The organism is Deltaproteobacteria bacterium, from assembly GCA_020848745.1.
Classification (GTDB): Bacteria; Desulfobacterota; Binatia; order UTPRO1; family UTPRO1; genus UTPRO1.
Genome location: JADLHM010000025.1, coordinates 56,315 through 165,702 on the forward strand (window position 1 = coordinate 56,315; position 109,388 = coordinate 165,702).

At 71.2% G+C, this 109,388-nt stretch carries 93 protein-coding genes (1 of these 93 cut by a window edge); 32 read left to right on the forward strand and 61 right to left on the reverse strand.

Annotation, left to right across the window (positions count from 1 at the left end):
• The 6 genes from IT293_03685 to IT293_03710 form a co-directional block, all read right to left on the reverse strand.
• On the reverse strand, positions 1 to 646 hold the beginning of the coding sequence (locus IT293_03685; protein ID MCC6763742.1) for a hypothetical protein. It extends 884 nt beyond the left edge of the window; only the first 646 of its 1,530 coding nucleotides appear in the window; it begins with the start codon at positions 644 to 646; the stop codon falls past the left edge of the window.
• Positions 647 to 763: 117 nt separating this feature from the next.
• Positions 764 to 1,975, reverse strand: coding sequence for a GAF domain-containing sensor histidine kinase (locus IT293_03690; GenBank protein ID MCC6763743.1), 1,212 nt, complete (start codon positions 1,973 to 1,975; stop codon positions 764 to 766).
• Entirely contained in the window at positions 1,959 to 2,813 is an 855-nt protein-coding gene (locus IT293_03695; GenBank protein MCC6763744.1) for an HDOD domain-containing protein, read from the reverse strand. The genes IT293_03690 and IT293_03695 overlap by 17 nt, the downstream gene beginning before the upstream one ends.
• A complete protein-coding gene (locus IT293_03700) occupies positions 2,810 to 3,166 on the reverse strand; it encodes a hypothetical protein (protein MCC6763745.1) in 357 nt (118 codons plus the stop codon). The genes IT293_03695 and IT293_03700 overlap by 4 nt, the downstream gene beginning before the upstream one ends.
• Positions 3,167 to 3,318: 152 nt before the next feature.
• The gene (locus IT293_03705) at positions 3,319 to 4,458 is read right to left on the reverse strand and encodes a hypothetical protein (protein MCC6763746.1); all 1,140 of its coding nucleotides are present in this window, start codon (positions 4,456 to 4,458) and stop codon (positions 3,319 to 3,321) included.
• A gap of 80 nt (positions 4,459 to 4,538) precedes the next feature.
• Positions 4,539 to 5,615 carry a PQQ-dependent sugar dehydrogenase gene (locus IT293_03710; GenBank protein ID MCC6763747.1) on the reverse strand — a complete coding sequence of 359 codons (1,077 nt, stop codon included), beginning with the start codon at positions 5,613 to 5,615 and terminating at the stop codon, positions 4,539 to 4,541.
• Between the two features lie 691 nt (positions 5,616 to 6,306).
• On the opposite strand from IT293_03710, the gene IT293_03715 reads away from it, so the two are divergent.
• The 6 genes from IT293_03715 (at position 6,307) to IT293_03740 (ending at position 12,461) form a co-directional block, all read left to right on the forward strand.
• Positions 6,307 to 7,155 carry an NAD(P)-dependent oxidoreductase gene (locus IT293_03715; GenBank protein ID MCC6763748.1) on the forward strand — a complete coding sequence of 283 codons (849 nt, stop codon included), beginning with the start codon at positions 6,307 to 6,309 and terminating at the stop codon, positions 7,153 to 7,155.
• Between the two features lie 44 nt (positions 7,156 to 7,199).
• Positions 7,200 to 7,904, forward strand: a complete 705-nt coding sequence (locus IT293_03720; GenBank protein ID MCC6763749.1) for a hypothetical protein — start codon at positions 7,200 to 7,202, stop codon at positions 7,902 to 7,904.
• A gap of 154 nt (positions 7,905 to 8,058) precedes the next feature.
• A complete protein-coding gene (locus IT293_03725) occupies positions 8,059 to 9,372 on the forward strand; it encodes a hypothetical protein (GenBank protein MCC6763750.1) in 1,314 nt (437 codons plus the stop codon).
• A 134-nt stretch (positions 9,373 to 9,506) separates the two neighbouring features.
• Complete coding sequence (locus IT293_03730; GenBank protein MCC6763751.1) at positions 9,507 to 10,199, forward strand: ankyrin repeat domain-containing protein; 693 nt, start codon at positions 9,507 to 9,509, stop codon at positions 10,197 to 10,199.
• Positions 10,178 to 11,731, forward strand: a complete 1,554-nt coding sequence (lnt, locus tag IT293_03735) for an apolipoprotein N-acyltransferase (GenBank protein ID MCC6763752.1) — start codon at positions 10,178 to 10,180, stop codon at positions 11,729 to 11,731. The genes IT293_03730 and lnt overlap by 22 nt, the downstream gene beginning before the upstream one ends.
• A gap of 157 nt (positions 11,732 to 11,888) precedes the next feature.
• Entirely contained in the window at positions 11,889 to 12,461 is a 573-nt protein-coding gene (locus tag IT293_03740) for a YqgE/AlgH family protein (protein ID MCC6763753.1), read from the forward strand.
• A gap of 497 nt (positions 12,462 to 12,958) precedes the next feature.
• Here IT293_03740 and IT293_03745 read toward each other — a convergent pair whose 3' ends face one another.
• The 18 genes from IT293_03745 to IT293_03830 all read right to left on the reverse strand — a co-directional run bounded on the left by IT293_03745 (position 12,959) and on the right by IT293_03830 (position 30,635).
• A complete protein-coding gene (locus IT293_03745; GenBank protein MCC6763754.1) occupies positions 12,959 to 13,705 on the reverse strand; it encodes a succinate dehydrogenase/fumarate reductase iron-sulfur subunit in 747 nt (248 codons plus the stop codon).
• Positions 13,706 to 13,716: 11 nt separating this feature from the next.
• Positions 13,717 to 15,630 (reverse strand): fumarate reductase/succinate dehydrogenase flavoprotein subunit, encoded by a 1,914-nt coding sequence (locus IT293_03750; GenBank protein ID MCC6763755.1) that lies wholly within the window; start codon positions 15,628 to 15,630, stop codon positions 13,717 to 13,719.
• A complete protein-coding gene (locus IT293_03755; protein MCC6763756.1) occupies positions 15,627 to 16,295 on the reverse strand; it encodes a succinate dehydrogenase cytochrome b subunit in 669 nt (222 codons plus the stop codon). The genes IT293_03750 and IT293_03755 overlap by 4 nt, the downstream gene beginning before the upstream one ends.
• Position 16,296: 1 nt before the next feature.
• On the reverse strand, positions 16,297 to 16,614 hold the full coding sequence (locus IT293_03760) for a cytochrome C oxidase subunit IV family protein (protein MCC6763757.1): 318 nt from the start codon (positions 16,612 to 16,614) through the stop codon (positions 16,297 to 16,299).
• A gap of 1 nt (position 16,615) precedes the next feature.
• Positions 16,616 to 17,290 (reverse strand): cytochrome c oxidase subunit 3 family protein, encoded by a 675-nt coding sequence (locus tag IT293_03765; GenBank protein MCC6763758.1) that lies wholly within the window; start codon positions 17,288 to 17,290, stop codon positions 16,616 to 16,618.
• Positions 17,287 to 18,888: a cytochrome c oxidase subunit I gene (gene ctaD, locus IT293_03770; protein ID MCC6763759.1), complete on the reverse strand. Its 1,602-nt coding sequence runs from the start codon at positions 18,886 to 18,888 to the stop codon at positions 17,287 to 17,289. The genes IT293_03765 and ctaD overlap by 4 nt, the downstream gene beginning before the upstream one ends.
• Positions 18,885 to 19,895, reverse strand: coding sequence for a cytochrome c oxidase subunit II (coxB, locus tag IT293_03775; protein MCC6763760.1), 1,011 nt, complete (start codon positions 19,893 to 19,895; stop codon positions 18,885 to 18,887). Before coxB ends, ctaD begins: the two co-directional genes overlap by 4 nt.
• A gap of 3 nt (positions 19,896 to 19,898) precedes the next feature.
• Positions 19,899 to 20,738 carry an SCO family protein gene (locus IT293_03780; GenBank protein ID MCC6763761.1) on the reverse strand — a complete coding sequence of 280 codons (840 nt, stop codon included), beginning with the start codon at positions 20,736 to 20,738 and terminating at the stop codon, positions 19,899 to 19,901.
• Positions 20,735 to 21,154 (reverse strand): hypothetical protein, encoded by a 420-nt coding sequence (locus IT293_03785; protein MCC6763762.1) that lies wholly within the window; start codon positions 21,152 to 21,154, stop codon positions 20,735 to 20,737. The genes IT293_03780 and IT293_03785 overlap by 4 nt, the downstream gene beginning before the upstream one ends.
• A gap of 1 nt (position 21,155) precedes the next feature.
• Positions 21,156 to 22,340 (reverse strand): hypothetical protein, encoded by a 1,185-nt coding sequence (locus IT293_03790; GenBank protein MCC6763763.1) that lies wholly within the window; start codon positions 22,338 to 22,340, stop codon positions 21,156 to 21,158.
• On the reverse strand, positions 22,333 to 23,007 hold the full coding sequence (locus tag IT293_03795) for a cytochrome c (protein ID MCC6763764.1): 675 nt from the start codon (positions 23,005 to 23,007) through the stop codon (positions 22,333 to 22,335). The genes IT293_03790 and IT293_03795 overlap by 8 nt, the downstream gene beginning before the upstream one ends.
• Positions 23,007 to 23,519 carry a DUF3341 domain-containing protein gene (locus tag IT293_03800; protein MCC6763765.1) on the reverse strand — a complete coding sequence of 171 codons (513 nt, stop codon included), beginning with the start codon at positions 23,517 to 23,519 and terminating at the stop codon, positions 23,007 to 23,009. Before IT293_03800 ends, IT293_03795 begins: the two co-directional genes overlap by 1 nt.
• A 26-nt stretch (positions 23,520 to 23,545) precedes the next feature.
• Complete coding sequence (gene nrfD / locus IT293_03805) at positions 23,546 to 24,946, reverse strand: polysulfide reductase NrfD (GenBank protein MCC6763766.1); 1,401 nt, start codon at positions 24,944 to 24,946, stop codon at positions 23,546 to 23,548.
• The gene (locus IT293_03810; GenBank protein ID MCC6763767.1) at positions 24,943 to 27,933 is read right to left on the reverse strand and encodes a TAT-variant-translocated molybdopterin oxidoreductase; all 2,991 of its coding nucleotides are present in this window, start codon (positions 27,931 to 27,933) and stop codon (positions 24,943 to 24,945) included. Before IT293_03810 ends, nrfD begins: the two co-directional genes overlap by 4 nt.
• Positions 27,930 to 28,583, reverse strand: a complete 654-nt coding sequence (locus tag IT293_03815) for a cytochrome c3 family protein (protein MCC6763768.1) — start codon at positions 28,581 to 28,583, stop codon at positions 27,930 to 27,932. The genes IT293_03810 and IT293_03815 overlap by 4 nt, the downstream gene beginning before the upstream one ends.
• 185 nt (positions 28,584 to 28,768) lie before the next feature.
• Positions 28,769 to 29,347, reverse strand: a complete 579-nt coding sequence (pdxH, locus tag IT293_03820; protein MCC6763769.1) for a pyridoxamine 5'-phosphate oxidase — start codon at positions 29,345 to 29,347, stop codon at positions 28,769 to 28,771.
• A gap of 60 nt (positions 29,348 to 29,407) precedes the next feature.
• Positions 29,408 to 30,193, reverse strand: a complete 786-nt coding sequence (locus tag IT293_03825; protein ID MCC6763770.1) for an EcsC family protein — start codon at positions 30,191 to 30,193, stop codon at positions 29,408 to 29,410.
• A 55-nt stretch (positions 30,194 to 30,248) separates the two neighbouring features.
• On the reverse strand, positions 30,249 to 30,635 hold the full coding sequence (locus IT293_03830) for a hypothetical protein (protein MCC6763771.1): 387 nt from the start codon (positions 30,633 to 30,635) through the stop codon (positions 30,249 to 30,251).
• A 110-nt stretch (positions 30,636 to 30,745) separates the two neighbouring features.
• On the opposite strand from IT293_03830, the gene IT293_03835 reads away from it, so the two are divergent.
• The gene (locus tag IT293_03835; GenBank protein MCC6763772.1) at positions 30,746 to 32,035 is read left to right on the forward strand and encodes an acetyl-CoA hydrolase/transferase family protein; all 1,290 of its coding nucleotides are present in this window, start codon (positions 30,746 to 30,748) and stop codon (positions 32,033 to 32,035) included.
• Positions 32,036 to 32,217: 182 nt separating this feature from the next.
• Here IT293_03835 and IT293_03840 read toward each other — a convergent pair whose 3' ends face one another.
• From IT293_03840 to IT293_03860, 5 genes are all read right to left on the reverse strand, one after another.
• Positions 32,218 to 34,275, reverse strand: a complete 2,058-nt coding sequence (locus IT293_03840) for a hypothetical protein (protein ID MCC6763773.1) — start codon at positions 34,273 to 34,275, stop codon at positions 32,218 to 32,220.
• A gap of 170 nt (positions 34,276 to 34,445) precedes the next feature.
• Entirely contained in the window at positions 34,446 to 35,852 is a 1,407-nt protein-coding gene (locus IT293_03845; GenBank protein ID MCC6763774.1) for an NAD(P)(+) transhydrogenase (Re/Si-specific) subunit beta, read from the reverse strand.
• On the reverse strand, positions 35,852 to 36,232 hold the full coding sequence (locus tag IT293_03850; GenBank protein ID MCC6763775.1) for an NAD(P) transhydrogenase subunit alpha: 381 nt from the start codon (positions 36,230 to 36,232) through the stop codon (positions 35,852 to 35,854). Before IT293_03850 ends, IT293_03845 begins: the two co-directional genes overlap by 1 nt.
• A gap of 8 nt (positions 36,233 to 36,240) precedes the next feature.
• A complete protein-coding gene (locus IT293_03855; protein ID MCC6763776.1) occupies positions 36,241 to 37,389 on the reverse strand; it encodes a Re/Si-specific NAD(P)(+) transhydrogenase subunit alpha in 1,149 nt (382 codons plus the stop codon).
• 241 nt (positions 37,390 to 37,630) lie between these two features.
• A complete protein-coding gene (locus tag IT293_03860) occupies positions 37,631 to 38,488 on the reverse strand; it encodes a right-handed parallel beta-helix repeat-containing protein (protein ID MCC6763777.1) in 858 nt (285 codons plus the stop codon).
• Positions 38,489 to 38,784: 296 nt separating this feature from the next.
• On the opposite strand from IT293_03860, the gene IT293_03865 reads away from it, so the two are divergent.
• The gene (locus IT293_03865; protein MCC6763778.1) at positions 38,785 to 39,165 is read left to right on the forward strand and encodes a hypothetical protein; all 381 of its coding nucleotides are present in this window, start codon (positions 38,785 to 38,787) and stop codon (positions 39,163 to 39,165) included.
• A gap of 14 nt (positions 39,166 to 39,179) precedes the next feature.
• Positions 39,180 to 39,629, forward strand: a complete 450-nt coding sequence (locus IT293_03870; GenBank protein MCC6763779.1) for an SRPBCC domain-containing protein — start codon at positions 39,180 to 39,182, stop codon at positions 39,627 to 39,629.
• Here the strand turns inward: IT293_03870 and IT293_03875 are convergent.
• Complete coding sequence (locus IT293_03875; GenBank protein ID MCC6763780.1) at positions 39,586 to 40,245, reverse strand: class I SAM-dependent methyltransferase; 660 nt, start codon at positions 40,243 to 40,245, stop codon at positions 39,586 to 39,588. The genes IT293_03870 and IT293_03875 overlap by 44 nt on opposite strands.
• Before the next feature lie 111 nt (positions 40,246 to 40,356).
• On the opposite strand from IT293_03875, the gene IT293_03880 reads away from it, so the two are divergent.
• The 3 genes from IT293_03880 to IT293_03890 all read left to right on the forward strand — a co-directional run bounded on the left by IT293_03880 (position 40,357) and on the right by IT293_03890 (position 44,118).
• Complete coding sequence (locus IT293_03880) at positions 40,357 to 41,628, forward strand: aminoacetone oxidase family FAD-binding enzyme (protein ID MCC6763781.1); 1,272 nt, start codon at positions 40,357 to 40,359, stop codon at positions 41,626 to 41,628.
• A 3-nt stretch (positions 41,629 to 41,631) separates the two neighbouring features.
• Positions 41,632 to 42,795, forward strand: coding sequence for a beta-lactamase family protein (locus tag IT293_03885; GenBank protein MCC6763782.1), 1,164 nt, complete (start codon positions 41,632 to 41,634; stop codon positions 42,793 to 42,795).
• Positions 42,796 to 43,029: 234 nt separating this feature from the next.
• Complete coding sequence (locus tag IT293_03890) at positions 43,030 to 44,118, forward strand: L,D-transpeptidase family protein (protein MCC6763783.1); 1,089 nt, start codon at positions 43,030 to 43,032, stop codon at positions 44,116 to 44,118.
• Between the two features lie 24 nt (positions 44,119 to 44,142).
• On the opposite strand, the gene IT293_03895 is transcribed toward IT293_03890, so the two are convergent.
• Genes IT293_03895 through IT293_03910 form a run of 4 tightly spaced genes read right to left on the reverse strand, consistent with a single transcriptional unit; the run spans position 44,143 to position 47,400 of the window.
• Positions 44,143 to 45,369, reverse strand: coding sequence for a DNA polymerase IV (locus IT293_03895; protein ID MCC6763784.1), 1,227 nt, complete (start codon positions 45,367 to 45,369; stop codon positions 44,143 to 44,145).
• A gap of 13 nt (positions 45,370 to 45,382) precedes the next feature.
• Positions 45,383 to 45,631 (reverse strand): hypothetical protein, encoded by a 249-nt coding sequence (locus tag IT293_03900; protein ID MCC6763785.1) that lies wholly within the window; start codon positions 45,629 to 45,631, stop codon positions 45,383 to 45,385.
• Positions 45,632 to 45,667: 36 nt separating this feature from the next.
• Complete coding sequence (locus IT293_03905) at positions 45,668 to 47,008, reverse strand: sodium:alanine symporter family protein (GenBank protein ID MCC6763786.1); 1,341 nt, start codon at positions 47,006 to 47,008, stop codon at positions 45,668 to 45,670.
• 11 nt (positions 47,009 to 47,019) lie between these two features.
• Entirely contained in the window at positions 47,020 to 47,400 is a 381-nt protein-coding gene (locus IT293_03910) for a phage holin family protein (protein ID MCC6763787.1), read from the reverse strand.
• 27 nt (positions 47,401 to 47,427) lie between these two features.
• On the opposite strand from IT293_03910, the gene dauA reads away from it, so the two are divergent.
• Entirely contained in the window at positions 47,428 to 49,248 is a 1,821-nt protein-coding gene (dauA, locus tag IT293_03915) for a C4-dicarboxylic acid transporter DauA (GenBank protein MCC6763788.1), read from the forward strand.
• A gap of 13 nt (positions 49,249 to 49,261) precedes the next feature.
• Here the strand turns inward: dauA and IT293_03920 are convergent, their stop codons facing one another.
• Both IT293_03920 and IT293_03925 read right to left on the reverse strand, forming a co-directional pair.
• A complete protein-coding gene (locus IT293_03920) occupies positions 49,262 to 50,053 on the reverse strand; it encodes an SDR family oxidoreductase (GenBank protein MCC6763789.1) in 792 nt (263 codons plus the stop codon).
• A 27-nt stretch (positions 50,054 to 50,080) separates the two neighbouring features.
• Entirely contained in the window at positions 50,081 to 50,980 is a 900-nt protein-coding gene (locus tag IT293_03925) for an alpha/beta hydrolase (protein ID MCC6763790.1), read from the reverse strand.
• Between the two features lie 116 nt (positions 50,981 to 51,096).
• Here IT293_03925 and IT293_03930 point away from each other — a divergent pair, with 116 nt between their 5' ends.
• A complete protein-coding gene (locus IT293_03930; protein MCC6763791.1) occupies positions 51,097 to 51,444 on the forward strand; it encodes a 4a-hydroxytetrahydrobiopterin dehydratase in 348 nt (115 codons plus the stop codon).
• 53 nt (positions 51,445 to 51,497) lie between these two features.
• Here IT293_03930 and IT293_03935 read toward each other — a convergent pair whose 3' ends face one another.
• The 5 genes from IT293_03935 to IT293_03955 form a co-directional block, all read right to left on the reverse strand.
• Positions 51,498 to 52,433, reverse strand: a complete 936-nt coding sequence (locus IT293_03935; protein MCC6763792.1) for an alpha/beta hydrolase — start codon at positions 52,431 to 52,433, stop codon at positions 51,498 to 51,500.
• A 65-nt stretch (positions 52,434 to 52,498) separates the two neighbouring features.
• Entirely contained in the window at positions 52,499 to 53,950 is a 1,452-nt protein-coding gene (gene sthA / locus IT293_03940) for a Si-specific NAD(P)(+) transhydrogenase (GenBank protein MCC6763793.1), read from the reverse strand.
• Positions 53,947 to 54,840 carry an HDOD domain-containing protein gene (locus tag IT293_03945; protein ID MCC6763794.1) on the reverse strand — a complete coding sequence of 298 codons (894 nt, stop codon included), beginning with the start codon at positions 54,838 to 54,840 and terminating at the stop codon, positions 53,947 to 53,949. Before IT293_03945 ends, sthA begins: the two co-directional genes overlap by 4 nt.
• A 122-nt stretch (positions 54,841 to 54,962) precedes the next feature.
• On the reverse strand, positions 54,963 to 56,024 hold the full coding sequence (locus IT293_03950; protein ID MCC6763795.1) for an alpha/beta hydrolase: 1,062 nt from the start codon (positions 56,022 to 56,024) through the stop codon (positions 54,963 to 54,965).
• 148 nt (positions 56,025 to 56,172) lie between these two features.
• Positions 56,173 to 58,005 carry an AMP-binding protein gene (locus IT293_03955; GenBank protein ID MCC6763796.1) on the reverse strand — a complete coding sequence of 611 codons (1,833 nt, stop codon included), beginning with the start codon at positions 58,003 to 58,005 and terminating at the stop codon, positions 56,173 to 56,175.
• A 413-nt stretch (positions 58,006 to 58,418) separates the two neighbouring features.
• On the opposite strand from IT293_03955, the gene IT293_03960 reads away from it, so the two are divergent.
• The gene (locus IT293_03960) at positions 58,419 to 59,672 is read left to right on the forward strand and encodes a transporter substrate-binding domain-containing protein (GenBank protein MCC6763797.1); all 1,254 of its coding nucleotides are present in this window, start codon (positions 58,419 to 58,421) and stop codon (positions 59,670 to 59,672) included.
• Between the two features lie 30 nt (positions 59,673 to 59,702).
• On the forward strand, positions 59,703 to 61,262 hold the full coding sequence (locus IT293_03965) for a hypothetical protein (GenBank protein MCC6763798.1): 1,560 nt from the start codon (positions 59,703 to 59,705) through the stop codon (positions 61,260 to 61,262).
• A gap of 16 nt (positions 61,263 to 61,278) precedes the next feature.
• Here IT293_03965 and IT293_03970 read toward each other — a convergent pair whose 3' ends face one another.
• Together IT293_03970 and IT293_03975 are read right to left on the reverse strand one after the other, a co-directional pair.
• Positions 61,279 to 61,986, reverse strand: coding sequence for a hypothetical protein (locus IT293_03970; protein ID MCC6763799.1), 708 nt, complete (start codon positions 61,984 to 61,986; stop codon positions 61,279 to 61,281).
• Positions 61,987 to 61,997: 11 nt separating this feature from the next.
• A complete protein-coding gene (locus IT293_03975) occupies positions 61,998 to 62,804 on the reverse strand; it encodes a hypothetical protein (protein ID MCC6763800.1) in 807 nt (268 codons plus the stop codon).
• 132 nt (positions 62,805 to 62,936) lie between these two features.
• Between IT293_03975 and IT293_03980 the strand changes: the two genes are divergently transcribed.
• The 3 genes from IT293_03980 (at position 62,937) to IT293_03990 (ending at position 66,926) form a co-directional block, all read left to right on the forward strand.
• On the forward strand, positions 62,937 to 64,988 hold the full coding sequence (locus IT293_03980; protein MCC6763801.1) for a beta-propeller domain-containing protein: 2,052 nt from the start codon (positions 62,937 to 62,939) through the stop codon (positions 64,986 to 64,988).
• 503 nt (positions 64,989 to 65,491) lie between these two features.
• The gene (locus IT293_03985; GenBank protein MCC6763802.1) at positions 65,492 to 66,139 is read left to right on the forward strand and encodes a carbonic anhydrase; all 648 of its coding nucleotides are present in this window, start codon (positions 65,492 to 65,494) and stop codon (positions 66,137 to 66,139) included.
• 7 nt (positions 66,140 to 66,146) lie between these two features.
• Positions 66,147 to 66,926, forward strand: coding sequence for a hypothetical protein (locus IT293_03990; GenBank protein ID MCC6763803.1), 780 nt, complete (start codon positions 66,147 to 66,149; stop codon positions 66,924 to 66,926).
• Here the strand turns inward: IT293_03990 and IT293_03995 are convergent.
• From IT293_03995 to IT293_04075, 17 genes are all read right to left on the reverse strand, one after another.
• Positions 66,899 to 68,821 carry a creatininase family protein gene (locus tag IT293_03995; GenBank protein ID MCC6763804.1) on the reverse strand — a complete coding sequence of 641 codons (1,923 nt, stop codon included), beginning with the start codon at positions 68,819 to 68,821 and terminating at the stop codon, positions 66,899 to 66,901. The two genes, IT293_03990 and IT293_03995, sit on opposite strands and share 28 nt — an antisense overlap.
• On the reverse strand, positions 68,821 to 69,999 hold the full coding sequence (locus IT293_04000; GenBank protein MCC6763805.1) for a GTP cyclohydrolase II: 1,179 nt from the start codon (positions 69,997 to 69,999) through the stop codon (positions 68,821 to 68,823). The genes IT293_03995 and IT293_04000 overlap by 1 nt, the downstream gene beginning before the upstream one ends.
• On the reverse strand, positions 69,996 to 70,865 hold the full coding sequence (locus IT293_04005; GenBank protein MCC6763806.1) for a cytochrome c: 870 nt from the start codon (positions 70,863 to 70,865) through the stop codon (positions 69,996 to 69,998). The genes IT293_04000 and IT293_04005 overlap by 4 nt, the downstream gene beginning before the upstream one ends.
• 33 nt (positions 70,866 to 70,898) lie before the next feature.
• Entirely contained in the window at positions 70,899 to 71,855 is a 957-nt protein-coding gene (locus IT293_04010) for a flippase-like domain-containing protein (protein ID MCC6763807.1), read from the reverse strand.
• A 55-nt stretch (positions 71,856 to 71,910) separates the two neighbouring features.
• Positions 71,911 to 72,687, reverse strand: coding sequence for an SDR family NAD(P)-dependent oxidoreductase (locus IT293_04015; GenBank protein MCC6763808.1), 777 nt, complete (start codon positions 72,685 to 72,687; stop codon positions 71,911 to 71,913).
• A gap of 7 nt (positions 72,688 to 72,694) precedes the next feature.
• On the reverse strand, positions 72,695 to 73,708 hold the full coding sequence (locus IT293_04020) for an LLM class flavin-dependent oxidoreductase (GenBank protein ID MCC6763809.1): 1,014 nt from the start codon (positions 73,706 to 73,708) through the stop codon (positions 72,695 to 72,697).
• Positions 73,709 to 74,176: 468 nt separating this feature from the next.
• Complete coding sequence (nirK, locus tag IT293_04025) at positions 74,177 to 75,184, reverse strand: nitrite reductase, copper-containing (protein MCC6763810.1); 1,008 nt, start codon at positions 75,182 to 75,184, stop codon at positions 74,177 to 74,179.
• Between the two features lie 210 nt (positions 75,185 to 75,394).
• Entirely contained in the window at positions 75,395 to 75,892 is a 498-nt protein-coding gene (locus IT293_04030; protein ID MCC6763811.1) for a YjbQ family protein, read from the reverse strand.
• Positions 75,893 to 75,931: 39 nt separating this feature from the next.
• Positions 75,932 to 77,320 (reverse strand): FAD-dependent oxidoreductase, encoded by a 1,389-nt coding sequence (locus tag IT293_04035; GenBank protein ID MCC6763812.1) that lies wholly within the window; start codon positions 77,318 to 77,320, stop codon positions 75,932 to 75,934.
• On the reverse strand, positions 77,317 to 78,210 hold the full coding sequence (gene hpnD, locus IT293_04040) for a presqualene diphosphate synthase HpnD (GenBank protein MCC6763813.1): 894 nt from the start codon (positions 78,208 to 78,210) through the stop codon (positions 77,317 to 77,319). The genes IT293_04035 and hpnD overlap by 4 nt, the downstream gene beginning before the upstream one ends.
• A complete protein-coding gene (gene hpnC, locus IT293_04045; protein MCC6763814.1) occupies positions 78,207 to 79,091 on the reverse strand; it encodes a squalene synthase HpnC in 885 nt (294 codons plus the stop codon). Before hpnC ends, hpnD begins: the two co-directional genes overlap by 4 nt.
• 10 nt (positions 79,092 to 79,101) lie before the next feature.
• Positions 79,102 to 80,295, reverse strand: a complete 1,194-nt coding sequence (locus tag IT293_04050) for a 1-deoxy-D-xylulose-5-phosphate reductoisomerase (protein ID MCC6763815.1) — start codon at positions 80,293 to 80,295, stop codon at positions 79,102 to 79,104.
• Complete coding sequence (gene shc, locus IT293_04055) at positions 80,292 to 82,352, reverse strand: squalene--hopene cyclase (GenBank protein MCC6763816.1); 2,061 nt, start codon at positions 82,350 to 82,352, stop codon at positions 80,292 to 80,294. The genes IT293_04050 and shc overlap by 4 nt, the downstream gene beginning before the upstream one ends.
• A gap of 252 nt (positions 82,353 to 82,604) precedes the next feature.
• Positions 82,605 to 84,764, reverse strand: a complete 2,160-nt coding sequence (locus IT293_04060) for a tetratricopeptide repeat protein (protein ID MCC6763817.1) — start codon at positions 84,762 to 84,764, stop codon at positions 82,605 to 82,607.
• Positions 84,761 to 86,803 carry a tetratricopeptide repeat protein gene (locus IT293_04065; GenBank protein MCC6763818.1) on the reverse strand — a complete coding sequence of 681 codons (2,043 nt, stop codon included), beginning with the start codon at positions 86,801 to 86,803 and terminating at the stop codon, positions 84,761 to 84,763. Before IT293_04065 ends, IT293_04060 begins: the two co-directional genes overlap by 4 nt.
• A 6-nt stretch (positions 86,804 to 86,809) precedes the next feature.
• The gene (pyrE, locus tag IT293_04070) at positions 86,810 to 87,415 is read right to left on the reverse strand and encodes an orotate phosphoribosyltransferase (protein MCC6763819.1); all 606 of its coding nucleotides are present in this window, start codon (positions 87,413 to 87,415) and stop codon (positions 86,810 to 86,812) included.
• Positions 87,416 to 87,476: 61 nt separating this feature from the next.
• Positions 87,477 to 89,864, reverse strand: a complete 2,388-nt coding sequence (locus tag IT293_04075) for a hypothetical protein (GenBank protein ID MCC6763820.1) — start codon at positions 89,862 to 89,864, stop codon at positions 87,477 to 87,479.
• 151 nt (positions 89,865 to 90,015) lie between these two features.
• On the opposite strand from IT293_04075, the gene IT293_04080 reads away from it, so the two are divergent.
• From IT293_04080 to IT293_04100, 5 genes are all read left to right on the forward strand, one after another.
• A complete protein-coding gene (locus tag IT293_04080) occupies positions 90,016 to 91,152 on the forward strand; it encodes an MlaE family lipid ABC transporter permease subunit (protein ID MCC6763821.1) in 1,137 nt (378 codons plus the stop codon).
• Complete coding sequence (locus tag IT293_04085) at positions 91,136 to 91,891, forward strand: ATP-binding cassette domain-containing protein (GenBank protein MCC6763822.1); 756 nt, start codon at positions 91,136 to 91,138, stop codon at positions 91,889 to 91,891. The genes IT293_04080 and IT293_04085 overlap by 17 nt, the downstream gene beginning before the upstream one ends.
• The gene (locus IT293_04090) at positions 91,891 to 92,796 is read left to right on the forward strand and encodes an MCE family protein (protein MCC6763823.1); all 906 of its coding nucleotides are present in this window, start codon (positions 91,891 to 91,893) and stop codon (positions 92,794 to 92,796) included. Before IT293_04085 ends, IT293_04090 begins: the two co-directional genes overlap by 1 nt.
• Positions 92,793 to 93,419, forward strand: coding sequence for a membrane integrity-associated transporter subunit PqiC (locus tag IT293_04095; protein ID MCC6763824.1), 627 nt, complete (start codon positions 92,793 to 92,795; stop codon positions 93,417 to 93,419). Before IT293_04090 ends, IT293_04095 begins: the two co-directional genes overlap by 4 nt.
• A 90-nt stretch (positions 93,420 to 93,509) precedes the next feature.
• The gene (locus IT293_04100; GenBank protein MCC6763825.1) at positions 93,510 to 94,706 is read left to right on the forward strand and encodes a glycosyltransferase family 4 protein; all 1,197 of its coding nucleotides are present in this window, start codon (positions 93,510 to 93,512) and stop codon (positions 94,704 to 94,706) included.
• On the opposite strand, the gene IT293_04105 is transcribed toward IT293_04100, so the two are convergent.
• Complete coding sequence (locus IT293_04105; protein ID MCC6763826.1) at positions 94,707 to 95,087, reverse strand: DUF393 domain-containing protein; 381 nt, start codon at positions 95,085 to 95,087, stop codon at positions 94,707 to 94,709.
• 114 nt (positions 95,088 to 95,201) lie between these two features.
• On the opposite strand from IT293_04105, the gene IT293_04110 reads away from it, so the two are divergent.
• The 8 genes from IT293_04110 to IT293_04145 all read left to right on the forward strand — a co-directional run.
• Entirely contained in the window at positions 95,202 to 96,410 is a 1,209-nt protein-coding gene (locus IT293_04110) for an MFS transporter (GenBank protein MCC6763827.1), read from the forward strand.
• A 182-nt stretch (positions 96,411 to 96,592) separates the two neighbouring features.
• Positions 96,593 to 99,229 (forward strand): hypothetical protein, encoded by a 2,637-nt coding sequence (locus IT293_04115; protein MCC6763828.1) that lies wholly within the window; start codon positions 96,593 to 96,595, stop codon positions 99,227 to 99,229.
• A 242-nt stretch (positions 99,230 to 99,471) separates the two neighbouring features.
• Positions 99,472 to 101,982, forward strand: a complete 2,511-nt coding sequence (locus IT293_04120) for a hypothetical protein (protein ID MCC6763829.1) — start codon at positions 99,472 to 99,474, stop codon at positions 101,980 to 101,982.
• A 145-nt stretch (positions 101,983 to 102,127) separates the two neighbouring features.
• The gene (locus tag IT293_04125; protein ID MCC6763830.1) at positions 102,128 to 103,078 is read left to right on the forward strand and encodes a hypothetical protein; all 951 of its coding nucleotides are present in this window, start codon (positions 102,128 to 102,130) and stop codon (positions 103,076 to 103,078) included.
• Positions 103,075 to 103,962 (forward strand): thioredoxin domain-containing protein, encoded by an 888-nt coding sequence (locus IT293_04130; GenBank protein MCC6763831.1) that lies wholly within the window; start codon positions 103,075 to 103,077, stop codon positions 103,960 to 103,962. The genes IT293_04125 and IT293_04130 overlap by 4 nt, the downstream gene beginning before the upstream one ends.
• A 253-nt stretch (positions 103,963 to 104,215) precedes the next feature.
• Positions 104,216 to 106,711, forward strand: a complete 2,496-nt coding sequence (locus tag IT293_04135) for a hypothetical protein (GenBank protein ID MCC6763832.1) — start codon at positions 104,216 to 104,218, stop codon at positions 106,709 to 106,711.
• A gap of 57 nt (positions 106,712 to 106,768) precedes the next feature.
• Positions 106,769 to 108,499, forward strand: a complete 1,731-nt coding sequence (locus tag IT293_04140; protein ID MCC6763833.1) for a hypothetical protein — start codon at positions 106,769 to 106,771, stop codon at positions 108,497 to 108,499.
• 125 nt (positions 108,500 to 108,624) lie between these two features.
• A partial coding sequence (locus tag IT293_04145) for a hypothetical protein (protein ID MCC6763834.1) occupies positions 108,625 to 109,388 on the forward strand: 764 nt, incomplete at its 3' end.

Below are 109,388 nucleotides of genomic sequence, written 5' to 3' on the forward strand. Positions count from 1 at the left end.
AGAGGCTCTTGCCGCGCCGTCCGTCCGAGGGATAGTCGTTGTACGCCTGATACGTCGTGACGCTCTGCTGATAGACGATGTCGGCGGGCCGCTCGTCGTCGCGCACGACGAACGGGACGAAATTCGCGAAGCGCGCCTCGGTCCGCACGACGGCGAGGTAGACGCCGCTCACCCACTCCGACGGCACCGCGAGCTCGGCGCTCGGCGCCCAGTCGCACGCGATGAGCCCCGTCTCGGCGTCGACCGGACACTCGGCCTGCCGACTTCCCGTGAGCGGCCCGAGGCTCGCGGCGAGCGCGCCGCCGAGCCCCCCGTACCAGCCGATGCGGTAGACGTCGATCGTGTACGCCTGTGGCGGATCCACGCTGACGGAGAAGGTGATCGCCTCGCCGTGGTTCACGCTCGTGGCGGAGGCGTAGGCCTTCACCTGCTCCGCCGCGTCGTCGCCGCGCGCGTAGCCGTGGAGCCAGAACTGCCAGGTGTCGGTGCCGGGCCGCCGGTTCTCGTGGGCGACGACCGACTCCGTCCGTGCCAGCGACCGGGCGTCGCCTTGACCGCCCGAGCCGCACCCGGCCACGACGAGCAGCCCGACGGCCGTCGCCACCAACCACGGATCACGCTTCACCGCCGCTCGCGTGCGCCGCACGGGCTCCTCCCCTTCTCGACTACGTCCGTGGTCCCCCCGATGTTTCGCCACACGGTCCCCGGGCACCCCGAACAAGCCGCGCCGGAACGACACCGCCCTGCGCCCCGCCCCATCACGCTACGCCGCGACTCGCGGCAGGCTGACCGTGAACTCCGACCCGCGTCCGACCTCGCTCGCGGCGCTGACGGTGCCGCCATGCGCCTCGACGATCGCCTTCGAAAGGTAGAGCCCGAGCCCGGTCCCCGGGATCGCGCGATCGCGGTGGAAGCGGGCGTACTTGGTGAAGAGCCGCTCCAGGTCCGCCGCGGCCAGGCCGTAGCCGGTATCCCGCACCCGCAGGCACACCGCCGCCGGCGTGCTCTCGACCTTCACTTCGATCCGGCCCCCGGTCGGCGTGTACTTGAGGGCGTTGCCGACGAGATTCGTGACGACGCGTCCGAGCTGGCGGCGATCGCCGTGCACCACGCCCGAGCCGCCCTCGTGGACCAGCGTGATGTTCTTCTCGGACGCCGTCGGACGATGGCGGCCCACGATCTCGCCGGCGAGGGCGCCGAAATCGAGGCGATCACGCGCGATGCCGGCGACGCCGCGGTCGATCGCGGCCATGTGCAGGTGGTTGGTCGCGAGATCGGCGACGGCCTTCAACGACTCGGTCACCGAGCTCGCGAGGCCGAGCATCTCCGGCGAGGAACCCTCGTCCTTCAGCCGGTCGGCCAGCATCTCCATGTAGCCGAGCGCGACGTGGACGGGGTTGTTGATGTCGTGGCGCAGGGTCGCGAGGAACTCCTCGCGCGCCTCGTTGCGGGCCGCATCGAGCGCGAGCGCCGCCGACGTCGCGACCAGCGCGAGCACGCGCCGGTGGTCCTCGAGCGCGGCCCCGTCGCCGCGCGTGTGCACCAGCAGCACGCCGATCGGGTTGCCGCGCACCGGCAGCGGCGCAGCGATCACGGCCGCGCCGGGAGCCGGCTCGGGCACCCATGGCAGCGGCGGGACGTCGCGGATCACGACCGGATCGGGTCCCGCGAGCGCCGCCGCGAACGGCTCGCGGTCGACGCGCATCTCGGCGGTCGGCTCGACGTCGTAGCTGGCCGGCACGACCGTTTGCAGGGTGCAGATGCGGCGCGGGCCGTCGACCGCGACGAACGCGACCGCGTCGGCGTAGCGCTCTTCCCACACGAGCTCGACGAGCGCGCGGCACGCGGACGCGAAATCGGGAACGCGCGCGAGCCGCTCGTTCACGGCGCCGAGGAAGGCCATCTCCTCGATGCGCTGGAGCAGCGCGCTCTCGGTGCTCAGAGCCGCGGCGCCGCGGTCACTCGAAGGTGGCATAGTTGAGCGCGTGGTCGAGGTCGGCATCGAACTGCTCGAGGATGGCGTCGAGGGTCTCGGGTTCGAGGGCGAGGCGCCCCCACGCGGTCGGATCGATCGGCGCGAGCCGACGGTCGCCGCCCGATCCGTAGCCGAGCGCGCGCACCAGCGCGTTCGCGGCGTGCACGATCGCGGTTTCGTCGCGCGCCGTGCGCGCGCGCGACGGTGCGTGGTGCCAGGTGATCGGCTCGGCGAGGCACGCCGGGAAGCGCCACTTGTCGACGAGCCAGCCCGCGACCTCGCCGTGGTCCGTACCGAGCTCCTCGCGCTCCACCTCGATGAACGAGCGGCCCGTCCGCCCGGCCGTGTCGACGATGTGGACGAAGGCGTCGGGCAGCTGCTTGTAGAGCACGACCTTCCCGAGGTCGTGCAGCAGCCCCGCGGCGGTCGCTTCCTCGGGGTTCGCGCGTCCGGTCACCTTGGCGATCGCACCGGCGGCGACGGCGCAGCCGAGCGAGTGCTCCCAGAAGCCCGGCAATCCGGAGAGCGCGCGCATGTCGAGCACGCTCGTCGAGAGGATGACGCTGCGGGTGACGGCGGTGCCGAGCATCACGAGCGCCTGTCCCACCTGACTGACGCTGCCCTGCGCGTTGTAGAAGGCCGAGTTCGCGAGCCGCAGCACCTGCGACGTCAGCGACTGGTCGATCTCGATGAGCTCCGCGACGCTCGCCAGGTTGATCTCCGGGTCTTCGAGCGCGATCACGACGCGCTCGAGCAGCTTCGGCAAGGTCGGGAGCGAGCGCAGGCGGCTCACCTCCCAGCGGAACTTCTCCTTGGAGGTCGGCGCGGCGGCGGTCACGACTCGCGTCCCTCCGTGGCGGCCGCGGCGCCGACGAACGCCGCCGCACGGCGCTCCAGGTGGCGCGCGATCGCGGTCCGGATCTCGAGGAGCGCCGGGGTCGGCGGCGCCGTGGAGAAGCGCGCCGCGAGTGCCTCCCGCTCCTCGTCGAGCGTCCGCACCTGCTCCCAGGGAGCCCGCTCGCCGGCGTCGTCCACCATCACGCTCTGGACCGCCATCTGCCGCAGCACCCGCACCACACCGAGCGAGAGGAGCGTGCCGACGCCCGCGACGAGCCGCCCGTTCGCGTCGCTGATCGGCCGTGCGAGCCGCATCTGCGGCGTCGCGTACTGGAGATGGATACGAACCCCCATGTGTCGCTCGCTGCTACGTCGCTTGGCATGACGTAGCGCACACCTCCCCGGGCAGATTGCCCCCGGGGGTTCGTTCGGCCGTCTCGGGGCGAAACTTGAGCGTGCCCGCGCGGCGCCGGCCGCGCCGCACGACCCGCCCCCTGCGCCGGCTCTTAGTGTCCGGGGGCGGCCGTCCCGCCGGGCTTGAAGCGGAAGACGTGGTACGGCGCGTGCGCGTGCTGGTGGCCGGGCGCGACGAACAGGACGTGCTGCAGCGCGCTGCACGTCACGTAGAGCCAGCCGCCGGGGCCGAAGCTCAGACCGTCGGGCCAGCGGAGCTTCGGATCCTTGACCAACGTCGTGAGCCTGCGGTCGGGACCCAGCGTCAGCACCGCGGAATGCTCCGGATCGGTAACGTAGACGTTGCCGGCGTCGTCGCTGCTGAGCCCGTCGCTGATGGTCTTCGGACCGTAGTCCTCGACCTCGGCGGCGAGCGCGGCGGCCGCGAGCGCCGGATCGTCGAGCGCGGCGGTCGCGATGCGGAACAGGCGATCGCCGTTCACGGGCGCATAGTAGAGCCACCGCCCTGCGCGATCGAGCGCGATCGAGTCGACGCCGATCCTGAGCGTGTAGACGCCGAGGACGACCATGTCGCGTCCCGCGGCGTTCATCACGTAGTCCTTCGGCAGCACCGACGGATGACGGTCGAGAAGCCGCCGGCTCGTCCGCCGCTCGACGTCGTACACGACGAGCGCCGGCGTCTGCGCGATCGGGCTCGACTCCGCGATGTAGATGCGCTTCCCGTCCGGCGAGACCGCGAAATCGTTCAGCATCGAGAGGAAGCCGGCGACGTTCTTCGGGAAGTCGTACTGGTGCACGACGCGGCGGGTGTCGACGTCGAACGCCAGAATGCGCGGCTGGCTTCGTGCGTACTCGGCGTGATCGAGCACCCAGAGCCGCCCCTGCCGGTCGATACGCACCGAGAGCGGCGTCACGAAGTGGAGCGGGGTCTCTGGCTTCTGAAACGCCTCGTCCGGAAACGGCACGGGCTTCCCGCCCACGAGCTCCGCTACCTTGATGAGCGGCTTCCCGTCGGGGTGCAGCGTGACGAACACGCGTCCGCTCGCCGACACCGCGATGTTGCCCGGCGGGTAGTCGAGCGCCGCCACCTGCTCGACTGCGCTCGCCGGGATGGCCGGCGCGGTGGTGCGGTCCTCCAGACGCACGCCGCCGCCGAAGAGGAGGCGGACGCCGAGCAAGAAAACCGCGAGCGCTACGACGAGCCCGACGAGGAGACGAACGAGGACGCGCATGCGCGCCGTGTAGCGAACGACCTCCGTGCCCGCAACGTCGGCCCGCGGCGTGCCGGAGCGGCGCCGGCCGCGGACGGAGGCTACCGCGGGTCGATGCGGTACACCGTGCCCGCGAGATCGACGACGTAGAGCTCGCCGGCCAGATCCTCGCCGAACGATGCCAGCGCCTCCATGGTCGCGCTCGACGTGAGCGCGTCCGTGAGCTCGACCTGGCTCACCGCCGCGCTGCCGTTCCACACGAACGACCGGATCCGTCCGGTGCAGAGGTCGCCGTGGAGATAGCGGCCGGCGAGCGCCGGGATCGCGCCGCCCCGATAGACGTGGCCGCCGATCACCGAGCAGTCCTCGGTGCCGGTGCCGTTGGCGTGCGGATACGCGATCGCCGGGAAGGTGACGCCGGTCGTGTCGCAGTCGTTGCGCGGCTCGAAACATGCGAAGCCTTCGGTAACGTCCCAGCCGTAGTTGCGGCCGCCCTGGCCGCGCGGTTCGACGTCCACCTCCTCGAAGTCGCCTTGCCCGACGTCGCCGATGTAGAGATCCCCGGTCAGGCGGTCGAAGCTGAAGCGGAACGGGTTGCGGAGGCCGTAGTCCCAGACGTCCGGATCGCCGCCCGCGAGATTGCCGGGCGGCGGCGCGTCCGAATCGACGTCGACGCGGAGCATCTTCCCGAGCTTGCTCTCGAGGTTCTGCGCCTGCTCCTCCGGATCGCCGGCCCCGCCGCCGTCGCCGAGCCCGGCGTAGAGGAAGCCGTCGGCGCCGAACGCGATCGTGCCGCCGTTGTGATTCGACGCGGACCGATGCGCGATCGTGCGGAGCACGCGGAGCGCGCTCGGCTCGGCGATCGTCGGATCGGCGGCGCGGCGCGCATATTCGGCGACGACGACGTCGCCGCGCGCGTCCGTGTAGTAGACGTAGAAGCGGCCGTTCCCGGCGTAGCCCGGATGGAACGCGAGGCCGAGGAGCCCCTGCTCACCGCCCTTGCCGGTGAGCGCCGTGACGTCGAGGAACGGGCGATCGAGCAGCGACCCGTTCTCGACGATACGCACGCGTCCCGGCTTCTCGACGACGTAGAGCCTCCCCGGATCGCCGGGAGCGCCGAGCGCGAGCAGCGGACCGTCGAGACCGGTCGCGACCGGCGTGAGCCGCAGCGCCGGCACGATCGGGCAGGCGGTGAACGCAGCCAGCCCGGCCGCGAGCCGGAGCACGTTCACGCCGTCGCTCACGCTCAGGGCGCCGGTGCCGTCGAGGTCGCAAAGCGCGGCCTCGCAGCGGCCGTCGAGCCCCGCGGCCGCCTGCAAGGCGCGCACCCCGTCGGTGACGGTGACGGCGCCGCTCCGATCGGCATCGCCGCAGACCTGCGCGGCCGCGGAGCCCGCGCGCGCGGCGACCGCCACCCCGAGCGCCACGGCACACGCGATCCGCGCGACCCGGCCGATACGAACCGCTCCTGCGAACATGAACGTCCTCCTCCTCGCGAACGACGGCGCGCTCGGCGTGCCTACGCGCGCCGCCGCGGATCGGATGCGCGCGGGCGCCATCATGCCGGGCGCCTTCGGCGGGGCAAGCCACCCGGCTCGGTCCGGATGCCCGATCCGACGCCGCCACCGCATCCCCCGATCATTCCGCCACCGTCACACTGTCACCGTCACACTTGACCATCGTGGCGCCGCCCGACTACGGTTCGAGCGTTCCACCATGCGACGACTCCCGGTCATCGGCAGCATCGAGCTCGCCTTCGTGAAGCCCCGGACGGACCACGCGCAGCCGGGCACGACCGGCAAGGCGCGCAACCCGAAGTAGCCGGCGGACGTCGACGTGCCGCGCATCGGCTGGATCGGTACCGGAATCATGGGCGCCTCGATGTGCGGGCACCTCGTGGACGCCGGCCACCCCACGACGATCTTCACCCGCACCCGGGCCAGCGCCGAGCCCCTCCTCGCGCGCGGCGCCGCCTGGGCCGACGCGCCGGCGGCGGTCGCCGCCGCCTCCGACGTGGTCTTCACGATGGTCGGGTATCCGGCGGACGTGCGTGAGGTCGTGCTCGGGCCTGCCGGCGTGCTCGCGGGCGCGGGACCCGGCACCATCCTCGTCGACATGTCGACGAGCGAGCCGGCGCTCGCACGCGAGATCGACACCGCGGCGCGGGCACGGGGCGTCGCGGCGCTCGATGCGCCGGTCTCGGGCGGCGACGTCGGCGCGCGCGAGGCCCGCCTCTCGATCATGGTCGGCGGTGACGCCGCGGCGTTCGAACGCGTGCGGCCGCTCTTCGAGCGCCTGGGCCGGACGATCGTGCTCCAGGGCCCCGCGGGCTCGGGTCAGCACACGAAGATGGTGAACCAGATCCTCATCGCGAGCGGCATGATCGGCGTTTGCGAGGCGCTGCTCTACGCCCGGCGGTGCGGTCTCGACGTCGCGACCGTCCTCGCGTCGGTCTCTGGCGGCGGCGCGGCCTCGTGGTCGCTCGCCAACTACGTCCCGCGCATCGAGCGCGGCGACCTCGAGCCCGGGTTCATGATCGAGCACTTCGTGAAGGACATGGGGATCGCGCTCGCGGAGGCGCGGCGCATGGGGCTCACGCTGCCGGGCCTCGAGCTCGCCGCGCGCCTCTACTCGAGCCTCGTCGCGGCGGGACACGGACGCAAGGGCATCCAGGCGCTCCTCCTGGCGCTCGACCGCTCGGATCCCGTCGCCCCCTGACGGGTCTTGAAGCCGCGAAGAGCTTCGCGCTAGGAGCCTGTCCGGTGCGTGGAACCTCGCGTCCGGGAGTGCTCGTCGGCGTCGCGTTGGTCCTGATCCTCGGGACCGCATGGCTCCTCCGCCGCGTGAACGCCGAGCGGGCGCGCGACCGCGGCACGACGGTCGCCACGGCGCCGACCGCGGGCGCGCCCGCCGCGCCGAACGCGCGCCGGACGCCCCTCTGGCAGCCGGATCCGAACGATCCCGAGCCCGCCGAGGATCTCGCCTACAAGGCCGATCCGCTGTCGCCGATGGTCGATCCCGCCGACGAATGGGCCCGTATCGACTTCGACGAGATGCGGCGCGCGCTCCCCGACAACCTCTACTGGAAGATGGCCTTCCCGACGAAGGACCAGGCGTTGATCGACGAGCGCGCCCGCATCCGCGAGCAATGGAACGTCGAGTACGGGAAGGTGATCTCGAACACCGCGACCGATCAGGAGATCGACGCCTTCTACGGTGAGCAGCAGAAGATCTCCGAGGACTACCTCGAATGGCTCGTCTACCTCGCCGACCATTACGGGAACCTCGTACCGCGCTCCGCGACCGGCGGCCTGAAGCTCGCCGGCGAGATGCACCTCGCGCGCCTCGAGGAGATCCCGCGCAAGATGGCCGAGGCGAAGGAGCGCAGCGCCGCGCACGCGAAGGCGCGCCAGGCGTGGCTCGAGGAGCAGCGCCGGTTCGCGTCACCCGCGCCGCCGGCACAGTGACCGCAACGCGCGGTGACGCGTAGCGGCGACATCGCTTGCCCGTTCACGACAATTTTCTTGCGCTGCGCACCGGCAACGTGCTAGCCCGCGATCCCGATGTCCCTTCGGACGAGGCATGGTGCCTCGTCCCACATCCCAAAGGAGGCTGCGACGAATGAAAGCTCGTACCTTGCTCCTGGTCCTTGCGGCTGCGGCGGCGCTGGCGCTGCCGAGCACGTCGCGCGCGATCGGCATCGAAGATGTCGTCGACGGCGGCAACACCTACCCCTGGGTCCTCGTCGAGCTGCCCGGCACCGTGTGCAGCAACGGTTCGCAGTATCGCTTCTGGTATTACGATTCGCCGACCTCCAACAACATGGCCATCTCCTACGAGGGTGGCGGCGCGTGCTGGGACTACCCGAGCTGCAGCGGGCAGACCGGCATCCTCGGCGCCGCCAACCCGAACGGCATCCCGACCGACTACATCACCCAGATGAAGGCGAAGTACGTCTCGCCGATCATCAACGGCGCCGACCCCGGCATTCCGATCTTCCGCTCGAAGACGAACCTCGTCACGAACGGCTGGGACATGGTCTACATGCCGTACTGCACGGGCGACGTGCACGTGGGGAACCGCGTCGTCACCTACACGGACCCGACCGGCCAGAACCCGCCGCTCACGTTCCGCCACAACGGCTACAACAATTCGGTGGCCGCGCTGAACTTTCTGCACACGCGCTTCCCGTCGATCGGGAAGCTCGTCGTGACGGGCTTCAGCGCCGGCGGCGTCGCGACCAACACCATCTTCTACCAGGCGCGCCGCACGCTGCTCCCGACCGTCAAGGCGTACCTGCTGAACGACTCCGGTCCGGTCTTCCCGGCGCCGAACGCGAGCTACAACTCGTACCAGCTCCACCAGACCATTACCGTGTCGTGGAACATGGCCTCGCTCTTCAGCCAGCTGCCCGCCCCGTTCAATCCGTCGAACTACGGCACCATCAACCAGATGGTCGCGCAGCAGTTCCCGAACGACCGCATGGCGTACACGGGCTACTCGAGCGACTACAACTTCTCGCGCTTCTCCTACGAGCGCTTCTTCCCGGGCATCGACCAGGCCGGCATCCTCGCGAAGTGGCGGGCCGACCAGACGAACCTGATCAATCAGATCAAGAACTACTCGAACTGGAGCTACCACGTGCCGTGGCACCGGCCGATCAACGACAGCCACTGCGTATCGATCATCACCTTCATCGGCAGCCACGCCTGTCCGAGCGTGCGCAAGAAGAAGTGGTACGAGTTCTTCGAGTGGCCGCAGACGCAATCGTGGAAGTGCCCGAGCGGCTTCCGGCCCTTCGAGACCTTCCTCTCGAACTGGATCGGCAGCAACCTCCAGCAGCGGATCGTCGAGCCGGAGAACTACTACAACAACGAGGATCCCGGGATGCAGATCATCGGCCCGGCGATCAACGACGCACTCGCGGGCGTCTGATCGGCGGACGCGACATCACGAGGCGGGGGTCCCGGCGGGGCCCCCGCCTTTTTGCTCGCCGCGGTGCGCCCGCCGCGCTCGCCGCGTACACGCTCTTCGCCGCCGCCTGCAGCCCGAGCGCGCCGCCCGCGCCCGTGGCGACGACGACCCCGGCCGCGCCCGCGACGGGCGCTCCGTCCCCGGGCGGCGACGTGGGACGGGCGGCCTCCGCGCAGAACCGCGTCCTCGGGCTCGGGGAAGCCCGCAACCCGGAGCCGTTCAGCCTCGACCAGCGGCTGCTCGACGCCGCCCGCCGGAACGACCGGACCACGATCGCGCGCGCCCTCGAGCTCGGCGCGCATCCGGCCGCGAAAGACGAGATCGGGCGGAACGCGCTCTTCCTCGCCGTCATGGACGGGAAGAGCCTCGAGCTCACGCGCTGGCTCCACGAGGAGCAGAAGCTCGGCGTCGACGATCCCGACGTCACCGGACGGACGCCGCTCAGCTTCGCCGCCGACACCGGCCAGCTCGACGTCGCGCGCTACCTCGTCGAGCAGGGCGCCGCCGTCGACAGCCGCGATTTCAACCAACGGACGCCGCTCATGCACGCCGCCGGCGCCGACCACCCCGACGTGATCGCGTATCTCGTGGATCGCCACGCCGACGTGAACGCCCGCGACCAGTTCGGCGACACGCCGCTGATCATCGCCTGCGGGAAGGGCAACACGGGGAGCGCGGCGATGCTGCTCCGGCGCGGGGCCGACGCGACGATCCAAGACCAGGAAGGACGGACCGCCAAGGAGCGAAGCGCGCCGGAAACGGAGCCGTGCCTGCGGCTGCCGAAGTAGGCCACGGCTTCGGCGCGCGCGCCGACACGGATCCTCTCCGCGGCGCAGACGCGCTCGCCACCGCCGCGGGCGGCGCGCTCTACTTCCTCGGCTACCTCGGGTGGGGAGCCTGGCCCTGCCTCTTTCTCTTCCTCGTGCCGTTGTGGTGGGCGCTCGCGCGCGCGGCGCGGCGGCGCCAGGCGGCCGGCCTCGGCTTCCTCTTCGGCGCTTGCGCGTTCGCGGGAGGCCATCTCTGGTTGCTCGCGCTGATCGGTCCCTTTCTCGACGGCCGCTGGACGACCGGCGCCGCGCTCTGGCTCGCCTACGGCGCGTGGTTCGCGCTCGCCTTCGCGCTCTACGGGCTCGCCTTCCACGCGCTCCGGCGCCGCGGATACGGGGTGGGCGTCGCCGGCGTCGCGCCGTACGTCCTCCTCGAATGGGCGCAACCGCAGATCTTTCCGCTCTATGCCGGGAACGGCCTCGTCGCCGTCCCGCTCCTCGCGCAAGCCGCCGATCTCGGCGGACCGCTTCTGCTGACGGGCCTTCTCGCGGGCGCCAACCTCGTCGTCTTCGAGAGCATCGCGTGGCTGGACGGACGCCGCGCCCGGCCGGCGGCGACCTGGATCGCGGGCGCCGTCGTCGGGCTCGCCGTCGTCGCCTACGGACTGGCGCGGATGGCCGAAGCCGACGCCGCGAGCGCGCACGCACCCGCGGTCCGCGTCGGCATCGTCCAGGCGAATCTCGACGTCCGAGCCAAGGACACTCTCGGCGTCATCACCCACCGCAAGCACCTCGCCCAGACGCGCGAGCTCCTGAACGAGGGCGATGTCGATCTCGTCGTCTGGCCCGAGAGCGCCTACGTCCGCGGCATCCGACGCCCCCTTCCGGTCTCGAGCCGGCCGATCGTGCAGGATCTGCCGATCCCGCTCCTCTTCGGCGCCAGTTCGGCGACCGAGGTCGACGGCCGGAAGGTCAAGTCGAACTCGGCGCTGCTCGCCGGCGAGGACGGCTTCATCCGCGACGCGTACGACAAGAACCTGCTCATCCCGCTCGCGGAATCGATGCCGTTCGCGACCACGCTGCCGGCGCTCGCGGCGCTCTTTCCCCACGCCGAGCAGTTCGCCGCCGCCGAAACCGTCCCGGCCTTGCGTCTCGGCCCCTGGCGGATCGCGACGCCGATCTGTTACGAGGCGATCCGTCCGGAGCTCGTCCGCCGCATGGTCCGGGAATCCTCGCCGCACATCCTCGTGACCCTCGCGAACGACGCCTGGTTCGGCGACTCCCAGGAGCCCTGGATCCACCTCGGGCTCGCGCGGCTCCGCGCGATCGAGCATCGCCGCTGGCTCGTGCGCGCGACCAACAGCGGCGTGAGCGCGATCGTCGATCCCGCCGGGCGCCTCGTCGCTCGCACCGGACTTCTCACCCGCGCGAACCTGCGCGGCATCGTGCACCCCCTCGCGGGGGCGACGCTCTACGCGCGGCTCGGCGACTGGCCCGGATGGATCGCGCTCGCCGTCGCGGCGGCCGCGACGCTCGCCGGCCGGCGCCGATGAGCGACATGTCGATGCACGAGCCGAAAGCGCGCGCGCACGCCGCCGCCGTCGCCCTGCGCGATGCGCTGCGCACCGCACGGACGAAAGAGTCGCCGCCCACCGCCGGCCGTTGACGGAGGGAGTGGCCCGGCAGCGTCGGACGTGTCAGAAGGGAGCCATGTCCGAGCTTTCCTCGCAGCTTCTGGTGGCGATGCCGCAGCTGGACGACCCCAACTTCAAGCGTTCGGTCGTGCTGTTGGTGCACCACGGCGAGGGAGGCAGCTTCGGCATCGTCCTCAATCGGTCGCTCGACCTCACGATGAGCGAGCTCATGCAGAACAGCGGGATCCAGTGGCCGGCGGGCGTCGGAAGCGTCGGATGGGGCGGGCCGGTACAACCCGAGCGCGGCTGGGTCGTGTTCTGCGACGACGCCCCCCCCGCCGCGGCGCCGGACGGCGGCGGCGAGGACGACGACGTGGCAACCCTGGGACACGGCGTCCGCGTCACGGGCTCGCTCGACAAGCTCCGCTCGGTCGCGAGCCATCCGCCGTCCGCGGTCCGCCTCTTCCTCGGGTACGCCGGCTGGGGCGCCGAGCAGCTCGAGAGCGAGCTCGCCGAGGGCGCCTGGCTGCTCGCTCCGCTCCGGCGCGAGGTCGTCTTCGACACGGCGGAGGACCACATGTGGGAGGCGGTGGTCCGCGGTCTCGGCATCGATCCGACGGCGCTCGTCCCCGCCCGCGGTATCCACTAGCCGCCGCGGCGGCCCGTCGACGATCGCGCACGACCCGGCGGTTCCACGGGGGTGGCGGGTCGGTTCATCGTTCGAGCCGGTGGGGCCCAGCGCCTAGTGCCCGCCGCTGCCACCATGCCTTGGGCACACGCGAGCTGTCCTCACTCCTCACCGACCCGCCACCCCCGCGGCGGCACCGCCGATGCCGTGCGTGGCGACAACGGGCGCCGCGAATCGTCTTCGGCCGAAGAGAAGAACCTTCGGGAACGTGCCGAGTGGTCGAAGACAGAGCAGCGATAGGGCGGCGACGACGCGGCGGGCACGAGCGCGGTCTCAGCGGACGGTCGCTCCGCGCGGGTGGCGGGTCGGTGAGGAGTGAGGACAGCTCGCGTCGTGCGCAGGGCGGACGAGGCAGCGGCGCGTAGTACGCGCGGGGCCCCACCGGCCCGAACGATGAACCGACCCGCCACCCGCGCGGAACCGCAGCGGCGACGAGGACCGATCGAGCTCGAACGAGGTCAGCCGCGCCGGAGCAGCGCCCGCACGTACTCGCGACTGAGCCGCTGGATGTTCGTGACCGAAATCTCCTTCGGGCAGACCGCCTCGCACTCCCCCTCGTTGGAGCACGCCCCGAACCCTTCCTCCTCCATCTGCGCCACCATCGCGAGCACGCGCCGCTCGCGCTCCGGGCGGCCCTGCGGCAGCGTCGCCAGGTGGCCGACCTTCGCGCCGACGAAGAGCACGGCCGAGGCGTTCTTGCAGGCGGCGACGCACGCGCCGCAGCCGATGCACGCCGCCGCATCCATCGCCCGCTCCGCATCGTCCTTCGGCACCGGGATCGCATTGGCCTCGGGCGCGCTGCCCGTATCGACCGACACGTAGCCGCCCGCCGCGATGACACGATCAAAGGCGCTCCGGTCGACGACCAGGTCCTTCACGACCGGAAAGGCGCGCGCCCGCCACGGCTCGAGGGTGATCACGTCGCCGTCGCGGTAGTGGCGCATGAAAAGCTGGCACGTGGTCGTCGCGGCCTTCGGTCCGTGAGCGACCCCGTCGACGACCAGGCCGCACGAGCCGCAGATACCCTCGCGGCAATCGGAGTCGAATGCGATCGGCTCTTCGCCGCTCGCGGTGAGGTCCTCGTTCACGACGTCGAGGAGCTCGAGGAGCGACATGTGGGGCGACACGTCGCGCGCCGTGTAGTCGACGAGCCGTCCGGGCGTCTGCGGGCCCGGCTGCCGCCAGACCCGCAACGTCAGCGTCATCGTCGCTTCGCTCACTTGTAGCTCCGCTGCGTCAACGTGACGCTCTCGAAGTGGAGCGGCTCCGTGTGGAGCGTCGGCGTCCGATCCCCGCCGTGCCACTCCCATGCGGCGACGTGCGCGAAGTGCTCGTCATCGCGCTGCGCCTCGCCGTCGGGCGTCGCGTGCTCCTCGCGGAAGTGGCTGCCGCACGACTCGTCACGGGCGAGCGCGTCGATCGCCACGAGCTCTCCAAACTCGAGGTAGTCGGCGACCCGGAGCGCCTGCTCGAGCGACTTGTTGAAGTTCGTGGGCTCGCCGGGAACGCGCACGTTCTGCCAGAAGGCCTCGCGCTGCGCGCGCACCGCGGCGCGCGCCTCCTCGATGCCCTGCGCGGTGCGCGAGATGCTGCACTTCTCCCACATGACCTGGCCGAGCCGACGATGGTGGGTGGTGACCGACGTGTCCCCGCGCACGCGGAGCACGTGGTCGATGCGCGTCTGCACCGCGTTCGCCGCCTCCTTGAAGGCGTCGTGGTCCGTCGACACCCTCCCGAGCGTCGTCCCCGCGATGTAGTTCGCGAGCGTGTACGGGATGATGAAGTAACCGTCGGCGAGACCCTGCATGAGCGCGCTTGCGCCGAGCCGGTTCGCGCCGTGGTCGGAGAAGTTCGCCTCACCGAGCACGAAGAGGCCCGGGAGGTTGCTCATCAGATCGTAGTCCACCCACAGGCCGCCCATCGTGTAGTGCACCGCCGGGTAGATGCGCATCGGAGCCGCGTACGGGTCGTCGCCGACGATGCGCTCGTACATCTGGAAGAGGTTGCCGTAGCGCTCACGGATGACGTTGGCGCCGAGCCTCTGGATCGCGTCGGCGAAGTCCAGATAGACCGCGTAGCCCGTCGGGCCGACACCCTGCCCCGCCTCGCACACCGCCTTGCAGTTGCGGGCGGCGACGTCGCGCGGCACGAGGTTGCCGAAGCTCGGATAGCGCTCCTCCAGGAAGTAGCAACGCTCGCCCTCGGGGATCTCCCGCGGCGCGCGATGGTCGCCGGCGCGCTTCGGGATCCACACCCGCCCGTCGTTCCGCAGGCTCTCGCTCATGAGCGTGAGCTTCGATTGGTACTCGCCCGAAGCCGGGATGCAGGTCGGGTGGATCTGGACGAAACAGGGGTTGGCGAAGTAGGCGCCGCGTTTGGCGCAGCGCCACGCCGCGGTGACGTTGCAGTTCCCGGCGTTGGTCGAGAGGAAGTAGAGGTTGCCGTACCCGCCCGTCGCGAGCAGCACTGCGTCGGCGGCCCAACGTTCGATCTCGCCCGTGACGAGATCACGGGTGACGATGCCGCGCGCCCTGCCGTCGACGACGACCAGGTCGAGCATCTCGCGACGCGGGAAGATCTTGACGGTCCCCTCGTCGACCTGGCGCATGAGCGCCCCGTAGGCGCCGATCAAGAGCTGCTGCCCGGTCTGTCCGCGCGCGTAGAATGTTCGCGACAACTGCGCGCCGCCGAACGAGCGGTTGTCGAGGAACCCCCCGTACTCTCGGGCGAACGGCACGCCCTGCGCCACGCAGTGGTCGATGATCTTGACGCTCACCTCCGCGAGGCGGTGGACGTTCGCCTCGCGGGCACGAAAATCGCCGCCCTTGATGGTGTCGTAGAAGAGCCGGAACACCGAGTCGCCGTCGTTCTTGTAGTTCTTCGCGGCGTTGATCCCGCCCTGCGCCGCGATCGAGTGCGCGCGCCGGGGGCTGTCGAGAATGGTGAACGCGAGGACGTTGTAGCCGAGCTCCCCGAGCGAGGCCGCGGCCGAGGCTCCGGCGAGTCCGGTGCCGACCACGATGACCGTGTGCTTGCGCCGGTTCACCGGATTCACGAGCTTCAAGTGGTCCTTGTAATGGGTCCACTTCGTGTCGAGCGACCCCGGAGGAACCTTGCCGTCGAGGATCACGCCGGCACCCATCCGAGCCAGATCGCGATCGGGACGACGACGAAGCCGACGGTGACGACGACCGCCAGCACGTTGCCGGTGCGACGCAGCCAGTCCCGGTCGCCGACGCCGAGCGACTCGAGGCCGCTCGCGAAGGCGTGCCAGAGGTGGCATCCGATGATCAACATCGCGCCCACGTACCACGCGACCTCGAGCGGCTCGTGGAACTCCTCGATCACCAGGCGATGGAGGTCGCGCACCGCGGGGTCGGTCGGCGACGGATAGATCGGTCCCCACTTGAAGGTCCAGAGGTGGAGCGGCACGAACGCGATCAGGAAGATCCCGCTCAGGATCATCGTCGAGGACGCAACGCTCTTGTGGCTCTTGCCTCCTGCCCGCCCCTTCACGACGTAGCGGTCGGGGCGCGCCTTGCGGTTCCGCACCGTGACCGCGATGCCCGAGACCAGGTGCGCCGCGAAGAGCGCGAGGAGGCCGAGCTCGGCGACGTAGATCAGCGGGTTGCTGACGAGGTGATGGCTGTACCCGTTGAAGACGTCGCGCCCCGCGAACAGGACCAGGTTGCCGGCGACGTGGACGAGCAGGAATGCGAGCAGCAGCAGTCCGCTCGCCCCCATGAGCATCTTGCGGCCGATGGAGGACGAGAGAAAGCGGACGAGCGCCGACACCTCAGCCCCCGGGAGTCCCCAGCCAACCCCGGCTCACGATGTCGGACATCGTGAGCGCCAGCATGATCGCCACGAAGACGAACCCGCTCGCCACCACCAGCCACGTGAGCTTCGAGCTGTACTTCACGTGCATGAAGAACAAGACGACCAGGGTCGCCTTGGTGACGGCGATCCCGAGGGCCACGATCGTGTTCATCGTCCCGAGGTCGATGAAGGCCACCCACACGGTGAGGGCCGTCAACACCATGAGCGCCGCGAAGATCGCCAGGTAGATCGTGATCGGGACGACGTGATCGCTGCTGCGGGCGCCGGCGCTCATCTCAGTGCCTCCCGATCAGATACAGCAGAGGAAACAGGAAGATCCAGACGATGTCGACGAAGTGCCAGTACAGACCCGTGAGCTCGACCGGGCTGTAGTAGGCGCTGCCGTACGCACCCCGCGCCGCCCGCCACACGAGCACTCCGAGGACGGCGATGCCGATGACCATGTGCAGCGCGTGGAGGCCGGTCATCACGAAGTAGAGGGAAAAGAAGATCTGAGCGTGCCGCGCGTCGCCGTCGAACAGGAAGTTCGGCCCCGGAATCAGGTGTTCGTGGAACTTGTGCCCATACTCGATCGTCTTGACGCCGAGGAACACGCACCCGAGAAAGATCGTCGCCAGCAGGAAGATCACCTGCGCCCAGCGCTTCCCGAGCTGCGCGCCGTGGACGGCGAGCGCCATCGTGAGGCTGGAGGCGATCAGGACCGCCGTGTTGAACGAGCCGAGGACCACGTCGAGGTGGTGACTCGATTGCGCGAAGGCGGCCGGGTACATGAACCGATAGACGGTGTACGCGACGAAGAGCCCGCCGAAGAACAGGATCTCCTGCGCGATGAACACCCACATCCCGAGCTGTGCCGCGCCGTGCTGGTGCTCGGCGCTGTCGAACTGGTGGGCGTACGCGCGCTCGGCCGAGTGGCCGCGCGCTGCCGCGTGGGCGTGACCGGCGCTCATATGAATTCGGCCTCGTGCATGTCTGAGTAGGCGTACGCCCCCTCGGTGACGACCGGCGTCGTCGCGAAGTTCTCGGTCGGCGGCGGTGACGGCGTCTGCCACTCGAGCCCGGTCGCGCGCCACGGGTTGTCGGGCGCGACCTTGCCGTAGCGGAGCGACCACAGAAGGTACGTGAGCGGCAGCAGGTAGCCGACGCCGAGGATCGTCGCGCCGGCCGTCGACATCACGTTCAGCACCTGAAACTCGGGCGGGTACATGTGATAGCGCCGCGGCATCCCGAGGTAGCCCGCCAGGAACTGCGGGAAGAACGTCAGGTTGAAGCCGACGAAGATGGTCGCGGCGCCGATGCGGGCAGGCCATTCCGGATACATACGGCCCGAGATCTTCGGCCACCAATAGTGGATGCCGCCGAGGTAGCCCATGATCGCGCCGCCGACCATGATGTAGTGGAAGTGCGCGACGACGAAGTACGTGTCGTGCACGTGCACGTCGAAGCCGAGCGTCGCCAGGAAGAGCCCCGTGAGGCCGCCGATCGTGAAGAGGCCGATGAAGCCGAGCGCGTAGATCATCGGCGCGGCGAACTCGATCGATCCGCGGTACAGGGTGGCCGTCCAGTTGAATACCTTCACGGCCGACGGGATCGCGACGAGGAAGCTCAGCACGGAGAAGATGAGCGACGCGTAGACCGACTGGCCCGAGAGGAACAGATGGTGGCCCCACACGAGGAACCCGAGCACCGCGATCGCCATGCTGGAGACCGCGACGAACCCGTAGCCGAAGATCACCTTGCGCGAGAAACAGGTGATGAGCTCGCTGACGATGCCCATGCTCGGCAGGATCATGATGTAGACGGCCGGGTGCGAGTAGAACCAGAAGAGGTGCTGGAAGAGGACCGGGTCGCCGCCGAGGGTCGGATCGAAGATGCCGAAGTGGAAGGCCCGCTCGACCGCCACGAGGAGGATCGTGATGGCGATCACCGGCGTGCCGAGAATGAAGATGATGCTGGTCGCGTAGTGCGCCCACACGAAGAGCGGCAGCCGGAACCACGTGAGCCCGGGCGCCCGCATGCGGTGGATCGTGACGATGAAGTTCAGGCCCGTGAGGATCGACGAGAAGCCGTTGATGAAGATGCCGAGCGCCGCGGGGATCACGTTCGTGTGGGCGGCCGCGGTGCTGTAGGGCGTGTAGAAGGTCCACCCCGTGTCGACGCCGCCCGTGAAGATCGCGTAGAGCGCAAAGAGCGCCCCCACCACGAAGAGGTACCAACTGGCGAGATTCAGGCGCGGGAACGCCAGGTCGCGCGCGCCGATCATCATCGGAATCAGAAAGTTCCCGAGCACCGCCGGGATCGACGGGATCAGGAAGAAGAACACCATCACGATGCCGTGCATCGTGAAGAGCTTGTTGTAGGTGTCGGCGCTGACGAGGTCGCCCGCGGGCGTCAGGAGCTCGAGGCGGATCATGAGGGCGAAGAGACCGCCCAGCAGGAACATGGCCGTGATCGAGACCAGGTACAGGATCGCGATGCGCTTGTGATCCTTAGTGAGGAGCCAGGACCAGATACCGTAGTCGGCGTTGATGTAGTTCGTCGACGTCATGAGCCCGTCTTTCCCGTCCCGGCAGCAGCACCGGCCGTACCGGCGCTCGGTCCGAGCGACTTGATGTAGGCGATCAGCTGCATCACTTGCTCTTCCGTCAGCTGGCCCTTGAAGGTCGGCATGACCGGGGCGAAGCCTTTCACGAGCTTCGCGGCCGGGGTGAGAATCGACTCGCGGAGGTAGTCGTCGTCGACGGTGACGGTGGTGCCGTCCTGCAGCTCGACGGAGTGACCGACGATGCCCGCGAGCTGCGGACCGAGGACGGAGCCGGGCTGATGACACGTGAGGCAGCCCTTCTGCTCGAAGAGGTCCTTGCCGGCGGCGGCGAGGTTCGGACCGGCGCCGTCCGCCGCCGCTCCGGCCGCGACCGGCACGGCAGCGCCGCTGGTCAGCCACGCCTGATAATCGGCGGGATCCATCACGATCACCTTGCCGATCATGCCGGAGTGCATGGTGCCGCAGTACTCGGCGCAGAAGAGGTGGTAGCTGCCGATCCTGGTCGCCTCGAACCACGCCGTGGTGTAGCGGCCCGGCACGGCGTCCTGCTTGATGCGGAACGCGGGCACGTAGAAGCTGTGGATCACGTCCTCCGACGTGAGCGTCAGCTTCACGGGGCGGCCGAGCGGGACGTGCAGCTCGTTGATCTCGCGGCGGCCCTCGAGGTGCTGGATCTTCCACATCCACTGCTTGCCGACGACGTTCACCTGGAGCGCGTCGTCGGGAGGACGCTTCAAGGTGACGAAGAGGTGCGCGCCCCACCCGAACATGACCATCGCGACCCCGAGCGGAATCACCGACCACGCGATCTCGAGCGCGGTCGAGCCGTGGATGTACGGCGTCACGTCGTTCTCGGAGCGGCGCCGATACATCACCGAGAACGCGATCACCGCGACCGCGATCAGCACCGCGAAGAACACGGAGATCGCGACCAGGAACGCGTACAGCATGTCCGTCTGCAGCGCGACGGTCGATGCTTGCGGCGGCAGGAGGCCGAGTCGTTCGAGCATGCCTCAGGCACTCCCCTTGCGACGGCGACCGGCGGCCGCCTCGCGGCGGAACATCACGGTCATGAAGGCGCCGAGGGCGAGGACGGTGGCGACGCCACCCGCGCGCACCATGTTGAGGGCGATGGCGCCGTACTTCCCGGTGGCCGGATCGTAGCGGTAGCAGAACAAGAGGAGCGCATCGACGGCCGAGCCGATCTTGTGGTCCGCGGCCTCGACGAGCCCGAGGCGGAGGTCGCGGCCGGAATACTCGACGCCGTAGTAGTAGCGGGCGAGCTTGCCTTCGGGGGTCGCGACCATGATCGCCGCCGCGTGCGCGAACTGCTTCTCCTCGGGCACCCAGCGGTAGCGGAACCCGACGGCCTTCGCGACGCGCTCGATCGACGCCTGGTCGCCGGTGAGGAAATGCCAGCCGTCGGCGGTCCCGGGACGCCCGTAGTCGGCGACGTACGCCGCCTTCTTCTTCGCCGCGGTCGCGGGCGTGTCGCGCGGGTCGAAGCTCACCGCGACGACGTCGAACTCGCTGCCGGGCTCGAAGCTCATCGTCTTGAGCGTCTTCCCGAGTCCGTTCAGGACGAGCGTGCACAGCATCGGACACTCGAAGTACGTCATCACGAGGACGACGGGCTTCGTGCCGAAGTAGTCGCCGAGCGTGACCGCGCGGCCGTGGTCGTCGGTGAACGACGCGTCGAGCGGCAGCGGCTCGCCGAGGCGCTGGTCGATGCCGACCTCGCTGAGCGCCGGCGGACGCACGTCGGCGGCGCCCGGCTCCGTCGCGGCCGACACCGGCGCGACGCCGAGCACCAGGGTGAGCGCCGCGAGACGCTTCTGCCACCGGCGCGTCACGGTCGATCCTCCGGCGCGGCCGGGCGTGCCGGCAACCCGCGCTCCGCGAGCAGCGCGATCGCGCGCTCGACGGGGATGCGGACGATGCCCGCCTGCTTGTCAATCCAGCCGTAGGCATGGATGGCCGCGTCTTCGCGGGCGCGGAGATCGACGAGATCCTGGCGGGGGTCGGTCTGCAGACGCGGCGCGGGCGGCTCCTTCAGGCCGTAGCTCGCGGCGAGCGGGCTCGGCGGCTCCGTCTGCGCGGCCCGGAAACGCGCGAGGACGTTGAAGAGCATGAGCATCGCGACGAAGGCCGCGACGCTGATCGCGACGAGCCCGACCATGGAGAGCCCGACCGCCGCCGGCGCGATGTCCGACTCCTCGTGACCGACCGACCCGTCGGGCGCATGCGACTGGTGCTGGTGGGCGCTCATCCTATGCTTCCCTCGGGATCGCGGGATCGTTGAGCGGCAGGACCGGACGCGTCTTCAGCTGCGACACGAAGAGCCACATCCACGTGCCGCCGATCGCCGCCGCCGCCGCCACATCGAGCCAATGGATCGAGAAGCCCTCGGGCGCGACCGCGGGACGGAGCATCCAGAAGAGGTCGACGAAGCGGCCGGCGATGAGCACCAACGCGACGACCGACACCGCCCGCGCGTGGCGCTTCAGATCGCGCGAGAGCAGCACCAGGAACGGCATCGCGAAGTGCACGACGATCAGCACGACGGCCACCCACTCCCAGCCGCCCCGGGCGCGCGCGAGGTACCAGGGAATCTCCTCGGGCAGATTCGCGGACCAGATGATGAGATACTGCGAGAGCGCGAAGTAGCCCCAGAGCATCACGAAGGCGAGCATGAGCTTGCCGAGGTCGTGGAACTGCGTCGGCGTGATGATGCGCGAGAACGGCGGGCGCTCCGCGAGGAGCGCCGCCATCGGGATGACGAAGGCGAAGGTCGCGAGCCCCTGCCCGCCCATGAACATGACGCCGTACAGGGTCGAGAACCAATGCGGCTCGAGCGACATGCCCCAGTCCATCGACGCGAAGGTGATCGTGAGGGCGTAGAGCAGCAGCCCGCCGCGGCTCAGCATCTCGAGCCGCCGGGTGAGACGCGGATCGGCGCCGGCGTCCTGTTGGAGCGACCAGCGATTCAGGAAGTACGCCGTACCGATCCAGGTCGTGAAATAGAAGACCGCGCGCCCGAGGAAGAACGGCACGTTCAGATACAGGCTCTTGTGCTGCAGGATCGGGTCGTGCGCGACGTGATCGGGATTCGCCCACTCGTAGAGATGGGGCAGGCCGAGCGCGATCGGCAGGAAGAGCAGCGCCAGAAACGGCAGGGTCCGCGTCGCCGCCTCGAGGATACGGCGGATCACCGCGCCCCATGCGCCCCCGGTGATGTACTGGAGCATCAGGATCGCCATGGAGCCCAGGCCGAGCCCGAGGAAGAACAGGTACGAGACGAGGTAGGCGTGGAAGAACGCCGCGCGCGCCGCGAAGAGCCCGACGACGCAGCCGACGACGCCGAGGCCGCCGACGACGAGCGCCGCGCGCTGCACGCGGTGCAGCACGTGGTCGGGCGCGAGATCGAACGACGAGCGGCGCGCGGGCTCACTCATGACCGCCCCCCGGAGCCGCGTGATCGCCGTGCGCCGCCGGCGCCTCCCGCGCCGGGAGCCCGGTCTTCGGATCGAGCGTCTTCCCTTCGAGGAACGCCGCGCGGCCCTCCGCCGGCACCTCAGCGACGGTGGCGTGCTGGCTCAGTTGCAACGCCCGGACGTACGCCGCGATCGCCCACCGGTCGGCGGCCGGCACCTGCGCCGCGTAGCTCGGCATGACGCCGAAGCCGTTGGTGGCGACGTCGAAGAAATAGCCCGGCGGCATGCCCCGCAGCCGCTCGTCGTGGAACGAGGTCGGCTGCTTGTAGCCGCGCATCACGATCATGCCCTGGCCCGTCCCCACACGGTCGTGACACGGCGAGCAGTAGACGTCGAAGGCCTGCCGGCCGCGCTCGAGCATCTCCCGGGTCACGGGCGCGGGAAACACCTCGGCGAGCTTGCCGTCGGCTTTGCCGCTCACGAGCAGCGCGTCGTCGTCGCGCCGTCCGCGCGCCACCGTGCCGGGCACGCGCGGCCGCGACGCCCGTCCGTCATCGAAGAAATGACTCTCCTCGAGGGGCTGATACTTCGGCTGGTCGTGCATGTCCTGCCGGCAGCCCGGGAGGACCAGGAGCGCGAGCCCGGCCGCCAGCCCCGCGAGCGCGCGCGTATGGTTCCGACGCGCCATCAGTCCTCCTCGACTTCCGCCACGCTGAGCGGCTCGAGGGTCTCGAGGAATCGACGCGTCTCCTCGCGGTCGAACCGCGGGTCGGTCGCCTCGATGCAGAGAAAGAACTTCTCGCGCGTCGCGAGCGCGAACTGCGGCACGTTGAAGACCGGGTGGTACGGCATCGGCAGCCCGTTCAGCGCGAGCAGGGCGAGCACGCAGGTCCCCGCGGCCGCGAGCACCGTGGTCTCGAACGTCACCGGCAGGAACGACGGCCAACTGAACAACGGACGGCCGCCCACGTTGATCGGGTAGTCGACGACGGAGGTCCACGTGGCGAGCGCGAAGCCGCCGATGCAGCCGGCGAGACCGCCCAGGAACACGAGGATCGGGAGGAGCCGGTCGTGGATGTGGAGCGCCTCCGAGACCTCCTCGATCGGGAACGGCGAGTACGCGTCCATCGCCCGGTAGCCCGCGGCGCGCGCCTTGTGGATGGCGACCACGAGGGCGGTCGGATTGTCGAACTCGGCCATCATTCCGTAGAGCGGGGCGCGCTTCATCAGTGATGCGCCTCCGCGCTCTCGTCGACCTTCGCCTCGGGGACCATCGTCCGCATCTCGAAGATCGAGATCATCGGCAGGAAGCGGATGAAGAGGAAGAGCAGGCTCGAGAAGAGGCCGATGGTGCCGAGGAAGGTCGCCCAATCCCAGACGGTTCCGGTGTACATGCCCCACGACGACGGCAGGAAGTCGCGGTGCAGGCTCACGACGATGATGATGTAGCGCTCGAGCCACATGCCGATCGACACGATGATCGACACGACGAAGAGCCACCCGAGGTTCAAGCGCAGCTTCTTGAACCACATGAGCTGCGGCGCGATCACGTTGCAGAAGATCAGGCTCCAGTAGAGTTTGTTGTAGGGCCCGAAGAAGCGGTTCGTGATCATGAACTCTTCGTACGTGCTGGCGCTGTACCAGGCGCAGAAGGTCTCCGTCATGTAGCCGTAGGCCACGACGAGACCGGTCGCGAGCATCACCCGCGCCATGTTGTCGAGGTGGCGCATCGTGATGAAGTCCTCGAGGTCGTAGTACCAGCGCAGCGGGATCGCGAGCGTCAGCACCATCGCGAACCCGGCGTAGATGGCGCCGGCGACGAAATACGGCGGGAAGATCGTCGCGTGCCAGCCGGGCATCAAGGACACCGCGAAGTCGAAGCTGACGATCGTGTGCACCGAGACCACCAGTGGGGTCGAGAGGCCGGCGAGGAGGAGGTACGCAGTCTCGTAGCGGTGCCAGTGGAGCGCCGACCCGCGCCACCCCATCGCGAGCAGGCCGTACACGAACCGCCCGACCCGGCTCGGCGAGCGGTCGCGGAGCGTCGCGAGATCAGGGATCAGGCCGACGAACCAGAACATGAAGGACACGCTCGCGTAGGTGGACACCGCGAAGACGTCCCACACGAGCGGGCTCCGGAAGTTCGGCCACATCGCCATCGTGTTCGGGTAGGGAAACAGCCAGTACGCGAGCCACGGTCGGCCGAGGTGCGCCACCGGGAAGATCCCGGCGCAGGCGACCGCGAAGAGCGTCATCGCCTCGGCGAAGCGGTTGATCGACGTGCGCCACTGCTGACGCAGGAGCAGCAGGATCGCCGAGATCAGCGTGCCGGCGTGGCCGATGCCGATCCACCAGACGAAGTTGATGATGTCGAAGCCCCAGGCGACCGGGACGTTGATGCCCCAGATGCCGATGCCGGTCGCGACGAGGTTGGTGAGCGCGACGAGCAGCAGCATGAGCAGCGAGAAGGCGATCGTGAAGCCGAGGAGCCAGCCGCGACGGACGCCCTGGTCGAGGACGATCGCGCCGATCTGATCGGTGACCGTCTCGAACGTGTGGCCGGGCTCGATGAAGGGCGGCCGCGCGATCACGCCGGGGTGCGGCTTCGTCTGCGTCGGCTGGCTCATGCCTTCTCCAGCGCGGGGTTCGGATTGCGAACGGACGCGAGATAGGTCGTGCGCGGCCGCGTGTTGAGCTCTCCGAGGAGGGCGTAGTTACGCGCGTCGGCCTTCGTCTTCGCCACCCGGCTCCCGGCGTCGTTGATGTCGCCGAAGACGATTGCGTCCGCCGGACATGCCTGCGCGCACGCGGTCACGACCTCGCCGTCGCGCACCGGACGGTCCTCGCGGCGGGCGGCGATGCGCGCCTGGCTGATGCGCTGCACGCAGTACGTACACTTCTCCATGATGCCGTACGAGCGCACGGTCACGTCGGGGTTGCGCGCCAGCTTCAGGCTCTCGGTCGTCCAGTCCTGGTACTTGTAGAAATTGAAGCGACGGACCTTGTACGGGCAGTTGTTCGAGCAGTACTTCGTGCCGACGCAGCGGTTGTACACCATGTCGTTGAGGCCCTCGCTGCTGTGCACCGTCGCGTTGACCGGACACACGACCTCGCAGGGCGCCTGCTCGCACTGCATGCAGGGGACCGGCTGGTGGTGGATCGTCGGGCTCTCGGCCTCGCCCTCGAAGTAGCGATCGACCCGGATCCAGTGCATCTCGCGGCCCCGGCTGACCTGGTCCTTGCCGACGATCGCGATGTTGTTCTCCGCGTTGCACGCCAGCACGCAGGCGTTGCATCCGACGCAGGTGGCGAGGTCGATCGTCATGCCCCACGCGTGCCCCTCGTAGGGGTACAGCGGGTAGAGGGTCATGTCGTCGCCCGGCTGGTGCTCGACGTGCTTCGCGAAGTCCGGCGCGTGCGTGTACTCCTCGAGCGCCGCCTCGCGTATGAGGTGCCGCCCCTCCATGCTGTGGTGCTCTTGGGTCGAGGCGAGGAGGTACTGCGCGCCCGTCCGCCGCACGTCGGCGCCGCGCGCGATCCACGCCGCGGCGCTCGTGCGGACGAGGTTCGCGTCGAAGCCGACGCCGTCGCCCACCCGGCCCGCGCGCCGCCGGCCGTAGCCGAGGCTCATCGTGATCGACTCGTCGGGTTGGCCGGGCACGACCCAGGCCGGCGCCTCGAGGTTCCGCTCACCGAGGGCGACCTGGACCACGTCGCCCGACACGACCCCGAGCCGCTTCGCGGTCGCCGGGCTCACCAGCGCGGCGTTGTCCCACGTGAGCTTCGTGAGCGGCTTTGGCACCTCTTGCAGCCAGCCGTTGTTCGCGAAGCGGCCGTCGAGCACGCCGGCATCGAGGCGGAACACCAGCTCGACACCCTTCGCCTCGGCCTTCCCGCGCTCGGCGATGGCCGCGTCCACCCAATCGGTGCGCACGGCGAGATCCTTCGGCGGCAGCGCCGTCCCGGGAACCATGCCGTCGTGGAGCGTCGTCCGCCACCAGCGCTCGAAGTCGGCTCCCGCCTTCGGCTTCCACTCGGCGCGGACGAGGTCGAAGGCCGACTGCGGCTTGCCGTTGGCGGCCGCCACCACCTCGTGGGCCGTCTTGCCGCCGTAGAGCGGTGCGATCAGCGGCTGCACGATGGTCGCGGTGCCGTCGGCCGAGCGCACGTCGCCCCAGCTCTCCAGGTAGTGCGCCTCCGGCACGTGCCAATGCGAGAGGACCGCGGTCTCGTCCTCGTAGAGGCCGAGGTGCACGCGGAACCGCACCTTCTCGAGGCGCGCCGCGAATTGCAGGTCGGCCGGGGCCGTCGCGACCGGATTGGCGCCGAGCATCAGGAGCACCGTCACCTTGCCGGCCGCCATGTCGGCGACGAGCTCCCGCAGCGACGCCAGCGTGGCGACCGGCTCGGCGACGACCGGGTCCGTAAGGACCACCGTCTTGCCGCCGTTGCCGAGCGCGGCGTTCAGCGCGTGCGCGAGCGCGTGCACGACCGCCGGCTGGTGATCGCCGGCGACGACGATGGCACGGCCCCGGTGCGCGTCGAGGTCTTTCGCGACCGCCCGTACCCACGCGGCGTGCGCGGAGGCCGAGCCTTGCGGCGCGCGCGGCACGGCGCGGAGCTCGGCGGCGAGCGCCCACGCGATCTCCTCGACCTCGCCCGCGGGCACCGCCAGACGATGGTCGGCGCGCGCGCCGGTCGGCGTCGGCGTGCTCTCGACCGCGTAGAGCCGGCTCATCCCGGCGCCCGGCTTCCGCCGCGTCGCGAAGTCGCGCAGATGGCGGACGTGATCGCGGCCGCTCGCCAGCACGTCGGCGTCGAGCGCGAGCACCACGTCGGCGTCGGCGAAGCGATACTGCACATCGGCGTCCACGCCGAACGCGGTCTTCGCGCCGACACGCGCCCCGTCGCTCGCGAGCGGATCCCATTGGTGCCAGCGCGCCTGCGGCAGCGCGGCGAGCAGCGCGCGCATCTGCGCCGCGAGCGTCGGCGACGAGACCGTCTCGGTGAGGATGCGGACCCCGGCGCCCCCCCTGGCGCGCTCGCCCTCGAGCGCCTTGTCGAGCGCGGCGACGAAGGAGTCCCACGTCCGAATCTCGCCCGCGCTCGTGACCGCCTGCGAGCGGTCCGGATCGTAGAGACCGAGGATCGACGCCTGCATCAGCGCGTCGGTGGCCCCGCGGCTCGACGGATGGTCGGGGTTGCCCTCGACCTTCGTCGGACGGCCCATGTGGCTCTCGATCAGGAGACCGGTCCCGACGCCGCCGAGCGGCATCGCCGTCGCGAAGAAGAGCGGCCGCCCGGGCACGATGTCCTCGGGCGCCTTCACGTACGGCATGATGAGCTCTTTGGGCTGCCGCGTGCACGCCGACACCCCGGCAAGCGCGAGCGACGCCCCCATCAATTGCAGGAACTGGCGGCGATCGACGGTCTCGAGCATGCTCGCCGCCTGGCGCGGCAGCTCGCGCCGCATCATGGCGTCGAAGCCGGGCCGCCGCGCGAGGGCTTCCAGGCTCCGCCAGTAGTGCTTGCCGCGCGCGGCCGCGAGCTCCTCGCGGACGGCGGCGAGCTCCAAGACCGGCTCGTCCGTACGCGGATGGGTCGGGTCGCTCATCGGTGGCACGTGTCGCAGTCGGTCTGCGGGTGCACGTCGTTCGCCTTCAGGAGCTCACGGCCGAGCGCGAGCTGATCGCCGCCCGGGGGCTGCCATCCCATCGTGAAGACCTCCTCCTTGGGACGCACGTAGCGCTCGGGGTTGCGGTGACACTCGAGACACCAGTCCATCTGCAGCGAGTTCTGCTGCCACGTCAGGTTCATGCGGTCGATGCGTCCGTGGCAGGTCTCGCAACCGACGCCTTTGGCGACGTGGATGGAGTGGTTGAAGTAGACGAAATCCGGCAGGTCGTGGACCTTCACCCATGGGATCGAGACGTCGGTGCGCAAGCTCGCGCGCACCGGCTCGAGCATCGGGCTGTCGGCCCAGATCTCCTTGTGGCAGTTCATGCACGTCTGGGTCGGCGGGATTCCGGCCTTCGCGCCGATCTCGACCGACGTGTGGCAGTACCGGCAGTCGATCCCGAGCTCGCCGGCGTGATGCCGGTGGCTGAATGGCACGGGCTGTTCGAGCGCGAGACCGGCACCCGTCACGTACGACGAGCGGTTCACGAGAGCCAATCCGTAGCCGGCCGCCGCGACCACGATGAGCGCCCCGAAGATGCTGACCCGCGCGATCGTGTTCGTGCTGCGGTGAAAGACCTGAGGCACGCGGGGGCGGATAATACCGATGACGCCCAATCCTGCAAGATCGCGCAAAGTGAATTAGCGTGATCGAGCCCAGAAGCGATACTAATGCGCGGCGATCGGCGTCCGCGCGGCGCCCGGACCCGGATCTCTCGACACCACGGCCTTGCCCCCGTCGAGGCCGAGCTCGGCGGCGCGGCCGATCGCGCTCACGGCTGCAGGAGCCGCCGCTGCCACCCGCCGCGCCGCCGCTCGAAGCGCTCGCGGTGATGGAGCCGGAACTCGCCCCGGGTCCAGAACTCGATCGCGCGCGGCACGATGCGATAGCCGCGCCAGACCGGGGGCCGCGGCACGTCCTCCCCGGGATGGCGGCGGCCGAGCACGCGCCAGCGGCGCATGAGGACGGTGCGGCTCCCGAGCGGCGCGCTCTGCGTCGACGCCGCCGCGGCGAGCCGGCTCTCGCGCGGCCGCGTCGCCCAGTAGGCGTCGGCCTCGGCGTCCTCGACGACCACGACGCGCCCTTCCACCCGCACCTGGCGTCCGAGCGCGTCCCAGTACCAGGCGAACGCCGCCGCCGGATTGGCCGCGAGTTCGCGGCCTTTGCGACTGCGGCCGTCGGTGAAGAAGACGAATCCACGCGCGTCGGCGTGCTTCAGAAGCACGTAGCGGACCGACGGACGCCCACGCGCGTCGGCCGTCGCGAGCGCGATCGCCTCCGGCAGCGGGACGCCCGTACGCTCGGCCTCGGCGTACCAACGACGGAAACGTGCGATCGGCGACGGGGGCATGGACCGCAACCTAATGAGTCGACGGCGATGCGACAACTACCCGGCGAGGCCGCCGTGAGGCTACGGCAGGTCCGCGTAGGCGCGGCGCACCGTCTCGGGATCGTGTGTGCGCTCGAGGCGCCGCACGATGAAGTGGCCGCGCGCGACATCCTGGAAGTGGCCCATGAAGAGCGCGTTCACGACGGCGCCGCCGGCCGCGCCGAGGATCGGCAGCGCCTGCGCCGCGGTCTTCTCGGAGACGACGACGCCGTAGCGCGACGCGATCTGCACGATGAAGCGCACGAGGGCCGGAGCGCCCTCCTGGGCGATCCCCCGCTCCGCCACGAACTGCGCCGCCTCGGCGAGCGCCTGCGCGAGCGCGCCGCGGATCGCGAAGTACGCCGACTCGACGGCGTCGTCCGCCTTCGTCCGGCCGCCGAGCGCGAAGACCTGCAGACAGGCGAGCCGCGTCTCGGGGAGGCAGAGCCGCTCGCCCTCGCTGCGGGCGACGTCGGCGATCGAGCGCAGCATGAGCGTGGTCGAGACCGGAAGCTCGATCGCGAGGGCCGGCATCCCGAAGAGCCCGCCGCCCGCGCCCGTCGCGGTGAGCAGCGCCTTGTGCCACAGGTCGGCCGAGCGCGTGCCCGGCTCGTCGGCGAGCGTCAGGAGGGCGAACCGGAGCGCGGTCTCGAGCGCGCGCCGCGTCGCCGTCGTGACGAGCGCCGAGGCGCGCTTCGGCAGGAGATCGATGCCGCGCTCGATCGGCAGGCCGACCACGTTGCTGATGCGGATCGCGAGGCTCGTCTGCTCGAGAAGCCGTTTCGCGTGCCGGAGGTCGCGCTGGTCCGACCCGGAGAGGCGCGTCATCGCCGCCTGGATAGCGCAGGGCCGTGCGGAAAGGAACGTCCCCGATCGCCTCCCGTCACTCGGGAGCGGCGCTCCGCGTCGGCACGGGACGGCCTTGGCGCTTCAGCCCCCATTCCTGCAGCATCTGGTCGCGGATGCGCGAGCCGATCACGAACATCGCGTCGGGCACGCTGCGGTTCTGGTTCGCGGGATCGGCGTAGAACGTGTTGATGTCGGCCACCCACCTGTCGAAGTTCTTGCCGCCGCCGGTCGGGACGTTCAGCCGCGAGTCCTTACGCTGCGCCAGGCTCACGGCGTCGAGATACCCGACCACGTAGCCGAGCTGGAACTGCTCGCCGTAGCCCTTCCAGATGTTGTAGCGCAGCGCCGCGAACGAGCTCGCCGCCGCCAGACAGAACCCTCCGAACGCCGCCAATGTCGCGACCACGACCGTCTTTCGCATGATGCGCGCGACATACTCAGGGGCCCGCGCGGTCGTCAATGGACCTCGGCGTGTTTTCCGGAGGTGCAGACCCGCCGCGGCCGATGCGCTATGAGGAGCCCCCCATGAGCATGCCCGTTCCCGACTGGAGACGCCGCGCCGTCGACGCCGACACGGCGGTCGCGGTCGCGCGGAGCGCCACCAACGTTTTCGTCCAGGGTGCCGCCGCGACGCCGACCCCGCTCATCGAGGCGCTGGCGCGACGGGCCGACGTCGAGGCGATCCGCCTCTACCATCTCCACCTGCTGGGACCGGTGCCTTTCGTGGAGCCCGCGCTCGTCGGCCGCTTCCGCTGCGTGTCCCTCTTCACCGGCGCGAACATGCGGGCGGCGGTGAACGAAGGCCGCGCCGACCACGTCCCGATCTTCCTCTCCGAAGTACCCTCGCTCTTCGCCGACGGACAGGTGCCGCTCGACGTCGCCTTCGTGCAGCTCTCGCCGCCGGACCGCCACGGCTTCTGCTCCCTCGGCACCTCGATCGACACGGCACGAGCCGCCGTCGACCACGCGCGGCTGGTCGTCGCCGAGATCAACGACCGCATGCCGCGCACGCACGGCAACACGCTGGTGCCCTTCGCGCGGATCGACCGTTTCGTGCACACGGACCGGCCGCTCTACGAGACGCCGCCCGAGGCGGAGACGCCGGTCGTCGCCCGCATCGCCGAGCAGGTCGCCGCCCTCGTGCACGACGGCGCGACGCTGCAGATGGGCATCGGCGCGATCCCCGACGCGGTGCTCTCCCGGCTCGGCGATCGCCGCGAGCTCGGCATCCACACCGAGATGTTCTCGGACCGCCTCGTCGACCTCGTCGCGACCGGCGCCGTCACCAACCGCCAGAAGAAGGCCTTCCACGGCCGCATCGTCACGAGCTTCGTCGCCGGGACGCGCCGCACCTTCGACTTCGTCGACGACAACCCGCTCGTCGAGTTCCATCCCTGCGACCGCACGAACGATCCGATCGTGATCCAGCAGAATCCCGGCGTGACCGCGATCAACTCGGCGCTCGAGATCGACCTCTCGGGCCAGGTGTGCGCCGACTCGATCGGCCATCGCATCTTCTCCGGCATCGGCGGCCAGCTCGACTTCATGCGCGGCGCGGCACGCTCGCCGGGCGGCGTCCCCCTCATCGCGCTCCCCTCGACCGCGAGGGGCGGCGCCCTCTCGCGCATCGTGGCGACGCTCACGCCGGGCGCCGGCGTCGTCACCTCGCGCGGGCACGTCCACTGGGTCGTCACCGAGCACGGCGCGGTGAATCTGCACGGCATCCCGCTCCGCGAGCGCGCCGAGCGCCTGATCGGCATCGCGCACCCCGACCATCGGACCGAGCTCCGCAAGGCCGCCGTCGGCGCGAAGATCTGCTGACCCGGACGCGGGCCCTCAGTCGGCGCGATCCTTGAATCGCGTCGAGTCGTTGCGAACCGCCGGCCTCGTCCCCCCGAGTGTGGGGCGACGGATGCGAGACCGGCGCAGGGTCCGTTGTCGAAGCATTTCGACGCCGCGACGTGGCAAACGCGTTGGCGGACGCCGTCCGGCCTCGCTGCGAATCAGGGCGTGACGATGAAGTCGATGTCCGGCTCGTTGGCGGTGGCGTACGCCGTCGTGAGATACGGGTCGTAGATCGTCTGCCCGAGCAGGTGGCGCCGGAAGAACGCCGCCGCGTAGAGGTTCTGGAGGCGCGTCGCCTCGTCGATCGGGAACGCGGGAGGGATGCAGGTCGCGTTGTAGGGCGCAACGAGCGCGCCGGCGCCGAGCGACGGCCACGACGCCGGCGCGAAGCCGGCAGCGATCAGAGCGTTGGCGATGTCGCAGATGTTGGCGAAGTGCGTGTGCACGGCGCCGACGACGTCCGCCCGGTAGTTGAACGGGCTCGACTGGATCAGCCCGGCCGCCCGCGCCTCCTCGGAGAGCAGCGGGTCGAGCGTGCCGGTCATGAAGAGCGTCGGCACGGCGACGTTGCCGAGCTCGGCGTCGGTGATGGTGCTCGACGCCGGCGCGATCGGCATGATCGCCTGCACGCGCGGGTCGGGCGGAATGCCTTGATACCCGCTCTTCACGGCGAGGGCCGTGAAGCCGCCGAACGAGTGGCCGGCCACCCCGACATCGGCGCCGTCGACGCGCCCGAAGAAGGGGTCGGCCGGGGTCGCGGCGAGCGTCGTCATGTGCGTGATCACGAACGAGACGTCCGGCACGCGGTCGAGCAGCGCCTGCGCGGGCGCGACCGAGGTCGGCGGCACGGCGGTCGAGTCGGCGGTCGTGTTGCCGGTGTGACTCGGCGCGACCACCACGAACCCGTGGCTCGCGAGCCGCTCCATGAGACGGACGGACTGAATCGCAATGCCGCCGGAGCCGTGCGAGAACACGACGAGCGGCCGCGCGCTCGCGTTCGATACGGGGGCGTTCTCGTGGGCCAGGTCGGAGTCGAGGCTGGCGATGCCCGAGAGCGAGTAGCCCGTGAACGGGCCGTACGCGTCGGGCGCATCGACGGGATACCAGGCCTCGAACGGCAGATAGCGACCGACGGAGCAAGCGCCTGCGGGGCATTGCGAGTCCGCGGCACACTCGCGGCCGTTCTTCGTGCCGCCGATGCATCGCCGCCCGTTCGAGCGCGAGCCGTCGACGCTCACCAAGCTGCGGTGTCCGACGGCCCACGGGCCGGCCGCGCCGGGCGCGTCGGCCACGTCGCACGTGCCCGAGGGGAGGCACTTGGCGTCGGCGTGGAACGCGCCGCCGACCACCGCGCACTGCGCGGCTGCGCCCGGACCCTCGAGGCAGAGCCCGGCGCCGGGAGCGAGCGCGAAGGCATCACAGCAGCCGGCCGCGGTCTCGGTCCGCGCCTCGACACAGCCGCCGGAAGCCCCGTCACAGACCAGCGCCGGACCGGCCAAGGTTCCACCGTACCCGCTCGCGCACTGCGACACGTTCGCGGCGGAGAGATCCGCGCAGAAGCTCGCGCCGCCGTTCGCGCAGCAGCGTGCGGCCGGCGCGGCGGCCGGCGTGCCGTTCACGACGCGCACAACGAACTCGTCGACGCGTCCGCCGATGCTCGGCGCGACGCCGTACGCCCCGCAGCCCCCGCTGGTCTTGTCCTCTTCCTTGGCGAAAGCGGCCACGAGCTTGTCGCCGGCCTTCACGAGGCACTCGGAGCTCACGGGCCCGCCGCTCTTGCTCGCCTTCGCGTGACAGCCGAGCTTGGCCGCCGCCGTCTTGCCCGCGGTCTTCCGCTTCGCCGCCGCGCACTTCGCGAAGCCGCCCGGCGGCGTCGCGTTCACCACGTCGCCGACCAGGCTCGCGACGAGCGTCGCGAGATCGTCCCCGTACCCCGGCACGAGGCACCCGCCCGCGGCGTCCTGCTTCGCGACGACGCCCGCGAGCTTGTCGATCGCCTTCTGGAGACACGGGCCGTCGACGGGCTCGCCCTTCTGCACCGCCTTCGCGTGGCAGCCGAGCTGCGCCGCGGCGGCCTTGCCCGCCGCCTTCTGCTCGGCAGCGGCGCAGGCCCCGGCCGTGGCGGCGGCGCGTCCGACGTCGGCCGTCAGGACGACGAGCCCGGCGGTGAGCATCCCGAAGGTTCGGCGAAGACTTCCCGCGAAGGAGATCGACATGCGTGGCGGAGTAGGATTCTCCGCAGGCGCCTGTCAACCGAGAACGCCCGGAACGCCGCGTCAACCGGTCGCAGGCTCCGACCCGAGTTCGGGTGCGCCATGGCGTCCCGCATCGGGCCCGGCGGCGCGATCCGTGCCGAAGGTCTTCGACCCGGCCGCGGGGGCGGAGGTCAGTGCATCCCCGAGCCGCCGCTCAGGTGCTTCGCGAGCTCGCCGACCACCGCCTTCGCGTCGCCGAAGAGCATCCAGGTGCGGTCGCCGAAGTAGAGCTCGTTGTCGATGCCGGCGAAGCCCGGATTCTTCGAGCGCTTGATGGCGAAGATCGTGCGGGCCTTGTCGGCCTGGATGATCGGCATGCCGTAGATGGGACTGTTCTTGTCGGTCGCGGCCGCGGGGTTCACGACGTCGTTCGCGCCGATGACCAGCGCCACGTCGCACTGGGGCATGTCGGGATTGATCTCGTCCATCTCGACGAGATCCGTGTACGGGATCTCGGCCTCGGCGAGCAGCACGTTCATGTGCCCCGGCATGCGCCCCGCGACCGGGTGGATCGCGAACTTCACCGTGATGTCCTTGGCGCGCAGCGCATCGTAGACCTCGCGCACCTTGTGCTGGGCCTGGGCGACGGCCATGCCGTAGCCGGGGATGATGACGACGAGGTTCGCCTGCTCGAGGATCTGCGCGGCGCCTTCGACGGTTTCGGCCTTGTACTCCTTCTGCTCGCCCCGCTCCGACTGCGCCTGCACCTGGCCGAACGCACCGAAGAGCACGTTCGTGAAGGAGCGGTTCATGGCCCGACACATGATGATCGAAAGGATGAGGCCGCTCGAACCGTCGAGCGCGCCCGCCGTGATGAGGAGCTTGTTGTCGAGCACGAACCCCATCGCGACGGCCGAAAGGCCGGCGTACGAGTTCAGGATCGAGATCACCGTCGGCATGTCGGCGCCGCCGATCGGGATGATGAGGAGCACGCCGAAGACCAGCGACAGCAGGCTGACGATCGGGAAGAGCATCGCCGAGGCGGGGTCGGTCGGGTACAGCACGACGTAGCCGCCGAGCCCGAGCGCCAGCACCAGCAACCCGAGGTTCACGAAGTTCTGGCCGGGGTACGTGACCGGACGCTGCGGGATCCACTTGAGCTCCTGGAGTTTCCCGGCCGCGAGCAAGCTGCCCGTGAAGGTCAGGTAGCCGAGCACGATCTCGAGGACGATCGCGACCATGCGGAAGGTCGTGAGGTTCTCCGGACCTTCCGACAGCCAGAGGTAGTACTTCGCCGTGCCGACGAGGCCCGCCGCGGCGCCGCCGAAGGCGTGCGACAACGCGGTTCGTTGCGGGACGGCCGTCAGCGACACCCGCGAGAGCGGCACGCCGACCACGAATCCGAGCACGATCGCGATCACGATCCAGGCGTGGTGGATGATCTCCGGCTGCGCCCACGTCGCCAGCACCGCGATCACCATGCCGGCGACGCCGGCCTGCACGCCGTTCCGCGCCGTCTTCGGGTCGCTCATCCAGTGGAGCGAGAAGATGAAGAGCGCGGTCGCCACGACGTACGCGAGCTGAACGAGGGTGTGGATCACTTGTGCGCCGCCTTCTCGCCACCGTCGCGGGTCTTGAACATCTTCAGCATGCGGTTGGTGATGAGGAAGCCGCTCACGATGTTGGTCATCGACGCGAAGAGCGCGACGGCCCCGAGGAAGCGGATGTGGGTCGGGTAGTCGCTGCCGGTCACCAGGATCGCGCCGACGACCGCGATCGCCGAGATCGCGTTGGTGAGCGACATGAGGGGCGTGTGCAAGAGACGCGACACGCGCCGGATCACGCCGACCCCGATGAAGGTCGAGAGCATGAAAACGAAGATCATCGACGGCAGGTCGAGCGCCGGGACGGCGTGCCCTCCGGCCGCGTGGACCGGCGCGGCCACGGTGGCGAGTGCCGCCGCTGCGAGCGCAATCATCCGTTGCATCACGATGCCTTTCCTTTGGCCGCCTGGATCGCCTCGCGCACGCGCGGGCTCACGACCGCGCCGTCGTGGGTGACGAGCGAGCCCCGCTGGATGTCGTCGTCCTGGTCCAGAACGAACGCCTTGTCCTTCGTGAACGTGGTGAGGAAGTTCGTGAGGTTCCGCGAGAAGAGGAGGCTCGCGTGCGTCGGCATGGTGGCGGCGAGGTTCAGCGGCGCGATGATCGTGACGCCGTTCACCTCGATCGTCTCGCCGGGCTTCGCGAGCTCGCAGTTGCCGCCGCCGTCGGCCGCGAGGTCGACGAGCACGGCGCCGGGCTGCATGCGCCGGACGATGTCGGCGGTCACGAGGCGCGGCGCGAACACGCCGCCGATGAGGGCGGTCGTGATGACGACGTCGGCCGCCGCGCACTGGTCGGCGAGCATCTCGCGCTGGCGGAGCTTGTCCTCCTCGCTGAGCTCCTTGGCGTAGCCGCCGCCGGCGGCGGCCTCCTGTGCGAGCTCGATGCCGACGTACTTGGCGCCGACGCTCTCGATCTGCTCCTTCACCTCGGGCCGGACGTCGGTCGCGAAGACGTTGGCGCCGAGGCGCCGGGCCGTCGCGATGGCCTGGAGCCCGGCCACCGCGGCGCCGATCACGAACACCTTGGCCGGGAAGACCATGCCGGCCGCGGTCGTGAGCATCGGGAAGTACTTGTTGAGGGCCGCGGCCGCGAGCAGCACCCCTTTGTAGCCGGCGATGCTCGCCATCGACGACAGCGTGTCCATCGCCTGCGCGCGCGTGGTGCGCGGAATGGCGTCGGTCGAGAAGGCGGTGATCTTGCGCCCGGCCAAGGCCTCCGCGATGTCGAGGTTGCGCAGCGGCATCAGCGTCCCGAGGAGGAAGGCGCCGGGGCGCATCGCGCCGACCTCCGCCGCCGTCGGCGCGGCGACCTTGCAGACGAAGTCGGCCGCGCCGAGGAGCGCGGCGGCGTCGGCCTCGATCGTGGCGCCCGCCTGCGCGTAGGCGTCGTCGCGGAAGTACGCCGAATCCCCTGCGCCGGATTGGACCGCGACCGCGTATCCCGCCTGCACGAGCTTCTTGCACGACTCGGGAACCAGGGCGACGCGGCGCTCTCCCGGCCGAGTCTCCTTGGGGACCGCGATCTTCATTCCTTCGTCCTCCGTGAACCGCCGGCTCGTGTCATGCGTACGATGTGGAGATGGTTCGCCCGACCCGGGCCCGCGGCGTCGGCGCGGCGGACGGGAAGCAGAGGGCGCGGACGCAACGGCGCGCGACAGTATGCGACCCTCGCGGACCCAGTCAAATGCGGGGCCGCCGAGGAGCTGCTGGCCGAGGGTCGCGGTGCGGCGACCCTCGCCCAGCCCCCCGAGCGCGCTCGGCTATCCGCGCTCAGCAGTCGGGAACGGGGCCGCCGGTGGCGTAGACGTTGTGGCGCCAGCAGTTGTTGGTGCCGGCGTCGACGACGTCCGGGTTGTTCCCCGCGAGGCGGTTGCCGGTGACGAAGTTGCCGCTCGAGTTCAGCGTGAGCAGGATCCCGGCCGCGGTGCCGGCATTGACGACGTTGCTCAGGATCTCCACCCCGTTCGATCCGAACACGTAGATGCCGACGCCGGCGCCGGTGATCTCGTTCTTCCGCACCCGCACGCCGACGGGCTTTCCGGGATTGTCGAGCGAGTCCTCGATCATGATGCCGCGGTCGTTCGGCGCGTGCAGGACGTTGCGTTCGACCCGCAGGTCGGCGTCGGGCGGCGTACCCCCGATGTAGATGGCGGCATCGCCGAACCCGTTCGGATCCTCGATGACGTTGCCGCGGATCCGCATGTTGGTGCCCTGGAACACGTTGATGCCGTACTCGACGCCGACGCACGTCGGCACGACCTTCAGGCGGTCGACGACGGTTCGGTCGCGGCCGGTCGCATCGATGCCGTAGAAGTTGCCGCCCCGCACCTCCAGCGTCCGGAGCGTCACGGCGTCGGCGGCCACCTGCACGGCGGTCAGCACCCCGCAGCCGGCGTCGATCACCGCCTTGCGGCCGTAGACCTTGAGCGGCTTGTCGATGGTGACCGCTTCGAAATACGTGCCCGGCCCGACACGCACCGTGTCCCCCGGCAGCGCGGCGTCTATGCCGTCCTGGAGCGGCGTCCCCGGGCCCGGAACCACCACGATGCGGCGCGCCGATGCGGGAACGGCGGACAGCAGCGGCCACGAGAGCGCGAGGGAGAGAGCGAGGGCGAGGGCTCGGGACATGCGGCGGACTCCTTGACGTGGGGATCGGCACCGGCGTCGTCGATCGCGAGATGCGATGCGCGCCGAGTCGGAGCATACGCGGGCGGCACGTATCAGAGCAACGAGGTTTCGCCCCTGGGGCAGCGGGCCTCCCGCCATGCGGAACGACATCGGGGGGCGCGGTCCGTTGCGCCTCGAAGCATCGCGCCCGGCCGCGGCCGCGATCCCGTGCGGCCGCGGAGACCTCGGATCGTCGGGCCGGCCCGTCGGTCCGCCCTTCGTTTGACCGTGCGCGCGGACTTTGAGACGGTCCGCGCGTGCGTCTCCGCTCCCTGTCGGTCGCCGGCGCGCTGGTCGTGCTGACCGTTCCCGCGCGCGCCCGGAGCGGCGAGCTCGAGAGCGGCTGGACGGCGGCGGCGCTCGCGAACGAAACCATGGAGTGCACCGAGTCGCTCGTGCGCGGCGCCTGGGAGAACGCCAAACGCGAGCAAGGCGCCGACGCGGCGCTGCCGCTCACCAAGGAGATCCGCGACCAGCTCGAGCCGCAGATCGCGTCGATGAAGAAGCTCTGCGCCTGCGCGGTCCGCGCCGGCGCCGAGCGCTACACGAAGGCCGAAGCCGACGCGGCGCCCAAGGATCTCGAGCGCTTCGTCGCCGACACGATCGCCACGGGCACCTGCAAGCTCGACCGCGAGTAGCGCGCCGCGACGGCATGCTGATCACGCAGACGCTCGACGTCGCCGCCCCGGCGGCGACGGTATGGCAGGTGGTGACCGATCTCGATCGCTACCCGCAGTGGAACCCGTTCGTGGTCGCGTGCCGCTCCACCCTCGAGCCCGGCACGCCGATCGCGATGCGCGTTCGCGTGTTGCCGTTCCTCGCCCAGCCGCAACGCGAGACGATCTTCGAGCACGTGCCCGGACGATGCCTTCGCTACGGCATCCACCCGCTGCCGCTCGGCGCGCTGGCGAGCGAACGCTCCCACGTCGTGGAGTCGGCCGGCGAGGAGCACAGCCGGTACGTTTCGCGCTTCGAGCTCCGCGGCTGGCTCGCTCCCGTGGTCGCGACGCTGCTCGGCGGCCGCCTCGAACGCGGCTTCGCGGCGATGAGCGCCGGCATCAAAGCGCGCGCCGAAGCTCTGCGCTCCGCCGCGCTACGGTGAGCGTCGGCAGCAGCAGGAAGCCCGGGATGCGGAAGACGCGGCGCTGGCGCTCGACCCGGAAGCCCGCGGCCCTCACCTGCGTCGCGAGTCGGCTCGGCGTCGTCCACCAGAGCGGCTGACCGACCATCCGCATGCCGAGCTCGACGGCGTCGGCGACGATCTCGAACGGCGGGCTCACGAGCGCGAGGAGGAGCCGTCCGCCGGGACGAAGCACGCGATGGAGGTCGCGGAGGGCGGCGTCCTGGTCGGGAAACCAGTGGAACGCCTCCGTCGACACCGCCGCGTCGAATGCGCCGTCCGCGAACGGCAGCCGCGTCCCGTCGCCTCGCACGAGCGCCGCCTGCCCGCGATCGCCGCGCAGACGCTCGGCCGCGTGCGCCAGCATGCCGGCCGAGAAGTCGCAGCCGACGACCATCGGCGCCCACGGCTCGGCGACCAGGCGGGCAGCGAGCCGGCCGGTCCCGCAGCCGAGGTCGAGGATGCGGGCGCACGGCTCGGAGGCCAGCGTCTTCCGCACCGCATCGTGGATCGGCTGGTAGGTGGCGCGCTGGACGAGGGGGAAGTCGTAGATGGTCGACCACGCGTCGAAGAACCCGCGCGAGGGTCCGGCGGCCATGGCCGCGACATAGTCGCGGCGGCAGCGGCGCGCAACGCGCAGCCGGCGTCCGCGCCGCGCCCGTCCGCTTCGCGGGCTGCGCGCCGGCGCCCGGCATGCCATAGCATGCCGATGTCCACACCCGTCCGACCGCCCTGCCCCGCGACCGCCGACGTCGTCGTCGTCGGCGCCGGCGCCGGCGGGCTCGCGGCCGCGATCTTCGCGGCGGAGGCCGCGCCGCAGAGGCGCGTCGTCGCGCTCGAGGGCGCCGCGAGGATCGGCGCCAAGATCCTGGTCTCGGGCGGGGGACGCTGCAACGTGACCCACGACGTCGTGACGGCGGACGACTTCAACGGCGTGCGGCCGGTGGTGCGGAACGTGCTCGCGGCGTTCGGCGTCGCCGCCACCGTCGAATGGCTCGCGTCGCTCGGCGTCGAGCTCAAGCGCGAAGAGACGGGCAAGCTCTTTCCGGTCTCGAACAGGGCGGCGACGGTCGTGCAGGCGCTCGTCGCGCGCTGCCGGGCGCTCGGCGTGACGCTCGCGACGGGGCACCGCGTGGCCGACGTGGCGCCCGGCGCCCACGGCGGTCTCCGCGTCCGGCACACCGACGGCGTCGTCGACGCGCGCCGCGTCGTCATGGCGACCGGCGGCCGCTCGCTCCCGAAGAGCGGCAGCGACGGCGGCGGCTTCGAGATCGTCGCGCGGCTCGGCCACACGGTGACCCCGACCCATCAGGCGCTCGTGCCGCTCGTCTTCGCGCCGGAATCGCCGTTCGGCGCGCTCGCCGGCGTCTCGCACCCCGCCGAGCTCGCGACCTTCGCCGGCGGCACGCTCGTCGACCGGCGTGCGGGCAGCCTGCTCTGGACGCACGTCGGCGTGAGCGGGCCCGTCGTGATGGACGCGAGCCGGCACTGGGTGATCGCCGCCGCCGCGCATGCCGCCCCCGAGCTCCGCATGAGCCTCTTCCCGGGCGAGGACTTCGCGGCGGTCGACCGCCGGCTCACGACCCTCGCGCGCGCGCGGCCGAAGCTCTCGCTCACCCGCATGCTCGCCGAGCGCGTCCCCGAACGCGCCGCCGCGACCCTCGTCCGCGTCGCGGCCGCCGTCGAACCCGCGACGCCGATCGCGCGCCTCACGCGCGAGGAGCGCCGGCGCGTCGTCCACGCGCTCACCGCGCTTCCGCTCCCGGTTGAACGACCTCGGGGATGGAACTATGCCGAGGTCACCGCCGGGGGCGTGCCGCTCGCCGAGGTCGATCATCGCACGATGGCGTCGCGGGTCGTCCCGGGCCTGCACCTCGTCGGCGAGATGCTCGACTGCGACGGCCGCATCGGCGGCTTCAACTTCCAGTGGGCGTGGGCAACGGGACACCTCGCAGGACGCGCGCTCGCACAAGGAGACTGACTCATGCGGACCACCGACCCCGTCGACCTCGGCCTCGACCCCGACCGCCTCGCGCGCCTCGTCGCCGCCATCGAGGCCGACGTCGGCGCGGAGCGCTACGACGGCGCCGTCGTGCTCGTCGCACGCGGCGGCCAGGTGGCGTTGCACGCGGCAATCGGCTGGGCCGACCGCGCGGCCCGCCGGCGCGCCGCCCTCGACGACGTGTTCACGATCTTCTCGGTCACGAAGACGCTCACCACCGTGGCACTGCTGATGCGGATCGACCGCGGCGAGATCGCGCTGACGACGCCGGTCGCGGAGGTGCTGCCCGAGTTCGGCACCTGCGGGAAGCAGCGCATCACCGTGTCCCAGCTCCTCACCCACACGGCCGGGCTCGCGACGGGCCTGCCGCCGCTGCCGATGGAGTCGCTCGGCGACCTCTCCGCGTTCGTCGCCGCCGCCTGCCGGCAGCCTCTCGAAGCGACGCCGGGATCGAGCGTCCACTACAGCGCCATCACCGCGCACGCGGTCCTCGCCGAGATCGTCCGCCGCCTCGACGGCGGCACGCGCCGGTTCCGCGACGTCCTCGACGCCGACGTGCTGCGGCCCCTCGGCATGCGCGACACGGCGCTCGGCCTCCGCCCCGACCTCGCCGCGCGCAAGGTCCCGGTCGTGGTCCGCGACCGCTCGCCGGGCGTGTTCGACCCCGACCTGCTCGAGGCGTTCAACGTGATCGTCGGACCGGACACGGAGATCCCGGCGGCGGGCGCGGTGTCCACCGTCGCCGACCTCTTTCGGCTCGCCGAGTGCTTCCGGCGCGGCGGCGAGTTCGAGGGCACCCGCCTCTTCGCGCCCGCGCTCCTGCGGCTCGCGACCGCCATCCATACCGGCGACCGTCCGAACGGCTTCTACGCCTTCGCGTGCGAGCAGCGCGGCTGGGATCCCTTCCCGGCCAACATCGGCCTGAGCTTCTTCGTGCGCGGCGCCGGCGTGTTCCCCACCTATCTCGGGCTCACCTCGTCGCCGCGGACGTACGCCGGGCTCGGCGCGGGCTCGTCGATGTTCTGGGTCGACCCGGAGCGCGACCTCACGTTCGTGCTCCTCTCGGCCGGGCTGCTCGAGGAGACGCGCAACCTCGAGCGCTGCCAGCGTCTCTCCGATCTCGTGCAAGCCGCTGCCGTCGACTGACGCCGCGCGCCGCTTGCGCGCGCGGTCCCGTCCGATACCCTGTGCTCCTTCACCGTGGACGCGCAGACGGCATCGCCGCAACGGAAGCGTGGCGCGCAAGCTCATGGAGGGTTCTCGTACGTGACGACCGGCAACTTTTTCACGGGGCGTTCGAGTCTCGACCGGCCGGCCGGCCGGCGCGCCGCGCGCTTCGCTTCCCGACGCCTGGCACCGCAGTTGCTGTCTCGTTCGCCCATGCGCTCGCCCATCGTGATCCCCGGCCTCATCTGCCTTGTCGTTTGCGCCGTCGCCGCCGGCTGCGTCGCGCCGCCGAAGAAGAAGCTCGCCGCGACGCGCCCGACGAAGGTCGCCGCGCCCGCCATCGATCCCAGCATCGGCGAGCTGCCCCCGGCGTCGGAGACGATCGTGAAGGCCTCCGCCTTCACGGCCTACATTCCGCGCCCCGACGAGGTGCCGGGCGTGGTCGGCAAGAACGAGCTCTACCGCGTCGCCGCCGGCCGCAATCTGCTCGAAATCGCGCGCGAGGGCGGGCTCGGGTTCCGTGAGCTCCGCGACGCCAACCCGCGCGTCGACGAGTGGGAGCCCAAGGCGGGCGTCGAGCTCGTGCTGCCGACGCGCCGCATCCTGCCGCGCCCGAACAGCTATTCGGGTCTCGTCATCAACATCCCCGAGTTCCGCCTGTACATGTTCCCCGTCGACACCCGGCTCGGCGAGCGCGCGCCCGTCATGACCTGGCCCGTCGGGCTCGGCGCCGAATGGGCGCAGAGCCCGATCCAGGCGTTCCGCGTGAAGTCGAAGGACGAGAAGCCGACGTGGGTCGTGCCGGACTCGATCTACGTGAAGATGGAGGATCCGAAGCGCGTCGTGCCGCCGGGGCCCGACAATCCGCTCGGCGACTACCGCATCCGGCTCGACTTCGACCTGTATGCGATCCACGGGACGAACGATCCGTGGACCGTCGGCCGCCTGACGACGCACGGCTGCGTCCGGCTCTACCCCGAGGACATCGAATACCTCTATCCCCTGGTCGACCGCGGCTATCCCGGCGAGTTCGTCTACCAGCCGGTGAAGATCGGCGAGCGCAAGGGTCGCGTCTACGTGGAGGTCCACCGGGACGTCTACGAGATGTTCGAGGACCTCGACGCGCACGCGCGCGGGCTCGTCGCGCGCGCGCACCTCGATCAGCGCGTGGATCCGGACCGGCTGCAACACGCGGTGGAGCAGAAGCTCGGGGTGCCGATCGACGTCACCCGCGACGAGGCGAAGGCCGAGGCGCCGCCGGCGAATCCGAAGCGCGACGATCAGCTCGCGGCCGGCGACTGACGGAAGAAGAGGACGCGCTCGGGGCTACTCGCGCTCGCCGCGCTTGATGCCGGTCGAGAGACCCGCGCGCCGGACGTCGCTCACGCCGCGGCGGAGCTTCTGGTCGCCGAAGCGGGCGTGGATCGCGTCGACCGCCGCGTTCAACTGCGCGCGCCGCTGCTCGGTCGGTCCGCGGAGGGCGAGCGCGAGCTGCGACTCGTCGCTCGCCTCGAGACGCGTCACGGCGACGCCCACGAGGCGGATCGGCTCCCACGGCTCGACGCGCGCGAGCAGCGACAGCGCCGCGCGCGCGATCGCGTCGCCGTCGTCGGTCGCGCGCTGCAACACGACCGACCGCGTCACCAGCGGATAGCGCCCGTCGCCGAGCGGACGCGCGAGCTTGAGCTTCACCGTCACGCCGTGACCGCCGACGCGATCACGCCGCAGACGCCGCGCGATCGCGTCGGCGTGCGCGCGGATCGGGTCGGCGAGCGCGGACCGGTCGGCGACGTCGCGCTCGAAGGTGTTCTCCTCCCCGTACGACTTCGCCTCGCGGAAGGGCTCGACCTGGCGCGGATCCTCGCCGCGCGCGAGGTGCGCGAGTTCGACCCCGAACGAGCCGAGTGAGCGGCGGAGCGTCTCATCGGACGCGGCCGCGAGGTCGCCGATCGTGGCGATGCCGAGCGCGTCGAGGCGCTTGCGCCCCACGGCCCCGACGCCCCAGATGCGTCCGACCGGCAGCGGCGCCAGGAACGCGCGCACCGCATCGGGCGCGACCACGCGGAGGCCGTCCGGCTTCGCGAGGTCGCTCGCGATCTTCGCGACCATCTTGACGGGCGCGATGCCGACCGAGAGCGTGAGCCCCGTCGTGGCGCGGACCTCCGCGCGCAGGCGTTCGGCAGCCGAGACCGCGTCGCCGAGGAGACGCGTCGTTCCCGTGAGGTCGAGGAACGCCTCGTCCATCGAGAGGCCCTCGACGAGGGGCGCATAGCGATCGAAGATCGCGAAGACGCGCCGGCTCTCGCGCCGGTACTTCGCCATGTCCCCCGCGACGAAGATCGCGTGCGGGCAGCGGCGGCGCGCCTCGAACGACGGCATCGCGGAATGGATGCCGTAGACCCGCGCCTCGTAGCTCGCCGCCGCGACGACGCCGCGCCCCGACGCGCCGCCGACGACGACCGGCTTCCCCCGCAGCTCCGGCCGGTCGCGCTGCTCCACCGCCGCGAAGAACGCGTCGAGATCAGCGTGCAGGATGGTGCGTGGCGCGGCCACGGCCCGTCGCGGCCTACGCGGGTTGCCGAAAGAGCTCTTCCCGCGTCTTGCCGGCGAGCGTCGCTTGCAGCTGCACGAGCGCGTCCTCCGCGTTCGGAGCGAGCGCCATCAGGTGGTGCTCCGCGCGCACCATCGTCAGATCGCACGGCACCGCCGTCACGAACCCGTTCGGCAGGGTCGAGAGCATCACGAAGAACGCCGACCCGTCCGGCGACCGCAGCTGATACCACTCGACCTTCTGCACCACGTACGCATCACGCATGCGCCGACTCCTCTCCCGATGCTGGGTGGCCGCACCTTAGCGTTCCGGCCGGTCCTCGCTCCAGAGGTGGCGGCGGGTCTCGTCGACGATCACGTGGGTGAGCACGAGGAGCGAGAGCAGGTTCGGAATCGCCATGAGGGCGTTGGTGATGTCGGCGGCGGACCAGACGATCGGCAGCGGCGCCACCGACCCGAGGTAGACCGCGAGCACCCAGAGCACGCGATACACCCGTACCGACGCCGTTCCGAGCAGGTACTCGCACGCCTTCTCGCCGTAGTAGGCCCAGCCGAGGATCGTCGAGAAGACGAACGTCAGCAGGCCGACCGTGAGCACCATGGGGCCGATGACGGGGTGCAGGTCGCTGAACGCCTTCGAGGTGAGCGCGGCGCCCCCGAGGCCCTGCGTCCAGTCGTGCGACTGCACGACGACGAGCCCGGTCATGAGGCACACGACGACGGTGTCCCAGAACGTCCCGGTCGACGACACGAGCGCCTGCCGCACGGGGTTCTTCGTCTGCGCGGCCGCCGCGACGATCGGCGCGCTCCCGAGCCCGGACTCGTTCGAGAAGAGCCCGCGGGCGACGCCGTAGCGCATCGCCTCTCGCACGCCGGCGCCGACGAACCCGCCGACCGCCGCCTGCCCGGTGAACGCCGTGCGCACGATGAGCGAGACGGTCGCCGGGATCTCGGAGGCATGCAGCGCCAGGATGACCAGACAGCCGGCGACGTAGAAGATCGCCATGAACGGCACCAGCCGCTCGCACACCGCCGCGATCGACTTGATGCCGCCGAGGATCACGAGGGCGGTGAGCGCGGTCATGATCCCGCCGGAGAGCCAGACCGAGACGCCGAACGTGTCGCGGACGAGCGTCGAGATCGAGTTCGCCTGCACGGTGTTGCCGATGCCGAACGCGCTCACCGCGGTGAGCGCCGCGAACGCGACCCCGAGCGGCTTGCTGCGCATGCCGCGCTCGAGCACGTACATGGGGCCGCCCGCCATCGTGCCGTCCGCCGCCGTGACGCGGTACTTCACCGAGAGCAGCGCCTCGGCGTACTTGGTGGCGATCCCGAAGACGCCGGTGAGCCACATCCACAGCACCGCTCCGGGTCCGCCGGAGGCGACCGCCGTGGCGACGCCGACGATGTTGCCGGTGCCGATCGTCGCCGCGAGCGCGGTCGTGAGCGCGCCGAACTGCGAGACGTCGCCCTCGCCCTCCGCCCCGCGCTCGAGAGAGATGCGGATGGCGCGCCCCATGTAGCGCTGGATGAAGCGCAGGCGGATCGTCAGGTAGAGGTGCGTCCCGACCAGCAGGATCAGCATGGGCGGCCCCCACACGACGCCCGCGATCTGATCGAGCAGCTTGGTCAGATCCTCCATCCGTCGGGTCGTTACGGCTCGCGACGGATGATCATGACCTCGAACCGCCCCGACGGTCCGACGTACCAGGAGGCGATCCACCCGGTGCACGACACCACCAGCGCGCCGAGCAGCGCCGCGCCGAAGCCCGCGAGCGTGAAGCCCTCGAGGAGCGCGGCGACGAGCGACAGCATCGCCGCGTTCACGACCCAGAGGAAGAGCCCGAGCGTCACCACGGTGATCGGCAGGGTCAGGAGCACGATCGCCGGACGGACGACGGCGTTCACGATGCCGAGCAGGAGCGCCGCGACCAGGAGCGTACCGGCGCCTCGGATCTCCACGCCGGGCACGAGCGCCTGCGCCAGCCAGAGACCGAGCGCGGCGATCAGCAGACGTACGACGAAGCCCGGCATGCCGCGCTCCTACCAAAACGCTGGCGAATGAGAAATGATCGCGGCGGTTTCGTGCCCCATCGGAAGCAATCGCTCTCGCCGAGGCCTCCCCCGCGCCCGGGTCCCTCCTTCGCCAGCGCTCTCCGCGCCGCGCTCCGGCACTACGACGGTCCCGCCTTCCGCGCCGATCTCCTGGCCGGCGGCATCGTCGGCATCGTGGCGCTGCCGCTCTCGATGGCGCTCGCGATCGCGGTCGGCGTCCCGCCGCAGCACGGCCTCTACACCGCGATCGTCGGGGGCTTCGTCGTCGCGGCGGCGGGCGGCTCGCGCTTCCAGGTGACGGGGCCGACGGCCGCCTTCGTCGTGATCCTGGCGCCGATCGCGGCCCGCCACGGGGTTTCCGGGTTGCTCTTCGCGGGGATGCTCGCGGGGCTCATGCTGCTCGCCATGGGGCTCGCCGGCGCCGGCCGGCTGATCCAGTTCATTCCCTACCCGGTGACGAGCGGCTTCACCGCCGGCATCGCCACCGTGATCGCGACGCTCCAGCTGAAGGACGCGCTCGGCCTCGAGGTCGCACACATGCCGGAGCATTTCCCGGCGAAGGTTGCCGCGCTCTGGGCGGCGCACGGCACGGTGTCGCTCCCCGAAGTGGCGATCGCCGCGACGACGCTCGCGCTGCTGCTCGTCCTCCCCCGTCTCACCGACCGCGTTCCGGCGCCGCTCGCCGCCATCGTGCTCGCCGCCGCCGCGGCCGTCGGCCTCGGGCGGCTCTGGCCGGACGTCCACGTGGCCACGCTCGCCGACCGCTTCTCGACCACGATCGGCGGCCACGTGTACGCCGGCATCCCGCCGCTCCCGCCGCAGCCGCACCTCCCGTGGACGGCGGAGCTCTGGCGGCTCGACGCCCTTCGCGAGCTCGTCCCGGCGGCGTTCACGATCGCGATCCTCGGCGCGATCGAATCGTTGCTTTCCGCGGTCGTCGCCGACGGCATGACGGGCACGCGCCACGACCCAGATACGGAGCTCGTCGCGCTCGGCCTCGGCAACGTCGCCGCGCCCTTCTTCGGCGGCATCGCCGCGACGGGCGCCCTCGCCCGCACCGCCACCAACATCCGCGCCGGCGCGCGCTCGCCGGTCGCCGCGATGACGCACGCGCTCGTCGTGCTGCTGGCGGTGTTGCTGCTAGCGCCGCTCGTCGGCTACGTCCCGATGGCGGCGCTCGCCGGCCTCCTCCTGCTGGTGGCGTGGAACATGTCGGAGATCCGGCACTTCCTGCACGTCGCGCGCGTCGGACCGCGGAGCGACGCGTTCGTGCTCCTCAGCTGCTTCTCGCTGACCGTCATCTTCGACATGGTGCTCGCGGTGTCCGTCGGGGTGGTGCTGGCGGCGCTCCTCTTCCTGAAGCGCATGTCCGAGCTGACCCACGGTCGCCTCCTGGCGGATCCCAACGGCCAGCACGGTCCCCTGACCGTGCCGCCGCACGTCGCCCTCTACGAGATCAACGGCCCGCTCTTCTTCGGGGCGGCGCAGAGCGCCATGACCGCGCTCGACACGATCGGCGCCGACGTGCGCGTCGTCGTGCTCGCGCTCGGCCGCGTCCCGACGATCGACGCGACCGGCCTCGTCGCGCTCGAGAGCGCGCTCGAGCGTCTGCACCGCGACCGCAAGTTCGTGCTCATCGCGGGGCCGCTCCCCGAGCCCCGCCACGTCTTCGGCAAGGCCAACCTCCGCGCCCACCACGAAAACATCGTGCTCGAATCGAACCTCGAGCAGGCGCTGCGGACGGCCGGCGACCTCGTGCTCCTGAACCCGCAGTGGAAGTCGCACGCGGCCGCGGCGTCGTCGACGCCGAAAGCCGTCGGGTCGTGACGCGCGGCCCGGGTTATGCGTCCTTCGGCTTCATCATGCCGCCGACGAGGCGCGTCGTGATGCCGGCCGGCAGGTGCTTGTAGAGCCCCGCCGCGACCGCGTTCATGAGGCCGTTCACCAGGACCGAGCGCTGTCCGACGGCCGCAATCGCCTGCTCGGCGACCTGGTCGGCGGTCATCCACACGAAGGACGGCATGCTCGCCGTGTCGAAGGTGTCGACCTTCTCCTGGAATTCCGTGCGGGTGAAACCGGGGCAGACGCAGAGGACGTGCACGCCCGTGCCGCGGAGCTCCGCGGCGAGCGACTCCGTGAAGCTCAGCACGAACGCCTTGGTCGCGCAGTAGGTCGCCATGAAGGGACCCGGACCGAAGCCGCCGACCGACGCGACGTTCATGACCGCCCCGCGCCGGCGCTCGACCATTCCGGGCAGGAAACGGCCGGTGAGCTCGACGAGCGCCGCGACGTTCAACTGGATCTCCTCGATCTCGCGGGCGACGGGGAGCTCGTGGAAGCGCCCGTGCGTGCCGAAGCCGGCGTTGTTGACGAGCCAGTCGACGACGATGCCGCGCCGCTCGGTCTCCGCTTGCAGCGCTTCGCCGGCGCCGGGCTTGGCGAGGTCGGCGGTGAGGACCTGCACCTCGCTGCCATGCGCGGCGCGGAGCTCGCCGGCCAGACGCTCGAGACGGTCGGTGCGGCGCGCGACGAGAGCGACGGAGCGGCGCTCGGCGGCGAGCCGGCGCGCCAGCGCCTCGCCGATGCCGCTCGACGCGCCGGTGATGAGGGTGAACTCCTGTGGTGACGACATGATCGCTCCTTCGTGTGCCGGCCGCGCTCAGAGCGGCGGACGGCGCGGCACGCTGTGCTCCCAGTCGGCGAGCACCGCGCGCAGGGCGGCGATGAACGCGAGGGGCTGGTCGAGAATGAGGTGATGATGCGCCTGCGGGATCTCGACGATCGGCGCATTCCGATCGAGGAGCCCGTACATGTACTCGGCGATCTCGGGCGGCACGAGGAAGCTGAGCTCGCCCCGGAAGACGCAGACCCGGCAGCGCACCTTCGCCAGGTAGTCGCTCATCGGCACGAGCGACGTCTTCACGAAGACGCGCGGATCGAACTTCCAGGTCCAGCCCGCGTCGGTCCGCTTCAGCGAGTGCCGCGCGACGTGGTCCACGATGAAGGCGTTCTCGCACGGCTGCGGCGGAATGAGGTGGAAGTGCTGGATGGCGGTCTCGAGGTCGGCGTACGTCTTGGGGTTGCGGAACGCGCGCCCGCGCGCGCCCTCCTCGCTCTCCGGATCGGGCCGCCGCACCGGCGAGTCGACGATGATCGCGCCCGCCAGCCGGTCGCCGTAGAGCGAGGCCGCGACGATGCTCACGAAGCCGCCGAGGCTGTGTCCGACGAGCATCGGCGCGCCGACGATCCGCGCGTCGGTCGCGACCGCCATCACCTCCCGCGCCCACACCTCGCGCGGGTACGCCTCGCGCTGCCCGCTGTCGCCGTGGCCGGAGAGCTCCGGCGCGACGACGTGGTACTGCGAGGCGAGCTGCGGCGCCAGGAAGCTCCACCACTCCGCGTGCGCCGCGCCGCCGTGCACGAGCACGAGGCCCGGCTTCGTGGAATCCCCCCACGTGAGATACCGGATGCGGCAGCCCTCGACCTCGAGGAAGCGCTCGCCGCGGGGCGCCGCGAGCGCGTCGGTGAACCACGTGGGCGCGTCGCGACGATCCGCCATCGTCGCATCGTGAAATCCTGTTCGACGGGCATATGCAAGTAGCATCCGGCGGGCACGCGCGCCGCGCTTGCGACGGCGGCGGGCGCGCGCCAAGCTCGCGGACGGGAGCCTACGACATGAGCGACGACGTCTGCGATCTCACCGCGAAGGAGTGCGTGCCGTGCCGGGGAGGCGTTCCCCCGCTCGCGGCCGACGAGCGCGCGCGCCTGCTCCGCCAGCTCGGCCACGACTGGCGGGTCGTCGACGGCCATCACCTCGAGAAGGCGTTCGCCTTCCCGGACTTCGCGAGCGCCCTCGCCTTCACGAACCGCGTCGGCGGGCTCGCCGAGCGCGAGGGCCACCACCCCGACATCCACCTCGCCTGGGGCAAGGTCCGGATCACGATCTGGACCCACAAGATCGACGGGCTCACCGAGAGCGACTTCGTGCTGGCGGCGAAGACCGAGCAGCTGCCGCGGACGTAGCCGGCGCGGACGCGGCGATTTCACGCCGCGCCGCCCGCCGCCGGGCTCGAGCCTCAGCGCGCCGGCGACGGGGCGGGCTCGTCGGGCCAGAGCGCGAGCAAGGCGTCGAGGATCTCCTCGGCGGCGTCGAGGTTTCCCATGTGCCCCTCGCCGGGGCGCACGCGCAGCTCCGCACCGGGAACGAGCGCAGCCAGATGATGCGCGTGCTCGAGCGGGACGAGCGGGTCGGCGTCACCGTGCCAGAACCGGATCGGCACTCGGAGATCGCGTGGAGAGAACCCCCAATCGCGCGTGAAGAGAACGAGGTCGTAGATCGGCGCGCGCAGTTGTTCCCGTCCCGCGCGCAGCATGTCGTCGAGGAACATCGCCTTCATCTCGGGCCGACGCATCACCTGCTGATCCCCCGGCGGCATGGCGCTCACCGCGAGATCGAAGACCGCCGAGGCGACCGGCCGGAACGCGAACGCGGCCGCCCAGACGGTGAAGCCGAGAGGTTCGCGCAGCGCGTGCAAGAACACCCGGAGGCGCGCTGCGAGCCGCATGGCGCCCCCCGGGGCCGCCTCCGCACCGACGGCCGGAGCCACCCCACCGAGCACCGCGCCGGCCACGACGCGGCTCGCAAGCCGATGCGCACACCCCAACACGTACGGCCCGCCACCCGACAGGCCGACGAGGGCGAAGCGGTCGATGCCGAGGTCGTCGACGACCTCCCGGACGTCCTCGGCCCAGTCCAGCACGGACCCGTGGAGATGCGGCGTCGAGTCGCCGATGCCGGGCCGCTCGACTCCGACCAATCGCAGCCCACGCGCCTGCGCCTCGGCGATCGCCCGTGGCGGCACCTGCCGCCTTCCGCCCGGTGTTCCGGGAAACCACAAGATGGCGCGGCCGCGCGGGTTTCCGTACTCCGCGATGCCGATGGTGCGCCCGTCGCCGAGCCGCACACGGTCCTCGCGAAAGGGTACGGCCGGGCCGGCATCGACGACGCTCATCGGCCGACCATGTCGCGATCGGTCGCGCATCGCAAACCGCCCTCCGGCGATTCTCTTAGGCTCCTCTAGGGAACCCGGGCGCCGTCCCGCTCCTCGACCGGCGCGGCCGCGTGTCGGAGGCGGAGCCCCGCGTCGGCGCGGCGCGAGAGCAGGTCGAGCGCCGCCACGCGATACGCCTCGGCCAGCGTCGGGAAGTTGAAGATGTTCTCGATGAACACTTCGACGGGTTGCGCGCCGATCATCGCGAGCTGCCCGAGGTGCACGAGCTCGGTTGCTCCCTCGCCGATGATCTGCACGCCGAGGACGCGCGATCCGTCGGCGGCGGCCACCATCTTGAGAAAGCCGTCGCGGGCGTTCGAGATGTGTCCGCGCGCGATCTCCCTGAACGCGGCGCGGCCGACCAGGATCTCGCCGTGGCGCTCGCGGGCGGCGGCCTCGTCGAGCCCGACGCACGCCATCTCCGGGATCGTGTAGACCCCGACTGGCATCGTCTCGCCGGACAAGCCGGCGGGAAGACCCATCGCGTGGCAGACGGCGCGCCGTCCTTGCTCCATGGCGCTCGTCGCGAGCGCCGGAGGTCCGATGACGTCGCCGACGGCGTAGATGTGGGGCACGACCGTCCGGAGGTGCGCGTCGACCTCGATCAATCCGCGCGTGTTGGCGGCGAGGCCGGCGGCCGTGAGGTTCAACCCGTCCACCGACGCGACCCGCCCGAGCGCGCAGAGCAGCTTGTCGGAAGTCAGGACCTCGCCGCTCTCAAGCGTCGTGACCACGGAGATGCCGTCGGCCGCAACCGAGGCGATAGCGGCGTTGGCGACGTAGCGCGCCCCGCTCCGCTCGAACTCCGCCACGAAGCGATCGGTGAGCTCGGGATCCAGGAAGCCGAGCGGCCGCGGCGCCTTGTCCACCATCGTGACCTGCACGCCGAGGGTCGCGAAGATGCTCGCGTATTCGCTCGCGATCACGCCCGCGCCGATCACCGTGAGCGAGCGCGGCAAGTACTGCAGCGACAGGATGGAATCGCTGTCGAGGACGTGCTCGTGGTCGATCGGCACGTTCGGGGGGACGCGCGGCGTCGAGCCGACGGCGATGACGATCGTGCCCGCCGCGAGCCGCCGCCGCGCACCCTGAACGCTCTGCACCTCGACTTCGACCGGCGACACGAAGCGCGCGCGGCCGTGGATCAGATCGATGCCGTTTCGGCGCAGCTGATCGCCGATGTACCGCTGGTGGCTCTGAACGACCTCGTCGAGGCGCGTCAGCAGACTCGAGATCTTGGTGCCTTCCGGCATCTGGAGATCGAGCACGTTGCCGCTCCGCTGCCGGAAGCTCGCGAGCGCGACGGCGGTCTCGCGCAGCGTCTTGCTCGGAATGGTGCCGCGCTGGACGCACTCGCCGCCGACCGCGGCTCCGCGCTCGACGATGGCGACCCGGCATCCCGCCTTGGCGCCTTGGATCGCGGCCTTCTGACCCGCCGGGCCGCTGCCGATGACGACGAGGTCGTATCGATCCGTCACGACGTGAAGGCCTGCGCGTGCGCGAGGATCGCCGCGCGCTTCGCGAACAGCGCCTCGACGTCGTCGGGATAGAGATTCAGGGCCGCAAAGAGCGGGTGGCCGGCGAGCAGCCCGCGCTCGACTTCGTACTCCTCGTCGCTCTTGGCCGCCGCGTAGGCGATCACGTCGGCGAGCGCCGTCATCCGCACGAACTTCCCGAAACCGTCCGGCGTCTCGGTCTCGTGGTGGTGGGCGATCGCTTGCCGCACGTCGTCGGGCAGGGCCCACCGTTCTCCGAGAAGCGAGCCGACCTGCACGTGGAAGTCCTCGAGGATCGCCTCGCATGCGGCGTGCGACGCCGTGTGCCTGGTCTCCTTGCACACGTCGAGGAGCAGACCGAGCACGACGGGCTTCCCGACGTCGTGCAGCAGGCCGCACACGAACGCCGCCTCGACGTTGGCCCGCAACTGGCGTGCGATCTCCTTGGCGAAGAGTCCGGTCAGGGTCGCATGGCGCCAGAGCTCGGCGGTGAGCCCCTGGTGGCTGGCGCTGCGGAAGACCTTGCCGTGCAGCGCGACGGTGACGACGATCTCGCGCATCTGCACGAGCCCGATGCGGATCAGCGCCTGTTGGATCGACTGGATGCGAACGTCCCCGCCGAACGCGGCCGAGTTCGCGACCCGCAGGACGTGACCTGCGAGGGCCTGATCGCGGTGCAGGAGATCGGAAAGCCGGCGCACGTCGGCCCCCTCCGCGCTGCCTTGCGCAAGGATCTCCCCTGCGACTTGCGGCAGCATCGGGATGTCGAGGCTCCCCTGTGCGATGCGCTCGGCGATCCGCTCGCGCAGGGGTCCCGGGAGCGCTTCGCTTCGGGACGCCGGAGGAATCAGCGCGGACGCGGGCTCGGTCATGAAAGCTCTCCTGGCGAGAGCTATCGGCCTTGCCGGCGATTCTCTTGAGGCCCGGCGAACCGCCCGCGCGGCGGCCGGTTACGGCGAGGGATTCGCGAGCCAGCAGTCGTCGGGGGGGCGTCTCACACGACCGCGACCACGACCCCGCGATCGCGCAGCGTCGCGGCGATGTCGCCGCCGAGGAAGCGCGCGGCGGGCTCGATGCCGCGCACGTGCGCATCCATGTGCGCGAGGCCGAGGCCGCGGACGAACCGATACGCGCTGTCTGGTGCGCACAGCTCGCCGATCGGCTTGATGGCGCTCGCCACCTGATCGAAGATCGGCGGCGGCATCGTGCGGAAGAGCTCGTGAATCTGCTCGATCTGGTCGCAGAAGTGCATGTGGTCGGCGTTCTCGAGAACGACCATGCGCTTCGGCGACATCGTGCGCTGGTAGAGCTCGTGCATGCCGCGGAGCGGCAAGAGCGTGTCCGAGTCGGCGACGAGATAGAGCGTCGGCACGTCGCGGGCCCAGTCGAGGACGAGCGCGCGCTGCAGCGGCTCGGCCGGCAGCGGCGTCCAGCCGCCCGCCGGCGCGAGCGGCAACGCCGCGCGCACGCGCGCGTCGCGTCCGGCCACCATGAGCGTCGTCCAGCCCCCGAAGCTGTGGCCGCTCATGCCGATGCGCTCGGCCTCGATGGCCGGAACGCCTTCGACGCCCGCCAGCATGCGGTCGATCACGAAGCTCACGTCCGCGGGACGCGCCGGGATGAGCTCGGAGAGGGTCGCGCCCGGGTCCGGGATCGGACCGCCCATCTGCGCCGCCATCATCATCTGCACGACCTCGAAGATGGTGTTGCCCGTGTGGTCCATGGCGGCGACGACGTAGCCGTGGCTCGCGAGGTGCGTGCAGAGGAACGTCGACTGGCGGCGATGGGCCCCGAAGCCGTGCGAGAACGCGACCAACGGATACGAGCCGCCGCGCGGCCCCGCGTCGCGTACGGCCTCCTGCCAGCCCGGGGGAAAGCCGGGGATCAGCTCGTAGGCGTCGCGGGTCGCCTCGGCGAGGTCCTGCCCGCGATGCGCCTCGGTCGCGGGGTACCACACCTCGACGGGCAGGAGCCGATCGCCCCGGGAGGGGTCACTCCAGTTGAAGGTCCGGACGCCGACGGGAAGGGTACCGCGCGCGAAGGGATCGTAGGCCATGACGCAGTGAAGCCCGGAAGCGCGCGTAGATCAAGCGTCCGCGCCGCTCGAGTCACCGCCCGATCGGCATCGCGCTCGAGGCCCGAGGGTCGAACGGCCGTTCGCCGACGGTCGTGTCGAGCACGGTGCAGACCGGGGCGCAGGTCGGTCACCGATCGAGGAGCTCCAGCCGCTCGGCCTTCGCGAAGGTCGCGCGCAGGCCGTCGTAGTCCGCGACCGAAAACGGTTGATAGGCGCTCGACGCGCGGGTCCGCCAGAAGAGCGGCGCGTCGGGCAGCCGCTTTCGGCAGAAGTGCACCTTCTTCAGGTTGCGGACGAGGATCTTCGCCGTGTTGGTGTACTCGAACTCGTCGACGAGCCGGATGAAGTCGGGAAACCACTTCCGATCCATGCTGCCGCCCGTGATCTGCTGCTCGCAGTAGGCGAAGAACGCCTTCGGATCGAACGCCACTCCATCGCGGATCTTGAGCGCCGCCATGACGAGTTCGTCGGAGACCGAGCACGGCACGCCGTAGGCGGCGGCAAGCACCACGTCGGGGTGCTCCTGCAGGAGCCGCGCGACCTGGAGCGCCGAGAAGTTCTCGCCGTCCTTGCGGATCCAGTCGTCGGTGCGGCCGTCGAAATAGAGGAAGCGCTTGCCGTCGCGCGCGAGGACATGGCCGAGATCGCCCGAGTGATAGACGCCGTCGCGGTACTTGCTGCTGTTGGCGTCGGGATTGTCGAAGTAGCCCTGGAAGAGGCTGGTGTCGGCGGCGACGCGGCAGATCTCGCCGACCGCGTCGTGGTAGTTGAGGATCTTGCCGTCGGCGCCGAGCTCGGCGGGCGGACACTCCGCGCCCTTCTCGTTCAGAATCTTCACGGCGGGATCGGTGATCTCGCCGACCGAGCCGCGCGGGTCGCCCTTGCGACGGAAGGTCGAGATCGCGGCCTCGGTCGAGCCGTAGAGCTCGAACATGTCCTCGAGTCCGAACCACCTCATGAACTTGTCGATGTCGGGCGGCGCCGCGCCGTTGCCGACCGCGTAGGTGAAGCGGTTCTTCGGGTGGTTCGTGACCTCGGCCGCGATCTTCTTCTCGTCGCCGCCGTACTGCTTCGCGAGCGCCGCCAGCACGTAGTGCACGGGCTCCCCGACGTAGTTCCAGTTCGTCACCCCGTAGCGGAAGACGTCGGGCGTGAACTTGGTCGCGCTGAAGCGCTCGTTGATCCCGAGCGCGCCGCCGACCCAGAACGCCGGCATCAAGCCGATGAAGATCGAGTTCGAATGGAAGAGCGGCATGCAGGCGTAGCCGACGTCGTCCTGGCCGAGCCCGAGGTTCGTCGAGACGCCGATGCCGACCGCGCAGAGCTTCATGTGGTTGTTGTTGATGCCCTTCGGCAGTCCCGTCGTGCCGGACGTGTAGATGACCATGAGATTGCTCGTCGGCTCGACCTCGACCGCCGGGGGCTCGAGCTTCGCGCCGACCGGCCCCACTTCCTTCGCCATCACCGCGAGCCAGTCGCTGCCGGCGGGAAGCGACGGCGGATCGCCGGCGGCGCGCCCGCGCAGCACGAGGACGTTCTCGCTCGGCACCGTCGTGAGGAGGCTCCCCACCCGCTCCACCTCCGGCAGCAGGCGCTCGTCGACGATCAGCATGCGCGCACGCGACTGGTTGACGACGCCGGCGAGCGTCTCGCCGCGGAGCCCGGTGTTGATGCCGAAGAGCGTGTAGCCCGCGTACGCGCAGCCGAAGAGCAGCGACACGAGCTCGAAATGGTTCTCGAGCATCATCGCCACGTGCCCCGGCGCGGCGGCGCTCACGGGCTCGAGCCTGGCGCGCAGGAAGTGCGCGGTCCGCAGCGCCTCGTCGCGCAGCTGGCGATAGGTCCAGGTCCGGTCGTCCTGCATGAGGAAGACCTTCGGGCCGCACACCTCGTGCGCGGCGCGCGCCTCGAGCTGCGCATTGAGCGTGAACGACGCCATGAATTGGAGCGGTTCGGACACGGCACTCCTCCTTGGATGGCAACGGAAATGGCTGGGGACTATAGCCCTACGTTCGTCGGATACGCCACCCGACCCCACACCGAAATTGCGGAGGGAGCCACCATGTCCGGGCCCGTACTGCTGGTCGACGAGGAGGACGGCATCGTCACCCTGACGCTCAACCGCCCGCAGGCCCCTCGCGCTCGAGAGCGGCGCCGCGCGCGCCCACGCGCGCACGCTCAGCGCCGACGCGATCGCGGCGCGGCGGGCGGGCGTGCAGTCGCGCGGGCGCGAGCAGCACGGGTGACGCGCGGCAGCGGTAGGCGAGCGACGGACCGTACTCGATCGACGTCCCGGGACCTGCGCGCCCGTCGTCCGCGCGGGCGTCCGGCGGAGCGACGCGCCGAGGCCGATCGGCGTGCGCGGCGGCCCGCGTGACGCGCCGGGGTCGAACCGCCCTCGTCGCCTGCGCCGTCCTACTGCTGGCGACGAGCGGGTGCGCGGCGCGGCGGCCGGTCCCGGGCGCGGCGGCAGCGGCACCGCTCCGCGTCGGCACGAGCGGCGATTATCCGCCCTTCTCGCTGCGCGGCGCCGACGGCGCGTGGGACGGCTTCGACGTCGCCGTCGCGCGCGCGTACGCGGACGCCCGCGGCCGACGCCTCGAGCTCGTGCCGTTCCGCTGGCCCGAGCTCGCCGCCCGACTCGCCGCCGGCGAGTTCGACGTCGCGATGAGCGGCATCACCGTCCGCGCCGACCGCCTCCTCGTCGGCACGATGACGGTGGCGACCGCGCGTTCGGAAGCGGTCGTGCTCGTGCGCCGCGACGCCGTAGGGGCGGCGCGCGTCGATCGTGCCGGCGTCCGGATCGCGGTGAACCACGGCGGGCACCTCGAGCGCGTGGCGCGCACCCGGCTCCGCCACGCCACGCTCGTGCCCGTCGACGACAACCGCCGCCTCCCGGAGCTGCTCGCCGCGCGCGCCGTCGATGCGGTGGTGACGGACACGCTCGAAGCGGCGACCTTCCCGGCCGACGCGTTCGTGGTGGCGGCGCGCCTCAGCCGCGACCGCAAGGCGTACTGGGCCGCACCGGGGCGGGAGACGCTCGCCGCGGATCTCGACGCGTGGCTCCTCGCGTCCGAGCACGACGGCGCGCTCGGGCGCCTGCGAGACACCTGGCTCGCGGGCGCGAACGCACCGATCCTCGCGCCCGAGCTCGCCCGCGTCGTGGACCTCGCCGCGCGCCGCCTCATGCTGATGCCGGCGGTCGCGGCGGCGAAGCGCGCCGCCGGCACGCCAATCGTCGATCCGGCCCGCGAGGCCGAGGTCATCGCGCGCGCCGTCGCGCGGGCGCGCGCCGCGGGACTCGACGGCAGAGCCGCCGCGCGCTTCGCGCGCGCGCAGATCGACGCCGCCCGCGCCGTACAGGGAGCGGCGCGTCCCGCGTCCGCGCCGGCCCACGGCGCGCCGACCCTCGCCGCGCTCCGCCCGCGCATCGACGCGCTCGACGAAGCAACGGTCGCGGCGCTGGTCGCGGCGCGCACCGCGGCGGTGCGCGCGGACCACGCCGCGCTCGCGACGACGCTCCGCGCCGACGCGGACGTCGACGGCTTCGACGAGGCCCACGCGGGCGCGATCGCCGCCGCGATCGTCGCGCTCGTCGCGAGCCCCGCGGAGCAGATCGGGCGTTGACGGCCGCACGGCGCTCCGAGATGACGGAGCATGGCCGCCGCTTTCCCCCTCGCCGCTCGACCGACCGACGGTCGCACGTGGCGCGCGCGCCGCCGCGCGTGCTGCGCCGGAACGCTCGCGCTCGCCGCCCTCGGGCTCGTCGCCGCGACCGCGCACGCCGCCCCGAGCGCGCACCTCGACGCCACCCTGCGCCAGGTGCTCGCCGAGCAGGGATTCACGGGCACGGTCGGCCGGAGCCTGGAGCAGCGGCTCGGGCGCGCGATCGATCCCGCCCTCGCCGATCTCGGCCGCCTCCTATGGTTCGACAAGATCGGCGGGCTCCACTCGGACAATGCCTGCGGAGGCTGCCATGCGCCGTCGGCCGGCTTCGCCGACACGCAGTCGATCGCGATCGGCATCCAGAGCAACGACCGGGTCGGGCCGCGCCGCGCCGGGCCGCGCAACCAGCGCCGCGCGCCGACCGTCATCAACGCGGCGTTCTTTCCCGCGCTGATGTGGAACGGCCGTTTCTCGGCGCCCTCGGGGGATCCCTTCGACAACGCGCGGGGGTTCCTCTTCCCCGCGCCGGAGGGCGCGACGAAGTTCCCCGCCGCCGATCCGGTCGTCACGCACCTCCTGATCGCGCAGGCGCACATCCCGCCGACCGAGCTCGTCGAGGTGGCGGGCTTCACCGGTACGGCCGGCACGATCGGCCCCGCCTTCGACGCCTTCGACGACGGACGCGGCGGCGTCGTGCCGCCGCCCGACCAGAGCGGCTTCCGGAACGAGCCGATCCGCGCCGCGGTGCTCGATCGCCTGAACGCTTCGCCCTCCTACCGCAGCCGCTTCGGCGCGCGCTTTCCGAGCGTCGCCGGAGGCGGCCCGATCGACTTCACGATGTTCGGGCGCGCGATCGCGGAGTTCGAGTTCACGTTGGTGTTCGCGGATGCTCCGCTCGATCGCTTCGCGCGCGGCGAGCCGCGCGCCATGACCGCGAGGGAGAAGCGCGGCGCGCTCGTGTTCTTCGGCAAGGGGCGCTGCGTCGACTGCCACGCCGTCGCCGGCGCCGCCAACGAGATGTTCAGCGACTTCCAGAGCCGCGTCGTCGGCGTGCCCCAGATCGCGCCCGTCTTCGGCGTTAGCGCCGGCAACGTGATCTTCGACGGCCCCGGCAAGGACGAGGACTTCGGGCTCGAGCAGGTGACCGGCAGCGCCGTCGACCGCTACAAGTTCCGCACTTCGCCGCTCCGCAATCTCGCGCTGCAGCCGGCGTTCTTCCACAACGGCGCCTTCACGCGCCTGCGCGACGCGGTCGAGTTCCACCTCGATCCCCTCCGCCGGGCTCCCGCGTACGACCCGCGGCGTGCCGGGGTCGACAAAGACCTGCGCCTGCGGCTCGGGCCGATTCAGCCCGTCCTCGAGCGGCTCGACCCGTGGCTGCTCGCGCCGGTCGTGCTCACCAACCGCGAGCGCCAGGATCTCCTGGCCTTCCTCCGCCGCGGGCTCCTCGACGAGCGCGCCAGCCTCCCGGCGCTCTGCGCGCTCGTGCCGAAGACCGTCCCGAGCGGCCTCCCGACGATGCGCTTCGAGCGCTGCGGCGTGCCGCGCTAGATGGGGTCCGCACGTCTCACGGGCTCGGCAGCACGAAGACCACCGTCGGCTGCGCCTCCGCGAGCGTGCCGACCTCGGCCGGCACCGTCGCCGGCGGCGCGTCCCAGCAGAGGAGCGCCAGGTCGACGGGGGGCGGCACGCCGCCGGGCAGCGGGAAGGTCGTCGGCGCGCCGCCGGTCGCGACCGGGACGAGGCTCGCGGTCCGCCAGGGCGCGTCGCTGCCGAGCGCGCGCGCGGCCGAGGCGCAGGCGGCGCCGGCGTCGAAGCCGTCGAGCACGACGGTCACGGACCCGGCCGCGGCCGGCGACGCCGTGGGCGCCGGCGTCGCCGGCGCGCCCGTCGCCACCGGCGAAGCCGTGCCGGCGGGCGTCGGCGCCGCCGCGGTCGCGGTCGGCGAGGGGTTCGACCCGCCGTCGGTCGGCGTCGGGCTCCCGCCCGGGACGCTCGTGGCGGTGGCCGCGGGCGTCGCGGTCCGTGTCGGGGTCGGCGCCGCCGTCGGCGCGTCCGTCACCACGCTCACGCTCTCGCCGCCCGGCGCCGTCGCGTTCGGCGAGTCGCTGCCGCAATAGGTCACGCCGTCGAACTCGTCGCACGTCCCGTTCGCCCGCACGTCGTCGACGACGACGCTCTCGGAGGTGACGAGCCCCGTCGAGCCGCTGCCGCCGCCGCACGAGGCGAGAACGCCCGCGAGGGATGCCGCTACGATTCGTTGCCACGTCCGCATCGCCATCTCCTTCAGGCCACCGTCGCGGTGGCCAGCACGTTCATGAACGCGGTGTCGCGCGACGGCGCCGCCGCGAAACGCTCGCTGAGCGCTCGCAGCGCGTCGTCGAGGGCCGCGTGGAACTCGCCGATGCGGGCGCGCTCGACGTTCAGATAGTGGTTGCGCAGGTATGTGCCGGTCGGGGCGTCGGGAAGCGCGACGCGGTCGAGCAGTCCCTTCGCGAAGAGCTCGACGAACTGGCGCGCCACGGCGCGGCGCTCGTCGACGCCCTCCGCCTGCAGATGGCGGCCCTTCCGGCGCGCCTTGCCGGCACGGACCTCGACGAGGTCGTGCCGCTTCAGGGTCTCCTCGACGCGCTGATCGAGCGCCGCCTCTTCGGCGGGAGAGCGGCGCCGGCGCTTACCGTCACGCCGGAACTCGCGGCGCCAGCGTTCGACGGCAATCCAGTCGCCGTCGTCCGGGAGCGCCGCGATCGCGCGGCCGACGCGCACGGCGAGCGCGCCGTCCTCGACGTCGCCGACGGCGGGCGCCGCCTGGAAGGCGCGGTCGATCTCGCGGCTCACCGCGTAGACGATGCGGTCGCGCCAGAGCATCGCGAGGAGCGCCCGGGGATCCTCGCGCCGGAACGCCGCCAGGTGCCGCACCAGGTCTTCGCTCGGGAAACGGTCCCCCTTCTCGATGTAGCTCAACATCACCGGCTCGATGCGGCCGTCGAGCGCCTCCGTCGCGAAACGCCGCAACGACCAGCGCCGGCCCCGCATAACGCGGGTCTCGTAGAAGAGGTCCCCGATGGTGCGGCTGCTCTCACGTTCGGCCATGCGGGCCCTTTATCCGAGACGCCGCCGACCGTCGCGCGACATACCGCCTTGACATTCACTCATTTTGTGAAGTATACCCACATATATCGTGAATGCAACGCGGCGCCGGAATGCGCCGGGAAGGGAATCGCCATGCGACGACGGCAACACACGATGCTCGGGTTCCTGATGCTGGTCTCGGCGGCGTGCGGCGGCGGCTCGGGCTCCGCGGACGGCACGGACGCCCCCGCACCCGCGTCCGCCGCGCTGTCGCGCGCCGCCGACTGCGACGAGCTCCTCGACGCGATCCGCACCGATGCCCGCGCCAAGATCCGGGCGCAAGCCGACGAGGTCCGCATCGGCGGCTGGTACTACACGGAAGGCGGCGGCATCGGCTCCCCGACGCCCGCGAGCACCCCCGCCGCGGCGCCGACCCTGGCCCCGAACGGCGGCGCGCCGCCCGAGGCGACCGACACCAACACCCAGGTGCCCGGCGTCGACGAGGCGGACGTCGTCGAGATCGCCGGCGATCGGATCTACCTGCTCGGGAACGACGAGCTCTCGATCCTGACGGCGGTGCCACCGGAGGCGACGACGCTCGCGGAGCGCGTCCCGATCGAGGGCGCGCCGATCGGCATGTTCGTCGCCAACGGGCGGGCGCTCGTCGTATCGTCCGTTTTCGACGAAGACGGAACGCTCGGGGGCGACCGCCGCTGCGACACGATCGGCCCGCCCTTCCCCGTGCCCGGGCCCGCGAGCTTCTTCCCTCCCCTCACGGCGTCGTGCCTGTCGGTCTTCACCAAGCTCACGCTCCTCGACGTGCACGCGACGCCGGCGCGCGTCGTGCGCGAAGCCTGGATCGAGGGCGACTACGTCGCCGCCCGCCGGCACGACGCGCGCGGCCGCGTGATCGTGCAACGCGACTGGGGGACGCCCGTCGGTCTCGTCGACCCCTGGACCGTGCTGCCCTGGGCGTCCGGCGACCTGGCGGAGTTCCTGACCCGCGTCGACGCCTGGGAGTCGTCGGCGCTCGCCGCGATCGACGACAGCACGCTCGCCGATTGGCTGCCGACGGTGCGCGAGCGCGTCGGCGGAACGCTCACGGAACGGCCCCTCGCATGCGACCGGGCGGAGATTCCGCCGACGGCGCGGGCGCCGCAGGGCGCCACGTTGATCGTCGGAATCGACCTCGCGTCCGACGACGCGCCGCTCGCCGATACGCTGCTGCTCGGCGAAGCGACCGAGATCCACGCGAGCGCCGATACGCTCGTCCTCGCGCAACCGACCTGGCAGAGCGAGCCGCTCGCCGAGGCGGGCACCCGCACGGCGCTCCATGTGTTCGCCCTCGCCCCGGACGCGGCGGACGTCGTCTACCGCGGCTCCGGCTTCGTACCCGGGACGGTGCTCTCGCAATTCTCGCTCGACGTGCGCGACGACGTCGTCCGCGTCGCCACGACGTTTCAGCATACGGAGCGCGGAACGCCGGTCACGCGCCTCACCACGGCCACCGTCCGCGACGGCGCGCTCGTGATCCTCGGCGCGAGCGAGGACCTGGCGCCCGGCGAGCAGCTCCAGGCCGCGCGCTTCCTCGGCGATCGCGCCTATCTCGTCACCTTCGTCCGGATCGATCCCCTCTTCGTCGTCGACCTCGCGGATCCGGCGAACCCGCGCCTGCTCGGCGAAGTCGAGCTCCCGGGCTTCAGCCAATATCTGCACCCCCTCGACGCCGACCATCTGCTCACGATCGGGCGCGCCGGAACGGCGGGCGGTCAGATCACCGCCCCGGCACTCCGCCTCTTCGACGTCTCGGACCCGACCTCGCCGCGGCTCACCTCGACCTACGAGCTCCCCGCCAGCTCCTACAGCCCCGCCGAGCACGATCACCTCGCCTTCACGTTCGACGCGCGGCGCGGCCTCCTGGCGCTGCCCGTGAACCTCTACGACGCCGCAAGCCACGCGACGCTCGAGCTCTTCGACGTGGATGCGACGGCCGGCATCGCGCGGCGGGGCGTCGTCGACCACGGTGCGTCAGCCGAGGCGCCGTGCCCGCCGCTCTTCGCCTTCGAGGGACACTGCGCGGTCCTCGCCCGCATGCGGCGCGGCGTCTTCATCGGCGACGCCGTCTACTCGATCGCTACGTCGCAGGTCCAGGTGCACGCCCTCGACGACCTGACGGTGCCGCTCGCGACGGTGCCGCTGCCCTGACGCGCGAAGCTCGAGGCGGGAACGGCACGATCCACTTCGTTGGCGTGCCGGGTACGAAGGTGCCGTTCCCCCTCGATCCGATCCGTCCGCGGCGGAGTCCTTCGGAAGCGGTGGCCGCAGGCGGGCGGGTCGGGGCTGCCTTCTACGGTCGCCGGGATCAAGCCACCCAGCGCGTACGGCCCGCTGGTACCTCTCTGGCCTGCGCACGACGCGCGGCGCGGCTCCCCGAAGCCAGCCCCGACCCACCCACCTGCGGCAGCATCCCCCAATTCTTCGTGCGGCCGTCCACGTGCCGCCATCGAGTGCGTCACGGCGAGTCGGCGTATCGGCGCGCCCATCGCTCGGGCCGTGCTTCAACTTCACAGAAGGAAGCATCCCGGACCCCCCACCGCCGACACCGCAGGCAGACGGCGCGCGGCAGACCGAGGCTCCGGTGCATGATCAAACCGAGACACTACCGATCCGTCGCAATCGGCCGCGGGCTGCGCTAAGGCCGGCGGTCGATGGACGAGACGAAGCGGATCGAGCGCCTCTTCGCGAGCAACCGCCGCTGGGTGGCCGCCATGACCCAGAGCGACCCGGAGTTCTTCCGGACACGCGCCAAGCCCGCCGAGCCGCACTTCCTCTTCATCGGCTGCTCGGACAGCCGCGTCCCGGCCGATCAGCTGACCGGCACGACGCCGGGCGAGCTCTTCGTCCACCGCAACATCGCGAACCAGGTGTTCACGTCCGATCTGAACGTGCTGTCGGTGCTGCAGTACGCCGTCGAGATCTTGAAGGTCGCAAACGTCATCGTCTGCGGCCACTACGGTTGCGCCGGCGTGCAGGCGGCGGCGAGCACGGCGCCGCTCGGGCTCGTCGACAACTGGCTCGGCAACATCCGGAACGTGATGCGCTTGCACCGCCGGGAGCTCGACGCGATCGCCGATCCCGCCGTGCGCCTGCGGCGGCTCATCGACCTCAACGTGATCGAGCAGATCTACAACCTCTCGCAGACGCCGGTGGTGCAGAAGGCGTGGCAGGGAGGCGCGACGCTCCTGCTGCACGGCCTCGTCTACACGCTCGAGGAGGGCCTCTTGAAGGAGCTGGCACTCGGCATCGACAGCCCCGAGAAGGCCGAGGCGCTCGCGCACTCCGGCGAGCGCCGCTGACGCGCGCGTGAGCTTCGCGACCTGGCACGATCTCTACCGGAGCGATCTCCAGAGCGCGGTCGCGGTGACGATCGTGCCGCTGCTCTTCCTGCTCTATCTGGCGTGGACGGAGCGGCCGGACGGCAGCGGCATCGTCCCAGGGGCGCGGCGCTTCGTCGAAGCGTGGGCCGGGACGTTCGCCGTCCTGACGGTCGTGGACCCGCTCGCGGGCGGGCCGCTGCTGCGCGTGCTCGGGGTCGCCGACGCGCCCGTCGCGACCGCCGTCATGGTGGCGTTCGTGCTGCTCGGCGACTTCCGCGTCTACCTCCTCGTCTTCGCCCTGATGACGCACGCGGGCGCGCAGCACGACGCGCGCGTCGCCGACCCGGTCTTCGCGACCCGCGACGCGCTCCGGCTGGTCCCGCCGCGCGCGGCGCTCGCGGCCGCGCTCGCGACGCTGGTCGTGCCGCTCGTCGCGGTGGCGGCCGAGGCCCTCGTGCGCACGCGCGTCGCCGCGCCACCTGCGCAATCGATCTGGCTCGCCTACGAGCTCGCGTTCCTCGTCGTGGCGCTCGCGCTGCGCCAATGGGTCGTGCCGGTGCGCGTGCCGGGCACCGCGCCGCGCCTGCGGATCTACCTCCGCCGCGTGCTCGCCTACGTCGCGACCTACTACGCGCTCTGGGCGCTCGCCGACGCGCTCATCATCGCCGGCCTCGACCTCGGCTGGGCGCTACGGATCCTGCCGAACCAGCTTTACTACGCCTTCTGGGTGCCGTTCGCCTATGGCGCGTTCTTCGCCCGCAGGTAGGCATCGGCGAGGAGGTCGACCCAGGCGCCGAGATAGGCGTCGGCGCGCACCGCGCTCGCGCCGCGCGGGTCGCCGACGACGCCGGTCGGGGCGTGGTCGCGGAGGCTCGGGTAGAAGAGCGCCTGCGGGTCGGCGACCGCGCCCGTGTGCCCCGCCGCCAGCGCCGCGGTCCGCACGCTCGCCGGCCGGAGCGCGAGCAGGATCGACGTCTCGGCCTCGCCCGCGTGGTGACCCGCCGCGAGCGGATCGACGCCGGCCTCGGCCGCGACGCGCGCGAACGTCGCGGCGACACGTGCGAGATCCGTGAACGCCTCGATCCGCATCGGCGCCGCGGCGGCGCGGAGCGCCGGCACCATCGCCGCGAGATCGGCGTAGTTGCCGCCGTGCGCGGAGAAGACGAACGCGCCCGCGAAACCGGCGCGCGCGAGCGAGCGCACGAGGTCCGCGAGCACAGCCGAGAGGGTCGTCGGCGCGAGATCGAGAGTGCCGGGAAACGCGAGGTGCTCGCGCGAGCAGCCGAAGGGCACCGTCGGGCACACGATCGCTTCCGGAAAGCGCGCGGCGAGGCGCGCGGCGAGCGCGTCGCCGATCCACGTATCGGTCGCGAAGGGGAGGTGCGGGCCGTGCTGCTCGGTCGCGCCGAGCGGCACGAGCGCGACGCGCGGTCGCGCCGCGAGCGCGCCGGCGAGCTCGGGCCAGCTGAGATCGGCGAGCCGCGGCGCGGCGGGCGTCGACCCGGCGCGCGCCGCGCCGCCCGCCGTCGGTGCCCCCGCGCGCGCCGGCGCCGCCGCCTCGCCCGGCACGAAAGCCGCGGCCTCGTCGAAGCCGCCGACGGCATAGAGCGGGCGATCCCTTCCCTGCCCCGGCCAGCGCGCCTGCTCCACGCCGTGCGCGGCGATGCCCGCGAGCACGAGCTCGGTCACCAGCGCCTCGTGCTCGAAGAGCGCGAGCGGCATCGGCAACGTCGCCGGCAGGCGGACGAGCGCGTGGCGCGTCGGATCGAGCATGCCGGCGAAGCGGTCGAGCAGCTCATCCTCTCGGGTCGCGTCCGGGCGAGCCAGCGCGAGGAGCGTCGCCGCCCCGGCGCTCGCCTGCTGGAACGGGCCGTGCGCGAACTCGAGGAGGTCGAAGATCGGTGGCAGGGGCACGAGCAGCCCTTCGAGGAGCTTCCACGGCAGGTGCGCAGCGAGGCGCGCGTACTCCCCGCTCGCGACGAAGGCGAGCAGCCCGGCGAGGCGCCCGCTCGCCGCGAGCGCACGGAGATCGCCGGCGCGCGCGGCCGCGCCCGCGACGGCGGCGGCGAGCGCCGCGCCGTCGCAATGCGGCACCGCCGCCGCGCGGCCGATGGTCGCCGCGAGCGCCTCGGCGCAGCGGAACGCCGCCAGCATTCCCATCGTCGGACCCGTCACGCGCACGAGCGTTCCGTACTCCTCGGTCCCGGCCGCGAACGGACGCACCTCCACGCCGATCGCGTGCAGATGCTCGAGGAAGTCGGCGGCGTCGGCACGGCCGCCCGCGCGCGCGTCGGCAGCGTGTGTCGCCGTCAGGAGGACGACATGCCGCCATGCCGCGGGGTCGGCGAGCGCGAGGCGCGCGTTCGGCGTGAGCCCTTGCGACACCACGACGAGGAGGTCGTCGCACGCGCCGGGCGGCGGCGGCTCGACGAACGCCCCGATCGGCCGGAAGCGCGCGTCGCACCCGAGGTGCTCGGCGAGGAGATGCGCCAGGAGCCGGGCGTGCGCGGCCGAGCCGCCGACGCCCGTCGCGACGACGCGACGGATCTCGCCGAGCCCGATCCGCGGCGGATCGAGCGGCAGCGTCGAGGCCGCGCGCAGCAGCGCCGGCAACGCCCGCGCCCGCGCCTCCAGCGCGCGCCGCGCCTCGCGCCAGGGCATCAGGCGGCCGCGAGCGCGCGCGGAGGCTCGAGCGCGACGCCGGCCGCGGCGAGCGCGGCGGGCCAGGCAGCCGCTCCCTGCTCGGCAGCGGCGACGAGCGGGACCGCGGCGCGCCCCCCGAGGTGGCGGCGCGCGAGCGTGGCGTTGGCGGCCGCGTCCTCCGAGCGCGACGCGATCGGAAAGAGGCTGTCGCCGTGCTCGTCCGTCTCCATGATCGCGACCCCGGCGCCGTGCGCCGCGAAGGCGCGCAACGTCGCGAGCCAGCGCGACTGCTCGAGGCCGGGCGCCGGGCCGCGCACGCGCTCGAGCAGGGATTCACGCTGCACGCGCAACAGGACGGGCGTCGTTCCCGTGTCGCCCAAGGTCAGCACGACGCGCTCGCGCCCGCGCACGGCGTCGACGTACGCGTGCAGCCGGAACCACGCGGGCGTCGCGTCCGGATCGGCCCACCGTCGCACCGGGAGCCAGTACGAGCCGAGGCCGATCAGCGTCGGCGCCTCGGGGAGCGCGCGCGGCGCGACGACTTCGGGCGGCGCCGGCGGCGTCGCTTCGTCGTCCGCGCCCGCCACCGACAGCCCATGACCCGCCGCGGTCTTGGCGGCGAGATAGTGGCGATTGAACGGCGACGGCGGCAGCGCGAGCGGCACCGCGCCGGCGAGCGGTACGCCGAGGCCCGCGAGCATCGCGAGCTTCTCGGGGTTGTTCGTGAGGAGGCGGAGCGGCGCCGCGACGCCGAGGGCGCGGCACGCGGCGGCGACCGCGTCGTAGGCGCGGAGATCGCTCGGCAGGCCCATACGCGCGTAGGCATCGAACGTGCCGAGGCGCCCGCCGCTCGCCTGCACCAGCATGCGGTCGCGGACCTTGGCACTGAATCCGGCGCCCCGCCCTTCCTGATCGAGGTAGAAGACGACGCCGCGCCCCGCCGCGGCGATCGCCGCGAGCGCGGCGTCGAGCTGCTCCGAGCAATCACAGTCGCAGCCCCCGAAGGTCTCGCTCGTGACGCACGACGAATGCACGCGGGCGAGGAGCGGCTCCCGCGCGGAGAGCGCGCCGCGCGCCAATACCAGGAGATAGGTGCGCCGCATGAGGTCGCGGCAGACGTGCACCGTGAAGTCGCCGTGGCGGGTCGCGAGCGATCGGACGTCGACGCGCAGCACGGCGCCCGCGAGCGCCGTCATCGCGCCTCCGCGCGCGCGGCCGCCCGCGGATCGTGCTTGCGATCGCGCATCGCGCCGAAGTAGGCCACGAGATCGTCGAGCTCGGCGTCCGAGAGGTGCTCGTGCGAGGGCATGCTGGTGTAGCGGAACGACTGCGGCGCCCGGATGAATGCCTTCAATTGATCGACGGGCCGGTACTCGACGATGCTCCGCGGCACGTTCAGCTCGGGGCCGATCGTGCCGCCCTCGCCGTTCATTGCATGGCAGGCGATACATTCGCGCCGGAAGATCGTGAAACCGGTCCAGGCGGGCCCGCCGGCGGCGGCCCCGGTCGGCGCGATGTGCGGCCAGCGCTTCGCGAACGATCCGAGCTCGATCGCCACCAACTGGTACGGCCACGGGTAGCGATGGGGATCGTGCGCCGCGGGATTCTCCCAGACGACGTAGTACGGCCCCGGGTCGGTCTGGCGGCGGTCGATCGGCTCCCAGCCGGGGTCGTCGCCGCGCATGCGGTCGGCGTCCGCGAAGGCGAGCCAGCCGCCGGGCTCGCGCACGCGGGCGACGCTCGCCGGCTTCACGTAGCCGTCGCGGGCGCGGAAGAACACCTCCACGCCGTCGCGCGCCGCGGCGTCGAGGTCGCCGAACCCGAGGCGCAGCACGGTCGCGAGCGGACAAGCGCGAAAGCGCTTGGGGCGGCCGTAGTACGGATCGGCGAGCGCGACGGTCTTCGGCTCACACGCGCGCTCGAGCGCCGGCCGGTCGAGCGTCTTCACGACGACGCCGTCCCGCTCGAACGAGAGCGTGGCGGCGCCCGGGGCCGCGGCCGCGCCGGCGACGGGCGGGGCCAGCGCGAGCAGCACCGCGACGGCGACGGCGAACGAACGCATGCACCGTCCATTCACCTCGCCCGTCCGCCGTGGTCAAGCCGGAGCATCGCCGCGGCGCCAGTGCCATCCTTCGAGCACGCCCCCCACGAGGCCCGGCGCGAGGATCGTCGTCGCGAAGACGAGGATCGAGAGCGCGAGCGCGTCGGCGGCCGGCACGCCGTACGCCGCCAGCGTCAAGACCAGCACGCCCTCGCGGACGCCGAGGCCGCCGATCGAGATCGGCAGCACCGTGAACAGGACGACGACGCTCCGCACCCATGCCATCGCCGCGAACGTGACGTCGATCCCGAGGCCGCGGCCGAGCGCGACGTACCCAAAGACGCCTGGAATCTGCGCGACGATCGCCAGCCCGAGGATGCGCGCGAGCGTTCCCGACGACAATCGGGCGACCGAGCCGAGCGAGCGGCGCAGGCGGGCGAGCGCCGCCGACCACCACGTCCCGCCGCCCCCGGCCTGCAGCTCGCGCAAGAACGCGCGCCACGCCGTCGGCACGGCGCGCGGCGCGGCCAGAACGCCGATCGCGCTCGTCCCGGCGAGCAACACGAGCAACCCGCCCGGCGGCTTCGGCTGCGGATCGGCGACCCACCCGGCGAGCCCGATGACCCCGAGGCCCGCGAGGGCGGCGAGACGGTCGCACACCATCGCGGTGAGCGCCGCGGTGAAGCCGCCGCGCGTGCGCGCCGAGAGGCGTTGCAGCCGGAGCGCGGCGACGCCGACGCCGCCGGCCGGCAGGAAGAGATTGTAGAAGAACGCCGCGAGGTTGATGGCGAGCATCTGCGATGCCCGCCCGGCCACCCCCTGTCCTCCGAGCAGCACCCGCAGGCGAAAGGCGACGACGACGTTACCGACGAACGACGCGACGGTCGCGAGGAGCACGGCCCTCCGCGACGTGGCGGCGAGCGCATGCCCGACCGTGGGGAGGTCGATGCTCGTCGCGAGCCAGACGAGGGCGAGCGCGGCGACGGCGAGGCGGGGGACGACGCGGATCATGGGAGCGGCGCGTCGCGCCGAACCCCGGAGCGGCGCCGAGGCGACATGCCGCTGGCTACCGGCGCGCGGCGGCGGCGCCCATCACCCGATCGCGCACGAGCCGCGGCAGTGCCGCGCCGAGCCGCGCCGCGGTCACGAGCTGCCAGGGGAAGTCGATCGCCGCGGGAAACGCCGGCAGCTCGTCGACGATGCGCTCGGCGGCCGCCGGCGGATCGACCACGAAGGGGAGCGACGTGCTCTTGGCGGTCATGGCCGTGCGCACGAAGCCCGGGTGTACGGCGGTCGCGTGGACGCCGGTGCCGGCGAGCTCGAGCCGCAGACATTCGAGCAGCATCGAGAGGCCGGCCTTCGGCGCGCAGTAGCCGCCGCGTCCGGGGATCGGCGCGAAGCTCGCGATCGAGCTGATGCCGACCACGTGGCCGCGGCCGCGCTCGACCATCTGCGGCAAGACCGCGGTGAGGGTCGCCGCCGCGCCGCAGAAGTTCACGTGGCACGCCTCCGCCATCGCCTCCCACGCGTAGCTCGGCAGGCCCTTGTGCTTCATGCCGACGCCGGCGTTCGCGATCACGAGGTCGAAGCCGCCGAGCTCCGCGTCGAGCGCCCGGATGCGCGCGACCGCGGCCGTGGTGTCGGTGACGTCCATCGGCTCGACGCGGGCCCGGCCGCCGGCGGCCTCGATGCCTTCGGCGACGGCGTGCAACCGCTCGGCGCGGCGGGCCGCGAGCACGACGAGGGCGCCGTCGGCGGCCAGACGCTCGGCGAGCGCCTGCCCGATGCCGCTCGACGCGCCCGTCACGAGCGCCGTCCGGTACGCGCCCTTGGCGGTGCTCATCACGCCCTCAGGCGCGCGCCGGCGCCATCTGCCGGAGGAAGCCCTCGGTGAGCTCGGGCGGTACGTTGGTCGGCAGGTTGAGAAGCGCCGAGTCGACGCCGAAGCTCCGCCACTCGGCGAGCTTCTCGCGGCAGTGCTCGGCCGGTCCGCAGATGGCGATCGCGTCGATCAACGCGTCGCTCACCGCCGCCGACGCCTCCTTGCGCTGGCCGGCGTTGTAGAGCTCGCGCACGCGGTCGGCGTTCTCCTGAAAGCCGTAGCGGCAGAAGAGCGCGTGGTAATAGACGCCCATGCCGCCGATGTAGAACGCGACGAGCGGCTTGATGAGGCTCCGCGCCATGTCGAGGTCGTCGAACGGGATGACCGCCATGAAGGGCGCGACGTTCACGCGCACGTCGCCGCGGCCCGCCGCGCGCGCGCCGTCTTCGAGCCAGGCAATGCCGTCCTCGAAGTGCTCGTAGGGCCAGAAGGTGGGGATCCAGCCGTCGGCGACCCGGCCGACGTCCTTCACCGCCTTCTCCTGAAGCGACGCGATGTAGACCGGGATGTCCGGGCGGAACGGCGTCATCTCGAGCTTGAAGTGGCGGGCATCGAAGAGCGTGCTCAGGCTCGGATCGAGCCGCTCGCCGCGCCAGAGCGCGCGCAGGATGCCGACCGTCTCGCGCAGGCGCGTGAGCGGCTTCTCGTACTTCACGCCGTGGAAGTTCTCGACGACGACCTTGCCGCTCGTCCCGAGGCCGAGGATCACGCGGCCCTCGGAGATCTCGTCGAGCGTCGCCGCGCTCATCGCGAGCACGCCGGCCGAACGGCTGAAGACGTTGGCGATGCCGGTCGCAACCTTGATACGCTTGGTCTGGAGCGCGATCTCGGCGAGCAGCTGGAACTGCTCGTAGGCCCACGCCTCGGGCACCCAGATCGAGTCGTAGCCGAGGTCCTCGGCGAGCTTGGCGAAGCGGATGACCGTCTTGCGGTCGTAGTTCTTCCAGAATGGCACGATGCCGGTCTGCGGCGCGGGTCGCATGGAAACCTCCGTCGATGGTGAGCGGCGCACCATAGCAGCCGTGTCCCGTCAGGCGAACCGCCCGGTCTCATCCCGAGATCGAGTCCACCGCCGTAGCCGAGGCGCTCACCGCGTGACGCATGCCGTCAGGCTGGAGCCCCGCAGCCGGAGGGCCGTCGATCGCCCTTCGGGTCGCGGGCCGCACACCATACGGGGTACCTTGAAAATCAGAATCTCCCCCTCTGATTTTCACGTCCATGGCACTGCATCGTCGCATCGCCGAACGGCGTCTGCGGCAGCTCGTGCGGACGTTTCCGGCGGCGGCGTCGCGGTCGATTGCCTCCTCCGGCTTCGCGGGCGGCTCGTCCCGATCGAGATCGAGCGCGGGATCGTGGCAACCGATCTGCGCGGCCTACTCGACACCTTGAAGCTCGCGCCCTGAAGCCACGCGCGCCGCCGGCCGAAACGGAACCGGGCTCGCCCGCGCCTTCAATGCCCGCCGTCGCCCGGCGGATCGTAGATGTCGGGCCGGTTCGGCCCCGTCACCACCAGGTGCCCGACGCCGCCCTTGCCGGTGCGGTAGATCGCGTGGTCGACCAGCACGTAGGTGCCCGGTACTTCGACGTCGAACTCGACCATCGCGGCGCCGCCGGCCGGCACCAGCGTGGTCTGGATGCTGCGGCCGGGGCGGCTCAGCAGGTCGCCCTCGCGATAGACCTTGTCGAAGACCTCCCCGATCACGTGGAACGACGAGATCAGGTTCGGCCCGGCGTTCCCGAAATAGATCCGCACGCGCTCGCCGGTGGCGGCCGTGAGCGCGCCGGCCCCGGTGAGCGACCCGACCGCACCGTTGAAGACGACGTAGCGCGGATGCTCGGCGGCGCCGTCCGTCGGCGAGTACACGGCCACGCCGCCGGAGGGCGGGTCGGTGTAGAACTCGCTCTGCATCACGTAGAACTCGCGGTCCACCCGCCGCAGCCCGCCCCTCGGCTCGACCAGGATGAGGCCGTACATGCCGTTGGCGATGTGGGTGGGCACCGGCGGCGTCGCGCAGTGGTAGACGAAGAGTCCCGCGTGCATCAGCCGGAAGGTCGCGACCTTCTCCTCGCCCTGCATCGCCAACGTCACCGCCGCGCCGCCACCCGGCCCCGTGACCGCGTGCAGGTCGATGTTGTGCATCATGCCGGACGCGTCGTTGTTGGTGAGGTGCATCTCCAGCGTGTCGCCGACGCGCGCGCGAATGAACGGGCCCGGCACGCCGTCGCCGAAGGTCCACGCCTCGTAACTGACGCCGGGCGCGAGCGTGATCGTGGTCATCTTCGTCTCGATGTTGACCACCAAGGTCTGCGGAGCGCCGCCCTTGAGCGGCGGCGGGACGTTCGGCGCGTAGGCGACGGGTGCCGGCACCCCGGCGGCCTCGGCATGGAAGGCCGCCGTCGCGGCGAAGAATACGAGCTGAGCGAGCAGCGCAGGAAGGGTGGAGCGGTTCGGGATCATCGAGGGATTCTCCGCAGGTGGTGTCGCCAGTCGGCAGGCAGGGCGCCCATGACTTCTGGCACGCTGCGCAAGCCCCCGCAAGGTGAAACCCGCGCGGTGCCGGCCCGGCGCGCCCGCCGGCGCGCTCTATGACCAAAGTCATACAGCGCGTTCCCAGAAACCGCGCCCCGCCTCCACGCCTGCGCGGCCGTCGTGCGACGCGAACGAAGATCAGCTCGCTACGAGCACCTGCAGGACGAGCCCGCGCTTGCGTGGCCCGTCGAGCTCGGCCATCAGCACGCGCTGCCACTGCCCCATCGTCAGCGCCCCCTCGGCCACCTGCAGCGTCACGCTGCTGCCGAGCATGATCGCGCGGAGATGCGCGTCGGCGTTCTGGCGATCGCAGTCCGAGTAGCGCGGGTCGTTGTGCTTCCACTCCTCGGCGCGCGGCACGAGGCGTTCGAGCATGTGCTGGATGTCGTCCAGCAACGCGGTCTGCGGCTCGTTCACGAAGACGGCCGTCGTCGTGTGCATCGTGCTCACCGTCACGAGCCCGGCGGTGATGCCGGTCGCGCGCACCATCTCCCGGACGGTCTCGGTGAGGTCGTGGATCTCCATGCGCTTGCTGGTTTGGACCTCGAGCCGGCGCACGTGCACGCCCCCGAGACCCGCGGAGTCGCTGCCTTTGTCTTCCCACCGCACTGCGGATTGTCCTGCCGGTGTCGTCATTCGTCCTTCCCCCCTTGTCGATGCCACTGAAACCCCGACTCAGCTGGCCGCGCGCGCTTCCCTCCCCGGGGTCCCGAGCGCGGTGAGGCGCGCGGTCACGACGTCGGCGGCGCGATGGCCGCTCATGACCGCGCTTTCGATCGTCGCCGGGAGACCGGTGTCGGTCCAGTCCCCGGCGAGCACGAAGTTGTCGAATGGCGTGACGGCCGCGGGCCGCATGCGCGCCGACGCGACCGTGGGCGACATCGTCGCGAACTTCTCCTTCACGACCTGCGTATGACGCACGGTCGCGGCCGCGGCCGCGGGAACGAGCCGGCGCAGATCCGCCAGCGTGCGCGCGACGATGGCGTCGTTGTCGTCGTCGACGATGGCGCGCGCGCCCGAGATCACGAAGCTCAGATACCCGCCGGCGCGATCACGCCGGCCGGCGATGACGTCGCGATTGAACGCCCAGTGCGTGCCCGTGCCGACGAAGCCGACGAACGGCCGCTCCGCGAGGATCGGCCGGTCGAACCAGACGTGCACCGACACGATCGGCGAGCTCGTGAGGCCCTCGATGCCGCCGAGCCCCGGCACGGCGCGCCGGACCGCGATCGGCAGGAGCGGGAAGAGTCCCTGCGGCGGCACCGCGCTCACGTAGGCCGACGCGGTCAGGCGGCGGCCGTCGCGCAGCTCGAAGTGGCTCACCTCGCCGCCCCGGAGGCCGACGCCGACCACGTGGGCCCTGGTCTCGATGCGGCCGCCACGCGCCTCGATGAAACGTCGCGCGTCGTGCGTGTAGAGATCCGAGAGCCCGACCTTGGAGAGCACGAAGCGCGCCGCGTTCTTCCCGGCGAAGAACGCCCGCACCATGACCTCGGCGAGGAGATCGGCGGAGGCGATCGCCGGATCGTCGTTCAGCGTCGCGATCGCGACGGGATGCCAGAACGCGCGGCGCGCGGCCGCGCTCTGTCCGAGGAGGTCGAGCACGCCGTCGACGGTGAGCTCCGCGAGGCGCTGGTCGCCGAAGCGCTTCATCATCAGCAGACGGAGGCCGCCCGCGAGCACGCGCGCGCGATCGACGACCGAGAGCAGGCGGTATCCGAGCACGCCGGCCCCCATGTGGAGCGGATTCGGCAGCGGCGGGCAGCTGATGACGCCCGCCCCGCGCTCGGGATCGAGCATGTCGACCCGCAGCCCCGGCTGGATCGCGAGCTTGTCGGCCGCCCCGATGCGCTCGAGGAACCGGAACATCTCGCCGTAGCACCCCATCATGGCGTGCTGGCCGTTGTCGATGACGTCGCCGGTGGTCTGGTCGGTGTACGAATAGGCGCGGCCGCCGAGCACGGGGCGCTTCTCGAGCAGCGTCACACGCCGGCCGGCGGCGGCGAGCTGGGTCGCGGCGGCGAGGCCGGCGAACCCCCCGCCCATGATGAGGACGTCGTTCACGCTGGGCTCTCCTGATGGGCCGCGCGCAGGGACGCGCCGCGCGGCAAGCGCGTTCGGAGCCACGCGAACCCGGCGAGCGCGACCTTCTGCCAGCGCGGCAGCCGCACCTGGGGGCCGAAGACGATCTCGGGGTGCGCGGCGATCCTGGCGAGCACGCGGCGATAGACGAGCCGCATGCCCTCCGCAGGGGCGAGCGCCCGCTGGTCGACGGCGGTGAGCGCGCGCCGCGCCGCGGCGTAGAACTCGCCGGCGCGCGCGCACTCGAACGCGACGAGCCCGTGAAACGCGTCGTTCCGGACGTGGGTCGCGAGGTCGCGCGCCGTGTACCCGAAACGCGCGAGGTCCTCGTGCGGCAGGTAGACGCGGCCGCGCTCGACGTCCTCGGCGAGGTCGCGCAGGATGTTGGTCAACTGGAGCGCGACCCCGAGCGACTCGGCGTAGTCGCGGCTTCGCGGATCGCGACAGCCGAAGATCGGGATCGTGGCGAGGCCGACAGCGGCCGCGACGAGGTAGCAGTAGCGCCGCAGATCCGCGAACGTCGCGAACCGCTGCGGCGCGAGGTCCATCGCCACACCGTCGAGGATCTCGACGAGGTGCTGCGCCGGAATCGCGAACCGCGCCATCGAGTCGGTGAGCGCGACGCCGACCGGATGCGTCGGCGTTCCCGCGAGGACACGCGCGAGCTCCTCGCGCCAGAACGCCACCGCCGCGCGGGCGTCGCCGCCGTCGTCGGCGGCGTCGTCGACCACCCGGCAATACGCGTAGAGCGCCTCGAGGCTGCGGCGGCGCGCGCGCGGCAGCAGGCGGAAGGCCTGATGGAAGCTCGAGCCCGAGGCTCGCACGATGCGCGCGCACTCGGCGTAGGCGGTATCCAGGGTCGGGGTGGTCACACGCCGCCTCCGACGAGCGCCCGCGCGACGAGCCCCATCTTCGCCCAGCCCGAGAGCGTCGGCCGCGCGTTGAACGCGTCGTAGCCGACCGCCTCGAGGCGATCGAGGATCGCGAGCCCCCCGCCCGCGAAGAGCCGGATCTCGCGGCCGCCGCCCCGATCGAGCATGGGCACGAGCGCGAGACCGCGGTCGAAGAGCGCGCGCGTCCGGGCGCACTGGAAGGTCATGAGCTCGCGGAACGCGGGCGTCACCGCGTGACGGGCGAGATCGTCGGACCCGTAGCCGAAGCGCGCCATGTCCTCGCGCGGCAGGTAGACGCGGCCCTTGCGCAGATCGACCGCCAGGTCCTGCCAGAAGTTCGTGAGCTGGAGCGCCGTGCAGATGTCGTCGGAGCGCGCCTGCCGCTCGGCGTCGCCGTGGCCGAACAGGTACAGGACGAGGTGGCCGACCGGATTCGCCGAATGGGCGCAGTAGTGCAGGAGGTCGTCGAAGGTGTCGAAGCCCGCGAAACGCGCGTCCATGCGAAAGGCGGCGAGCAGGCGGCGGAACGGCTCGATCGGGACCGCGAACGCGCGCACCGTGTCGGCGAGCGCGACGAAGATCGGGTGACAGGGCGCGCCGGCGTAGCAGGCTTCCAGCTCCCGCTCCCAGGCGTCGAGCCCGGTGAGCGCGCGCTCCGGATTCGATTCTTCGTCGGCGAGATCGTCGGCCGTCCGCGCGAAGGCGTAGATCGCCGCGATGTGGCGTCGCAGGTGACGCGGCAGGAAGCGCGAGCCGAGCGTGAAGTTCTCGTAGTGCGCGCGCGCGATGCGCTCGCACTCGGCGAACGCGGCCGCGGTCGCCGCCGGATCCGCCGCCGGCATGGGAGCAGGAGCCGTCATCGACGTGCGATCAGCGCGCGGCCGCCCTCGTCGCGCGCCCGGAGCCGCTGCGAGCGGCCGCGCGCGCCCACGCGTCGGCGGCGAGCAGAACGTCGAGGTCGGACGCGGGCGCGGGCGCGTGCGCGTCCATCACGGCGGCGACGAGCGCCGGAATGTCGCGGTACGCGAGGTCCTCGGCGAGGAAGCGCTCGACGGCGATCTCGTTCGCGGCGTTCAGCACGGCCGGCATGGTGCCGCCGGCGCGGAGCGCACGGTACGCGAGGTCGAGACAGGGAAAGCGTTGGCGATCGGGGGCGACGAACGTGAGGGTGCCGGCGGCGGGGAGATCGAGGGGGCGGAGGTAGTCGAGCGGCAAGCGGGACGGGTACGCGAGGGCGTAGCCGATCGGGATCGTCATGTCGGGTACGGCCATCTGCGCGAGCACGGAGCCGTCGACGTACTCGACCATCGAGTGCACGATGCTCTGCGGATGGATCACGACGTCGATGCGGTCGGCGTCCACGCCGAAGAGCCAGCGCGCCTCGATCACCTCGAGGCCCTTGTTCATGAGGGTCGCCGAGTCGATCGTGATCTTCGGCCCCATCTTCCACGTCGGGTGGTTCAAGGCTTCGGCGACGGTGACGGTCGCGAGCTCGGCGGTGGAACGCGCGAGAAACGGCCCGCCCGACGCGGTCAGGACGATGCGCTTCACCTCGTCCCGCGCCTGGCCGCGGAGCGCCTGGAAGATCGCGTTGTGCTCGCTGTCGACCGGCAGCAGGTCCACGCCGCGCTCGCGGGCGGCGCGCGTCACGAGCTCGCCGGCGACGACCAGCACCTCCTTGTTGGCGAGGGCGACGTGTTTCCCGGCGCGCACCGCCGCGAGCGTCGGCACGAGGCCGAGCGCGCCCACCAGCGCCGAGAGCACGAGGTCCGCCTCGGCGTGGGTCGCGACCGCGAGCGACCCTTCGCTCCCGACGAGGACGCGGCCCGTGAACCCGGGGACGCGAGCGCGCAGATCGCGCGCGCTCGCCTCGTCGGCGACCGAGACCAGATCCGGCGCGTGACGGCGGATCTGCTCGGCGAGCACCGCCGTGTTCCGCCCCGCCGCCAACGCGACGGCACGGAAGCGCTCCGGGAACCGCTCGACCAGCGCCAGGGTCGACACCCCGACGGATCCCGTGGACCCGAGGAGTGCGAAGGAGCGGCGCGGTGGAGCTTCACTCATGCAGTCGCGTGACCATTGCCGTCGACGGGACCGCCCGTGGCCCCATGGCCATTCGCCGCGTTCGCGACCGGACGCGCCAGGTGCGCCTCGGCACGCGTCCGGAAGATTCCGAGCGCCATCAACGGGAAATAGTTCCGGTACATGTAGTAGCGCAGATAGAAATGGCGCGGAAACCCGGTCCCGGTGAAGTGCAGCTCGTCCCAGGTGCCGTCGTCCCGCTGGCTGCGCGCGAGATGGTCGATGCCGCGCACGAGCTCGGGGCCGAGCTCGTCCTCGCCGGCGAGCAGCGCGAGCAGCGCCCACGCGGTCTGCGACGGCGTGCTCGGGCCCGTGCCGGCGAGCGACGGGTCGCCGTAGGAATCACAGGTCTCGCCCCAGCCGCCGTCGTCGTTTTGCCGGGACTTCACCCAGGCGACCGCCTGGCGGACGTACGGCTGGCGCAAGTCCTCACCGATGGCCCGCAGCCCCGACAGCACCGACCAGGTGCCGTAGATGTAGTTCACGCCCCAGCGCCCCCACCACGAGCCGTTCGGCTCCTGGATCTGCTTCAGGAAGCCGAGGCCGCGCGCGGCCCGCCGCATCCCAAGGTCGTAGCCGAAGTCGCCCATGAGCTCGAGGTGGCGCCCGGTGAGATCGGCCGTCGGCTGGTCGAGCATCGCTTCCATGTCGGCGAACGGGATCTTGTTGAAGAGCTCCTGGAGGTTGTCGGTGTCGAAGGCGCCCCAGCCGCCGTTGCGGCTCTGCATGCCGAGCGTCCAGTTGAGGCCGCGCGTGATCGCGCGCCGCTTCGCCTTCTCGTCGGCGGTGCGGATGCGGTTCAGCACCATCAGGATCACGGCCGTGTCGTCCGTGTCGGGATACCAGGCGTTGGCGAACTCGAAGGCCCAGCCGCCGGGCTCGAGCTCGGGGTTCTTGATCGACCAATCACCGGGCACGAGGATCTGGTTCGCGATCAGCCAGTCGGCGGCCTTCTGGAGCATCGGCGCGTCGGGCGCCAGGCCCGAATCGAGCAGCGCCTTGGCCGCGAGCGCGGTGTCCCAGGTCGGCGAGACGCAGGGCTGGAAGAAGAGCGCTTCGCCGTCCTCGATCACGAAATCCTCGATCGCCTGGATGCCCTTGGCGACCGCCGGGTGGTCGTCCGCGAACCCGAGGACGCGCAACGCCATCACCGAGTTCACCATCGCGGGTTGGATACCGCCCCAGCCGCCATTGACGTCCTGGTGCGAGAGGATCCAGTCGCCGCACTTGCGGAGCGCGCGCTCGCGGAGCGGTTTCACCGGCGACTTGCCGAGGAGCTTCAGCACGCGATCGAGGCCGAGGAAGAAGTTCCGCCAGCAGAACGGGCGCGCCGCATCCGGCGGGAACGCATAGTCTTCCGGCGCGGGCGGCCGCACCCACAGCTCCGCGACGCCGCGGCCGGCCGGGATCGGCACGTAGGGCCGCTTTGCCATCAGCACGACGAGCGGCACGACGGTCCCCCGCGCCCAGCTCGACATCTCGTAGATGTTGATCGGGAACCAGCTCGGCAGGAGCACGAGCTCGGCCGGCATCGCCGGAACCCCGTCCCACGGATACTGGCCGAAGTAGGCGAGGAAGCAGCGGGTGAAGACCTGCGCCTTCGCGAGCCCACCGTTCTTCATGATGAACGCGCGGGCGCGGGCGAGGGCGGGATCGTCGGCCGGAAGACCCGCCATCTTCATCGCGGCATAGGCTTCGATCGTGTTGGACAGGTGGCCGGGAGCCCCGGGGTAGAGCGCCCAGCTGCCGTCGGGAAGCTGGGTCGCGAGGAGATGGGCGATGATCCGATCCTGGCGCTCGCGGTTCACCCGCCCCATGAAGTGCATGAAGAAGACGTACTGCGCGTCCATCGTGGCGTTGGCTTCGAGCGGACGGTGCCAGTAGCCTTCGGGGTGCTGCTCGCGCTCGAAGTACTGCCGCGAGCGGTCGATCGTGTGCGTCACCTTGGCGAGGAACTCGTCGCCGCGCGCCGGAGCCGTGGGACGCGGCGGCAGGGGGACGGCGGAGCTGCGGCGGGCTTCCTCGGCGACCTGCGTCATGCTGTGCTCCCCTCCACACGCCGACCGTCACTAACCACGCGGTCAGCGATCGCTCCAAAAAAGCGGTGCGCGAATCCTTCGACGCACCGCCTCGACCCTGCGGTCAGTCAACCCCGACAAAAAAGCCCGAGCCGCCGCTAAGTCCTCACGGCGTCCGAGCTTTCGAGACAGCGCGCGTCATAGGCGGTCGATCCGGCGCTGTCAACACGAGCGGAGATGGGCCGGCCGAGCCGTCGGCCCGGCCGTCTGCCGTCAGGGAATCTTGGCGGCCAGCAACGGCTCCTCCCGGGCGAGCGCCCGGGCGAGGTTCTGCCGGGCCAGCTGGGAATCCGGCACGAGCCGGAGGGCGTGCTCGAAGGAGGCGACCGCCCGGGCCCAGTCGCCGAGTCGGGCCGAGGCGACTCCCATCATGTTCACGACCCACGGATTGTCCGGCTGGAGGGCGAGGGCCATCTCGAGGGCGTGGGCGGCGCCCGTCGCGTCGCCCGAACGCAAACGCACCCAGCCGAGATTGCCGTGCGCCGACGGCTCGCCGGGCTGCTGGAGAATGGCGCGCTCGAGGAGCGCCGCGGCCTCGTCGAGCCGCCCGAGATTCGCGTAGACCCAGCCGAGATTGCTCTGGACGTTCGGATCGTCGGGATCGCGGCGCCGCGCCCGCTCGAGCACCCGCTCGGCCTCCTCCCACTCGCCGACCCGTCCGAGCACCGACCCGAGGTTGTTCATCGCCGAGACGTCGTCCTCGGCCGCCGCCTCGCGCAGCACGCGCAGCGCGGCGTCGGTGCGGCCGATCGCGGCGTACGCCCACCCGAGATTCACCTGCACGACGCGCTTCGTGTCGCGCTCGATCCAGCCGACGTGGCCTTCGATCATCGCCACCGCCATCTCGAGCGGCGGAACCGCCTCCTCGGGACGGGCGAGCTGCATGAGGAGCGCGCCGTGCGCCGCCCGGGCCACCGGGTCGCGCGGATCGAGGCGGATCGCCTCGAGGACGGCGGCGAGCGCCTCCTCGGCGCGGCCGACGCGCGCCAGTCCGTTCGCGAGGCCGGTGAGCACCCGGGCGTCGCGCGGGTTGGCGCGGTGGAGGCGTTCCAGCGTCTCGATCTCCGCGAGCACCACGCGTCGCATGCCCCCTTGATCGCCGCGCCGCTGGTACGCCTCCTCGAGATTCCGATACACGCGCTGCTTGGTCGGCGCCTTCACGAGGTTGTCGCTCCACAACGTCACCGGGTCGCGCCACACCTCGTTGCGCGCGATCGCGAGCGCCCCGAGGACCGCGACGAGCGCCAGCGCGAGCGCCGGGACGACCTTCGGCGCGCGCGCGGCGGCGCCGCCCGCCGCGAGCGCCACCAGCGCCGCGAAGCCGCCGACGCCGAGATACATGCGGTGTTCGAACACCAGATCGGCGAGCGGGATCGCGCTCGAGCTCGGCAGGAGCACGAGCAGCGCGAAGCCGAGCCAGAACGTCGCCGCCCGCCGCCCGCTGCGGGCGAGCCAGACGAGGGCGAGGACGAGGAGCGCCCACCCGAAGGCCGGCACGAGCACCGCCGGCTCCAGCCAACGCGCGGCGAGCGGCCAGTCGTAGTCGAGCATCTGGTCGACCGGCCACACGAGCAGCCGGAAGTAGTGCCAGGTGACCCCGAGCTGCGTGCGGAGATACTCGAGCGGATCGATCCCGATGTCGAAGCCGGCACCCGGATGCGCGCGATCGGCGAGCAGCACGGCGAGCACGAGCCACGTCGCGCAGAGCCCGAGGTGCAGGGGCCAGCGCCGCGGCACCTCGGCGACCGGCGGCGTCGACGCGAAGGTCAGGCGGGGGCGCGTCGGCGGCACCAGCACCCACCACGAGAGCCACCACACCGCGAGCGGCGCGGTCACCATGATCGGCTTCGCCAGCATGCCGAACGCGCATGCGGCGATCGCGAGCATCCAGAGCACCGAGCGCCGCGCGGGACGCGCCTCGGCGAGCAATACGAGGTCGAGCGTCGCGAGGTAGCAGAGCGCCATCAGGAGCTCGCTGCGCGAGATCACGTAGGTGACGGCCTCGGTCTGCAACGGGTGCGCCACGAAGAGGAGCGCGGCGAGGCAGCCGGCGTCGTCCTCACGGCCCGCGAGCGTCTCCGTCATGCGCAGCGTCCGGCGCACCACGTCGAAGAGGAGCCAGCCGCACGCGACGTGCAGCGCCAGGTTGAAGGCGTGGTATCCCGCGACGTGCAGGCCGCCGAGCGCATAGTTCAGCGCGAGCGTGATCTCGACCAGCGGCCGGTCGCTCGCGAAGAGCTCGCTCGACCACTCGCGGATCCGCAGGTTCTGGACGATCGCGTGGCCGTCGTCGAACACGAACGGCACGCCGAACGTGCGGGCGTAGACGACGACGCCCGCGAGCGCGATCAGCAGCGCCCGGACCGCGTTCACGGCGATGCGCCCCTCGCCGCCTCGCGCTGCACGAAGTCGGCGTATTGCCGCACGGACGGGTCGCGCGGGTACAGGCGCTCGGCGCTCGCCTGCGCCGCGCGCGACTCCGCGGCGCGCCCGAGCAGCCGATAGCTTCCGGCGAGCGCGACGAGCGCGCGCGGCGGCGCCGGCGGCGCGATGCGCTCGAAGGCGCGCGCCGCGCCGGCATAGTCACCCTGCGCGTAGAGGAACGTGCCGTAGTTGGTGAGGATCTCGGTCGACGCCGGCGCGAGGGCGAGCGCGCGCTCGTACGCGGTCCGCGCCTCGGCCGGCGCGCCGGCGCGAAAGTGCGTGTTGGCGAGGTTCATGAGCGTGAGCGACGAGTCCGGCGCGAGCTCGAGCGCGCGGCTCAGGGCCGCGATCGCCGCCGCCTGGTCGCCGCGCATGCTCTCGGCGTTGCCGAGGTTCTCGTAGGCGCGGATGAAGCTCGGGTTCTGCGCGATCGCCCGCCGGTACGCGTCGGCGGCGTCGTCGAACCGGCCCTCGGCGCCGAGCGCGTTCCCGAGGTTGTAGAGCGTGGTCGCGTCGTCGGGCTTGATCGCGAGCGAGCGGTCGAAGGCCGCGCCCGCCTCCGCGAACCGCCCGACCGCGGCGAGCGCGGTCCCGAGCTCGCGGTGGCTGCGCGCCGATCGCGGCGCGTCGCCGGCCATCGTCGCGTAGAAGCGCACGGGGTCGAGCCAGACGCCGTTCCGCTCGATCGCGCGCGCGGCGTAGAGCGCGACGATCACGCCGAGCGCGCCGACGAAGGCCGGCGACCAGCGCGCCGTGACGCGCTCCGCCCCGTCCGCCTGCCCGCCGAGCCGGACGAGACCGGCGGCGACCGCGAGGCAGAAGCCGGCCGAGGGCAGATAGGCGAGCCGTTCCCCCATGATCGTTCCGATCGTGAAGCAGAGGTTCGAGACGACGACGAACGTCAGGGCGAGGATCCCGAGGCCGAGGGTGACGGCCGGCGCGCGCCGGCGCGCCCACCACGCGAGGGCCGCGGCGCCGCCGAGCACCGCGACCGCCGCGAGGAAGCGCGGGTCGAGCGGTGACGTCACCGTCGCGATCTGGTCGTAGGAGTAGTCGGCGGAGAGCCAGAGCGGGAACACCATACGGAACGCGTAGAGCCCGAGCACGGCGACCGCCGTGAGCAGTCGGGGGACCGTCGTCAGGGCGGAGAGCGGGTTGTCGAGGAGATCGGTCGTCGGGGTCACGCGGCCGATGACGGCGCTCCGGACGACGACGAACGCGGCGGCGATCGCGAGCAGCGCCGTGTAGCGCGGCGCGCGACGGCGGAGCAGTTCTGCCACGCTCTCCGGGCGCACGACTGGCGCGCCGCGCCGGTCGACGAGGTCGGCGAGCAGCAGCACCGCCGGCAGCGCGATCGCGTTTTCCTTCGCGCACATCGCGAGGAAGTAGGCGCCGGCCGTCACGATCAGCCACGGCGCGGCGCGGCCGGCCGCCGCGGCGTCCGCCGCGAGCCAGGCGCGCCAGGCGAGGAAGAACCCCGCGGCCGCGAGCAGCTCGGCGCGGCCGACGACGTTCGCGACCGCCTCGGTGTGGATCGGATGGGCGGCGAAGAGAAGCGCCGCCGCGAACGCGGTTCGCGGCGCCATCGTCACGCGCGCGAACACGACGAGCACGAGGGCGCTTACGAGCGCGTGCGCGACGACGTTCACGACGTGGTAGCCGACCGGGACGAGCCCCCAGAGCCCGTGGTCCGCCGCGAACGTGAGCGTCGTGAGCGGCCGCCAGAGCCCGCCGCGCCCGTCCGCCCACCACGAGGGCCGGGTCAGGATGCCGGCGACGTCGGCGTCGCGCACGAACGCGTTGTCGCGAATGGCGTTGACGTCGTCGTAGAGGAGGATCCCGCCGATGGTGTTCGCGTAGACCCCGAGCGCGACACCGGCGACCGCGGCGATCCACGCCCACGGCACGCGCGGGCCGCGCGCCGCCCGCGTCGCGCCGCGCGGCGGCGCGACGGGCTGCGTCTTCGCGCGCGAGCGAGCTCGGGTCACGGAAGCTCAGCGGGCCGCGGCGCGCTGCTCTTCGAGACGGCGCTGCAGCTCCGCGCGCGGGAACAACGCCGAGCACGACACGCCGGGAACCGCCTCCTGCACGCGCGCCAGACCGCCCTCTTCGCGGTCGACCAGGATCACGACCGCGGTGATCGCGTAGCCGGCCTCTCGACAGCGGTCGATCGCATCGAGGGTCGACGTGCCCGTCGTGACCACGTCGTCGACGATCGCCACCCGGTCGCCGGGACGGATGGCTCCTTCGATCGCGCGGGCCATGCCGTGGGCCTTCGCCTGCTTGCGGACGGTGAAGGCGCGGATCGGCGCGCCGACCGTCTGGCTGTAGTACGCCACCGCGCCGGCGATCGGGTCGGCGCCGAGCGTGAGTCCGCCGACCGCGTCGGCCCGACCCCCGAGGGCATCGAACACGAGCCGCCCGATCAGCGGCTTCGCCTCCGGGTCCCAGGTCACGACGCGGGCGTCGAGATAGTAGTCCGACAGGGCGCCGGACGAGAGCGTAAAGGGCCGTTCGGGACGGTACTGATAGGCGCGCGCGGCGAGCATGTCGAGCAAGCGATCGCGATCGCGCGCCGCCGTTGCGGCGGACGCGGGCATGGCGCCCTCGCTAGCAGATCGGCCGGAAGCTGCGAAGGCCCCTGCGCGCCCGCGCGGCTCATCAACGCGCGAGCCGTCGCAGGAGGACGATCGCCACGAGATACGTCGCGGCGGCGAGGCCGAGTACGATCCGGAATCCGACGGTCATCGCGAGGATCGCCGTCGCGACCGAGCCGATCACCGAGCAGAACCCGTTCGTCGCCCAGGCCCAGGCGACGACGGGCGCGGGATCCGGCACCTTGCGCGTGATGCAGCTCACCCCGAGCGGCAGGAACGTGCCGAGAACGAAGCCGAGAGGCGCCGTCGCCGCGAGTGCGACGACGACGCGGGTCGCGAGGGACGCCGGGACCACGAGCGGGGTGATCGCGTCGAGCCCGAACGCGTACAGCGCGGCGAGCGTGACGACGGCGAGCGCGAGCCGCGGCGCGAGGCGATCGACGGCAGTGCTCCAGCGCTCGCTCGCGAGGCTGCCGAGACCCGCCGCGACCAGCAACGACATGAGCGTCACGCTCAGCGAATAGGTCGGATAGCCGAGCACGAGCGCAAGCTTCTGGATCAGCGCGACCTCGAAGAGCATGAAACCGACCCCGAGGATCGCGAAGTAACCGGTGACGGTCCCGCGGCCGATCGCCGCGACCGGCCACGGCGCCGCGATCGCGATCGGCACGGCAAGCGAGACGGCGGCGAAGAACGTCGCGGCGACGAGCGTCGCCATGAGCACGCGCTCGCCCGCGCCCGACGCTTCCCACATGATCCCCGGTCCCGCGTGCCGACCCAGCCCGAAGAACGAGCCGAAGCGGCCGAAGTGCCAGAAGAAGGGCGCGTCGTCGTGGACCGGGGAGACGTCGAACGCACGGGCGGCGAGCCATGCGTCGAGGGCGGAGTCGGTGAGCGTCAGCACCGCAGCGAGCGGCCCGGACGGCGACGGCTCGCCCGGCAGCCACCGGACCCGGGTGCTCGGCACGTCGGCTGCCGCCGCGGCGAACGCGCGCGCGCGCGCGCCGACGATGGGCGTCGGGGACACGAGGATCGTCGAGACATCGCCGAGGCTCCTGGTCGTCGCGACGGCGACGTGGGCGCCGGGGTCGGCGACGCCGCGCCGTCTGAGCGCCGCCCGCGCGGTCGCCAGATAGCGCAGCGTCCGATTCGGTTGCGCATCGAAGTCGTCTTCGCCGAACTGCATCGCCAGGAAGCCGTCGGGCGCCAGCCGTGCCAGCGTCTCGACGATCATCTCGACCGTGTAGAGGTAGCTTTCCGACAGGACGAAGGCGCCCGACGTCGCCGAGTTCATGGCCGCGTAGCTATCGGGCGCGACGAAGTAGACCACGTCGAACGGCCCCGACTGGCGCGTCAGCCACGAGCGGCCCTCGTCGTTCACGATACGAACCGCCGGGTGCTCGGCAACGTGTCCGACGAAGTCCGCGAAGCGCCGCCGCACGAGATCGACCGTCATCGGGTTCAGCTCGACGCCGTCCACGCGCGCGCTGCCGAAGCGCAAGGCCGCGAGAATCTCGTGCCCGCCGGCGGCGCCGATGACCACGACCTCGCCGGGGGCACGCGCGAGCGCGCGGAAGGGCAGCGCGCGCTCGTCGTGGTCGAAAGGCGCCAGCGACGCGGGCACGCCGTCCCACCGGTGCAGCGTCGAGCCCCAGAGACCGTCGTGATGGATCACCAGGACGTCTGGATCCTCGTCGATGGACGGAGTGACATCGATGCGGAAGACGGGGCTCCAGGCCGAAAAGAGGGGCGGGGCTCCTGCGAGGTGCTTCGGGTGCATCGTCTTCACGGGGTCGGGTACGATCCCCGGCAGGAGCGCGGGCCGCGCCGCCAGCACGAGGAGCGCAGCGGTCGCAACGACCGCCGCCGCGGCGCGGGTCGGCGCGACGTCCGACCACGGACGGATTCCGGCTGCCGCCATCGACGCGGCCCCGACCATGACCGTGGCGGGCGCTCCGAGCAGGCTCACGCACGGCACCGCGGCGGCGCAACCGAGCGCGGCGCCGCCGAGGTCCGCGAGGTAGGCGCGCGGCATGCGCTCCGGCGCAGACGCGAACACGCTCGAGAGGAGGACGCCGATCGCGCCGAAGCCGACGAAGACGAGGGCGCAGACGGCGACGAGCGCGAAGGGGCTCGCCGGGTTCGACGCGAAGTCGAGAACGCTCAGCTCGATGCGGGCAACCAGCATGTAGGCGACGGCGGTGCCGAGAGCGCCGAGCATCGCGACCGGACCCATGACGCGCGCGGGCGCCGCGAGCCGGGGCGCCGCCGCCACGACCGCGCCTCCGAATCCCATGCCGAGCATGGCCAGGCCGATGACCAGGTACGTGTGGTAGTAGAAGAGCTTGAACGAGATGATGCGCGTGTACGCGATCTCGAGGACCAACCCCGCGAAGGCGAGCAGAAAAACCTCGAGGTAGTACGAACGGGGAAGACGGTGGTCGTCGGACATCGCGCGCGATCGTCGACCGAGCCGCGTCGACGGCCGACCAGATCGCACGAGGCCCGCCGCACGGCAACCACTCGGCGACCAGCACACGGCACGGGACGCGCACCGCACGCGCGTTGACGCCCCCCGCGCCGGCACCGTAGTTTCGCCGCGCGTGGCGGGCGCCGACACTTCCGGCTTCCAAGTGGAGCGGATCGATCTCGCGGGGGACCGTTCGGCGCTCCGCTTCGTCGGCGAGCTCCGGTTCCGCGACTGCTACGGCGCCTGGGACCGGGTGCGCGAGCTCCTCGCGCCGATGCCTCCGCATTTCGAGCTCGACGTCTCGGGGCTCGACGGCATGGACGGCGGCGCGACCGCGCTCTTGCTCGAGCTCCGCAGCGAGGCCGCGGCGGCGGGCAGCGACGCCGCGATCGTCGGCGCGACGGGCCGCGTCCAGAGCATGCTCGAGCTCTACGGCGGGCACCCGCGGCGGCCGAGCTTGCTGGCGCCGCCCGCGACGATCGGCATCCTCGAGCAGATCGGGCGGGAGACCCGCAGCCTCCTGAACGAGAGCAACGCGCTCGACTTCGTCGGCGACACGCTGCTCGCCGGAGCGCAGGCGGCGCGGAGCCCCGGCCGCGTCAACTGGCGCGACGTACCGCGCCTGATGGAGCGTGCGGGCGCCGACGGCATCCCCATCGTCTTGATGATCAACTTCCTGGTCGGCCTCGTCACGGGCTTCCAGGCGGCGCTCCAGCTCAAGCAGTTCGGAGCCAACATCTTCGTCGCCGACCTCGTCGGCCTGTCGGTGACCCGCGAGCTCGCGCCGCTCATGACGGCGATCATCATCGCCGGACGCTCGGGCGCGGCGTTCTCCGCCGAGCTCGGCACCATGCGGGTCTCGGAGGAGATCGACGCGCTCCGGACGCTCGGCCTCGACCCGTTCCATTTTCTGGTCTTCCCGCGCGTCCTGGCGCTCACGCTGGTCGCGCCCCTGCTCACCATCCTCGCCGACGTGATCGGCATCGCGGGCGGCCTCCTCGTCGCGATGTTCAGCCTCGACCTCACCTTCCACGCGTATCTCGCCGAGACCGAGAAGGCGCTCGACCTCTTCGACGTCTCCTCCGGGATCCTGAAAAGCGCGGTGTTCGGCCTGAACGTCGCGCTCATCGCCTGCCAGCGCGGTCTCGCGACGCGCGGCGGCGCGGAGGGCGTCGGCCGCTCGACCACGTCGGCGGTCGTGACCAGCCTCTTCGCGATCGTCGTCGTCGACGCGATCTTCACGGTGATCTTCCATGCCTTCGGCCGCTGATACCCGCCCGGCGATGATCGAGGTCGAGCGGTTGACGATCGGGTACGGCGAGCGGGTCGTGCTCGAGCGCCTCGACTTCACGATCGCGCGCGGCCAGGTGTTCGCGATCCTCGGAGGCAGCGGCTGCGGCAAGTCGACGCTGCTGCGCCACCTGATCGGTCTCGAGACCCCGATGGGCGGCGCGATCCGCATCGCCGGCGCGCCGCCGGTCCAGGAGGCGGGACCGCCCGCCTACGGCGTGCTCTTCCAGTCGGGCGCGCTCTTCGGGTCGATGACGCTCGCGCAAAACGTCGCGCTGCCGCTCCGCACGTGGACGACCCTCGATCCGCAGGCCGTCGACACGATCGTCCGCGCGAAGCTCCGGCTCGTCGGCCTGGAGGGCTTCGAGAACCACCTCCCGGCGGAGATCTCGGGCGGCATGAAGAAGCGGGCCGGCATCGCGCGCGCCCTCGCGCTCGACCCGCCGCTCCTCTTCCTGGACGAGCCGTCGGCCGGCCTCGACCCGGTGAGCTCCGTCGAGCTCGACCAATTGCTCTTGACGCTGAACCAGAGCCTCGGCATGACCACCGTCATCGTCACGCACGAGCTGCAGAGCATCTTCGCGGTCGCCGACGCCTGCATCATGCTGGACCGTGGTGCGCGCGGCATCATCGCGCGCGGCCATCCCGCCGAGCTCCGGGACCACAGCGGCGATCCGCGCGTCCGCGGCTTCTTCAACCGCTTGCCCTCGTCGGCCTGATGGCGACCACCGCCACCAACAACTGGAAGCTCGGCCTGTTCGTGGTGCTCGGCGTGATCACCATGCTGGCCGCCCTCTTCTGGCTCGGCGCCCGCCGCTTCCAGCGGACGTCGTTCCCGACGGTGAGCTACTTCGACGAGTCGGTGCAGGGGCTCGACGTCGGGTCGCCGGTCAAGTTCCGCGGCGTCACGGTCGGGAACGTCGCCGACATCACGATCGCCCCCGACCATCGCCACGTCCAGGTGACCTCCGAGATCTACCTCGACGCGATCCGGCGGCTCGGGCTCCGCGACCGGGCGCCGCGCAAGGGGGAGGAGTTCCTCAATCCGCTCCTGCGCATGCAGCTCGTATCGGCGGGCATCACGGGCGTGCGATTCCTCCAGACGGATTTCTTCCATCCCGGACGCTATCCGGAACCGACGCTGCCCTTCGAGCCGCCGTGGAACTACATCCCCTCGGTCCCCTCGACGCTGAAGAGCGTCGGCGACACGGCCATGGAGGTCGTGAACCGCCTCCCCGACATCGAGACGCGCATCACCGAGACGCTCACGACCATGAACGCCGCGCTCGGCTCGTTCGACCGCTTCGTAACGAGCCTGCAGAGCGAGCACGGCTCGTTCGACCGGCTGCTCGTCCAGCTGCGGACGACGACGACCGGCGTCGGAAACGAGATTGCGGCGGCCAAGCTCCCGGAGACGACGGCCTCCATCCGCTCGACGGCGGGAGCCGTCTCGACCACGGCCTCGGGTTTCGGCGAGATGCGCGAGGACCTCGAGGCCACCCTCGCGACCCTGCGCGAGACGCTCGACTCGGTCCGCGCCGTCGCGGACGCGCTCGAGCGCGACCCGAGCGCTCTCCTGCGCGGCTCACGGCCGGGCGAGCCGCCGCCCGAGGTGACCAAATGACCCGACGCCGCTTCGCCGCCGTGCTGGCGTGCGTCCTCGCGGCCGCCGCATCGAGCGGCTGCCTCTTCCGCACCGCCGAGCCGCCGCGTTTCTACCGGCCCGCCTCGGCGGCGCTCGACGACGCCGGGGATGCCCGCGTCCCGGCGAGCGCGGGAGCGCCGCTCCGGCTCGGCAGCGTGCGCAGCGCCCCCTTCCTGCGCGAGCGCATCGTGTGGCGCGCCTCGCCGGTCGAGTACGGCCTCTACGACCAGCGCCGCTGGTTCGAGCTGCCGAGCCGCTACGTCCGCCGCGCCCTGCTCGCGACGCTGCGAACGACGCCCGGCGTCCGCCTCGCGCAGGAGACGACGGCGGCGCGCCTCGACGTCGAGGTGCTCGCGTTCGACGAGGTGCTCGCCCCGGCGCACGAGGCGCACGTCGCCCTCGCGGCGACCCTCCGCGACGGCGCCGACATGCAGCTCGATCGGCTGTTCTCCGCCAAGGTGCCGATCACGAGCGCGGACGGCGGCGCCATGGCCGAGGCCATGGGGCGCGCGCTCGACGAGGCGGCGCGGAAGGTCGCGACGGCGGCCGCGACGGCGCTCGCCGCGAAGCCGGCGAGCCCGGCGCGGCCGCGCGCCGAGTGAGTCCGCGTTCCGCGGCGCCGCGGAACGCCGGCGGCGGGCGCTCGCGCCTTGACGGTCGGAAATGGCTCCCCTAACGTCGACGGTTCACGCATGGCGCCGCATCGTATTCTGTTCGTCGAGGCCAGCGTCGGCGGCGTGCTCGGCGGATCGCTGACGGGCATCCTTCAGCTGATCGATCGGCTCGATCGTACGCGCTTCGCACCCGCGCTCCTCCTGTACCAGGAGAAAGAGGTCGTCCCGCAGCTCGAGGCCGCCGGCGTGCCGGTGGCGGTGCTGCCGCCGCAGCCGGGCTGGCTTCCCGACGGCGACCGCGGCCGCGGCGGACGCGCGTGGCTACGGGCGAAGGAGATCCCGACCGTCGTGCTGCCGCGCGCGCGGGCCGTCGGCGCCCACCTGCGGCGCGCACGCCCCGACGTCGTCTATCTCGCCAACGGGGTCACGCCCAATCTCGACGCCCTCGTCGCCGCCGCGCGCGCGGGCATCCCGGCCCTCGTCCACGAGAAGGGCTACCGCCGCATCGGTCCCCGCGAGCGCTTCATGTCGCGCTGGATCGACGTCTTCGTCGGCATGACCGACCTCGTGACCGCCCACGCGAAACGGCGCGGCATCCGCGCGCGCCGCCACCTCACGGTCTACGACGGCATCGACTGCGAGCGTTTCGCCCCGGGCGGGGGCGCCGCGGTGCGACGCGAGCTCGGCGTCCCCGCCGAGGCGCCGGTCGTCGGGATCGTCGGCCACATCCAGGGCTGGAAGGGCCAGGACCTGGTCGTGCAGGCGATGGCTCGGCTGCGCGACCGCCATCCCGAGTTGCGCTGCCTGATCGTCGGCGGCGTGCACCGCCAGGGCGGCGCGTACGCGGAACGCCTGCGGCGGCGCATCGTCGACGAGCGCCTCGAGCGCCGGGTGCTGCTCACCGGCGCGCGGCGGGACGTCGCGGCGTGCATCGACGCCATGGACGTCGCAATCCATTCGTCGACGAACCCCGAGCCCTTCGGCCGGGTGCTGATCGAGGCGATGGCGCTCTCGTGTCCGCTCGTCGCGCCGCGCGAGGGCGGGCCCCTCGAGATCGTCGTCGACAACGAGACCGGCCTCCTCGTCCCGCCCCGCGACCCGGACGCGCTCGCGGCCGCGATCGAGCGGCTCGTCCTAGACCCGGATCTCAGGCGGCGGATGGGCGCCGCGGCGCGGGCGCGCGTCGAGGCCGTCTTCGGCATCCGCCATCACGTACGGGCAATGGAGGCGATCTTCGACGAGATGCTGGCGCACCGGCGGCACGCGACCGCCTGATCACCGCTCGGGGGTCGGCGCGCCGCGCCCGAGGAGCCGCGAGAAGCACGGGCGGTTGCGGGCGACGATCCGGTACCCGAGCTCGACGCCCCACGCGAGCGGCGGCAACCCGGCGAGGCGCGCGAGCCGCGGCCACCCGATGCGCTCGAGCACGAAGAGGCAGGCGCGGCCGGCGCCGAGCCAGCGGCCGTCGCTCGTGCGGACGTGGACGGCGGCGCGGCAGGCCGCCGCGAGCGCGGGCGTGAGCGGCGGGTCCGGCAGCTCCTGGTACGGCACCGCCTCGAAGCAGCGGCCGCGGTCGCGCGCGAGCGCCCACGCGACGGCGCGCCGGCAGAAGCCGCAGCTCCCGTCCCAGACGATCCAGTGACGAGTCGGGTCCATCCGCCGCGACGGTAGCATGCGCGGCACGGACCCGCAGCGTGCGGAGCCGAGCGCGCGCGAAGCGCCGCCGCGCGGCCTCGCCGCGCCGCGCGCGTTCTGGTAGCTCGCCGGTCGGTGTCGACGCGGCGGAAGCTCTGGTGGATCGCCCTCCTCTATTTCGCTGAAGGCATGCCGATGGGAATCGTCGTCGACAACCTGCCGGTGTACCTCCGGGCGCACGGCGTCTCGTTGGCGGCGATCGGCGTCTTCTCCTCGCTGACGCTGCCGTGGACGTTGAAGCCGCTCTGGTCGCCGCTCGTCGACCGCTTCGGCGACCGCCGCCACTGGATCGCGGCGGCGCTCGCGCTCATGGCGGGCGCGACGTTCGCGATCCCGCTCTCGGACCCGGCGACGCCGGGCACGCTGCTCGTCGGCGCGGTGCTGCTGCTCACCTTCGCGGGCGCGACCCAGGACATCGCGATCGACGCCTACACGATCGGGCTCCTCGCTCCCGGCGAGGAGGGCGTCGGAAACGGGGTGCGCGTCTCCGCGTATCGCGCCGCGCTGGTCGCGAGCGGCGGCGGCCTGTTGCTCATCGCAGGCCGCGCGGGCTGGCCGCTCGCTTTCGCGATCGCAGCGCTGATCTTCGCGACGCTCGCGGTTCTGGCGCTCCGCGCGCCGCACGTGCCGGTCGTACGCCCGCCGACCGCGGCCTGGATGCACGCGTTCGTGGCCTGGTTTGCACGGCCGGGAGCGGGCGCGGTCGTGCTCTTCATCGTCCTCTACAAGCTCGGCGACGTGAGCATGGGGCCGATGGTGAAGCCGTTCTGGCTCGACAGCGGGCTCACCGTCGACGACGTCGCGCTCGTGTCGACGACGGCGGGCGTCGCGCTCACCGTGCTGGGCGCGCTCGTCGGCGGCGCGTTCACGTCGCGCTACGGGATCTTCCACGGACTCTGGGTGCTCGGCCTCCTGCAGGCGGCCTCGAACCTCGGCTACGCAGGCGCCGCGGCGGTCGGCGGCGGACGTCCGGCGATCTACGCCGCGTCGATGCTCGAGAGCTTCACCGGCGGCCTCGGCACCGCGCCCTTTCTCGCTTTCCTCATGCACGTGTGCGATCGCGAGCAAGCTGCCACGCAGTATGCCTTGCTGTCTGCGTTGTTCGGGTTGACGCGTTCGGTGAGCGCGCCCTGCACGGGCTTCGGCGCGGCGCACTTCGGCTATGCGAGCTACTTCGCGCTCACGGGCGCGCTGGCGCTTCCGGCGTACGCGCTCCTCCCCTGGATCCGACCGTGGATCCACGACCGAACGCCGCATCGCGGCATCGCGGATGGGCCCCCTTGACTTAGCGAAAGCCTAGATTTTCCAATTATTTTCTTGACAACCTTTCCGACGCTGACTTACCCTCTTTTCTCAGTCGAAGATCGCCGAGTGCCGGGATGTGCCGTTGCTTGCCGCTCGCAGTGCCGTGAGTCGTTGCAGCTCGAAGACCGGTATCCCGCAAACCTTTCAAGGAGGGTTGAGTCATGAAGACAGTGCTGCGGAGCGCGGGGATCGCGCTACTCGCCATGGTGGTATGCGCACCGATCGCCGGCGCTGAGACCGCCAAGTGCCAGCGCGCGATCGCGAAGGAGAGCGCGAAATACCTGCAGGCCCGGATGAAGGCCCTCTCGAAGTGCAACGAAGGCGTCGTCAAGGCCGGCGCCGGGACGTGTCCGGATCAAAAAGCCACCGACTCCATCGCCAAGGCATCGGGCAAGCTCTCGGCGGGAATCGGCAAGGCGTGCGGCGGCGACGACAAGGTGTGCGGCGGCGTCGTCACGGGCGAGGACAGCCCCGCGTCGGTCGGGTGGCCGGCGCAGTGTCCGAACTTCGAGAAGAACACCTACAGTTGCAGCAACGCGATCACCGACTGTAGCGGCATCGCCACCTGCCTCGAGTGCATCGCCGGCGCCGCGAGCGATCAGGCGATGACGCTCTCGTTCGGCGACATCAACCTCCAGACCGCCGACAAGACCCTCAACAAGTGCCAGGTGACGATCGGCAAGGCGACCACCGCCTTCCTGAACTCGACGAGCAAGGCGCTCCAGAAGTGCTGGGACGCGCGCATCAACGGCAAGCACACGAACCAGTGCGACAATTCGAGCTCCGGCGACGGCAAGTTCGCCGCGGCGATCCAGAAGGCCAAGGACAAGCAGCTGGCGACCATCTGCAAGGCCTGCGGCGGCGACGACAAGGCCTGCGGCGGCGCCGCCGACCTGACCGCGGCCGCGATCGGCTTCCCCGCGGACTGCTCCTCTGTGACCCAGCCGCACGGCGGCACGGCATGCGGCGGCCCGATCTCCAGCGTGACCGACATCGTGAACTGCACGGCGTGCGCCGCGCGCTACAAGGCGGACTGCGTCGACAACGCCCAGGTGCCGCAGTACGAGACCTATCCGGCGGAGTGCACCGCGTGCGCCGCGCCGCCGGCGAGCGGCCCCTGCCCGACCGCGATCTCGTTTACCGCCGACGGCGACAACACCGACCTCGATACCGGCTTCACCGGCCTCGCCCACAACCAGACCATCCCGTCCAACAGCACCCTCACGCTCGCGGTGAGCAGCTGCGCCGGCGCGAGCGAGCCGAGCTGCGGTCTCTGCACGCTCAGCGGCCCGCTCGACAATGGCGGCGGACCGGGCGTCGACAACGAGCGGTGCGAGGACGCTCCGTGGAAGCGGTGCGACGTCGACGCCGACTGCACCTCGGCGACGGCCTGCGTCGGCGGCGCCAACAACGGCGCGCTCTGCGCCGGCGGCTCCGAATGCCCGGGCGGCTCGTGCGTCAACGCCGGCTTCATCGGCCCCTGCGTCCACTACTTCGGCGCCCCGTTGCCGCTGCGTCCCCCCGGCGGTCCATCGACGTGCGTGCTGAACAAGATCAACGGATCCGTCTCGGGCACGGTCGATTTCAGCGACGGCAGCACCACGTCGCTCGTCCCGCTCGCGTCCACCGTCCACGTATTCGGCAGCGACTTCGAGCCGTGCCCGCACTGCCGCGAGGACGGCAAGTGCAATTCCGGTCCGCGCGCCGAGCAGGCCTGCGTGGTGAGCGGCACGTCGCAGCGTTTCGGCACCGTGAGCCTGGATTGCCCGCCGAGCAACAACGTGGCGACGCTCCCCCTCAACCTGAACATCTCCACCGGTGGACAGACGAAGACCGTCGAGGCGGGCAACGCGAACTGCCGCGACATCGGCTACGGATCGCTGAAGTGCCTCTGCGACACGTGCAACAACTTGGCGCAGGGAGGCTGCTCGGTGAACGGCGACTGCCCCGTGAGCGGCGGCGGAGCTGGCATCTGCGGCGGCAAGCGCTGCATCGCCGGCCTCAAGGCGGGCGAGCCGTGCGGAACATGCATCGGCGGCGCGAACCACGGGGGCAACTGCACCAACGACTCCCTGTGTCCCGGCGGGGTTTGCAACAACCCGAGGACCTGCGTCGGCGGCGCCAACGACGGCGCGGCGTGCGCCACGAACTCCATGTGCCCCGGCGGCTCGTGTCCGCAAAACGAGTGTCCGGGGCTCGGCATCTGCATCGGCGGCGGCAACGATGGCGCGTCGTGCAGCGCGAGCTCCGAGTGCCCCGGCGGCTTCTGCACTCCGGGCACCTGCAGCGGCGGCGCCAACAACGGCGCTGGCTGCAGCACGAGCAGCATGTGTCCGGGCGGCTCTTGCGCGATGGGCTCGTGCACGCGCCCCGGCGAGGCGACCAAGCCCAATGTGTGCGTCGATGACACGTCGACGGCGGAGCAGGGCTGCATGCTCATTCCCGGCACCGACAACGAGGGAGAATGCGCCGACGCCCCCGTCGATCAGGTCTGCTCGATCCAGCAGTTCGTCGGGTGCACCAGTGACGACCACTGCAAGCCTCCGGCGTGTGCCGAGTGCGTCCCCGGCCAGTTCTGCATGACGCGATACCGTCCCTGCTTCATGGACCAGGGCGTGATCGGGAATACCGTCACCGTGACCGGCTCTCCCGATCCGGTCTGCAGCGGCCTGTCGAAACCGACGGTCGGCACCTTCTTCTGCGTCGCCCCGACCGGCTCGACGGCGGTCAACGCGGCCGGCGGTCTCCCCGCCCTCGGCCGGGTCCGGATTCCCGGGACGGTAGTGGTCAATCCCTGATTCCGTCGTGGCGAGAAGCCCCCGGGCCGGGTCCGGCCCGGGGGCTTCTCCACGGCCTGGGACTCCCATGTCAGTTCGCACATAAGTCCCCGACAACGCTGCGCGTTACCCCAGTTTTTTCTTGACTGTCTCGGGGCGCGCACACTACTCTGCTTGGAGAAGTCGCACCGGGTGCCGTGATCACGAAGATCCCCGGAATCGAGCCATCTCAATACCGTTCGGCCAACCGAAGGAGGAAAACCATGGGACGCAGCGTACGATTCTCGTCCGCGCTCGTCGCGGCAGTGATCGCGTTCGTCGTCGGGACGCCGACGGCGCACGCCGCCGATCTGGGCAAGCCCCGGTACCAATGCCAGGCGGCCATCGCGAAGGAAGCCGGCAAGTTCGTCAACGGCAAGTTCAAGCTCATCCAGAAGTGCCGGGACGCCAATCTCGCCGCGGTGGGCTCGTGTAGCGGCCCCGATCCCGGGGCGCTGCAGAAGCTCGCCGACAAGCTGAATGCCGGACTCGCGAAGAAGTGCAGCTTCAGCCCGGGTACCGACGACGACAATCTCGCGGTGATCGGCTTCCCCGGCCCGTGCCCGGACCCGGACTCGGGCAACGGCTTCACGCTCTCGGATCTGCAGGCCTGCATCAAGGACAGCCACGACCGCATCCTCCAGGGCGTCTGCGACGGCGGTACCAACGACGGCGAGGCGTGCTCGGTCCTGGGCGATTGTCCCGACAGCGGCCCCGGCACCTCCTGCCGCAGCATCCTCGGCCTCGTCTACGACGCGAACCCGCCGCCGCCGCCCCTCACGGGCACGTTGCTGTCGTGCCAGAAGGAGGTCTCGAAGCAGGGCGTCGGCGTCGTCAAGGCGCTGATGGGCAGCATCCAGAAGTGCCGGAACGGACTCCTCAACTGCAAGACCGACCAGAACACGAACGTCACGACCTGCAAGCTGAGCGGCTTCGCGGGCGCGACCTGTGCCACGAGCGATCCGAAGACGGCCACCGCGGTCACCAAGGCGAAAACCAAGGCCATCGACGCGATCACGGCCAAGTGCTCGGCGGGCGATGCGACCGCGCTCAAGCTCTGCGAGCCCGATCAGGTCACGGGCGCCGCGGCCGGCACGTGCATAGCGCTGGCGATCCAAGCACTCGTCGACAACCCCGATACCGCTCAGATGAGCGATCTCCTCGACTACGAGTACGCGACGCCCGGCACCTGCGGCGACAACCGCAAGAACCGGCCGAACGAGGAGTGCGACGGCTCGGACGACGTGGCGTGTCCCGGGCAGTGCGGTGCGGCCCTCGGCCTCTTCCCCTGCCTCTGTCTGGACGTTCCGCGTTCGCGCATCGTCGAGCACGGGAACGCCGACCTCGACAACGGCTGGACCGGCCAGAGCCACGACTCCGGCATCGTCGAGGGCGGTGGCTATGTCACCGACCTCTGGGACTGTGATGGCCCTCTCGGCCCCGACACCATCTGCGCCACCGGTCCAAGCTGTTCGGATCCGCCGCACCAATCGTGTTCGCCCGGTCCGAACCAGATCGTGGATGCGGATGACCTCTGCCCCGGCGCTCTCAACGACTGCCGCATGACCGCCGGCGGATCGCAGGGCCCGCACTGCCTGCTCAATCCCAAGAAGCGCTGCCGGCCGGATCAGAACGACTGCCCGGATTTCGGTGACTCGTGCGTCACCACACCCCACGGCGCTCCTCTCCCGCTCGTGTCGGGCGGCGTCGCGACCTGCGTCGTCAACGTCTTCACCGAGGACGTGGTCGGCACGACCGACCTCGCGACCGGCGCCGGCGCGATCCGGCTGCGCCAGAACTCCTCGGTGTACAGCGGCGGCGCAACCGAGCAGCCGTGCCCGGTCTGCGGCGGGTTCTGCTCCGGCGCGGGCGGCAGCGTCGGCCCGAACACGCGCAACCTCTGTACCACGAACGCCGATTGCAACGTGGGCTCGTACTGCGTGACCGACAACGTCTGCAGCTGGGGCCCGGACATCGACAAGCCGTGCCGTCCGAGCACCCCGTTCGGCGGTCCGACGCAGTACTTCGGAAACCCGAGCGCCGACTGCCGCATGCAGGGCAGCCTGCTCGGCACGATCGACATTCTGTTCAATCCGGCCAGCACCTCGACCGTGACCAAGACCGCGAACATCCTCTGCAACACGCCAGGGTTCAACAACAAGGTGTGCGCGGGCGGGCCGAACCAGCACCACGCCTGCACCGTCGACTCCGAGTGTCCGAGCGGCACCTGCAACCACCAGTGCTTCTGCCCGAACGTCGGAGCCGAGATCGGCCAGAAGCCGAACGCCTGCTTGGCAGCCTGCCTCGGCGGCGCCAACGACGGCACGCCGTGCAGCGACGACTCGGAGTGCGACCCGCCGAACGGCTTCTGCCACGCGGCGGACTGCCGGGAGAACCCGAGCGACACCGACTCGGCCCAGGAAGGCCTCTGCTCCGTCAGCCCGGTCACCAAAGTGTGCTCGGCGCATCCCTTCATCGGGTGTCTCGACGAAAGCTTCTGTCGGCCGCCGACGTGCTCGTACTGCGAGCCGGACGAGACCTGCGACCTCGTCGCGCGCGAGTGTTTCGTGAACCCGACGATCGTCCGGGAAGGCTTCCCCGGCGTTCCGGACCGCACCACGGCGGCGACGTTCTGCATCACGCAGACGACCGCCCCGGCAGTGAACTCCGTGGCCGGCCTCTCGGGTCCGGGTGCGATCACCAACCCGACGACGGTGACCAACACGGGCTTCTGACCGCCACGGTCACATAGCCCGCAGCATCACGAGGGGCCGGGAGCCGCGAGGCTTCCGGCCCCTCGTGTTTCCAAGTCGTATTGATTCCGCAAATGACCGTTGCTAATCCCCGCGTTCCGCCGAACTCCAAGGAGGCCATCCTTCCATGATCGATCGTCCCATGTGGCGCCCCCTCGTCGCCGCAGCCGCCGTCGCGCTCTCGATGACGCTGGCACCGTCCGCCGGCTTCGGGTTCCCCCAGAGCACGGAGACCTCCGGCGAGATCACGCCCAACCTCACCGGCACGTGGCTCGTGGTGAACCGCCTCGAGTTCTCGAAGAACACGTCCACCTCGGACCGGCCCGGGGCGACCCCGACTCCCGGGCTCGACCCCAAGGACATCCGCCCGTTCACCGTCGGGTACCTCTTCACGATCGAGCACGTCCCGACCTCGGTCGCCCAGAAGCGGCGCGACGCCGAGAAGGCGAAGAAGCAGGAGGCCGTCGACAAGGCGACGAAGATCCTCGCCGAGGAGCAACTGAAGGCCGCGAAGGATCCGAAGCCGGCGCCGAGCGGCGCGCTGCCGGTCGAGCCGAAGGTGCTGTCGTACGGCATTCCCAAGGCCCCCGACAGCGCCGTCGACCAGCACGACGAGGTGAGCGTGAAGCTCCTCGACGTCGATCTCCCGAAGGCGGTGCAGGCGGAGATCGACGCCAAGAACAAGGCCGAGGAGGTCTGGGAGCCGTCCCAGAAGGATCTCGCCCTCCTCAAGTCCTCCTGGAAGACGCTGAAGCCGCGGCAGAACAGCGAGTACTCGCGCATCCAGTGGAAGGTCATGGAGCAGAAGTACCTCGAAGGCGGCATGCTGCAGGACGAGAAGACCAAGAACGCCAAGTTCGTGATCTCCGGAGACGCGACGCTGATCGGGACGCCCGGCCAGCCGAACCGCAACATCCTCGTCTACGGCGCCGACAAGGTGAGCGACACCGTCCTCGAAGGCGGCCACGTGCGGGCGATCATGACGTCCGCGCCGTTCCCGATCCCGATCGACATGAAGGGCCGGTTCAAGATGTATCGCCTGACCGACGTCCCGAAGGCGCAACCGAAGGACAAATGACCCGTCGCGGGCTCTGGCGGAGGGCCGTGCTCGTCGCGGCCATCCTCGCCGCGGCGTGCAACCCGCGCCCGAGCGAGACGGCGAAGCCGGGAGCGCCTGCCCCGTCCGCCAAGCCCGAAGAGGTCGCGCGGCGCATCGAGGAATACTTCACGAAGAGCGTCACGCCCGGCATCACCCTGAAGGTGGCGGGCATCGTCTCCTCAGAGGTGCCCGGATGGAACAAGGGCACGCTCGACGTCGACACGAACGGAGCCAAGCAGTCGATCCCGTTCCTCGTCTCGCCCGACGGCAGGTATTTCATCAGCGGCGAGGTCACCGACCTCACCGTCGATCCGCTGCAGGCGACGCTCGCGAAGATCGACCTCGAGGGCCGGCCGTTTCGCGGGCCCGCCGACGCCAAGGTCACCATCGTCGAGTTCTCCGACTTCCAGTGTCCGTTCTGCGCGCGCGGCTACCAGATCCTCGAGGAGCAGGTCATGCCGGAGTACGAAGGCAAGGTCCGGCTCTTCTTCAAGCACCTCCCCTTGAAGAGCATCCATCCGTGGGCCGAAGGGGCCGCGCTCGCCGCCGAGTGCGCCGCGGATCAGGGCGCCGAAGGCTTCTGGAAGATGTACCACGCGCTCTTCAAGGCGCAGCGCGACCTGAACCTGGACAACCTGAAGGCCGAGATCACGGGCTTCGCCAAGAGCGCCGGGCTCGACGGGGCGGTGTTCGCCGAGTGCTACGATCGCAAGAAGACGCTCGCGCGCATCGAGAAGGACCTCGCGGAAGCCGCCGCGGTCGGCGCCAACTCGACCCCCACCTTCTTCATCAACGGGCGGCGGCTCGAAGGCGCCCAGCCGCTCGAGAACTTCAAGGCGATCATCGACGAGGAGCTCGGCTGAGACCCGTCAGCGCGCGGATCGGCCGCCCGAACCGGCCCTCCGCGCCGACGACACCACGCGTCGTGCGCGGCGCGTCGGCGGCGGCGACATCACCTTCCGTAACAGACGCCCCATCACGAACCGTCGCTTGACACGAATCGCGGCCCGTTGGTACCCGTAACATTGTCGTACCGAACCGGTATGTCATGCGCGAATCGAGCGATAGACCAGCCGTTCGACGCGTGCCCGCGCTGGAACAACGAAAGGGGATCGTATGTACTCTCGGCTCGCCCACACGTCTTTCGGAGCGCTCGTCGCGCTCTTGTGCATCTGTAGTTTCGCCGGCTCCGCTCGCGCCGACGCGAAGAGCGCCGCCAAGTGCTCCGCGGCGATCATCAAGGCGGGGTCCGGGCTCCTCCAGTCCGAGGCGAAGATCCTCCAGAAGTGCCGAGACGCGATCGTAAAGGGTAAGGCCTGCGACCAGGTGAAGACGCAGGCGAGCATCGACAAGGCGCGCGCCAAGCTTTCCTCGTCGATCACCAAGGCCTGCGGCGGCAAGGACAAGGTCTGCGACACCGCCGACGCCGACGGCAGCCAGCCGACGCTCGACGAGTACGGGTGGAACATCACCAACTGCCCGGGCTTCGAGGGCGCCTGCACGAACGCGATCACCGACTGCGACGACATCCCCGCCTGCATCCAGTGCATCGGCGAGGCGAGCGTGACCCAGGCGATGGATCTGTACTACCCGCCGAACCGTCCCTCGAGCGTCGGCAACAAGACCCTCAACAAGTGCCAGGCGACCCTCGGCAAGGCGGCGCTCACGTTCTTCAACGCCAAGTCGAAAGCGCTCGCCAAGTGCTGGGGCACCAAGGTCAAGAAGACCGCCAACTGCCCGGCCGACGCCCAGGCCAAGATCGACGCCGCGCGGGCCAAGCTCGACAAGGCGCTCGCGAAGGCGTGCGTCGGCTTGGACAACTCGACCGTCGGCCTCCCCGCGGGCTGCCTCGCGGTCGCGTCGTGCGGCGCTCCGGTGAGCTCGCTGATCGACGTCGGCAACTGCACCGAGTGCGTGACCGAGTTCAAGGTGGATTGCCCGGATCGCGCGTCGTCGGTCAGCGTCGGCGCGCCCTACCCGGCCGAGTGCCTGGTGATCCCGCCGACGCCGACGCCGACCGCGACGGTGACGCAGCTCCCGGCGACCGCGACCCCGACCGTTTCCCCGACCCCGAGCGCCACCCCGACCCAGAGCGTGCTCTGCGGGAACGGCCAGCTCGACGTTGGTGAGCAGTGCGATCCGACGTCGGCCACGACCGCGTGCAGCAACGTGAACCCGGCCGACTACCCGTGCAGCGCCGTCACCTGCACCTGCGCCTGCCCGACCAAGGTGACGTTCGCGGGCGACGCGACCGACCCCAAGAGCATCCTCGACACCGGCTGGACGGGCATCTCGCACCGCGCCCCGATCATTTCGGACGGCGACGTCACGGTGGCGCTGTCGTGCAGCGGCAACGGCCGCCCCTGCGGCGTCTGCACCATCTCGGGACCGATCGCGAACACGGAGAGCGGCCAGATCGCCAACCAGCGCTGCAGCAACAACCAGGCGATCAGTTGCACGAGCGACGCGACGTGCATCGCGCGAACCTGCCTCGGCGGCTCCAACGACGGCGACGCCTGCAGCGCCGATTCCAACTGCACCGGTGGAACGTGTCCCGCCGCCGGCACGTGTGAGTTCTACTTCGGCTCGAACCTGCCGCTCGCGGCGGGCGGCGTGACCACCTGCGTCGTGAACCAGTTCAACGGTTCGGTGTCGGGCACCGCGAACGTCGAAAGCGGCGACGCGGCGACGACGGCGCTTCTCACGTCGCGGGTGTACAATGGCATCGCGATCGACAACCCGTGCCCGCGCTGCATGGGCGACGCGACGGTCAACGACGGGACGGCCGGCGGCACCTGCGACGGCGGTCCGCGTGTCGGCCTCGGCTGCGACGGCAACGGCACCATTCCGAGCCGTCCGGATTTCGGCACGACGAGCCTCGACTGCCCGCCAGCGGCAAGCGCGATCATCGCGACCCTGCCGATCGATCTCACCAACCGCACCGGGCCGGTCACCAAGACGCTGACGGCGGCGAGTCCGAGCTGCGTCAACGCGCCCGGGAACAAGTGTCTCTGCGACACCTGCAACAACGCGGCGGCGACGCCGTGCTTCACCAACGACGATTGCGTCGCCGTCGGCGCGACGGTGTGCGGCGGCAAGCGGTGTCTCTCGGGCGCCAACAACGGAGCGGGGTGCGCCAACAACACCGAGTGCCCGGGCGGCGCCTGCGCGCGTCCCGGGGAGCCGACGAAGCCGAGCGCCTGCCTCGACGACTCCGCCACGGCGACCCTCGATTGCGCCGACGGCGACGCCGATGGCGAGGGCGAGTGCTCCGTAGGACCGACCGATCCGAACTGCAGCGTCGGCTCGGGTCATGCGCAGCGGGGATGCCTCAGCGACGGCGACTGCGGCGGCGGCGCCGGCAGCTGCGTGGTCTCGCAGCGCAAGTGCTTCCTCACCGGCGGCGGCACGTTCCAGCCGAGCGCCTTCGACGGCACCGACACCTTGATCGCGGTCGGGCAGGTCGACACGCCGATGAACGACGTCTCGAATCCGACGCTCGGCGCCGTGTTCTGCGTCGGCCCGACGGGGGCGTCGGCGGTGAACAACGTCGCCGGCTTGCCTGGACCGGCGCGCGTCACGATCAAGGGCACCGCGCGCGGCCTGCCGTAAGGACGCGCGACCATGACGCATCCGACGACGAACATTCAGGGACGCTGGGGAGGAACCATGACGAGAGGCCTTCGAATCCTGGGAGTGTTGGCGATGGCGTTGGCCGTCGCCCATTGTGGTGACAGCGACGTCCGCGTCTCGACCGACGGCGGCGTCGTGCCCTCGCCCGGTAGGTTCACCGGGTTCATGAGCGACGGCGCTGCGATCCGCCTCGAGGTCGGCAGCATCGAGGAGATCGCCTTCACCTGCGACGGCGAGGAGATCCAGGAGACGTTCAGTCCGCCGCAGCCGATCGACTCGGACGGCACGTTCAACGTGAAGTTCGAGGACGGCGGCCGCGACTTCCGTGTGCGCGGCACCTTCCGCGACAACAACAACGTCGACGGCACCGTCGACGACGAGGACAACGAGTGCGACACCTCGTACGACGCCACGCGTGGCGGCATCGTGGATCGCACCCCGACACCGGCACCCACCCCGACCGGCAACGTCGTAACCGAGACGCCGATCTCGGAGACGCCCACGCCCGGCGAAGGTGAGCCGACGGTAACGCCGACGGACGGCGTCACCCCGGGTCCGTCGACGAGCGGCGGGACGACGGCGAAGCCGACCGCGACGCCTAAGCCCTGCCCCGTCGCGGTCGAGGTCGAGGGCAACGCCGGCAACGCCAAGGTGCTCGACAGCGGCTGGACCGGCCTCGGCCACAACGCGACGGTCGTCTCGGACGGCAAGCTGACGTTCAACGTGGCGTGCAGCGGCACGACGCGTCCGTGCGGCGTCTGCAACGTCAGCGGCCCGATCCAGAACGTCAACGCCGACAAGGGTGACATCAATCCTCGTCGCTGCAGCAATGATCCCTCGAAGAAGTGCGCGGACAACTCCGGGTGCACGTCGCCCGGCACCTGTGCTTTCTTCTTCGGGGCACCGTTGCCGCTCGCCGCGGGAGGCGTCACCTCGTGCGTCGTGAACCAGATCCGAGACACCGTGTCGGGCACCGCCAACGTCGAGAGCGGAGCCTTCGAGAGCAGCCTCAAGCTGACCTCGAAGGTCGCACTCGGGCTCGGCATCAACCAGCCCTGTCCGACCTGCGACGGAGATCCGACGCCCAACGACGGACAGGCGGGGGGCACGTGCAACGGCGGCGCGCGCAACGGTCAAGCCTGCGACGTGAACGGCAAGTCGCCGATCCCGTCGTTCGGCTCCACGAGCCTCGATTGCGTGCCGACGAGCTTCATCTCGAACCTCCCGATCGACCTGCTCGGCTCGAGCAGCACCGAAACGGCGGAGATCACCTCCGCGAGCGACAACTGCGGAGCCACCCCCGGGAAGAAGTGCCTGTGCCCATTCGACAACGTCGGGGTGCCGACGCAACCCAACGCGTGCATCGACGACGGCGGGACCGATGACGTCGACGAGTCTCTCTGCCTGCCGATCAGTTCCGGGTCGAACAAAGGCTCGTGCCAGAACCAACCCACCGTCGAGCAATACTGCTCGCCGGTCGAGACGTTCAAAGGGTGCACCTCGAACGCCGACTGCCCGGTCGCGGGTGATACCTGCAAGGTCGCCGATCGCCCCTGCTTCCTCGACAACGGGGTCGTCGGGGGCAAGGTCACGGCGGTGGGCAAAGCCGATCCGCCCGATGCCAACGGCGCATCGAACCCAACGTTCGCGGCGTTGTTCTGCATCCCGCCGGTGCAGGCGCTGGCAATCAACCAGGCGGCCGGCCTCCCGGGTCCGGGCCGCATCCAATTGCCCCTCTCCAGCAAGGAGATCCTGTCGCTGCCCTGAGCGACCGGCGCTCCGTCCGACTCACGGCCTCCGGATCCACACGGGTCCGGAGGCCTTTTTTTCGCTTCGTGCGTAGCCTCGTTCGCGATCGCTCTGGCATCATCTTGGTAAGGGAGGGCGGATCGATGCCGGGGTATCACGCCGTGGTGATGGTGGCAGCCCTCGCGCTCGTGGGCGCGGGATGCGGGGACAACGACAACGGCACGACGCCGACGCCGGCCGCGACCGCAACGCCCGGGCCGACGGCCACCGCTCCGCCCCAGATCCCCTGCCCCGAGCAGATCACCTACACGGTGGAAAGCGCGGGATCCGACCTCGACATCGGCTGGACCGGCATCTACCACGACCAGGTCCTCGGCACGGGCGGCTCGTTGAGCTTCGCGCTCGATTGCCCCGGCCAGTTCCTCGGTCAGTGCGGCGTCTGCCCCCTGAGCGGGCCGATCGCGAGCACCACCATCGTCGACAACCGGCGCTGCTCGAACGGCACCCAGACCACGTGCGCGTCCGACGCCGAATGCGGCTCCGGTACCTGCGAGTTCTACTTCGGCGCCCCGTTGCCGATCACGGGCGGCGGCGTGCCGATCTGCGTGACGAACCAGGTGGCCGGCGCGGTGACCGGCACCGTCTCGCCCGAGCTCGGCCAGGGCGCCTCGGACATCGGCATCATCTTCACGAGTTTCGTCGGCATCTCCGAGACGCAGCCGTGCCCGGTCTGCGACGGAGCGAGCGTCGGGGCGGCGGGCACGTGCCGGGGCGGCGATCGCGACGGCCAACCCTGCACCACCGACGGCACGACGCCGTTCTTCGGGAACACGAGCTTCGACTGCCCGCCGAGCGCGAGCGCCGACATCGGCAGCTCGACTCTCCCCCTGAACCTCACGACCGGCAC

Bases quoted from the DNA above. Each gene is read 5' to 3' on its own strand.
- IT293_03690 (MCC6763743.1), bottom strand. From the start codon at position 1,975: ATGCCACCTTCGAGTGACCGCGGCGCCGCGGCTCTGAGCACCGAGAGC.
- IT293_03700 (MCC6763745.1), bottom strand. From the start codon at position 3,166: ATGGGGGTTCGTATCCATCTCCAGTACGCGACGCCGCAGATGCGGCTC.
- IT293_03705 (MCC6763746.1), bottom strand. From the start codon at position 4,458: ATGCGCGTCCTCGTTCGTCTCCTCGTCGGGCTCGTCGTAGCGCTCGCG.
- IT293_03715 (MCC6763748.1), top strand. From the start codon at position 6,307: ATGGGCGCCTCGATGTGCGGGCACCTCGTGGACGCCGGCCACCCCACG.
- IT293_03725 (MCC6763750.1), top strand. From the start codon at position 8,059: ATGAAAGCTCGTACCTTGCTCCTGGTCCTTGCGGCTGCGGCGGCGCTG.
- IT293_03740 (MCC6763753.1), top strand. From the start codon at position 11,889: ATGTCCGAGCTTTCCTCGCAGCTTCTGGTGGCGATGCCGCAGCTGGAC.
- IT293_03745 (MCC6763754.1), bottom strand. From the start codon at position 13,705: ATGACGCTGACGTTGCGGGTCTGGCGGCAGCCGGGCCCGCAGACGCCC.
- IT293_03760 (MCC6763757.1), bottom strand. From the start codon at position 16,614: ATGAGCGCCGGCGCCCGCAGCAGCGATCACGTCGTCCCGATCACGATC.
- IT293_03765 (MCC6763758.1), bottom strand. From the start codon at position 17,290: ATGAGCGCCGGTCACGCCCACGCGGCAGCGCGCGGCCACTCGGCCGAG.
- ctaD (MCC6763759.1), bottom strand. From the start codon at position 18,888: ATGACGTCGACGAACTACATCAACGCCGACTACGGTATCTGGTCCTGG.
- coxB (MCC6763760.1), bottom strand. From the start codon at position 19,895: ATGCTCGAACGACTCGGCCTCCTGCCGCCGCAAGCATCGACCGTCGCG.
- IT293_03785 (MCC6763762.1), bottom strand. From the start codon at position 21,154: ATGAGCGCCCACCAGCACCAGTCGCATGCGCCCGACGGGTCGGTCGGT.
- IT293_03790 (MCC6763763.1), bottom strand. From the start codon at position 22,340: ATGAGTGAGCCCGCGCGCCGCTCGTCGTTCGATCTCGCGCCCGACCAC.
- IT293_03795 (MCC6763764.1), bottom strand. From the start codon at position 23,007: ATGGCGCGTCGGAACCATACGCGCGCGCTCGCGGGGCTGGCGGCCGGG.
- IT293_03800 (MCC6763765.1), bottom strand. From the start codon at position 23,519: ATGGCCGAGTTCGACAATCCGACCGCCCTCGTGGTCGCCATCCACAAG.
- nrfD (MCC6763766.1), bottom strand. From the start codon at position 24,946: ATGAGCCAGCCGACGCAGACGAAGCCGCACCCCGGCGTGATCGCGCGG.
- IT293_03810 (MCC6763767.1), bottom strand. From the start codon at position 27,933: ATGAGCGACCCGACCCATCCGCGTACGGACGAGCCGGTCTTGGAGCTC.
- pdxH (MCC6763769.1), bottom strand. From the start codon at position 29,347: ATGCCCCCGTCGCCGATCGCACGTTTCCGTCGTTGGTACGCCGAGGCC.
- IT293_03825 (MCC6763770.1), bottom strand. From the start codon at position 30,193: ATGACGCGCCTCTCCGGGTCGGACCAGCGCGACCTCCGGCACGCGAAA.
- IT293_03830 (MCC6763771.1), bottom strand. From the start codon at position 30,635: ATGCGAAAGACGGTCGTGGTCGCGACATTGGCGGCGTTCGGAGGGTTC.
- IT293_03835 (MCC6763772.1), top strand. From the start codon at position 30,746: ATGCCCGTTCCCGACTGGAGACGCCGCGCCGTCGACGCCGACACGGCG.
- IT293_03840 (MCC6763773.1), bottom strand. From the start codon at position 34,275: ATGTCGATCTCCTTCGCGGGAAGTCTTCGCCGAACCTTCGGGATGCTC.
- IT293_03850 (MCC6763775.1), bottom strand. From the start codon at position 36,232: ATGATTGCGCTCGCAGCGGCGGCACTCGCCACCGTGGCCGCGCCGGTC.
- IT293_03855 (MCC6763776.1), bottom strand. From the start codon at position 37,389: ATGAAGATCGCGGTCCCCAAGGAGACTCGGCCGGGAGAGCGCCGCGTC.
- IT293_03860 (MCC6763777.1), bottom strand. From the start codon at position 38,488: ATGTCCCGAGCCCTCGCCCTCGCTCTCTCCCTCGCGCTCTCGTGGCCG.
- IT293_03870 (MCC6763779.1), top strand. From the start codon at position 39,180: ATGCTGATCACGCAGACGCTCGACGTCGCCGCCCCGGCGGCGACGGTA.
- IT293_03875 (MCC6763780.1), bottom strand. From the start codon at position 40,245: ATGGCCGCCGGACCCTCGCGCGGGTTCTTCGACGCGTGGTCGACCATC.
- IT293_03880 (MCC6763781.1), top strand. From the start codon at position 40,357: ATGTCCACACCCGTCCGACCGCCCTGCCCCGCGACCGCCGACGTCGTC.
- IT293_03885 (MCC6763782.1), top strand. From the start codon at position 41,632: ATGCGGACCACCGACCCCGTCGACCTCGGCCTCGACCCCGACCGCCTC.
- IT293_03890 (MCC6763783.1), top strand. From the start codon at position 43,030: ATGCGCTCGCCCATCGTGATCCCCGGCCTCATCTGCCTTGTCGTTTGC.
- IT293_03900 (MCC6763785.1), bottom strand. From the start codon at position 45,631: ATGCGTGATGCGTACGTGGTGCAGAAGGTCGAGTGGTATCAGCTGCGG.
- IT293_03905 (MCC6763786.1), bottom strand. From the start codon at position 47,008: ATGGAGGATCTGACCAAGCTGCTCGATCAGATCGCGGGCGTCGTGTGG.
- IT293_03910 (MCC6763787.1), bottom strand. From the start codon at position 47,400: ATGCCGGGCTTCGTCGTACGTCTGCTGATCGCCGCGCTCGGTCTCTGG.
- dauA (MCC6763788.1), top strand. From the start codon at position 47,428: ATGAGAAATGATCGCGGCGGTTTCGTGCCCCATCGGAAGCAATCGCTC.
- IT293_03920 (MCC6763789.1), bottom strand. From the start codon at position 50,053: ATGTCGTCACCACAGGAGTTCACCCTCATCACCGGCGCGTCGAGCGGC.
- IT293_03925 (MCC6763790.1), bottom strand. From the start codon at position 50,980: ATGGCGGATCGTCGCGACGCGCCCACGTGGTTCACCGACGCGCTCGCG.
- IT293_03930 (MCC6763791.1), top strand. From the start codon at position 51,097: ATGAGCGACGACGTCTGCGATCTCACCGCGAAGGAGTGCGTGCCGTGC.
- IT293_03935 (MCC6763792.1), bottom strand. From the start codon at position 52,433: ATGAGCGTCGTCGATGCCGGCCCGGCCGTACCCTTTCGCGAGGACCGT.
- IT293_03945 (MCC6763794.1), bottom strand. From the start codon at position 54,840: ATGACCGAGCCCGCGTCCGCGCTGATTCCTCCGGCGTCCCGAAGCGAA.
- IT293_03950 (MCC6763795.1), bottom strand. From the start codon at position 56,024: ATGGCCTACGATCCCTTCGCGCGCGGTACCCTTCCCGTCGGCGTCCGG.
- IT293_03965 (MCC6763798.1), top strand. From the start codon at position 59,703: ATGGCCGCCGCTTTCCCCCTCGCCGCTCGACCGACCGACGGTCGCACG.
- IT293_03970 (MCC6763799.1), bottom strand. From the start codon at position 61,986: ATGCGGACGTGGCAACGAATCGTAGCGGCATCCCTCGCGGGCGTTCTC.
- IT293_03975 (MCC6763800.1), bottom strand. From the start codon at position 62,804: ATGGCCGAACGTGAGAGCAGCCGCACCATCGGGGACCTCTTCTACGAG.
- IT293_03980 (MCC6763801.1), top strand. From the start codon at position 62,937: ATGCGACGACGGCAACACACGATGCTCGGGTTCCTGATGCTGGTCTCG.
- IT293_03985 (MCC6763802.1), top strand. From the start codon at position 65,492: ATGGACGAGACGAAGCGGATCGAGCGCCTCTTCGCGAGCAACCGCCGC.
- IT293_03995 (MCC6763804.1), bottom strand. From the start codon at position 68,821: ATGCCCTGGCGCGAGGCGCGGCGCGCGCTGGAGGCGCGGGCGCGGGCG.
- IT293_04000 (MCC6763805.1), bottom strand. From the start codon at position 69,999: ATGACGGCGCTCGCGGGCGCCGTGCTGCGCGTCGACGTCCGATCGCTC.
- IT293_04005 (MCC6763806.1), bottom strand. From the start codon at position 70,865: ATGCGTTCGTTCGCCGTCGCCGTCGCGGTGCTGCTCGCGCTGGCCCCG.
- IT293_04010 (MCC6763807.1), bottom strand. From the start codon at position 71,855: ATGATCCGCGTCGTCCCCCGCCTCGCCGTCGCCGCGCTCGCCCTCGTC.
- IT293_04015 (MCC6763808.1), bottom strand. From the start codon at position 72,687: ATGAGCACCGCCAAGGGCGCGTACCGGACGGCGCTCGTGACGGGCGCG.
- IT293_04020 (MCC6763809.1), bottom strand. From the start codon at position 73,708: ATGCGACCCGCGCCGCAGACCGGCATCGTGCCATTCTGGAAGAACTAC.
- nirK (MCC6763810.1), bottom strand. From the start codon at position 75,184: ATGATCCCGAACCGCTCCACCCTTCCTGCGCTGCTCGCTCAGCTCGTA.
- IT293_04030 (MCC6763811.1), bottom strand. From the start codon at position 75,892: ATGACGACACCGGCAGGACAATCCGCAGTGCGGTGGGAAGACAAAGGC.
- hpnC (MCC6763814.1), bottom strand. From the start codon at position 79,091: ATGACGGCTCCTGCTCCCATGCCGGCGGCGGATCCGGCGGCGACCGCG.
- IT293_04050 (MCC6763815.1), bottom strand. From the start codon at position 80,295: ATGAGTGAAGCTCCACCGCGCCGCTCCTTCGCACTCCTCGGGTCCACG.
- shc (MCC6763816.1), bottom strand. From the start codon at position 82,352: ATGACGCAGGTCGCCGAGGAAGCCCGCCGCAGCTCCGCCGTCCCCCTG.
- pyrE (MCC6763819.1), bottom strand. From the start codon at position 87,415: ATGCCCGCGTCCGCCGCAACGGCGGCGCGCGATCGCGATCGCTTGCTC.
- IT293_04075 (MCC6763820.1), bottom strand. From the start codon at position 89,864: ATGTCCGACGACCACCGTCTTCCCCGTTCGTACTACCTCGAGGTTTTT.
- IT293_04085 (MCC6763822.1), top strand. From the start codon at position 91,136: ATGCCTTCGGCCGCTGATACCCGCCCGGCGATGATCGAGGTCGAGCGG.
- IT293_04090 (MCC6763823.1), top strand. From the start codon at position 91,891: ATGGCGACCACCGCCACCAACAACTGGAAGCTCGGCCTGTTCGTGGTG.
- IT293_04095 (MCC6763824.1), top strand. From the start codon at position 92,793: ATGACCCGACGCCGCTTCGCCGCCGTGCTGGCGTGCGTCCTCGCGGCC.
- IT293_04100 (MCC6763825.1), top strand. From the start codon at position 93,510: ATGGCGCCGCATCGTATTCTGTTCGTCGAGGCCAGCGTCGGCGGCGTG.
- IT293_04105 (MCC6763826.1), bottom strand. From the start codon at position 95,087: ATGGACCCGACTCGTCACTGGATCGTCTGGGACGGGAGCTGCGGCTTC.
- IT293_04115 (MCC6763828.1), top strand. From the start codon at position 96,593: ATGAAGACAGTGCTGCGGAGCGCGGGGATCGCGCTACTCGCCATGGTG.
- IT293_04120 (MCC6763829.1), top strand. From the start codon at position 99,472: ATGGGACGCAGCGTACGATTCTCGTCCGCGCTCGTCGCGGCAGTGATC.
- IT293_04125 (MCC6763830.1), top strand. From the start codon at position 102,128: ATGATCGATCGTCCCATGTGGCGCCCCCTCGTCGCCGCAGCCGCCGTC.
- IT293_04130 (MCC6763831.1), top strand. From the start codon at position 103,075: ATGACCCGTCGCGGGCTCTGGCGGAGGGCCGTGCTCGTCGCGGCCATC.
- IT293_04135 (MCC6763832.1), top strand. From the start codon at position 104,216: ATGTACTCTCGGCTCGCCCACACGTCTTTCGGAGCGCTCGTCGCGCTC.
- IT293_04140 (MCC6763833.1), top strand. From the start codon at position 106,769: ATGACGAGAGGCCTTCGAATCCTGGGAGTGTTGGCGATGGCGTTGGCC.